Origin of the sequence: Bradyrhizobium sp. NBAIM14 (assembly GCF_020193895.1) — a bacterium.
In the GTDB taxonomy this organism is placed as follows: domain Bacteria; phylum Pseudomonadota; class Alphaproteobacteria; order Rhizobiales; family Xanthobacteraceae; genus Bradyrhizobium; species Bradyrhizobium yuanmingense.
In genome coordinates, this window is sequence record NZ_JADYVQ010000016.1 from 1 (window position 1) to 112,738 (window position 112,738).

A 112,738-nucleotide genomic window follows, 5' to 3' on the forward strand; every position below is an offset into this window, starting at 1 on the left:
CCCCCGCACCCGCAAGCCCGCCCGCCCTGTTGCGGCGAGGCCAAACCGGCTAAAAGGCGGACCGACCGCACAGCCGGCGCAGCTGCTTCGCGCGACAAAGCGGCCCGGTGGCCGACCATCGAACGGCCTCAATGTGAACCAATCAGAGTGGCCATGAAGCTGATCCGCCCCCTCGCCGCGCTCGCCCTCCTCGCCGTAACAGCGCTTCCGGCCTTCGCCGCCGACGTCGTTTTCCCACCCGGCTTGCGTCTCGGCATGGTGCCGCTGATCGGCCTCAGCACGGCCAAGACCTTTCCGGGCTTCGAGAGCGAGGACGGCAACGTCAAGGTGCTGGTCACCGAGCTGCCGCCGGCCGCCTATGGCGAGGTCGTGAGCGCCTTCAATTCCAATCCCGGCGGGACCGGCGGCGTCAAGCAGGACAAGGTCGAGACCCCCGCAGGTCTTGCCTATTTCACCACCGAAAGCGGCAAGGCCGGGGATACGCCGGTGAAGCGGTATTCGATGATCGTGCCCGGCGCCGGCTTCTCCGGCTATGTCGCGGTGCAGATCCCGGAGAATGCGACCAAGATCTACACGGACGAGGCGGTGCGGCAGATGTTCGCGAGCGCCACCACCCGCAGGCAGGTCTCGGCCGAAGAGCAGATCGCGCTACTGCCGTTCAAGATCACCGATCTCGCCGACTTCAAGGACATCAAGACCCTGGCACCGGGCTCGAGCATCATCCTGGCCGACGGCGATGAGAGCGTGGGCTACGAGGCGAGGCCGTTCATGATCCTCGGCCTGATCGGCGCCACCCCGCAAGCCGCCGACGACCGCGCCCGCTTCGCCCGGGAGGCGGCGCTCCAGATTCCCGGCGTGCGCGAGTCGCGCATCACCATGTCCGAGCCGATCCGCATCAACGGCCAGCAAGGCTTCGAGACCCGGATCGACGGCGTCAGCGGCAAGGACAAGGTCCCGGTGACGGTGGTGCAGTGGATCCGCTTCTCGAGCGGCGGCGCATCATTGCGCATCATCGCCAGCGCCCCGCGCGACCAATGGCAAGCCGCCTTCACCCGCTTCCGCACCGTACGCGACGGGATTCAGCCGAAGGGGTAGGATCCGAGGCGGGGATCCATACCGCGCGATCTCACGGTTGCAGGCGGATGCAGCGCCGACGAAGAGTTGTCGCCACACTCCTTCCTGTGGTTATGGATCCCGGGCTCGCGCTTTGCGCGCCCCGGGATGACGATAATGTTAGGGCCGAGAGCCCAACCGCTCATCAAGCCCGGCTGCATTTTCAGGCTTCTGTTCGTATACGAACGGAACTAGGCTTCCTTCCGTTGGATCATCCTGGAGGGGAGGTAGACATGCTGGTTCGGCGACAGGTCTTGGCAATGCTTGGAACGACGGCGCTGGCGACGCTCGCGCCAAGCGCGCTGTTCGCGGCCGCACCGATCAAGCCGGACGAAGCGTCCGCGCTGCTCGTGATCGACGTGCAGAACTGCTTCCTGCCCGGCGGCAGCCTCGCGGTGAAGGAAGGCGAGCAGGTGGTGCCGGTCATCAACAAGATCTCGAAGGCATTTGCGAACGTGGTGCTGACGCAGGACTGGCACACGCCGGGCCACGTTTCGTTTGCGTCGGTTCATTCCGGCAAGAAGCCGTTCGAAACGGTCGACCTGCCCTACGGCAAGCAGGTGCTGTGGCCGGACCATTGCGTGCAGGGCACCGAGGGCGCGGCGCTGTCGAAGGACCTGTCGATCCCGCACGCCGAGCTCATCATCCGCAAGGGATTTCACAAGAACGTCGACAGCTATTCGGCCTTCCTCGAGGCCGACGGCAAGACCTCGACCGGGCTCGCCGGCTACCTGAGGGGCCGCAAGATCAAGCGCGTCTTCGTCGCTGGTCTTGCGACAGACTTCTGCGTCGCCTGGACCGCGCTCGACGGGCGCAAGGCGGGCTTCGAGGTCTATGTGGTGGAAGACGCCTGCCGCGGCATCGACACGCAGGGCTCGCTCGCCAAGGCCTGGGCCGACATGGCCAAGGCGGGCGTGAAGCGGATTCAGTCTGCGGATATCGCGGTGAGCGCGTAGGCGGCGCGCCATCTTCCGTCATTCCGGGGCGCGCTTCAGCGCGAGCTATGGTGCGCAATTTGCGCACCTGAGAATCCATTGTGCGGTTGTCTCTGCGTTCGATGGATTCCGGGTTCTCGACTTCGCCGAGCCCCGGAATGACGCCAACACTCAGTTCGCCGCGCTGCTCGATTCGTTGTTGTTCGCCGCGGGCGCAGTCTTCGCGCCGCCCTTGGCGACGCCGACCAGCGCCGGGCGCAGCACGCGGTCACCGATGGTGTAGCCGGCCTGCATGATCTGCACCACGGTGCCCGACGGCACCGACGCGTCAGGCACTTCGTACATTGCCTGGTGGAAGTTCGGGTCGAACTTCTGGCCCTGAGGATCCAGCTTCTTCACGCCGTGTTTTTCCAGCGCGTTGAGCAGCGCGCGCTCCGTGAGCTCGACGCCCTCGATCAACGAGACCAGGCCGGGATCGGCCGCAGCACGCGCCTCCGCCGGAACGGCATCGAGTGCGCGCTGGAGATTATCGGCGATGTCGAGCACGTCGCGCGCGAAGCCGGTGATGCCATAGAGGCGGGCGTCGGCAACTTCCTTGGCGGTGCGCTTGCGCAAATTCTCCATCTCGGCCAGCGTCCGCAGCATGCGGTCGCGCGCTTCAGCAGCTTCCTTTTGCAGGGTTTCGACCGAACCCGGCTCGGGATCGTCGGGCATGATGTAGGGTTTCGACACCACGGGCTCGCCGGTCGCTGCAGTCGTGTCTTGGGGTTGCCGGTCTTGCTCGGTCATCGGCTCTGATCTCGAACTCGTTTCAGGGATGTTGGCCCGGATATCGTGCTTAAGCCCGCGAAAATCAAGCGCCCGTGATCGGCAGAAAGGCCGGTCAGCCCCCCAACAGGCGGCTGACGATGCGGGCGGCGTAGTCCACGGTCGGGATCACGCGGGCATAATTCAGCCGCGTCGGGCCGATCACGCCGAGAACGCCGACGATGTGGCCGGCGGCATCCCGATAGGGCGAGATGATGGTGGACGACCCCGACAGCGAAAACAGCTTGTTCTCACTGCCGATGAAGATGCGCACGCCTTCGGCGGTCTCGGCCCGGCCGAGCAGATCGATCACGCCGCGCTTGGTCTCGAGGTCGTCGAACAACAGGCGAACCCGCTCCAGATCCTCCAGCGCGTGCAGATCTTCGAGCAGATTGGCGTGGCCGCGGACGATGAGCTGACGGTCCTCGCTCTCGCCGCCGGACCAGCTGGCGATGCCGGCCGAGATCACTTTCTGTGTCAGCTGATCGAGCTCGGCACGGGCCTCGCCGAGTGCGGTCTCGAGCTCGAGCCGCGCTTCGGCCAAGGTGCGGCCGCGGATCCGCGCATTGAGGAAATTGCCGGCCTCTGTCAGCGCCGAAGAGGGAACTCCGGGCGGCAGCGTCAACACGCGGTTTTCAACCTGGCCGTCTTCGCCGACCAGGATCACCAGCGCTTTTTCCGGTTCCAGGCGGACGAATTCGATGTGCTTCAGCCGCGCATTGGATTTCGGCGTCAGCACGACGGCGGCGGCCCGGGTCAGGCCGGAGAGCCGCATCAAGGCCTGGTCCAGCGCCGCCTCGACCGATTGCGCCTCGCCGACGGACGAGAGCTGGCTCTGGATCGCCTGCCGCTCGGCCTCGTTGAGGTCGCCGACCTGCATCAGGGCATCGACGAAGAAGCGCAGGCCCAGTTCCGTCGGCAGCCGGCCGGCGGAGGTGTGCGGGGCATAGATCAGGCCGAGCTGTTCCAGATCGGCCATGACGTTGCGCACAGATGCCGGCGACAGCGGCATCGCAATCAGGCGGGAAATGTTGCGCGAGCCGACCGGCTCACCGGTCGCGAGATAGCTTTCGACAATTTGACGAAAGATGTCGCGGGAACGCTCGTTGAGCTGGGCAAGGCCTGCGCGCGGCGCGATCAGATGGATCGGATCGTGATGGGCCACAGACGGTAACTCCTCTCAGATCCTTATAATTTGTCCATCCGGGCCGCGTCTGACAAGCGTGGCGTTTGCAGGCCGACGGTCAGGGGGTGAATAAGCCCTTGCCGCCCACCCCCGCCCCACCTACAAGCACCGCGAACAGCCTATTCCCGTGAGTTTTGGAGATTTCCCATGCGGCCAAGCCGCCGTGCGCCCGACGAATTGCGCCCCGTGACGCTGGAGCGCGGCGTGGTCAAATATGCGGAAGGCTCGTGCCTCGTTAAATTCGGCGACACCCATGTGCTGGTCACCGCCACACTGGAGGATCGCCTGCCGCCGTGGCTGAAGGGGCAGGGCCGCGGCTGGGTCACCGCCGAATACGGCATGCTGCCGCGCGCGACCTCCGAACGCACCCGCCGCGAGGCCTCCGCCGGCAAGCAGAGCGGCCGCACCGTCGAGATCCAGCGCCTGATCGGCCGCTCGCTTCGCACCATCGTCGATCTCGAAGCTCTTGGCGAGCGCCAGATCACGGTCGATTGCGACGTGCTCCAGGCCGACGGCGGCACGCGCACGGCCTCGATCACTGGCGCCTGGGTCGCGCTTGCCGATTGCCTCAACTGGATGAAGGCGCGCAACATGGTGAAGGCCAACGTGATGCGCGACAACGTCGCCGCGATCTCCTGCGGCATCTACAACGGCACGCCGGTGCTCGATCTCGACTATGCCGAGGATTCGGAAGCCGAGACCGACGCCAATTTCGTCATGACCGGCGATGGCCGCATCATCGAGGTGCAGGGCACCGCGGAACGCGAGCCGTTCACGCAGGACGAGTTCCTGAAGCTGATCGCCCTGGCGCAGAAGGGCATTGCGCGTCTGGTGGACTTGCAGAAACTGGCCGTGGCGTAGTCAATAGGCCCATGCACCGCCGAATCACCGACAAGCTCGTCATCGCCACCCACAATCCCGGCAAGCTCGCCGAGATGAGGGAGCTGCTCGCGCCGTACGGGATCGAGGCGGTGTCGGCCGGCGAGCTCGGCCTAGACGAGCCCGAGGAAACCGGCAACGATTTCCGCAGCAACGCCGCGATCAAGGCGATCGCCGCGGCGGAGGCGACCAAGCTGCCCTCCTTCGCCGACGATTCCGGCATCGTCGTCGACGCACTCGACGGTGCGCCGGGAATCTACAGCGCGCGCTGGGCCGGTCCATCCAAGGATTTCAACGCGGCGATGGCGCAGATCGAGCGCCTGCTGCAGGAGCGCGGCGCCACCACGCCGGACAAGCGCAAAGCCCACTTCGTCTCGGCGCTTTGTGTGGCCTGGCCCGACGATCATCGCGAGGAGGTCGAGGCGCGCGTCGACGGCACGCTGATCTGGCCACCGCGCGGCACAGCCGGCTTCGGCTACGACCCGATGTTCCTGCCGGACGGGCACAGCCGCACCTTCGGCGAGATGACCAGCATCGAGAAGCATGGCCTGCCGCCGCTTGGCCTCGGCCTGTCGCACCGCGCCCGCGCTTTTCGGAAACTGGCGGAGATCTGCCTTGAGCCGCGCTAACAAGGATGCGTTTGGCGTCTATGTGCACTGGCCGTTCTGCCTGTCGAAGTGCCCCTATTGCGACTTCAACAGCCATGTCCGCCATGCCGCGATCGACGAGACGCGCTTCGCCGCCGCCTTCGCGCGTGAGATCGCAACGACCGCCGAGCGCGCGCCCGGCCGCGAGGTCACCTCGATCTTCCTCGGCGGCGGCACGCCGTCACTGATGCAGCCCGCCACCGTCGGCGCGGTGTTAGACGCGATCGGCAAGCACTGGACCGTCGCAGGCGACGTCGAGGTAACGCTGGAAGCGAACCCGACCAGCGTCGAAGCCACGCGCTTTGCCGGTTATCGCATCGCCGGCGTCAACCGCGTCTCGCTGGGCGTGCAGGCGCTCGACGACGCCTCGCTCAAAGCGCTCGGCCGCATGCACAGCGCGCGCGAAGCGCTCGATGCCGTCGCCATCGCGCGCCGCGCGTTCGACCGCTATTCGTTCGACCTGATCTACGCCCGCCCCGACCAGACGCCGGCGATGTGGGCGGGCGAGCTGCGGCACGCCATCGATGAAGCGGCCGAGCATCTGTCGCTCTATCAATTGACGATCGAGGAAGGCACGCCCTTCTTCGGCCTGCACCAGGCCGGCAAGCTGAAGACGCCGGACGAAGCGGTCGCCCGCGCGCTCTACGACGTCACGCAGGAGACCTGCGACAAGCTCGGGTTGCCCGCTTACGAGATCTCCAATCACGCGCGGCGCGGCGCCGAATGCCGGCACAATCTGGTGTACTGGCGCGGCGAGGAATATGCCGGCATCGGCCCCGGCGCACATGGCCGTCTCGACATCGACGGCATGCGCCACGCCACCGCCACCGAGAAGCGTCCCGAGGCCTGGCTGATGCGGGTCGAGACCAACGGCGACGGTGTCGTCAGCGACGAGCTCCTCAACAGCGAGGAACGCGCCGACGAATTCCTGCTGATGGGATTGCGGCTCGCCGAAGGCATCGATCCCGAGCGCTACAAGGCCCTCGCCGGCCGCCCGCTCGACCCCCGCCGCATCGCGCTCTTGCGCGAGGAAGGCGCGATCACCGTGGATGCGACGGGACGGCTGCGCGTGACCAGCAGCGGTTTTCCGGTGCTGGATGCCGTGGTCGCGGATCTGGCGGCTTAGCGGATCTCGTAGCCCGGATGGAGCGTAGCGCAATCCGGGACGGTCTCACCGCGTGGACAGAACCCGGATTACGCTGCGCTCCATCCGGGCTACGAAACCATTACGCCCCAAAGCTCTTCGGCGAGCCCGCCACCGCAACGCCGCCGCCTTGCGTCACCTTCATCACGGCAAGTCCGCGTTCATTCGTGCCATCAGCACGGAAGCGGAACAGGCCGTCGATGCCGGCGAAGCCTGAGGGGTTGGTGAGCACGTCGGAGGAGAAGCGCTGGCCGCCTTGCGTGCGCGCCAGCGCGGCAACGAGCGCGACCGCGTCATAGGAAAGGGTCGCGGTGCGGATCGGCTCGGCGCCGTATTTCGTGCGGTAGCGGCCGGAGAAGGCGCGGAAGCCGGCCGGATCGGGCGCGGCGTAAAGGCCGCCCTGCAGCGCGGCGCTGGCATAGACGCGCGGATTGTCCCACAGGCCGGTGCCGAGCAGCTGGATGTTGCGCAGGTTCGCGCCCGCGGCCGTCATCGCATCCGCCACTGACACGACGGCATCGCCGTCATCGGCAATGAATAGCGCGTCCGCACTGCCGAGCTGCTGCGCCACGGTGCGCGCGGGCGTGGCGCGATCGGCACCGTATTTCTCGAACGCAACGATGCGCCCGCCGCGCCGCGGCACCGCCGCCTTCACCGCGGCCTCGACGACATTGCCATAGGCGTTGTCGGGCACCAGCACCGCGACGGAGCGCTTTCCGATGCCGGCGGAATATTCGACGATGCGGTTGACGTCGGACTCCGGCAGGAACGAGAGCAGATAGACGCCGCGTCCGGCGATGCTGGAATCGGTCGAGAAGGCGATGACGGAAATGCCGCGCGTGCGCGCGACCTGCGCCACCGCCGGCACCGATTGCGCGAACAGCGGCCCGAGGATGATCTCGGCACCCTCGTCGACCGCCTGCTGCGCGCCGGCCTGCGCGCCTTGCGGGCTGCCATTGTCGTCCTTGATCAGGAGCTGGATGTTCGGGTTCTGGAACTCGGCCAACGCCATCTCGGCGGCGTTGCGCATCGATTGCGCGGCGAGCCCGGCATTGCCGGCCGCGGAGAGCGGCAGGATCAGGCCGACCTTCACGCCGCCGGTGCCGGCGGTCGTCGCCTGCTGCTGCGGTCCTGCCGGCTGGGCCGGCGGCGCGGAGCTCGAGAACGGGTTGGAGAACTGGCTGAGGCTTTGCTGCACGCCGGCGCAGGCCGACAGCACGGGCGCGCCGAGCAACAGGCCGAGCGCAGTCCGCCGGGTCGCCCCTGGCGATGGGGATCCCGGAAGGTGAGACTTTGGATGACGCGGGCCGACCATGGCAGCTTCTCTTCCGACCTGCCGTCGCCGGCTGATCACGACATTGCTTTCCGCGACGGGGGGCCGCGGATTCAGGCAGTGTGTCGGCAAATAGTTAACCAAAACAAAAGGATAACAACCGCTTAACGCGGCCGCAATCCCGTCCCGGCAGCTCTTCGCCGTCACTCATTCACTCATCAAGGCGGCGTTTCCGTCGCGAATATGGCGCGAGGGCCCCTCTTGCCTCCCGGCGCGATCTCGACCGATCACATTCCCGTCCGTTCCTCGCCCCTCACCTGGATACGATCTTTGGGCACGATCTTTTTCGGCGAGCCGGTTCCCAGCCTTAGCGATCGTGCCTAAGTTGGCTCCATTATGCGCGGAAAGCCGGCCCCGATAAATACGCCTGAAGCTCAAGACGCCGCCTCGCGCGGTTTCTCCATCGATGCCCATCGGCTCGCGGCGCCGAAGGCCGCGCCGGGCCTCCATCTGGTCGCGACCCCGATCGGCAATCTCGGCGACATCACCCTGCGGGCGCTGCAGACGCTCGCCGGCGTCGACGTCATCGCCTGTGAGGACACCCGCATCACGCGCCGCCTGACCGAGCGCTATGCGATCACGGCCCAGCTCAAGCCATATCACGAGCACAATGCGGAGGCCGCGCGTCCCAAAATCCTCGAAGCCCTCGGGCAAGGCGGCTCGGTCGCGCTGGTGTCGGACGCCGGCACGCCGCTGATCTCCGATCCCGGCTTCAAGCTGGTGCGCGAGGTCTGCGCCGCCGGCCATGCGGTGTATGCGCTGCCCGGCCCGTCCTCGGTGCTGGCCGCGCTGTCGGTCGCCGCGCTGCCGACCGACCGCTTCTTCTTCGAAGGCTTCTTGCCGGCGAAATCAGCCGCGCGGCGCAGCCGTCTCACCGAGCTCGCCCGCATTGACGCGACGCTGGTGATGTTCGAGTCAGGCAACCGCGTGCAGGATACGCTGGCCGATCTCGCCGAGATCATGGGGCCGCGCGAGGCCGCGATCTGCCGCGAGCTGACCAAGCTGCATGAGGAGATTTCGCGCGCAACGCTGAGCGAGCTGGCGCGCGAGGCTGCAACGCTGGAGACACGCGGCGAATTCGTGCTGGTGATCGCTCCGCCCGCGGCCGACGCCGAGGTTCTGACATCGGACGCGCTCGATAGTCTGTTGCGCGAGCAGCTTGCCGCGCACAGCGTCAAGGATGCCGTGGCGCACGCGGTCGCGTTGTCGGGCCGGCCGCGCCGCGAGGTCTATGCCCGCGCGCTCGAGCTCGCAAAGGATTCGCGGGGCAGCGATGGCGAAGACTGAGATTCCTGCGGAACCGAAGGTCGCGTCGCCCGAGCGCGTCGCAGCGTTCCAGACCGGTATTTCCGCGGAGAGCCGTGCCGCCGCCTACCTCATGGCCAAGGGCTACCGCATTCTCGCCAAACGTTACCGCACCCCGCATGGCGAGATCGACATCGTGGCGCGGCGCCGCAACCTGATCGCCTTCGTCGAGGTCAAGGCCCGCGCCACGCTGGACGACGCCGCATTCGCCGTGACGCCGCGCCAGCAGCAGCGCATCATCGACGCCGCGCAAGGCTGGCTCGCAGCGCATCCCGAGCATGCCGAATTCGAATTACGATTCGACGCCATGCTGATTGCGCCGCGCTCGCTTCCGCGCCATGTGTTGGCGGCATTCGACGCCTCGACCTGAAAGGCAGCCCATGAAACTGAACGTCGCCGTCCAGATGGACCCCATCGCCCGCATCAACATCAAGGGCGATTCCACCTTCGCGCTGCTCTTGGAGGCGCAGAAGCGCGGCCATGGCCTGTCCTATTACACGCCCGACAAGCTCTCGATGGTCGGCGAGGAGCTGGTCGCGCCGGTTCAGCTCCTGACGGTGCGCGACGAGCCCGGCGACCATTTCACCCTCGGCGAGCCCAGGCGCGAGGCGCTGAACGGTTTCGACGTGGTGCTGCTGCGCCAGGATCCGCCGTTCGACCTCGCCTACATCACCTCGACGCATTTCCTGGAGCGCATCCATCCGAAGACGCTGGTCGTCAACGATCCCGCCTCGGTGCGCAACGCGCCGGAAAAGCTGTTCGTGATGAATTTTCCGCAACTGATGCCGCCGACGCTGATCTCGCGCGACCTGGATGAGATCAACGCGTTCCGCGACAAGTACGGCGCGGTCGTCATGAAGCCGCTGCACGGCCATGGCGGCGCGGCGGTGTTCCGCGTGATGCCGCAGGACATGAATTTCGGCTCGCTGTTCGACATGTTCTCGGTGACGTTCAGGGAGCCCTGGGTGATCCAGCAATTCATCCCCGAGGTGAAGCACGGCGACAAGCGCATCATCCTGGTCGACGGCGAGTTCGCCGGCGCGGTGAACCGCGTGCCGGCCGCCGACGACCTCCGCTCCAACATGGTGCGCGGCGGCGCGGCGCAGGAGACGGAGCTCACCCCGCGCGAGCGCGAGATCTGCGCCACGGTCGGCCCGGCGCTGCGCGAGCGCGGCCTGCTGTTCGTCGGCATCGACGTCATCAACGGCAATCTCACCGAGATCAACGTGACCTCACCGACCGGCATCCGCGCCATCGCGCGGCTCGGCGGCCCGGATGTCGCGGCGAAGATCTGGGACGTGATCGAAGCGAAGCGGAAGAAGTAGAGCTCTGCGCGCAGCCCGGATGGAGCGTTAGCGAAGTCCGGGATGCTAACGACGTATTCACCATGACGCCGCGCGCGCCGTGCGAACGTACGTGCCCGCGTAGGTGAAACTACGGGGCTGTTGGCCGACCCAATAACGCCGCGTTCACCATCTGCCGAAAACCAGCATCGCGGCCGGCGATCACGTTCGGCCTCGCAACACCCCTTATACTTTTGCTGCCTACTCATCGATGCGGGGGAACACGCCAGGTGCGGTTCGAGTGCCCCGCGTAAGAGTAGAAGCGTATGAATACCGCACGCATTGTCGTTCTCGTCATCGCTCTCGGCGCCGGCGGCGTCGCTGCATATCTGGCGAGCGGCTATCAGAATCCGCCCGCGGCCGTCCTGCCCGTCGCCGAGAAGCTGCCGACGGTCGAGGTCCTTATCGCCAAGAACGACATCCAGCTCGGCCAGGCCGTCAAGCCCGAGGACCTGCAATGGCAGGCCTGGCCCGCGGCAACCGCCAGCAGCGCCTTCATCCGCCGCGACAGCAGGCCCGAGGCACCGACCCACATCGCGGGCTCGATCGCGCGCGTGCCGTTGATGCAGGGCGAGCCGATCCGCGAGCAGAAGCTGGTCAAGGCCGAAGGCTCCGGCTTCATGGCCGCGATCCTGCCGTCCGGGATGCGTGCCGTCTCGACCGAGATTTCAGCCGAAACCGGCGCCGGCGGCTTCATCCTGCCGAATGACCGCGTCGACATCGTCCTGACCCGCCGGCTGAAGAATCCGGACGGCGGCAACACCAACGGCCCGACCGGCGGCAACGACCTCATCCTGTCCGAGGTCATTCTCACCAACATCCGCGTGCTCGCGATCGACCAGGCCCCGAAGGAAAAGGAGGGCCAGAACGCGGTGGTCGGCAAGACCGTCACGCTCGAGCTGCGGCCCGACCAGATCGCGACGCTTTCGGCCGCACGGCAGGGCGGCACTCTGACACTCGCGCTGCGCAGCATCGTCGATGCCAACGCAGTCGACGGCACGCCCGAGGACCAGGCGATCAAGCGCCCAGGCGGCGTGAACGTAATCCGTTACGGCGTCCAGGCACGGCAACTGACGTCACAGAAGTGATGGGGACAGCATGAACTACGGGGGTGATCGGACGGGCTTGCGCATTCGGGGGAAGCGCGTGCGCTCGGTCCTGGCGGGGACGATGTTGGTGCTGGGGCTGCTCGCGGCTTCCGGCGTCCTCAGTGCTGCGGAGGCGCCGGTCGGCGACCAGGCGCCGATGCAGGCGTCGGATCTCGGCTTATCGTCGGTTGGGACTATCGCACCGGCGCGGTCGCGCTTTCTGTCGCTCGGCATCGGCAAGTCCGTCGTCATCGACCTGCCGCGCGAGGTCAAGGACGTGCTGGTGGCCGATCCCAAGATCGCCAATGCGGTGATCCGCTCGGCCCAGCGCGCCTATATCATCGGCGGCCAGGTCGGCCAGACCAACGTCGTGTTCTTCGCGGCCGATGGCCAGCAGGTCGCCTCCTATGACATCGCGGTGAAGCGCGACCTCAACGGCATGCGTTCGGCACTGCGCCAGTCGCTGCCGGGCGTCCAGATCGAGGGCGTCGGCGACAGCGTGATGCTGACCGGCTCGGTGTCGAGCCCGGTCGAGGCCCAGCAGGCCGGCGACGTTGCCGCAAAGCTGGTCGGCGGCGCGGACAAGGTCGTCAACAACATCGTCGTGCGCGGCCGCGACCAGGTCATGCTCAAGGTCGTGGTCGGCGAAGTCCGCCGCGACATCGTCAAGCAGCTCGGCGTCGATCTCAGCGCCAGCCTGAATGCCGGCACGGCGGTGGTGAATTTCAACAATTCCAACCCGTTCTCGGTCTCTGGCGGACCGATCGTCAGCAGTAATGGGCTCGGCGTCACCGGCCTCGCCAAGGGCGTCGCCACCGTCAACGCCACGATGCGGGCAATGGAAAGCGCCGGCGTCATGCGGACCCTGGCCGAACCGAGTCTGACCGCGATCTCGGGCGAATCCGCCACTTTCATCGCCGGCGGCGAATTCCCGATTCCCGGGGGCTATGCCTGCGATCCGGTCACTCACGTCTGTACCACCCAGGTCACCTACAAGAAGTTCGGCATCTCGCTGAACTTCACCCCGGTCGTGCTCAGCGAAGGCCGCATCAGCCTGCGCGTGATGACCGAGGTCTCGGAGCTGTCGAACACCAACTCGATCACGTTGACGCAGGCCGTGACCGGGTCCTCGACCAACTCGATCACCATTCCATCGATCCAGACCCGCCGCGCCGAAACGACCCTGGAGATTCCCTCGGGCGGCTCGATGGCGATGGCCGGCCTGATCCAGCAGCAGACCAAGCAGGCGATCAACGGACTGCCTGGTGTCGACCAGGTGCCGATCATCGGCGCGCTGTTCCGCAGCCAGGACTTCGTCAACAACGAGACCGAGCTGATGGTGATCGTGACGCCTTACGTGGTGCGCGCGGTTGCCCAGAAGGAATTGTCGCGGCCCGACGACGGCTTCGCGCCGGCCTCGGACGCACAGAGGGCGCTGCTCGGCCGGGTCAACCGCCTCTATGGCATCGCGAGCCGTGTCGATCCGGTCGCCGGCACGCCGGGCGATTTCGGCTTCATCATCGACTGAGACGAACGGTTTGGGGACCGGGCAAGGCAGGGGCAGGAGGGATCAGGGGATGACGACAACATCAGCCGATCGACGGCGCAATTTGCGGCTCACGCTGGCACTGACGGGCCTCTCCGTCATGCTCGGCGCCTGCAACACCACCGAGATCGTCACCCAGACGGTGCCGACCGATTATCGCCAGCGCCATCCGATTGCGGTGCAGGAAGGCAAGAAGTCGATCGTGATCTTCGTCGGCAAGAGCAGAGGCGGCCTCTCGGCTGCGCAGCATTCGGACGTCGCGGGCATCGCGCGGGACTGGATGCGCGAAGGCACCGGCTCGGTCGTCGTCGATGTGCCGGTCGACACCGCCAATTCGCGCGCGGCTGCCGCAACCTATCAGGAGATCCGCTCGGTGCTCTCGTCCGGCGGCGTGCCGTCGCGCGCCATCGTCCAGCGGCCCTATCGCCCCGATGATCCCGGGCTACTGCCCACCATCCGCCTGAGCTATTCCAAGATCACCGCGGTCGCCGGCCCCTGCGGGCTGTGGCCCGAAGACGTCGGCCCCAACATCCTCAACCCCGGCTACACCGAGAACCGGCCCTATTTCAATCTGGGCTGCGCCAGCCAGCGCAATCTCGCCGCGATGATCGACAACCCGGCTGACTTAGAGCAACCGCGCGCCGAGACGCCCGCCTATACCGCACGGCGCGAGATCGCGTTCGATCGCTATCGCAAGGGCACGACGACGACGACCACCTATCCCGAATCCGACAAGGCCAAACTCAGCGATACCGCCAAATGACAGGCATCCACGACGAAGACGCGGACGATCCGCAGCATCCCGAGGAACACATCGCCCCGGTTCCTCGCATTTCGGTGCAAGCCTTCTGCGAGACCGAGCAGACGCTCAAGGCGGTGACCGCGGCTGGCCAGGACCGCCGGCTCGCCAAGGCCCATCTCAGCGCCAAGGACGGCGGCCTCGCCGCGGCGATCGAAGCCTATGAATCGATGCCGACGCCGAACGTGATCGTCATCGAGTCCGACGGCACGCGCGACATCCTCGAAGGACTGGACGACCTCGCCGGCGTCTGCGATCCCGGCACACGCGTGGTCGTGATCGGCAGCCCCAGCGACACCGCGCCCTATCGCGAGCTGGTGCGCCGCGGCGTCAACGACTACGTGGTCGGCCCGGTCGAAACCATCGACGTGGTCCGCTCGATCTGCAGCCTGTTCTCGGCCTCGGAAGCCATCATCACCGGCCGCGTCATCGCCGTGGTCGGCGCCAAAGGCGGCGTCGGCGCGTCCACCGTCGCGCATAATCTGGCCTGGACCATCGCCCGCGATCTCTCGCTCGATTCCGTCGTGATCGATCTCGACCTCGCCTTCGGCACCGCGGGCCTCGACTACAACCAGGATCCGGTGCAGGGCATCGCCAACGCGGTGCTGTCGCAGGACCGGCCGGACACGGCGCTGATGGAGCGCCTGCTCGCCAAATGCACCGATCGCCTCAGCCTCCTGGCAGCGCCCGCCACGCTCGACCGCGTCTACGATTTCGGTGCTGAAGCCTTCGATGCCGTGTTCGACACGCTGCGCATGACGACGCCCTGCATCGTGCTCGACGTGCCCCATCAATGGTCCGGCTGGACCCGGCGCGCGCTGGTGAACGCCGACGACATCGTGATCGTGGCCGAGCCCGATCTCGCCAATCTACGCAACACCAAGAACATGCTGAGCGTGCTGAAGGCGGCGCGACCGAACGACCGGCCGCCGCTGTACTGCCTCAACCAGGTCGGCATGCACAAGCGTGCGGAGATCGAGGTCAAGGCCTTCGCCAAGACCATGGAGAGCCAGCCGATCGCGGTGATCCCGTTCGATTCGAAACTGTTCTCGACCGCGGCCAATAACGGCCAGATGATCGCGGAGGTCTCCAGGACCCACCGCACCACCGTTCTGTTCCAGAATATGGCGAACCGCCTCGCCGGCCGCGGCGAGGTGAAGAAGCCGAAGCGCTCGCTGCTCGAGCCGCTTTTGAAGAAGCTGAAGGGCAAGTCGGGGCGCAGCTCGGCCCCGCATCGCAAGGCGTCGTAGGCGCGGCTTATTTGAGCATGATCTCCGCGCAAACGCCTTCCGCGTTTGTCGCGAGGGAAAACCGCTTCACACTTTGCGCTGACGCGGCCCTTCGGGTCCGGATCATGCTCTAGGGCGGACTACCTGTCCGCCCGCTGCTGCTTTTTCGCCAGCAGCTGCTTCAGCGCCGCGACCTTGGCCGCGGCCTGGTCCGGCGGCAGATCTGCCTTGACGAGGATTTCGGCCTCGGCCTCGCGACCCTGCAATCCCAGCACGAGCGCCAGATTGGCGCGGACCCGCGCATCGTTCTGATTGCGCTGATGGGCGCGGCCGAGCACCTGTTCGGCCTTCGATAGATTATTCTGCAGCATGTAGGACAGGCCGAGATTGGACAGCACGGTCGGCTCGTTCGGCACGATCTTCAACGCCGCAGCGTAATATTGCTGGGCTTCCTCGTTGCGGCCGAGCTGGTCGAGCACAGCGCCCTGCGCCGACAGGATGCGCCAATCGGGATCCTCGGGCGAATGCGCCCGGCCGAGGACGTCGAAGGCCTGCTGGAAATTGCCGTTGTCGGCGAGCGCGCGGCCGTAGCCGGCGAGCAGCGCCTTGTTGCCAGGACGGGCGAGCACGGCCTGCTCCAGCACTGCGACCGCCTGCGCGCGCTGGCCGCTGCCACGCAGCGCCTTGCCGTATTCGAGAGCAATGGCGGGATCGCTCGGCTTGGCGCGATAACGCTCGCGAAGTGCGTCCATCTCCGGCGTGGGGTCGGCCTTGCTGTCGGACTTGCCGTCAAACTTGGCGGCGGGCTCCCGCTTGCCGCCGAGCGCACCGGTGACGTCGTCGATGCCGGCCGTCTGACAGCCGCCGAGGGCGAGGATCAGGACGGCGGAACACAGATATCCCGCCGGGGATAAGGCGAGGAACGAACGCTTGGGCATACTCTGATCACTCGGCAACTGATCAGAGATGCTTACCCATTAACGCTAAAGTCCCGTTAAGGAGGCGCGCCTGTTGAGGTTCAGTCGACGAACTCGGCGCCGAATTCGCAGCCGATGCGCCAGCGCAGGCGGCATTGGCGGGAATAATCAGGCGCGAAGATGATGGTGAATTGCGGCGGCACTTCCAGAAATTCCGCCACCACTTTCACGCCGCCATCCGAAATGTCCGTGATCGTGCAATCCCGCGGCAGCGAGCCCGCGCCAAAATGGATCTTGGCGAGGCGGCTGCACACCCGACGTTCGCTTCTCCGGCGATTTGCAAGCATTTGAACTGTTCACCCGTTAGACCACGGCCCATCCCGCAGCCCTAGGAGTAGCGGACATTCGTTGGAATGTGCTGAGGAGAGAAGGCGGCATTCGAGACGTAGTGTCTGGGCTGCGTTTACGATTGGTTAGGATTTGACCGGCCGCTAGGCGATTGTTCCCGTATTGTTCTTGCGGAAACGGCCGCGCTCTGCTACCCCTAATTGCAGCAATGGGCAGGCTGGTTCGGCATGGTTCAGCGGGTTTCTACCGTCGCCTTTGAGGGGATCGAGGCCCGCGCGGTCGACGTGCAGGTGCAGGTCGCGCCCGGCCTGCCGGCCTTTGCCATCGTCGGCTTGCCGGACAAGGCGGTATCGGAGGCGCGCGAGCGGGTGCGCTCGGCGCTGATCGCCTCGGGGCTGGCGCTGCCGGCGCGGCGGATCATCGTCAATCTGGCCCCGGCCGACCTCCCGAAGGAGGGCAGCCATTACGACCTGCCGATCGCGCTCGGGCTGATGGCCGCGATCGGCGCCATCCCGCCGGATGCGCTGACCGGCTTCACCGTGCTCGGCGAGCTCGGCCTCGACGGCTCGATCGCGCCGGTGGCCGGCGTCCTTCCCGCCGCGATCGGCGCCAATATGCGCGAGGAAGGTCTGATCTGCCCGGCGTCCTGCGGCTCCGAAGCGGCATGGGCGAGCCCGGACATCCAGATCATTGCCGCACACTCGCTGATCCAGATCGCCAACCATTTCAAGGGCACGCAGGTGCTGTCGCGGCCGACGCCGAAGGTGCACGAGGCCGCCGCCTCGACGCTCGACCTGCGCGACATCAAGGGCCAGGAAAGCGCCAAGCGCGCGCTGGAGATCGCGGCCGCCGGCGGGCACCACCTGCTCATGATCGGCGCGCCGGGCGCGGGCAAATCGATGCTGGCCGCGCGCCTGCCCTCGATCCTGCCGCCGCTGTCGCCGAGCGAGCTGCTCGAGGTCTCCATGATCGCCTCGGTCGCCGGCGAGATCGAAGGCGGCGCGCTGACGGCGCGGCGCCCGTTCCGCTCGCCGCACCATTCCGCCAGCATGGCCGCGCTCACCGGCGGCGGCGCGCGCGCCAAGCCCGGTGAGATCTCGCTGGCACATCAGGGCGTGCTGTTCCTCGACGAATTGCCGGAGTTCGATCCGCGCGTGCTGGATTCGCTGCGCCAGCCGCTGGAGAACGGCGAGGTCGCGGTGTCGCGCGCCAATCATCGCGTCACCTACCCTGCCCGCTTCATGCTGGTCGCGGCGATGAATCCCTGCCGCTGCGGCAATGCGTTTGAGCCCGGCTATGTCTGCAAGCGCGGTCGCATCGACCGCTGCACCGGCGATTACCAGGCGCGCATCTCAGGTCCCCTGATGGACCGCATCGATCTGCGCATCGAGGTGCCGGCGGTGACGGCCGCCGACCTGATCCTGCCGCCGCCGTCGGAAGGATCGGCCGAGGTCGCCGCCCGCGTGGCGGCGGCGCGCGACATCCAGCTGGCGCGCTATGCGGATGCAGGCCTGCCCCATGTCCGCACCAATGCTGAAGCCCCCGCCTCCGTGCTGGAGGAGATCGCAAAGCCGGATGCGCAAGGCGCCAAGCTGCTGCGCGACGCCGCGGAGACCATGCGCCTGTCGGCGCGCGGCTATCACCGCGTGCTGCGGGTGGCGCGAACGCTGGCCGACCTCGACCATGCCGACAAGATCGGCCGGCTGCACCTCGCCGAAGCGCTGTCGTACCGCGCACTCGCGGAGGATGTGCGCCAGCTGGCTTGATCATTCCGCGCATCAACCCGGCGGTAACGACTTTCCTTTACGCTCTGCAAACCATAAGGCCCGACGCGTTTCGGTTGTGAGTTCCCGGGGCCTAGCGAGTAGAGCGTCATGTTGCGTTTCAAGTTCCTGGCCTCGGCTGTTCCCCTGTTGGCGGCTGCGGTGTTCGCCCGCGCCGAGATCGGATCGGTGTCGCATCCCTGCATCGCGTTGGGCGACACATCGGTCGAGCTCACCTCGCTGTTCTGGACCGCCGGCGTGCATGTCGCCTTCACCGACGATCCCGCGCAGGCGACGGTGCGGGTCCAGATCACCGAGGATGCCGACGCCGCGGATTTTGCCGTGGTCGACGACGGCCTCGGCTCCGAGCCTGACACCTGCCAGGCCAGCCCTTCGACGCGTCTCGTCTCGATCGCCGCGCAGCCGGTCGACGGCGGCCAGGTGGTCTATCTCTCCAGCGAAGGACCGGCGGATTACCGCATCTATGTGCGCTCAAAGACGTTCTCGCCGCGCGAGGCGGCGGCGCTGATCGTCGGCGCCCGCGGCGGCCATGGCCGCTTCCAGGCGGCATCGCTTTAGAGCTTTGTGTTTGAGCATGATCTCCGCGCAAACGCGTTCCGCGTTTGTCGCGAAGGAAAACCGCTGCACACTTTTCGCTAACGCGGCCCTTCGGGTCCGGATCATGCTCTGACCCGTTAACGTCTCGTCAACCCTGTTCGGAGGCGGCGCCACCGCCGCAATTTGTTCGCAAGGTCGGCGGGCCATCGTCGCACGCGGCGGCGGGGTTTCAGGCAAGGGTCGGTTGCGATGGGTCGGACGTTCCGGATCAAGGTGCGCATGCGTCGTTTCAGGCGACGGCATCCGAGGCTCGCTTTCGCGATCCGCTCCTTCATGATCTTCTCGGCGACGTTTGGCGGCGCCTATGGTTTCGTCTCCGGCAGCCGGTCGGACAATTCCGGCTACGATCCCCATACCTTTGCGATCGGTGCCAGCTTCCTGTTCGCGCTCGCCTGCCTCGGCCTTGCGACGCTGAGCATGCGCCTGCGCTTCGTCAATAAGCGGCTGCGGACGCTCGCCGCCCACAATGAGGCCCTGATCGACCGCAATTGGGAGCTGAAGGAAGCGGAAGAGCGCGCCCGCAGCCTGTTCGAGCAGCAGGGCGACCTCATCGTGCTGCGCGCTACCGACGGCCGCATCACCTTTGCCAACGAGGCCTATTGCGCGCTCGCGGGACAGGCGCGCAGCGCGCTGGTCGGCACGCGATTCGATTTCGACGTGCTGGAGCAGGGCGACAGTGCCCGCGAGAGCAGCGGCACGCGCATCCACGACCAGAAGATCGCAACCCCGCTCGGCGCGCGCTGGATCGCCTGGCGCGAGGGCTATGTCCGCCTCGATGCCGGCCAGCCCGCCGAGTTGCAGAGCGTCGGACGCGACGTCACCGACCGCACCGAGACCGAGCGCGCATTGTCCGACGCGCGCGACCAGGCCGACGCCGCCAACCGCGCCAAGTCGCGCTTCCTGGCGATGGCCTCGCACGAGATCCGCACCCCCCTGAACGGCATCATCGGTATGGGCGGCCTGTTGCTCGACACCGATCTGACGCCGGAGCAGGCGACCTATGCCAGGGCGGTGAAGACCTCGGGCGAAGCCTTGATGGCGCTGATCGAGGAGCTGCTCGACTATTCCAAGATCGAGGCCGGCAAGCTCGACCTCGATCAACGTCCCTTCGCGCTCTCGACACTTGTCGAAGAGATCACCGAGCTGCTCGCGCCGCGCGCGCAGGCGAAGTCGCTCGAGATCGCCGCCTATGTCGACGAGCGCCTGCCGCTCGAAGTGGTCGGCGACGCCGCGCGGTTGCGCCAGGTGCTGCTCAACCTCGCCGGCAACGCCATCAAGTTCACGAGCAGCGGCGGCGTGGCGCTGATCGTCGAGCCCGGCATCTGGCCGAACGAGATCAGCTTCCTGGTTCGCGACACCGGCATCGGCATCGCAGCCGAAGCCCAGCAGCGCATCTTCCGCGAATTCGAGCAGGCCGACGAGCGCGTCGCCCGCACCTATGGCGGCACCGGACTTGGCCTCGCCATCAGCGAGCGCATCGTCAAGCGCATGGGCGGCCGGATCACGCTCACGAGCGAGCCGGGCAGGGGCTCGACCTTCGAGGTCGCGGTGCCGCTTCCGCCGTCGCAAGGCGGCGCCGGGCAGACCGCATTTCCGAGTCCCGACCTCACCGGCAAGTCGATGCTCCTCGTCGCCGACGGCATCGAAGCCTCGCTCATCGCGCGGCGCCTCGAACGCTGGGGCGGCCAGACCTGCCTGGTTGCAGATGCGGCGGTCGCCGAAGCATTGCTGCCGGAACGCTCCTGGCACACGGTGCTGATCGATCGGGCGATCGGCCCAGCCGCGGCCGATCAGCTCGGTGAGGCCGCCCGCGCGCATGCCTTGCAGCGCCTCGTTCTGCTGACGTCGAGCTCGCGCCACGAGAAGCTGTCGCCGGCTTTCACCGGCTTTCTGGTGAAGCCGCTGCGCGCGGCCTCGCTCGCCGCACGCCTTGCTTTGACGCCGGAGGTCGCCTCGCCCGATCTCGCGCCGGAGCCGCCGCCGGTCTCCGCCGGCCCCGCACCGGCGAAAGGCCTGTCGATCCTCGTCGCCGAGGACAACGAAATCAACGCCTTGCTGATGCGCTCGCTGCTGACCAAGCTCGGCCATCGCGTCGTCATTGCCGTCCATGGCGAGGCCGCGCTGGAATCCTGGCTCGCCGCCTCATCGGCCGGCACGCCCTACGATCTCGTGCTGATGGACATCCAGATGCCGCAGCTCGACGGCATCGAGGCGACAAAGCGCATCCGCGCGCACGAGGCCGCGCTGGGCGATTCCCGGACGCCGATCCTGGCGCTCACCGCCAACACCCTGGTGGAGGATCGTTATGCCTGTTTCGAGGCGGGCATGAACGGATTTCTGATCAAGCCGCTCGACCGCGAGAAGCTCGAGGAGGCGCTGGCGGGCCTTGCCGCGTCCCGGCACCAGACGGTTCCGGATCTCACGGGAACCTGAGCTCGTCTGACGATCGCAATTGAAATCGAGCGCGTTGCGCGTCACGATCCCACCGGGGGCATTTTGCAACCAAAGGATTTGCGCATGAACGTGCTTTGCCGCCTCGCCCTGATTGTTCTCCTGGCTGGAATCTCCCGCCACGCAGCCGCCGACACACCGGACCTCATCTCGTCGCTCAAGCAGGGCGGCTACGTCCTGATCTTCCGACACACCGCGACTGACGACAGCCAGAAGGATGTCTATCCCTTCAAGTTCGACGACATGAGTGCCCAGCGTCAGCTCAGCGAGAAGGGCAGGGACGCGGCGCGCCAGATCGGGACGGCGATCAAGGACCTCGCGATCCCCATCGGCGACGTCTACACCAGCCGGCTGAACCGCGCGGTCGAGGCCGGCAAGCTGATCTCCGGCCGTGAGGTCAAGCCGGTCGATGCCCTGACCGACAGCAGCAACGCCAGCGCATCGGGAATGGCAAACCCGACCGGCGCCAATGCCAAGGCCGGGCAGGCCGTGCGTCAGCTCGTCGATGCGCCGCCGCAGTCCGGCACCAACACCGTCCTGGTCACCCACAAGACCAACATCGCCGATGCCTTCGGCAAGGACGCCGGCAACGTCGGGGAAGGCGAGGCCTTCGTCTACAAGGCCGGCAGCTCGGGTCCCGCCACCTTCGCAGGGCGCATCACGCTTGCGGATTGGATCGCAAAAGCGGGCAGGTGAGGACCTGCCGCTCCGCCACGATGTTGTGCTACGGACATCCTCTGGCGAACGAGCGAAGAGCTGGCGAACACGTGAGAACATCGGAGAATCGTTCATTCCTCATCCTGCTCGGCGCGATCTCCGTCGCGTTCGTCTGGGTGCTTTGGCCGTTCTCCGGTGCCGTGTTGTGGGCCACGCTGCTGGCCATCATCTTCGCCCCGTTCTATCGACGGATCCTGAAATCCGTGCCCGAAAAGCACAACCTTGCCGCCCTCGTCACCGTCATCGTGGTGGTCGTCATGGTCCTGATCCCCGTGGCGATCATCATCGCGTCGCTGATCGACCAGGGCGGGGAGCTGTATCAGCGCGTTCAGAGCGGGGAGATCAGCCTCGCTCATCCCCTGCAGCAGCTGAAATCCGCGCTGCCCGCCTGGGCTGCGTCGCTCGGGGATCGTCTGGCCGGCATCGATTTTTCGGCCCTGAGGGAGCGCCTGTCGGGTCTGGTCGTCCCTGCCGGCCAACAGCTGGCCGGGCATGCGATCAACATCGGTCAGGTGACGCTGGAGTTCGTCGCAAGCCTGCTCGTGATGCTGTACCTGCTGTTCTTCCTGCTGCGCGACGGTGACGAGCTCAATGCCCGCATTCGCGAGGCGCTCCCGCTGAGCCCGAGCCATACCGCCGAAATTCTCGATGTCTTCACCCTGGCGGTTCGTGGAACGATCAAGGGGATCGTTCTCGTCGCTTTGATACAGGGAGCGCTCGGTGGGCTCATCTTCTGGCTGCTCGGCCTCACCGCGCCGCTGCTGGCGGGCGCACTGATGGCGCTGCTCTCGCTGCTGCCGGTGCTCGGCTCCGCGCTGGTTTGGGTTCCGGTTGCGCTTTACCTGCTTGTTGCAGGTTCGGTCACGAAGGGCCTCATCCTGCTCGCTTTCGGCACCTTCGTGATCGGCCTTGCGGACAATTTTCTCCGCCCGATCCTGGTCGGCCAGTCGATCCAGATGCCGAGCTATGTCGTGCTGCTTGCCACGCTGGGCGGCCTTGCGACGTTCGGAGCGAACGGGTTCGTCATCGGCCCGCTCGTCGCCGCGATGTTTCTGACGACGTGGCACATCTTCGTCGGCTCGAAGTGGCGACAGGGGGCTCCGAAATGATCGTCATGCCGGGCCTGAAGCGGGCGATCCGGCCGACGCGGTCTCTCATGCGGCAGAGACAATGAAGCGCGGTGCAGACAGCTTGTCGGGCGTCGTCTGGCCTCCCCGGAAGACGGTATTTGCCTGCGCGGCGCGCTTGCAATGCGGGCACACGAAGAGATGCGCGATGACCGGGGTCGGCTCGTCCGTGAGCAATTCCGAGCGGAACCACTTCATCTCGACATGGCAGTCCGGACAGACCGGAGCTTCCAGCTGCTCCGCAGCGCTCCTGAGACGATCAACCATGGTGTGCCCCCGCCGTTTTCCAAGGAATAGCGGAATACCCATCGTTGGTCTGCATCAAAAGATACTCTGCGCGAATGGGCAGGGCCCGGGCACCAAGGCGATTACAGCCGCCTGAGCGCCACGCTCTCCACCGTGTGGTCGGCGCCCTTCTTGAGGATCAGCGTCGCACGGGGCCGGGTCGGCAGGATGTTGTCCTCGAGATTGGCGAGGTTGGTACGCTCCCAGATCGCGATCGCGGTCGCGGTGGCTTCCTCGTCCGACAACAGAGCATAGCGGTTGAAGTAGGATTTTGGATTGGTGAATGCGGTGTCGCGCAGCGCCAGGAAGCGCTTGATGTACCATTGCCGCAGCGCCGCCTCGTCGGCGTCGATATAGACCGAGAAATCGAAGAAGTCGGAAACCACCGGCACCGCCTTGCCGTCGCGCGGCAGCTTGCCGGTCTGCAGCACGTTGACGCCTTCGACGATCAGGATGTCGGGCTGGTCGATCTCGGCCCATTGGTTCGGCACGATGTCGTAGGTCAGATGCGAATAGACCGGCGCACGGACGTGGCGGCGGCCGGCCTTGATGTCGGAGAGGAAGTTGAGCAGCATCGGCAGATCGTAGCTCTCCGGAAAACCCTTCTTCTGCATGATGCCGTGCCGCTCGAGCACCGCATTGGGATAGAGAAATCCGTCGGTGGTGATCAGCTCGACTTTCGGCCGCGGCGACCAGCGCGCCAAGAGGGCCTGGAGCACGCGTGCCGTGGTGGATTTCCCGACCGCCACCGAGCCGGCGACGCCGATGATGTAGGGCACCTTGCGGTCCCTGATGTTGAGGAACTGGCGCTCGGCGTAGTACAGCCGCTGCATGGCATCGACGTAGATCGACAACAGGCGCGACAGCGGAAGATAGATGTCTTCGACCTCCTGCAGGTCGAGGCGATCGTGCAGCGAACGCAGCCGGTCGAACTCGCCCGGCTCGAGCGTCATCGGCGTATCGTCGCGCAGTCGCGCCCATTCCTCACGCGTATAAACGCGGTAGGGATTGTACTGCTGCTCGGGTGCGCGGATATCCATGACGCCGCCTTTCCGTTGCGATCTATTCGCCCTTGCCTAGCCGCCCTTGCGCGACGCCTTCTCTTCCAGCCCCGACATCGAGGTCCGCTTGTCCAGCGCGGCCTCGACCTCTTCCAGCTTTATGCCGCGCGCCTTCAGCAGCACAAGGAAATGATAGAGCAGGTCGGCACTTTCAGCGATCAGATGCGCGCGATCGTTTTCGACTGCAGCGATTACGGTTTCGACTGCTTCCTCGCCGAACTTCTTGGCGCAATGCTCGGGGCCTTTGTCGAGCAGCTTGCGGGTATAGGATGCTTCGCCGCCGGACGCTGCGCGGACGTCGATGGTTTCGGCCAGATCATGGATCGTGAAACGCGGCATCGGACTCACTCGGAAACACGCTTGAAAGCAAGCTTGGCAACAGATTTGGCCACGGCGGCCATCCCCGTCCGCCAATGTTAGCATCGTTACGAACCGGAGTCGTCAGGCATCCAGGCGCATCGGCAGCCCACGCCGCGCCATGTGCTCCTTGGCCTCACGAATGGTGAATTCCCCGAAATGGAAGATCGAAGCCGCGAGCACCGCGGTGGCGTGCCCGTCGCGGATACCGTCGACGAGATGGTCGAGATTGCCGACGCCGCCCGAGGCGATCACGGGGACGGGAACGCTGTCGGCGATCGCGCGGGTCAGCGGAATATCGAATCCCTGCCTTGTGCCGTCGCGGTCCATCGAGGTGAGCAGGATTTCACCGGCGCCGAGCGAAACCACCTCCTGCGCGTATTCGATCGCGTCGATGCCGGTCGAGTTGCGCCCGCCATGGGTAAAGATCTCCCAGCGGTCGCCGCCCGGACGCTTGACGCGCTTGGCATCGATCGCGACCACCACGCACTGCTCGCCGAATTTTTCAGCGGCTTCCTTGACGAATTCGCGCCGCGAGACCGCGGCGCTGTTGATCGAGACCTTGTCGGCGCCGGCGCGCAGCAGCGTCTTGATGTCGTTGACCTCGCGCACGCCGCCGCCGACGGTCACAGGCATGAAGCAGGCTTCCGCCGTGCGCCGGACCACGTCCAGCATGATGCCGCGGTTCTCATGGGTCGCGGTGATGTCGAGGAAGGTGAGCTCGTCGGCGCCGGCGGCGTCATAGGCGATGGCGGCCTCGACGGGATCGCCGGCATCCCTGAGATCGACGAAGTTGACGCCCTTGACGACTCGGCCGTCCTTGACGTCGAGGCAGGGGATCACGCGCACCTTGAACATGGGTCAGCTCCTGCGCGCGTCGCGGATCAAGGTGAGGGCGGCAGCGGGATCGAGCCGGCCGTCATAGAGCGCGCGGCCGGCGATCGCGCCGGCGAGCTTCTTCGCGCGCGGCGTCAGCATGGCTTTCACGTCCTCGATCGAGGCGAGGCCGCCGGAGGCTATCACGGGAATCGAGATGGCCTCGGCGAGCGCGATGGTCGCCTCTAAGTTCAAGCCCTTGAGCAGGCCGTCGCGCGCGATGTCGGTGAAGATGATGGCGGCAACGCCGGCATCCTCGAAGCGCTTGGCGATCTCGAGCACCGTGACCTGCGACGTCTCGGCCCAGCCCTCGACCGCGACCTTGCCGTCGCGCGCGTCGAGCCCGACCGCAACGCGGCCGGGGAATGTCTTCGCGGCGGACTTCACCAGCTCGGGATCGCGCACCGCGGCGGTGCCGATGATGACGCGGGTGACGCCCTTGTCGAGCCAGGCTTCGACGGTCGCGAGATCCCGAATGCCGCCGCCGAGCTGGACCGGGATCTCGATCGTCTTCAGCATCGCCTCGACCGCCCCGGCATTCACCGGCTTGCCGGCGAAGGCACCATCGAGGTCGACGACGTGAAGAAACTCAAACCCCTGCTCGGCAAAGCTCTGCGCCTGCGCAGCCGGATTGAGGTTGAACACGGTCGCGCGCGCCATGTCGCCTTGCTCGAGGCGCACGCACTGGCCGTTCTTGAGGTCGATCGCGGGAAAGAGAATCACGGTTTCCATCGCAAGAAGTTCGAGATCAGGGCCAGCCCGAAGCGCTGGCTCTTCTCGGGGTGAAACTGCGTGCCGATGGCGGTGTCCTTGCCGACGATCGCGGTGACGGGCCCGCCGTAATCGGCGCGCGCAAGCACGTCCGCCTCGCTTGCGGCGTTGAGATGATAGGAGTGCACGAAATAGGCGTGCTGGCCCTTGGGACCGAGCGGCAGCTTGTTCAGCACCGGATGCTCCTGCAGCAGGTCCAGCGTATTCCAGCCCATGTGCGGGATCTTCAGGCTTTCATCGCGCGGCGTGATCTTCTCGACGTCGCCGCCGATCCAGTTCAAGCCCTCGGTGACGACGTGTTCCTTGCCGCGGCTCGCCATCAGCTGCATGCCGACGCAGATGCCGAAGAACGGCCGCGCCTTGACGCGCACCGCTTCGGTGATGGCCTCGACCATGCCGTTGACGGCATCGAGCCCGCGCCGGCAATCGGCAAAGGCGCCGACGCCGGGCAGCACCAGGCGGTCAGCCTCGTAAGCCTGGTCCGGATCGCTGGTAACAAAGACCTTTTGCGGGCTCTCCAGGCTGCGCGCGGCGCGCTCGAAGGCTTTCGCGGCGGAATGCAGGTTGCCGGAACCGTAATCGATGATGGCGACGCTCATCTTGACCCTCCCGGTTCTGGAAACAACCCAATGATGCCGCCGGCCGGAATCGGCGGCGGGTTCGAGAATGGCTGACCCGGCACATTGCGGGTCGGCGGCGGGCCGCCGCGATCGACGGCCCATTGATCGCCAGCGCTGCCGTTCTGCTTCTGGCTCCAGCGTTCGAAGAAGCGGCGCTCCGCAGTGTCGCTGTCATCAGCGACGACGATATCCAGCTGCCGCCACTTTCCGCGCGACAAGGTCCAGCGGCGCAGGCTCGAGGCTTCGAGGCCCATCAGCACCGCGACGATGCAATCGGCGAAGAAGATCGAGGAGCGCCCGACGCCGAGGCTCGACAGCCCCGCGTTGAACGCGGCCAGGAAGATCAGATAGCCGATCAGCGCCAGCCACAGCCGATTCCACAACAGCCAGAACGGACCGAAGATCATCGCCCAGAAATGAAAGCCGTCGCGCACGAACACGAACTTGTCGGTCGCGCGCGGATCGGCTCCTGCGGGTGAGGGAGCGTGAACTGTGTAGACAGGCATGGTGATGCCCCGTTCTCGAAATTCAGTGATGCCGCCAGCAGCGTTCGCCGCAAGACGGAAGATGTCAGCCGCCGAGCGAGCCCTTGGTGGAGGGGATCTCGCCCGCCGCCTTCGGATCGATCGCCACGGCCGCGCGGAGCGCCCGCGCCAGACCCTTGAAGCAGGACTCGGCGATATGATGGCTGTTATCGCCATATAGGGTCTCGACGTGGAGAGTCACGCCGGCGTTGATGGCAAAAGCCTGGAACCACTCGCGCACCAGCTCGGTGTCGAACTCGCCGATCTTGTGCCGGGGGAAGTCGGCCTTGAACACCAGGAACGGGCGGCCCGAGATGTCGATCACCACGCGCGTCAGCGTCTCGTCCATGGGCATGTGCACGCCGGCATAGCGGGTGATACCCGCCATGTTGCCGAGTGCCTGCTTGACCGCCTGGCCAAGCGCAATGCCGGTGTCTTCGGTGGTATGGTGATAATCAATGTGCAGGTCGCCCACCGCCTTGACCGTGAGGTCGATGCGGGAATGGCGGGCGAGAAGATCGAGCATATGGTCGAAAAAGCCGATGCCGGTCGCGATATTGGCCACGCCGGTGCCATCGAGGTTCACGGAGACCTCGATGTCGGTTTCCTTGGTCTTGCGCTTGATCGTCGCGGTGCGCATTGAAAGCTGGCTTTCATCCTAGCTAGGGAGCCGAAAACGCCAGTCTCTTAACAGCCAAATGACACCTTCGCTACTGCGGGAACGGCCGGCCGGACCTCTACTTCTGCCTATGGTGAGCGAAATTCGGCCCGGAACGGCCCGTTGTGCCCTTCGTCCCGACCGCCTAAATCAGGCCGGACAGTGAGGTATTCATGCAGGACTCCCAGAACAGCTCGCCGGGCTGGCACGGCACCACGATTCTAACGGTCCGCAAGGGCGGCAAGGTGGTGGTCGGCGGCGACGGCCAGGTCTCGATCGGCCAGACCGTGATCAAGTCCAATGCCAAGAAGGTCCGCAAGCTCGGCAAGGGCGACGTCATCGGCGGCTTTGCCGGCGCCACGGCTGACGCCTTCACGCTGTTCGAGCGGCTCGAATCCAAGCTCGAGCAATATCCGGGGCAGCTGACTCGGGCGGCGGTGGAGCTCGCCAAGGACTGGCGCACCGACCGCTATCTTCGGCGGCTGGAGGCCATGATGATCGTGGCTGACAGGGACGTCTCCCTCGTGCTGACAGGCACCGGCGACGTGCTCGAACCCGAGGCCGGCGTGATGGCGATCGGCTCCGGCGGCAATTACGCGCTGGCGGCGGCCCGGGCCCTGCTCGACACCGACAAGGACGCCGAGACCATCGTCCGCCGCTCCCTGGACATCGCCGCGGACATCTGCGTCTACACCAACCGGAATCTGACGATCGAGAGCCTGGCTACGGGGTAGGGCGGAGGGGTCATTTGTCCGAGTGCCTCTCCGCACGGTCGGTGCAACCTCTCCCGCTTGCGGGGGAGGTCGGCGCGAAGCGCCGGGTGGGGGCTCTTCCCTCTGGGGGATTGTCCCATTGCGGAAACACCCTCTCCCCAACCCTCTCCCGCAAGCGGGAGAGGGAGAGCAGCACCGCTGTGGACGCTAGATGACGCAAAGCTACGCCTTCCGTCCCATGACCGCGGCCGACATGCCGCTGATCCGGCGCTGGCTCGCCGCACCGCATGTTGCCGAATGGTGGCATGATCCGGAGACGCTTGAATTCGTCGGCGGCGACCTCGATCATCCTGACCTGGCGCAGTTCATCGTCAGCCTTGACGGCCGGCCTTTCGCCTACCTGCAGTGCTACCGGCTCGGCGATTGGCATATCAGCTTCGGCCCGCAGCCCGTGGGCACTCGCGGCCTCGATCAGTTCATCGGCGAGGCCGACATGCTCGGATGCGGCCACGGCTCCGCTTTCATCCGCGCCTTCATCGACCAGCTCTTCGCGCGCGGTGTGCCGCGCATCGTGATAGACCCGAGTCCTTCCAATGCGCGCGCGATTCGTGCCTATGAGAAAGCTGGCTTCGTGCCGCAGCACGAGATCGTCACGCCCGATGGTCCCGCACTCCTGATGATCCGAGACCCATGACGCTCGCCGCAACTCCCGCCGCCAAGACCACCTTCCCGCCGCTCGCCTGGGCCGGCATCGCGCTACTGCTGCTGGCGCTGCAGGCGGGGATCCTGCTTGCGATGGGGCGGGTGCCGATCTGCGCCTGCGGCACCATCAAGCTGTGGCACGGCGTGGTGAACAGCTCGGAGAATTCACAGCAGATTGCAGACTGGTACACGTTCTCACACGTCCTGCACGGCTTCCTGTTCTACGGCCTGACTTGGCTTTTGTTTGCGCGGTTACCCTTGCTGCCTCTCTCCTGGCCCGCACGGCTGATCATCGCCATCCTGATCGAAGGCGCCTGGGAGATCGTCGAGAACTCGCCCTTCATCATCGAGCGCTACCGCGCCGGCACGATCTCGCTGGATTATTACGGCGACAGCATCCTCAATTCGGTCTCGGACAATCTGGCCATGATCTTGGGGTTCCTGGCCGCACGCGCGCTGCCTGTCACCACGACCGTGCTGCTGGGGCTGGCCTTCGAGATCGTGCTGGCGCTCCACATTCGCGACAATCTGACGCTCAATATCCTGATGCTGATCCATCCGATCGATGCCGTGAAGCAGTGGCAATCCGGCCCGCCGATCATCTGACCCAAAATGCGGCTTGTCCTTGGCCGTCTCCCGCCCTAGCTAATCAGACATGACAGACTTCTCCCCCCGCGAAATCGTTTCCGAACTCGACCGTTTCATCGTCGGCCAGGGCGACGCCAAGCGCGCCGTCTCGATCGCGCTGCGCAACCGCTGGCGCCGGCAGCAGCTCACCGGCTCCTTGCGCGAGGAGGTGTTGCCGAAGAACATCCTGATGATCGGCCCCACCGGCGTCGGCAAGACGGAAATCGCGCGGCGGCTCGCCAAGCTCGCGAATGCGCCGTTCCTGAAGGTCGAAGCGACCAAGTTCACCGAGGTCGGCTATGTCGGCCGCGACGTCGAGCAGATCATCCGCGATCTCGTCGAGGTCGCAATCGCGCAAGTGCGCGAGCGGAAGCGCAAGGATGTGCAGGCGCGCGCCCAGCTTGCCGCCGAGGAGCGCGTGCTCGATGCGCTGGTCGGCGCCAATGCGAGCTCGGCGACGCGCGAATCCTTCCGCAAGAAGCTGCGCGCCGGCGAACTGAACGACAAGGAAATCGAGATCGAGACGCAGTCGTCGGGCGGCGGCATGCCGATGTTCGAGATCCCCGGCATGCCGGGCGCTCAGATGGGCGCGATCTCGCTCGGCGACATCTTCGGCAAGCTCGGCGGCCGCAGCAAGACGCGCCGGCTGACGGTAGAGAGCTCGCACGAGATCCTCGTCAACGAGGAATCCGACAAGCTCTTGGACACCGAGCAGCTGACGCTGGAGGCGATCAGCGCGGTCGAGAACAACGGCATCGTGTTCCTCGACGAGATCGACAAGATCTGCGCCCGCGACGGCCGCGTCGGCGGCGACGTCTCGCGCGAGGGCGTGCAGCGCGATCTCCTGCCGCTGATCGAAGGCACCACGGTCTCGACCAAGCACGGCGCGGTCAAGACCGACCACATCCTCTTCATCGCCTCCGGCGCCTTCCATGTCGCCAAGCCGTCCGACCTCTTGCCGGAATTGCAGGGCCGCCTGCCGATCCGGGTCGAATTGCAGGCGCTGACCCGCGACGACATGCGCCGCATCCTGACCGAGCCCGAGGCCTCGCTGATCAAGCAATATGTCGCCCTGATGCAGACCGAAGGCGTGACGCTCGACATCACCGACAGCGCCATCGATGCGCTGGCCGACATTGCGGTTGCCGTCAATTCAACGGTCGAGAACATCGGCGCCCGGCGGCTGCAGACCGTGATGGAGCGGGTGCTGGACGAGATCTCCTTCACCGCCCCCGACCGCAACGGCGAGACGGTCCGGCTCGATGCGGATTACGTGCAAAAGCACATCGGCGACCTCGCCAAGAATGCGGATCTGAGCCGCTTCATTTTGTGATTCGGAGCGGTCACGCTATTGATGCGGCGTGACCGTACGCATCCTGCAAAATCCCTGGCGGCTCCTGCTCGCGATCAACGCGGCGGTCATCGTCGGCGTGCTCATTCACAAGATCCAGCTGCCGCCTTACGTCCCCTACATCCATCTCCTGGTCGACTATCATTTCGGCTTCATCAAGCGCGCGCTGATCGGGGCAATCGTCGCGCTGTTCACCGACAAGGTGCCGGTATGGCCAGTGTTCGCGCTCGGCGGGGCGACGTGGCTTGCAACGCTGGGCCTCTATGCCAGGCTCTTCCAGAACACGTTCGGCTTCTCTGCGAAAACGCTGCCTCTGTTCGTCTTCACCGCGGGCTCGCCGTTCTTCCTCAAGAACTTCATGCACACGCTCGGCCATTTCGACATCTATGGCTGCGCGCTGGCGATCATCCTGCTGCTGATGCCGGCGGGCTCGCTGGTCTTCGTGGCCATGGCTGCGCTGTTCTCGATCGTTCTCGTGCTGATCCACCACATTCATCTCTTGATGTACGTGCCGACGATCATCACCATCGTCGTGATCCGGCATTACCTTGCTTACGGTTGTGACCGCAGCAATGTTGTCTTCGGCGGGGTCGCTCTCGCCATTGTCTCCGCGCTGTTCTTCGCCGCGCAGTTTCTGGGAACGATGCCGGTCCCCGAAGCGGACTTCGTCGCCTATCTCAAAAGCCGGATGGCCGATCCTGCGCGCATCGACCTCTTGCAATTCGCCTACATCTGGTACCAGCCGCTGGCGAAGGAGGTTGCCGACACCTGGGGCCGCCTGCCGCACAACATCCTCGGCGTGCCCGTGTTCGCAGCTCTGATCTGGCTGCACGCGCCGCTGTGGCGCTTCTTTGCCAGCCTGATCGGCGCGCTCGCCAGCGATCTGCACAAGCGGCTCGTCATCGCAGCACTGGTCGGCATCAGTGTCACCTATCTCGTGATGTTCGCGATGGTGTTCGACTATTCACGCTGGATCTCGAACTGGGCGGTCTGCATGTTCCTGATCCTGCACGCGGTGAAGATGCTGCCGGCCAAGCAGGAAGCAGCGCTGATCCCGGCGGAGGATCGCAAGACCAACATTTTCGGTCTGATCCTCACGCTGATCCCACGCGTCGGAATCATCCGACCGTTTTAGAGGTAGACCCAGCCTCAGAGAAGGTGAGCTCCCTCACCCGCTTGCGGGCAGGGCTATCGCATTTGAGATTTTCCCTGCGGCCATCCTTCGAGACGCCCGCTTGAGGCGGGCTCCTCAGGATGAGGTCGGAGTGCGCGGTGGCAGTTTCAACGGGCACTGACGCCGATTAGCCTCATCCTGAGGAGGCGCGTCAGCGCCGTCTCGAAGGACGAGCCGTGCGCGCAGACCGCCGCCACAAGTTATATGCGATTGCCCTGCGCTTGCGGGGGAGGGTTGGGGAGAGGGTGTCTCCGCAGAGCGATTCCCCAAGAGGAAAGAGCCCTCACCCGCCGCGCTTCGCGCGTCGGCCTCTCCAGCAAGCGGGAGAGGCAAGGGAAGCCGCATGCGCCGAGACTGCTACCCTCTCGCCCGCCTGATCCGCACATACAGCGCCCCCTCGCCGCCGTGGCCGATCGCGGCTTCCTCGAAGCCGACCACGAAGGCGCGGAATTCCGGCAGGCTGAGCCATTCCGGCACTTGGCGGCGGAGCACGCCGCTTTCGCCGCCACTGCGTCCCTTGCCGGTGATGACGAGCACGAAGGTGAGGCCGTCCTGATGGGCGCGGTGCAGGAAGCCGGCCAGCGCGCGATGGGCGCGCATCTGGGTCATGCCGTGCAGATCGAGCCGTGCCTCGATCTCGCTGCGGCCGCGCGACAGCTTGGTTCGCTCGCGCTTGCCGAGCGGCGCTAGCGGCGGAATCGACGGCTTTGCAGCGCGCGGCGCCGGTGCAGCGGCAACCGGCCTTGACGGTGGCGAAGTCCTCGTCACCTGGGACCCGGGCGAAGATTCGGCGCGCGGGGTAGCATGCGCCTTGGCCGCGCGATGCTTCCGCAGCGGCTTGACATGCTTTGCGACGAGATCCCACAGCTCGCGCTCCTCCTCGCTCAGCGCGCGACGGCGCGGCGAGGGGCGAGGCTCCAGCACGGGCGGACGGGACGGCCGTTTCATTGCGGGCGATGAGGACGATTCTTTGCCGGACGGCGCGGCTCAGGGGCAGGCTCGATCGCGGGACGCGGCACCGGCAGCGGAACCGGGCCGGCGACGGCGACTGTTTCGGTCTTGCCTTGCGCCGCCGCGGCGACGGGCGTGCCGGTCTTTGCCGGATCGGTCTGCGGAAACAGCTTTGCGATCTTCTCGGCGGGCCTTGGGTCCGGGATTGGCAGCTTCGCGGCGCGCGGGGCGGGATCGAGGCTCTTCGGCACCAGCATCACGAATTGCATGGGGTGGCGCAGCCGGCCGGAGACACGGCCGGCATCCGCGCCGGCGCCGAAAAACAGATCGGCCCGTGCTGGCCCGATGATGGCAGAGCCGGTGTCCTGCGCGATCATCAGCCGGCGGAACGGCGTCTTGGCGCGTTCTGACTCGATCGGAAGCTCGCCCTCGATGAAGAACGGCGTGCCGTAGACATGCAGCGATTTGTCGACGGCGATGGAGCGCCCCGCGGTCAAGGGAATGCCTTGCGCGCCGACTGCCTCCTCCTTGTCGGAGAGGTTGACCTCGCGGAAGAAGATGTAGGCGCGGTTCGCGCGGCGCAGCTCCTTGGCGCCGTCGGGGTTCTGCGCCATCCACTCCCTGATCTTCTGCATCGACATCTCCTCTCTCGGGATGATGCCGCGCTCGATCAGGATGCGACCGACCGCCGTGTAGGGATAGCCGTTATAGGCGTCGTAATTGAGTCGAACCGAGCTGCCGTCGTCGAACTTGATGCGGGCCGAGCCCTGGATCTGCGCGAACAACAGATCGGTCGGATCCTTCAGCCAGGCGATCTCGAGCCCCCGGCCGGCGATCTTGCCGTCCTCGATCTCGCCGCGGTCGTAATAGGGCACCAGCTTGCGGCGGCCGATCTTGCGATAGACCGGGCCCTTGTTGGGCAGGCTGAGCGCATCCTGCTTGTAGCCGCGCACAAACAAGTTCGAGGGACGGCGATAGACCGGCACGTTGTAGACATCGGACTGCGTGCGCGACCCCTCCAGCACCGGCTCGTAATAGCCGGTGACGAAGCCTTCGGGCTCGCCGAGCCGCGAGATCCGCAGCGGCGTGAAATTCTCCTCGAAGAAGGTCTTCGCTTTGCCGTCGTCGGCGAGATCGAGCGTTTTAGCGACGCGGCAGGGCTCACCCAGCGATGTGCCCAAAGCTTTGGGCTCGGCCTTGGCTTCGCCGTTCTGCGCATTGATCGGCTTGCAGCTGGCGCGGAAGGTCTTGTACGCGGCGAGATGATTGTCGTCGCCCCACCCCTTCACGTCCGCCCAGGCCAGCGGCAGATATTGCGCGCCGGGAATTTCGAACGGCAGGGAGAGCTGCGGATAGGGCAAGGCCCGCGGCGGAGCGGCAGGCGTTCGCGGCAGATGGTGGTGGCTGCGATGGTGACGCCGCGCCGCCTCGGCGCCGAGCGAAAACGACGACAGCGCGACGGCAGCTGCGCAAAGCGCCGTCGCGCCGTTCTTCAGGAAGATCTTAATTCGCGCTTCCGGTGCCAACCAGCTTCCAGTTCGGATCGCGAGAGGAGGTGTCGCGGGCGAAAGTCCAGATATCGGTGATGTCGGCGACCGTGTCGGCGCTGCCGTCGACGATGTTGCCGGCCTTGTCGCGGGTGGCCGAGATCATCTGCGAGACGAAGCGCACGGTGAGCTGCGCACTGCGATCGCGCAACTCGGCGCCGACGAGCTCGGCCTTGTCGATCGACACGAACCGCGTCTCGGTCTTCTGCTCGTTCTTCTCGCGTTCCTTGATCGCAGCGTCGAAGCTTTCATAGACGTCCGACGACAACAGATCGCGCAGCGCGCGGCGGTCGCCATTGGCAAAAGCGAGCACGATCATCTCGTAGGCGCCGCGCGCGCCCGAGAGGAAATGGCGCGGGTCGAAGCTGGAATCCTTCTCGACGATGGCATCGAGACCCTGCGCCAGCGGCGTGCCCGGCTCGGTCAGCCCCTTCCAGCGATCGGCCGGCGCGGTCGGCTCGGCCGTCGGCGCCAGCGGGGCCTGGTCGATCACCTTGCCCGGCATGGTCACGACGTTGTTGTCCTGGGCGCCTCCGAGCGCGTTGCGGGCGGCGGTGCGATCGAACGGCGGCCGCTCGTTGCCGGTGCGCTGCCCCAGCACGCTACGCAGCCGCAAGAAGATGAAGACGGCCAGCGCCAGGAATATGATGGTGTAGATGTCCACGTCGTATTCGCTTTCTGGTCTTTGCAGGGCTCGTTGCCGGGAAAATCAATCCGGCCAGTAGACCGTTCCTTACGGAAACGGCAAGTCTACATCACCATTTTGGGTCCACGTCAGGTCCGTGGGATGTAGGCACGAAATCTGGCCCGGCCAATGGCGCCTTTTGGCACAGCGCCAAGTGTAGCGCGTTTTATGCTTAAGGGGAAACCCGATCCTGCCTGGAAATGGCGCATCTTCAATCGTTTAAGGCGAAATTTCGCGGAAAAGGCAGGAGGAACGTCAAAGCCGCGATTGCGGCCCGAATTCCCGGTCCGGGACCGTTCGTCCTTGTGGAACGAGCCGGCCCTATGTTAGCCAACCGCCGCGAAATTCAGCCCCAATCGGGTAAGGAGACACTTTCATGACCAACGGTAACGGTACCCCTCCCGAGGCGGCCCAGGCTCCCCAGCTCAACGTGCTGGCGCAATACACCAAGGACCTCTCGTTCGAAAATCCCAACGCGCCGAGCTCGCTGCAGCCGCAGAGCCAGCCGCCGCAGATCAACATCCAGATCAACGTCAACGCCAACAATCTCAATGAACAGGAATTCGAGGTGACGTTGTCGGTCGAGGGCAAGGCCGAGACCGCCGGTAAAGTGATGTTCTCGTTCGAGCTCGCCTATGCCGGCGTGTTCCGGATCGTCAACGTGCCCAAGGAGAACCTGCACCCGCTGGTCATGATCGAGTGCCCGCGCCTGTTGTTCCCGTTCGCACGCGAGATCATTGCGACGGCGGTGCGCGATGGCGGGTTCCCGCCGCTGATGCTGGATCCGGTCGACTTCGTCGGTCTCTACCGCCAGAACATGGAGCGGCAAATGGCCGCTCAGGGCGGACAGGCCGGTCAGGCCTGAGCCGCCGCCAGCGCGACTGGAGCGGGCAGGTACTCGTTCCAGATCGCCTTGTCGCCGAGCGTTGCGATGAAGGCCCGATGAGCCTCGCGCTCGGCTTCGGAAATCCGCGGCGCGAGCGGCACCGGGCGTTGCCGCCGCGGCGCATCGCCGGCGCTATTGACCCTGATCTCCTCGGCGTCCGAGGCCAGCAGCAGCTGCGACTGCCGCGCTCCGACCAGATCGACATAGACCTCGGCGAGCAGCTCGGCGTCCAGCAGCGCGCCGTGCTTGGTACGGTGTGAATTGTCGATCGAATAGCGCGAGCAGAGATCGTCGAGCCGGTTGGACACGCCGGGATGCTTGCGACGCGCCAGCAGCAGCGTATCGACCAGGCGCTCGCGCGGGATCGCGGTGCGCTTGATGCGGTCGAGCTCGGCATTGATGAAGCCGATGTCGAACGAGGCGTTGTGGATCACCAGCGGGGCGTCGCCGATGAACGCCAGAAAATCGTCGGCGACCTCGTGAAACAACGGCTTGGTCGCCAGGAATTCGGACGACAATCCGTGTACCGCAAACGCTTCCGCCGGCATGTCCCGCTCGGGGTTGATGTAGACGTGATACGTCTGTCCGGTCGGCATGCGGTTGAAGATCTCGACGCAGCCGATCTCGACCAACCGATCGCCGCGCAGCGGATCGAGGCCGGTGGTTTCGGTGTCGAGGACGATTTCGCGCATGTCTCTTGGAAGCCGTGTGAGGCGGCGAATCAGGTCCGCCGCTGCGGCATCTTAACGACCTCGGCCAGGATGTGCGCGATTTGGGCCCGCACGGGGTCAAGTCCGTGTGAGGTATCCACCACGAAATCGGCCCGCTTGCGCTTCTCGGCATCCGGCATCTGCTTGGCGATGATGGCATCGAGCTTGGCCTCGTCCATCGTGCCGCGCGCCAGCACCCGCTGGCGCTGCAGCTCGGGCGAGGTCGAGACCACGACCACGGCATCGACCCGCTTCTCGCCGCCGGTCTCGAACAGCAGCGGGATGTCCAGCACCACGACCGGCGCCTTGGCGGCCTCGGCGTCGGCAAAGAATTTCTGCCGGGACGCGCCGAGCATGGGATGAACGATCTGCTCGAGCTGCTTGATCGCGGCGGGATCGTGCACGACACGCGCCGACAGCTTTTGCCGGTCGACCTTGCCATTCGCGGTGGTGCCGGGGAAAGCGGCCTCGATCGCGGGGGCGGCCTCGCCCTCATAGAGCTGATGCACGGCGGCATCGGCGTCGTAGACGGGGACGCCGGCCTCCGCGAACAATTTCGCGGTGGTGGATTTGCCCATCCCGATCGAGCCGGTCAGTCCGAGAATTCGCATCAGCACCCAGCCTTCTCTCGCATCTACACCGCAATTAGCTGCTCGCTGCGCAAATACGCAAGCAGCGGCAGCAGCGGCAGGCCGAGAATGGTGAAATGGTCGCCCTCGATGCGCTCGAACAGATGGATGCCGAGGCCCTCGAGCTGATAGGCGCCGACGCTTCTGGTCACAGCGTCGCCCGCGGCGTCGAGATAGGCCGAAAGATCGGCTTCGCTCATTCCCCGCATGGTCATGCGCGCCACGGAAACGTCCTCGAAGAGAATCCTGCCATCCTGCGCCACGGCGACGGCGGAATTCAGCTCGTGCGTCCGACCGGCGAGATCGCGCAATTGCGCCAGCGCCTGGGCGCGGCCTGCCGGCTTGTTGAAGAGACGGCTCCCGAGCGCCAGCGTCTGGTCGGCGCCGATCACATAATGTCCGGGATAACAGGCAGAAACAGCCTTGGCCTTTTCGCGGGCCAGCAGCAGGGCGATCTCGCGCGGGTTGGAGAGCTTTGACGCGGCCTGGATGCCACGCTCGTCGATATCAGCGGTGACAGCCTCGAATGCGAGCCCGGCATTGGCCAGCAGCATTTTGCGCGCGCTGCTTTGCGAGGCCAGGATCAACGGACGTTTGCCGCGCCACAGGCTCATCGGCGACACTTACTCGGACGGCCGGTTGCGCTGGCGATCGCTATACAGCTTCATGATCGCCGCCGCGGTTTCCTCGATGGAGCGGCGCGTGACGTCCAGCAGCGGCCAGTCATGCTTGGCGCTCAGCTTGCGCGCGAACGCGACCTCCTCCGTGACCGACTGCTTGTCGGTGTAGGTATCGCTGCCGCTGCTGGACTCGGCGCCCATGGACAGCAGACGGTTCTGCCGGATCTGAATCAGGCGTTCCGGCGTCGCGTGCAGGCTGACCACCAGCGGCCGCGTCAGCGTCTCCAACTGCGGGGGCACCGGAATGCCCGGCACCAGCGGCACGTTGGCGGTGCGAATGCCGCGATTGGCGAGATAGATCGATGTCGGCGTCTTCGATGTCCGGGACACCCCGACCAGTACCACGTCGGCCTCGTCGAGACCTTCGACATGCTGACCGTCGTCATGGATCATCGTGTAGTTCAAGGCATCGATGCGCTTGAAATATTCCGCGTTGAGCACGTGCTGGGCGCCGACACGGCCGGTGGTCGCTGCTCCCAGATAGGCCTCGAACAGCTGCATCACCGGTCCGATGATCGACAGGCTCGGAACATTGATCTGCTTGCACTTATCCTCGAGTCTGGCGACCAGATCCTTCTCGAGCAGCGTGAACAGCACGATCCCTGGCGCTTCCTCGATCTCATCAAGCACGCGGTCGAGCTGCTTCTGGCTGCGCACCAGCGGATAGACGTGCTCGACCGGCGTCACGTTGGCGTATTGGGCCGCGACCGCGCGCGCCACGGTGATGAGCGTCTCACCCGTGGAGTCCGAGACCAGGTGGAGATGGAAATAATTGTTCGAGGTCGGCACAAAAACCCTTTGAATTTCGTTGGGGTGGTTTGTGGATTTCTGTGGAGCTTAACCTCTCGGAAAGGGATGTGCGACACCAGGGGCGGGACAAGGCGTGATTTTCTTCACACCGCTGCCGGTCAGGACAAATCCGACGCCTCGCCGAGAGGGAAGCGGGATTGCGCGGACAAGTCCCTTGATAAGCTGCCGATACAATCGCGCAAGCCTTTGAAGCCGGCTGACTTATCGGAAGTCGACAAAGGCTGTCCGGAATATGTGGATGGATGTGAACAAGCGCGCGTGAACGCGCGGACGGAATTGCGTGAGTCCAATCCACGGTCACATAGACTCAAACCTTAAGAATCTAAGATTCTAGATTTGAGGAAGGCGCTACAGAGGGATATGTGTGCGGGGTAAGACCTTAACGGGTTCTTACTATCCCCAGCGTTCCCGCGCTGGGCAGCAAGCCGGACCCCCGAAAATGTTCGAAGACGTCTATCTCTGGATCAAGGCGCTGCACGTGATCGCCGTCATCTCCTGGATGGCCGGCATGCTCTACCTGCCGCGGCTGTTCGTCTATCACTGCGAGGCCGAAATCGGCTCGAAGCAGTCGGAGACGTTCAAGGTGATGGAACGCCGGCTGCTCAAGGCGATCATCAACCCCGCGATGATGGTCACCTGGCTCGCCGGGCTCTATCTCGCCTGGTCCGGCCATTGGTTCTCGTTCGGCTGGCTGCACGTAAAACTGGCACTGGTCCTGGCGCTCTCGGCGGTCCACGGCTTTTTTTCCCGCTGGGTCAAGGATTTTGCCGCCGATAAGCGCCCGCGAAGTCAGAAATTCTATCGCATAATCAACGAGGTGCCGACCGTCCTGATGATTTTCATCGTCATCATGGTGATCGTGAAGCCGTTCTAGGCAGACCGCGCGGCGATTAGCTCAGCGCTTCGGCTTGCGGAGCGCCAGGCGATTTTCTATATTATCGATATCCCACCCAACGCAGGCGGATGTGGTTGTGTCCGAGCCTTCCAGAGGCCGGACCCCGCATCAGGATTGAAGCCTCACCGGCGTTCACCTTGCCAGACCTGCGGACCTTACCTGCACCTGCTCGCGTCCGCATTTCAGAGCCTCCTCGCACCCCCTCTTTTCAGGTTACCCCACAGGACCACCCCAATGCGGGAAATCAAACTCGAAGACCTCAAGTCCAAAACGCCGGCCGAGCTCGTCTCGTTCGCGGAGGAGAATGGGGTCGAGAATGCCAGCACCATGCGCAAGCAGGAGCTGCTGTTCGCCATCCTCAAGCAGCTGGCGCTCGCCGAGACCGATATTGTCGGCCAGGGCGTCGTCGAAGTTCTCTCCGACGGCTTCGGCTTTCTCCGCTCGCCCGACGCGAATTATCTGCCGGGCCCCGACGACATCTACGTGTCGCCCTCGCAGATCCGCCGTTTCGGCCTGCGCACCGGCGACACCATCGAAGGTCACATCCGCAGTCCGAAAGAGGGCGAGCGCTACTTCGCGCTGCTGAAGGTCAACACGCTCAATTTCGAGGATCCGGAAAAGGCCAAGCACAAGGTCAATTTCGACAACCTCACGCCGCTGTTTCCGAATCAGCGTTTCCGCATGGAGATCGACGATCCCACGCGGAAAGACCTGTCTGCACGCGTGATCGACATCGTCGCGCCCATCGGCAAGGGCCAGCGCGCCTTGATCGTGGCACCGCCGCGTACCGGTAAAACCGTGCTGATGCAGAACATCGCGCATTCGATCACGCACAATCACCCCGAATGCTATTTGATCGTGCTCTTGATCGACGAGCGTCCGGAAGAAGTCACGGACATGCAGCGCTCGGTGAAGGGCGAGGTCGTGTCCTCGACCTTCGACGAGCCGGCGGTGCGCCACGTTCAGGTCGCCGAGATGGTGATCGAGAAGGCAAAACGCCTGGTCGAGCACGGCCGCGACGTCGTGATCCTGCTCGATTCGATCACGCGCCTCGGCCGCGCCTACAACACCGTGGTGCCGTCATCCGGCAAGGTGCTGACTGGCGGTGTCGACGCCAACGCGCTGCAGCGTCCGAAGCGCTTCTTCGGCGCGGCCCGCAACATCGAAGAGGGCGGCTCGCTGACCATCATCGCGACCGCGCTGGTCGATACCGGCAGCCGCATGGACGAAGTCATCTTCGAAGAGTTCAAGGGCACCGGTAACTCGGAGCTGATCCTGGACCGCAAGGTCTCGGACAAGCGCACCTTCCCGGCGATCGATATCTCGCGCTCCGGCACCCGCAAGGAGGAGCTCATCACCGATCCGCAGGTGCTCAAGAAGATGTACGTGCTCCGCCGCATCCTCAATCCGATGGGGACGATGGACGCGATCGACTTCCTGCTCGACAAGCTGCGCTCGACCAAGAGCAATTCGGAGTTCTTCGACTCCATGAACACCTGAGTGCACTGCAATAAATCCCGGGGCGCCTTCGGGCGCCCTTTTTGTTGCGGTTTTGCTGCAGCGAAGGTGCAGCATGAGCGGCAGCCGGTGCTCGACCTAGGTTTCTCACTAACCTGTTGATATTGAAAAGTAATTCTTGAAACCCTAGTCGGCCTCCTCCTGCGATCAGGCCAACTGCAGCAGAATGCTGCGGTTATATTGCGGTGCAAAATCGATTTGCTGCAGAACCTGGTGCAGCAAATCCGGTTGCTCTCGATCGCGAGAAACTGACGTTTGCGTTTTCGGCCGCAGCCGGACAAATAGGCTATGCATCCACGAGACCAGACCATTTTCGCGCTGTCATCCGGGCGGGCGCCCAGCGCGATCGCCGTGGTCCGCGTCTCCGGCTCGCAAGCCGGCGCGGCGCTGACGGCGCTTGCGGGCCGGCTGCCGGCGCCGCGACAGGCGAACCGTCGGCTGCTCCGGGACGGCGAGGGCCAGCCGATCGACGATGCGGTCGTGCTCTGGTTTCCAGGACCGGCCAGCGCCACCGGCGAGGATGTTGCCGAGTTTCACGTTCATGGCGGCCGGGCGGTGCTCGCGGCGCTCTTCGCTGCAATTTCCGATATCCCGAATACACGTGCGGCCGACCCCGGCGAGTTCACGCGCCGCGCCTTCGAGAATGGCAAGCTCGACCTGACCGAGGCCGAGGGGCTCGACGACCTCATCCACGCCGACACCGACCGCCAGCGCCGCCAGGCGCTGCGCCAATTACAGGGCTTGCTCGGCGACCGCGCGCGCGACTGGCGCGAGCGCATCATCGAGGCCTCCGCGCTGATCGAGGCCGGCATCGATTTTTCCGATGAAGGCGACGTGCCGGCGGAGCTGAGGGCGCCAGCAATGAAAGCGATCAGAGCGCTTCACGACGAAATCACAGAAGTGCTTGCGGCACAGGGGCATTCTGAACGGCTGCGCGAGGGCCTTGTCGTTGCCATCGCCGGCGAGCCGAATGTCGGCAAGTCGACGCTGATCAACCAGCTCGCGCGCCGCGAGGTCGCGATCGTCTCGCCGCATGCCGGCACGACGCGCGACGTCATCGAGGTGCAGCTCGACCTCGACGGCTATCCCGTCACGGTCATCGACACCGCTGGCATCCGCGAGACCGAGGATCCGGTCGAGCAGGAAGGCGTGCGCCGCGCCCGCGCGCGCGCCGAGGACGCCGACCTGGTGCTGTGGCTGGTGGAGGGCGGACAAGCCGTCGATCCGGATACAATGCGCTCGCGCTGGACATTGGCGGACGGTGCTGTTCCGTCCGGCGGCTCGGTCTGGATCGTGCGCAACAAGATTGATCTCGGCAGGGTCGGAGCAGCCAGGCCGAGCGAGTTCGGGATCTCGGCAAGCCGGGGCGACGGCATGCCTGAGCTGGTCGAGGCGCTGGTGAAATTCGCTTCGGAGTTCTTCGGAACCACCGAGGGCGCCATGGTGACCCGGGCGCGCCAGCGCGAATTGTTGAGCCGGGCCTCAGACAGCTTGCGCCGGAGTCTGGACCTTGTAGAACACGGCGAGGAGCTCGCGGCCGAAGAGCTGCGGGCGGCCGCCTATGCCCTAGGCCGGCTCTTGGGCCGAGTGGACGTTGAAGATGTCCTCGGCGCCATCTTTCAGAAATTCTGCATTGGAAAGTAGGGCTAGTCCTTCATTGTAGAACTAGCCCTTGTTCCGTTTCTTCTGTTTCACGTGAAACGGGGAGGCAAGTTCGGCGCAGTGGTTTCGAGTTGTTTCACGTGAAACAGCACGAGCACCAGCGGACCAATGCCGTCCCGTTGCGATCTGACATACTTCAGTGTGGTGAAAGTCGAAGTGATAGCCGGGGCCGCCAACCTCGTCATTGCGAAGCGCAGCGAAGCAATCCAGACTGTCTCCGCGGAGGGATTTCCGGATTGCTTCGCTGCGCTCGCAATGACGGGGTATGTGGCGATTGCCTTGCGTCCGACTGATGGCTCCCATGGCGGGACAACAGGACGACGACATCACGGGCCGTAAAAGCCCCCGATCTTGTTTCACGTGAAACACCATAACGGATCAATGCAGCTCCTACTGTGCATGGGGTTGTTTTCGCTAAAGTGCTTCCGACTTGGGCCGCGCCTGTTTCACGTGGAACATGTGACCCCGAGTTTCCACTTCCGGCTTTCTCGCCGCTAAGCTAGAAGTCCGTCCATGCGAACAGAGCGAGAGAGCTTCGACGTCATCGTCATCGGCGGCGGTCACGCCGGCTGTGAGGCCGCGGCTGCTTCTGCCCGGATGGGTGCGACGACCGCTCTGGTAACGCACCGTTTCTCGACCGTTGGCGCGATGTCCTGCAATCCCGCCATCGGCGGGCTCGGCAAAGGGCATCTGGTCCGCGAGGTCGATGCGCTCGACGGCCTGATGGGCCGTGTGGGCGATGCCGGCGGCATTCAGTTTCGCGTTCTCAATCGTCGGAAAGGTCCGGCCGTCCGCGGTCCGCGGGCTCAGGCCGACCGCAAGCTCTATGCGGTGGCGATGCAGGCCGCGATCCGCCAGACCGAAGGTCTTTCCGTCATCGATGGCGAAGCCGACGAGCTGGTTGTAGTCGATGGCCGGGTGACCGGGCTTCGCCTGGCCGACGGCCGGGAGCTGCGGGCAGGGGCCGTTGTCGTGACCACCGGCACCTTCCTCCGCGGTCTCATCCATCTCGGCGAGAAGAACTGGCCCGCCGGACGCGTCGGCGAGGCGCCTGCGATGGGCCTTTCCAGCTCCTTCGAGCGCGCCGGCTTCACTCTTGGACGTCTCAAGACCGGGACGCCGCCGCGTCTCGACGGCACCACGATCGACTGGTCCGCAGTCGAGATGCAGCCCGGCGACGAGCCGCCGGAGCCGTTCTCGGTGATGACCGAGCGGATCACGACGCCGCAGATCCAGTGCGGGATCACCCGGACCACGTCCGCGACCCATGAGGTGATCCGGGCCAATGTCCATCGCTCCCCGATGTACTCCGGCCAGATCAAGAGCTCCGGTCCACGCTATTGCCCCTCGATCGAGGACAAGATCGTCCGCTTCGGCGACCGCGACGGTCACCAGATCTTTCTGGAGCCGGAAGGGCTCGACGACACGACCGTCTATCCCAACGGCATCTCGACCTCGCTCCCCGAAGAGGTCCAGCTCGCGATCCTCGCCAGCATCCCCGGCCTGGAGCGGGTGAGGATGGTCCGTCCCGGCTACGCCATCGAATACGACCACATCGATCCCCGCGAGCTCGATCCGACCCTCCAGACCAAGCGTCTGCGCGGTCTCTTCCTGGCCGGGCAGATCAATGGCACCACCGGATATGAGGAAGCCGCCGGGCAGGGCATCGTCGCCGGCCTGAATGCCGCGCTCTCCGCCAGCGGTGCCGCGCTCACCGTGTTCGACCGTGCCGACGGCTATCTCGGTGTGATGATCGACGACCTCGTCACCCGCGGGATCAGCGAGCCCTATCGCATGTTCACCTCCAGGGCCGAGTACCGGCTGACCCTGCGGGCCGACAATGCCGACCAGCGTCTCACCGAGAAAGGGATCGCTTTGGGATGTGTCGGCAGCGCCCGCATCAGGCATCATCGCGCCAAGATGGACGCCCTGAACGCTGCCCGGACGTTGTCGAAGTCCCTGACCATCACCCCGAACGAAGCCATCAAGCACGGGCTGTCGCTGAACCGGGACGGCCAACGCCGCTCGGCGTTCGAGCTGATGGCCTATCCGGAGATCGGCTGGAGCCAGGTCCGCGCGATCTGGCCTGAGCTGTCGGCCATCGATCCCCTCATCGCGACCCATCTCGAGATCGACGCCAAGTACGACGTCTACCTGGAGCGCCAGAGCGCCGACGTCGAAGCCTTCCGGCGCGACGAGGGCATGGTGCTGGCGGATGTCGATTACCAGCTCGTGCCCGGTCTCTCCAATGAAGTGCGCGCCAAGCTGGAGAAGGCACGACCGTTCACCGTCGGCCAGGCCGGCCGGATCGACGGGATGACGCCGGCGGCGCTCGGCATTCTCGCGGCCTATCTCCGCCGCGAGGCACGGAAGACTTCCAAAGCAATCGCATAAAGCCAATCGCATAGGCGTTTCACGTGAAACAGCGCGGATCGGGCGGAGATCGACCGCCATCGCGAAGACCCGGAGCGGGTGAGGGCGCCGGGCAGCGAAGTGAACCTGGAGTGGCCGGCCCGAAGATCAGCAAGGCCGCGGCCAACGACAAGGTGCTCGATTCGATCATCGCCGCTGACAAGACCGCCGCTATGAAGCTCGCTCCCGTTTCACGTGAAACCGAGGAGCGGCTTGATCGCTACATCGCGCTACTCCGGGAGTGGCAGGCCAAGACCAATCTCGTCGCGCCATCGACTTTGCCAAACCTCTGGACCCGGCACATCGCTGACTCGCTCCAGCTCGTCGATCTCGCACCGGCTGCAAAACGGTGGGCTGATCTCGGGAGCGGCGGCGGATTTCCCGGCGTCGTGCTCGCCTGCGTCATGGCCGGCACGCCTGGCGCGAGCGTCCATCTGGTCGAGCGAATCGCCAAGAAGGCCGCTTTTTTGCGCGAAGCGATCCGCGTCACCACATCTCCGGGAGTCGTACATCTCGCTGAGATCGGGGATAATGTGGATAGAATCACCGGCCCCGTCGATTGCGTCACCGCGCGTGCGCTGGCTCCGCTACATCAACTCATCGGCTTTGCGGAGCCGCTGATGAGCCAGGGCGCAAAAGCGTTGTTTCCCAAGGGTCAAGATGTAGAGGCTGAATTGACCGAAGCCGCTAAATATTGGAATATTCGGCCGCAGCTCCACCAAAGCCGCACGGGCGACGGCTGGATCGTGGAGCTCAATGCCGCCGAACGGCGCAACTGAGGCGTTAAGGGGTGAGTGGGGAATTGCGATGAGCGTGATTGACGAACCGCAGCAAGAACAGACGGCCCAAAAGACCGACGAGGTCCCCCACGGCCATCCGCGCATCCTCGCGCTGGCGAATCAAAAGGGCGGGGTGGGGAAAACAACCACAGCGATCAACTTGGGCACGGCGCTCGCGGCGATCGGGGAGCGCGTCCTGATCGTCGATCTCGATCCTCAGGGCAACGCCTCGACCGGCCTCGGCATCGATCGCCGCAACCGCTCCTGCTCGACCTACGACGTGCTGATCGGCGAAGCCGCCTTGCGCGAGGCGGTGGTCTCGACCGCGGTGCCGCGGCTGCACATCGCACCATCGACCATGGATCTCTCCGGCCTCGAGCTCGAGCTCGGCACCACGCCCGGCCGCGCCTTCAAGTTGCGCGATGCGATCGGCGCGCTCAACAACAACGTCTCGCCGGACGCCGACTACACCTACGTGCTGATCGACTGCCCGCCCTCGCTCAACCTGCTTACGGTCAACGCGATGGCGGCCTCGGATGCGATCCTGGTGCCGCTGCAATGCGAGTTCTTCGCGCTCGAAGGTCTGTCGCAATTGTTGCAGACCGTGGAGCAGGTGCGCTCGACACTCAATCCGAACCTGTCGATCCACGGCATCGTGCTGACCATGTTCGACTCGCGCAACAACCTGTCGAACCAGGTCGTCGCCGACGTCCGCCAGTTCATGGGCGAGAAGGTCTACAAGACCATGATCCCGCGCAACGTGCGCATCTCGGAAGCGCCGTCCTACGGCAAGCCGGTGCTGGTCTACGACCTCAAATGCGTCGGCAGTGAAGCTTACTTGCGCCTCGCCACCGAAGTGATCCAGCGCGAGCGCGAGTTGCGCACCACGCATTGACAATGCCGTAGGGTGGGTTAGCCGAAGGCGTAACCCACCACGGTCTATCTCAGTGGAAACAGAGGAGGTGGGTTACGCTTCGCTAACCCACCCTACGATTCGAAATTCAGTTCTGGAGTGCTGCACCGTGAATCCAAGGGAGCTGGCGATGGCCGACGAAGCGCGTTCGCGACTGGGCCGGGGTCTTGCAAGTCTGATCGGCGACGTCGGCGGCGAGGCTCAGCATGTCGATCGTCCGCGCGCGCAGCGCAAGGTGCCGATCGAATTCATCAAGGCCAATCCGCGCAACCCGCGCCGCACCTTTTCGGACACCGAGCTGAAGGAGCTCTCGGAGTCCATCAAGCAGCATGGCGTGATCCAGCCGATCGTGGTGCGTCCGGTGAAAGGCGCGCAGGACCGCTTCGAGATCATTGCCGGCGAACGACGCTGGCGCGCCTCGCAGATGGCCGGGCTGCACGAGGTGCCGATCGTCCCGGTCGACATCAGCGACAGCGATGCGCTGGAATTCGCGATCGTCGAGAACGTGCAGCGCGAGGACCTCAATCCGATGGAAGAGGCGCAGGGCTATCATGCGCTCGCCAACGAGTTCAAACGCAGCCAGGAGGACATCGCCAAGGTCGTCGGCAAGAGCCGCAGTCACGTCGCCAACATGATGCGGCTGACCAAGCTGCCGGCGGAGGTGCAGGCCTTCATCGCGACCGGCGAGCTGACGGCCGGCCACGCCCGCGCGCTGATCGGCGTGCCCGATCCACTCGCCGCCGCCAAGCGCATCGTCGAGGAAGGTCTCAACGTCCGCCAGGCCGAGGCGCTTGCGCATGAAGAGGGCGTGCCGGAGCGCAAGCCGCAGAAGGCGCGCGCCAGCGGGGGCAAGGAGAAGGATCCCGACACGATCGATCTGGAGAAGCGCGTCAGCGACGCGCTCGGCCTCAAGGTCACCGTCAATCACCGCGATCCCGGCGGCTCGGTGCAGATCAACTACCGCAACCTCGATCAGCTCGACGAGGTGATGAAGCGGCTGGCCAAGGGCGCGCTGTAGACCAAATCCTCGGCGTCGTTCCCGCGTTCGAGAACGACAGGGCGTGCGTGGGTGCGCAACTACATCGTCATTGCGAGCGCAGCGAAGCAATCCAGAGTCCCTCCGCGGGGAGATTCTGGATTGCTTCGCTCGGCTCGCAATGACGGGTGGAGAGAGCTCCGCTCGCAATGACGTGGAGAGAGCGGAGATCTAGCCCCGCCGTTTCGCATTCGCGGCGATCGCCATCAGCGCACGCTGGGCGATGGCGGCGGCGAGGGTGGACTGCTTGCGCGTGTCGAGCGCGGCGGTCGCGAGCTGCTCGATCACAGCAGCGAGCCGCGCCGGGCTGAAATTGCGTAGCGCGGTTTCGACCGCGGGCTTTCGTGAAAAATGCAGGCGCGGAAAGCCGCCGTCGAGCACGGCGGAGGCAGGCGTGCCGTCGGCAATCGCCAGCGCCGATTTGTGCAGCCACGCGGCCTGGCGCTGCGCGGCCGAGATGATCACGCCGGGATAGGTCCCGGCGATCATTGCCTTTGCAAACTCGGTCTCGACGATGTCGGGCCGCCCGGCGAAGGCACCGTCGACGATCGGATCGAGCTTCAGCTCCGAGGCATCGGCGACCACGGCCATGACGTCATCCAGCGTGACCTCGCCCTTGCCATGGGCGTAGAGCGTCAGCTTGCGCAGCTCGTTACGCGAGGCCTGACGGTCGCCGCCGAGGAACGACATCAGCGCCGCGCGGGCGTCCGGCGCGATGCGCAAATTCGCGATCCGCAGCTCGTCGTCCATCAGCTTGGCAAGATCGCGCTCGGTGTCGGGATAACAGCCGATCGCCACGGCGGTCTTGGCTTTCTCGCAGGTCTTGCGCAGCGGCGATTCCGGACGGAGCTCGCCGGCCTCGATCACGATGCGGCAATCCTTCACGTTCATCTCGGCCAGAGTCTCGATGCCGGAGGCAAAGCTGCGCGAGCCGGCGCGAACGCGGATGGCGCGTCGGCCGCCGAACAGCGGCACCGTCATGGCTTCGTCGACCAGGCGCGACGGCTCGGCGGAGAGCTCGTCACCGTCGAGCTTGACCAGCGAGAACGGATCGTTGGGATCGTCGACGCCGGACGCGATCAGCGCGTCGGCGCGCTCGCGCACGAGGCCGGCATCGGGACCGTAGAGCAGGATGATCGGACGGCCCGCATCGGGGCGGGCGAGGAAGGCGTCGATCTCTTTTCCGCGCAGTGCGACCATATCGTCCGATACTCGTCATTCCGGAATGCCTCGTCAGAAGGCGAACCCGGAATGACGGAAGCGTATTACGTTCCCGCGGTGAAGAACGAGGCGAGCCGGGTGGTGATGTTCTCGGCGATCTCGTTGGCGGCGCGATCCTCGGCATCGCGCACGGCGCGGGTGCGCGAGAAACGCTGATAGGACCCCGGCATGTCATAGGACACGCGCGAGAAGGTCGAGCCGGTCATCACAGACTTGCCGGTTACGACTTCGACCAGATTGTACTGGGCGTCGATGCCGAGATTTTCGCTGGTCGGCAATCCCGTTGCGGAGCTGACGATCAGGGAGGAGCGGCTGGTGGTGAAGCGGATGTCGAGCCGGTGGGTCGGCGGCATGCCCGTCGCCGTGCCGTAAAGCTTGAAGGCCAGCGCGTTGCGGATCTCGACGCCGACGCGGGCCTCGCGGGACGCATTGGGTTTGTTAATCGGGGGCAGCTCGACCCCCATCAGCTTCTCGCGCAGGCCCGGGGTGCCGTCGCTGCGCTCGGCATACATCGGCTGGAAGCAGCCGGCCGTCAGCGCCGCCAGTGCGGCAACTGCCAGCAAGCGGGCTGCGATACGGGTCCTAGCCGACAACATTCACGATCCTCTTGGGAACGATGATCACCTTGCGGACGGGCTTGCCGTCCAGGGCCAGCTTTACCGCATCGAGGGCCAAAACGGCAGCCTCGATTTCCGGATTTTGGGCCGCTGTTGCAACTGTGACCTCACCCCGCTTCTTGCCGTTGACCTGCACCACCAGGGTCACGCTGTCTTCAACCAGCAAATCGCGTTCGATTTGCGGCCAATCGGCCTCCGAAACCAGCCCCTTTTGGTCCAGAACCTGCCAGCACTCCTCGGCCAGATGCGGCATCATCGGCGAGAACAGCTGGACCAGGATCTGGCTGGCCTCCTGGATCGCCCAAGCCAAATCTGGAGCGAGATCCGGGGCGGGCTGGCCGGGGCGCTGGAGCACCTCCGAGAAGGCATTGGTGAATTCGCGGATATGGGCGAGGCAAACGTTGAAGTGCAGCCGCTCGATGCCGGCGGTGACCTTGTCCAGCGCGCCGTGGGCGGCCTTGCGCAACGCCGTGGCGTCCGGGCCGAAGCTGGCCGGCCGGGCCGCCGGCGCAGCCTTGCCGAGGGTGGCGGCATCGTTCACCAGCCGCCACAGCCGCTGCACGAAGCGCGAGGCACCCTGGACGCGCTCGTCGCTCCAGATCACGTCGCGGTCGGGCGGAGAGTCCGACAGCATGAACCAGCGGGCGACATCGGCGCCATAGGTCTCGATGATGTCGTCGGGGTCGACCGTGTTCTTCTTCGACTTTGACATCTTCTCGATCGGGCCGATCGCGATGTCTTCGCCCGTCGTCAGAAGCGTAGCGCGGCGTCCGTTGCCGCCGACCTCGACCTTCACCTCGGCCGGCTGCACATAGCTGCCGTCGGCCTTCTGGTAGGTCTCGTGCACCACCATGCCTTGCGTGAACATGCCGGCGAACGGCTCGTCCAGCGCGATATGCCCGGTCGCTTTCATCGCGCGGGTGAAGAAGCGGCTGTAGAGCAGATGCAGGATCGCGTGCTCGACGCCGCCGATATATTGGTCGACCGGCAGCATCCGGTTGGCGACCGCAGGCGTGGTCGGCGAAGCCTCGTTCCAGGGATCGGTGAAGCGCGCAAAGTACCAGGACGAGTCCACGAACGTGTCCATGGTGTCGGTTTCGCGCTGCGCCTTGCCGCCGCATTGCGGGCAGGTGACGTGCTTCCAGGTCGGATGATGATCGAGAGCGTTGCCCGGCTTGTCGAAGGTCGCATCGTCAGGCAGCTTCACGGGCAGGTCGGCATCCGGCACCGGCACCACGTCGCATTTCGGACAGTGAATGACGGGAATCGGGCAGCCCCAATAGCGCTGGCGCGAAATGCCCCAGTCGCGCAGACGGAAATTCACCTGGCGCTCGCCGACCGGCGCGTTGCCGCGCAGCTCCGTCTCGAGCCGCTTCGCCACCTCTTCCTTCGCCTGCTCGATGGTCATGCCGTCGAGGAAGCGCGAATTGATCATGCGGCCGTCGCCGTCATAGGCGGTATCGGTGATGACGAAGCTCTTCGGATCCTGGCCTTCCGGGCACACGACGGGCGTGTTGCCGAGAGCGTACTTGTTGACGAAGTCGAGGTCGCGCTGATCGTGCGCCGGGCAGCCGAAGATGGCGCCGGTGCCGTATTCCATCAGCACGAAATTGGCGACATAGACCGGCAGCTTCCAGGAGGGATCGAACGGGTGCACCGCGCGGATGCCGGTGTCGAAACCCTGCTTCTCAGCGGTGTCGATGATCTCCTGCGCGGTGCCGATCTTCTTGATCTCGGCAACGAAAGCCGCAAGCTCAGGGTTCTTTGCGGCGGCGGCCTGCGCCAGCGGATGATCCGCCGAGATCGCCATGAACTTGGCGCCGAACAGCGTATCCGGCCGCGTCGTGAAAATCTTCAGCTCGCTCTCGCCGGCCGGCGTCGTCGCCGCATCCAGCGCGAAGCGGATCAACAGGCCCTCGGAGCGGCCGATCCAGTTGCGCTGCATCAGCCGTACCTTGTCGGGCCAGCGGTCCAGCCAGTCGAGCGCCGACAGCAGCTCCTGCGAGTACTTCGTGATCTTGAAGACCCACTGGTTCATCTCGCGCTGCTCGACCACGGCGCCCGAGCGCCAGCCGCGGCCATCGATCACCTGCTCGTTGGCGAGCACGGTCATGTCGACGGGGTCCCAGTTCACCTTGCGCTTCTCGCGCTCGGCAAGCCCTGCGCGCAGGAAATCCAGGAACATCTTCTGCTGGTGCTTGTAATAGGAGGGGTCGCAGGTCGCGATCTCCCTGGACCAGTCCAGCGACAGCCCGATCGAGCGGAGCTGCTTCTTCATCGCGGCGATGTTGTCGTAGGTCCAGGCCTTCGGCGCCACCTTGCGCTCGATCGCGGCGTTCTCGGCCGGCAGGCCGAAGGCGTCCCAGCCCATCGGATGCAGCACGTTGAACCCCTTGGCGCGCATGAAGCGGGCCAGCACGTCACCGAGCGTGTAATTCCGGACATGGCCGATATGGATGCGCCCGGACGGGTAGGGGAACATCTCGAGCACGTAATATTTCGGCCGCGGATCGCCGTTCTTGGAGACGAAGATCGCCTGCTCGTCCCAGAGGCGTTGCCAGCGCGGTTCGGCGTCGCGGGCGTTATAGCGTTCGGAGGTCATGGAATCGTTGGGTTTTCGTGGTTCGGCCGTCTCAAGACGGCGGACTAGGCCATAGAAGCCCTTAAGGGGTCAATGGGTTGCCGCGTTTTGGAACTTTGACCCCTCCGCATAACTACGAGGGTCCGCGTTGGGGTGTGATTAAGGCGTCGATGCCAAGTTGCAGCCCGACAAGGCCGCGTTACCGCACATGGATTCCAGCTTCGACGATCCCGATTACGACTATGCCGCGTCCGTCGCCGGGCGGGCAATGCGGAGCATGGCCGAACAGCGGATTGCACCGACCCCGGCCAACTTTGCCGTCTGGTTCCAGTATTTCGCGGGCAGCCATGACGATCTGCGCAACGCGATCGATCTCCTGATCGACCACAATCGTCCCTTCGACGCCCAAACCAATCAGGATCTGTTCGAGACTTACGTCGCGCCGCAGGTGAGTGCCGTCGTGGTCGACACCTCCGAGCGGCTGCAGGCGCTGATGGGGACGGCGAAGGAGTTCCTGACGACGGCGATCGCCGACAATCATTCGCAAATGCAGGTCATCAGCCAGGTGGCTGACCAGGGCAAGGCCGGCGTCGATCCAAAGCTGCTGGTTGCCCAGCTCATGAACGAGCTGGCGCGGGCGGCCACGCGGGCGACGCGGCTGGAGGCAGGCTTTGCGGAAAAGACCCGCGAACTCGACGTGATCCGCGATTCGCTGTCGCGGTCCGAGCAGCGCGCCCGGACCGACACGCTGACCGGGCTGGCGAACCGGCGGGCCCTCGACGAATTCCTGCGCAAGGCGCAGACGACGGCGGAATGGGGCGAGCCGCTCAGCGTGCTGATGCTCGACATCGACTACTTCAAGTCGTTCAACGACAATTTCGGCCACGGTGTCGGCGACCAGGTGCTGCGCCTGATGGCCAAGGTCCTGCGCGAGAAGGTTCGCGCGCAAGATCTGCCGGCCCGCTATGGCGGCGAGGAGCTGATCGCGGTGCTGCCGGACGCCGATCTGGCCGCTTGCGCCGAGATCGCCGAACGGATCAGGCGCGCGATCGCAGATTGCACGATCACGCGTCGCTCGACCGGCGAGACCCTGCCCGGCATCAGCGTGTCGATCGGCGTTGCGCAATTCCGGGTCGGCGAGGCGATCACGGATCTGATCGAACGCTGCGACCGTGCGCTCTATCTCGCCAAGGGCGGCGGCCGCAATCGTGTGGTGACGGAGATCGAGCTCGATCGCGCCGGCGCTGCGGGCTAGCTCGGGCGAGACGACAGGCCGTCATGCCCGGGCTTGTCCCGGGCATCCACGTTCTTTGTGCTGTGGGCAAGGCGTGGATGGCCGGGACAAGCCCGGCCATGACGATGTGGAATCTATCGTGTCCGGCAGTGCACAGTTCAGACGCCGCAAGCGGGGCGAGGTGAAGAACCAGCGCTTTAGGCGCTCGCCACCATCATCATCTCGGCCGTGCCGGTCGCGATCGCCTGCACGCCGTGCTCGACGACATTGTTGCGGCCACGATGCTTGGCGGCGTAGAGCGCGGCGTCGGCGGCTTCGATCAGGTCGCCGGGACGCAAGGATTCGCTCGGCTTGGTCGCGGCGACGCCGATCGAGACCGTGACGATCATGTGGTTCGAGGTGATGTGAGGCAGGCAGAGCCTCAGCACGGCCGAACGCACCTGCTCGCCGATCGCGACGGCGCGCGTCACGTCGGTGTTCGGCAGCAGCAGGCAGAACTCCTCGCCGCCGTAGCGGGCCGCGAAGCCCATCGTGTCGGCGGCGATGCCGGACAGTGATTCGCCGAGCCGCGTCAGGCAGGAATCGCCTTCGAGATGGCCGTAGGTGTCGTTGAACAGCTTGAAATGGTCGACGTCGATCATCAGAAGCGCCAGCTCGCTGCCATATTGCTGCGCGCGCATCCATTCGAAATCCAGCCGGCTCTGGAAGCCGCGGCGGTTGGCGAGACCGGACAGCATGTCGATCGACGCCATCACCGTCAGGCGGTCGTTGCTTGCGATCAGCTCGCGCTCGCGCTGGCTCAGCTGCGCGGCCATCGCGTTGAACGCGCGGGCCAGCGGCACGAACTCGGCGGGCAGGCGATTGCGCGCGGCGCGCGCCGACAGGTCGCCCTCGCCGAGCCGCTTGGCCATGTCGGCGAGCATCTCGATCGGCTTGATCACGAGCTTTTCGGCGGCGATCAGCGCGCCGAGCAGGACGAACATGAGCACGAAGGCGAGCTGCAGATAGGCGGTGCGGATGTCGCGGCTGACCGCTGCGGACACCTTGTCTTCGTCGATGCTGGCGATCAGGCGGGCATTGGTGCCGGCGATGCGGATATAGCTGACCGCGCGGCGGGAGCCGTCGGCGGCGAGAAAGGACAGCGAACCCTCATCCTGATCGGAGCGCAGCGCCTTGTCGGCGATCGCGGACATCAGCGGCATGTTGTCGAGCGGACGGCCGACCGCGCTGTGCTGATCGGCCGGGGCCGCCAGCACGGTGCCCGCGCTGTCGACCAGCACCGCAGTGATGCCGGCGCGACCGCCCAGATTGTTCATGACCTTCGACATCCAGTCGAGATTGACGGTGGCGAGCACGACGGCATCAGCCACACCGCTGAAGGCGGAGGCCGGATAGACCGCCATCACCGTTGGCGACGGTACCGGTCGCGACATGATGAAGTCGCTCAGCACGAAGCGGCCGGTTTCCTGGGCCTGCTGGAAGTACGGTCGGTCGCTGAGATCGAGACCGACATACATGTTGTTGGTGGCGCATTGGATGCGGCCGTCCTGGCCGGCGATCAGAAGCGTGCGAATCCAGGGCAGGCTCGAGGGGAGGCTCGCGCGCAGCACGTCGCAGCTCTTGCTGATGCCGCCGGCGGAGGCGCGGATGAAGGCCTCCGATTTCAGAATGGTCTCGACTGACGAGATCACCTGGCGCTGCGCATCGGCGCTGTGCCTCGCCACCGTGGTGAATTCAGCCGCGGCCTGCGCAACTTGCCGCGCGCGCGTGTCTTCGAGGGAACGGATGCGCTCGATCATCAAGGGCGTCACGAGAATCACCGCGAGCAACGCAAGCCGCGCCCGGATACCGAGAACCTGCTTGAGTTTCGCGCGCTTGCGGTTGAGACTGACGCTTGCCATTTTCGCTACCCACCCCGCGGGCTAAGGTAAAGCGAAGGGTTCAAAAACTGTTTCTTGAACTCGGTAAAATTGGACCTAACTCGGGCTAAGGTCACAACCAAGAGACGTCATGACGGAAGCCAACGTCGCGCCGGTCACCGGCCATTCACCAAACGCGCTCGCCGCGGTCGAAGCCGAAATTGCACGCGCCTGCAGGGACGCGCAGCGTGACCGCGCCTCGGTCACGCTGATCGCCGTGTCCAAGACGTTCGCGGCGGATGCAATTATCCCGGTTATCGCCGCAGGACAGCGCGTATTTGGCGAGAACCGGGTGCAGGAGGCCAAAGCCAAGTGGCCGGCGTTAACGTCTGCTTACCCCGATATCGCGCTGCATCTGATCGGGCCGCTGCAATCCAACAAGGCGAAAGAGGCGGTTGCGCTGTTCGACGCCATCCATTCGGTCGACCGTCCGAGCATTTGCCAAGCGTTAGCCAAGGAAATCGAATCCCAGAACAGGCACCCGCAGCTGTTCGTCCAGATCAACACCGGCGAGGAGCCGCAGAAGGCCGGGATTGCCCCGGGCGAGGCCGATGCCTTCATTGCAAGCTGCCGCGACACCTACGGGCTGACGATCTCCGGATTGATGTGCATCCCGCCGGTCGACGAGCCGCCCGCCGCGCACTTTGCGCTCACCGCCAAGATCGCCGCGCGCAATGGCTTGACGAATCTCTCGATGGGCATGAGCGCCGATTTCGCGACCGCGATCATGCTCGGCGCTACCCATGTGCGCGTCGGCAGCGCGATCTTCGGGCATCGGTAGTTGCCGTTGGCGAGGGCCGATGCCGCCCGAACGCTGTCAATTTCGTCGCAAGGGCTCCTCGCAATGACGGCGGTGTGCCTCACCCGATGATGATCTTTGTGCGCGGGCCCAGGCGCCGCAGCAATTGCAGCATGGCGGATTTCGTCATGGAGACGCAGCCGGCAGTCGGGCCGAAATTGTCGCGGGCAAGGTGCAGGAACACCGCGCTGCCGCGGCCGGCGATGCGGGGCCGTGTGTTGTGGTCGATCTCGATGATGAAGTCGTAGAGATGGTCGGCGCGCCGGAGCCGGTCGCCGCCCTGCCCCTCGCCGAGCCGGATGCTCTGGTTGTAGCGGCGGTCCCGCGGATCCTCGCACCAGGCGTCCACGCCGGTGATCATCCGGGCCGGCAGGAACGTCCGGGGACGGCTGTGCCGGTCGCCCCGCCACCACAATTGCCTGGGCCGGAAGCTGCCTCTGGGGGTGCCGCCATCGCCCTCGCGCTTGTTGGCGAGAATGCCGCCTCGCCCCAGCGCAACCGGAATGGTCAGCGCTCCCGCCGTCAGCCAGCCTCGGCGCGGATTGCCGGCAGCAGGCTTAACGCGGATCGCCGAGAGCGGCCCGGGGCCTCGATTCCTGATGTAACCGACTGAAGCTGCTTTGTTTTTCATGTGAACGTGCAATGTCGAATTCATTACAGGACATTCATCAAAACGTCCTGCTATTCTGAGTTAGAGTGCTTCTGGCTTGTGAATCGGTAACAGCCCACTACTTCAACACGAACAACAATAATCACGGCGACCTTAAACTTCCCCTCGCGGCTGGGTGCGGCATGGATGTGCCGCCGAGCCGGACCCCAAAAGGATGACCCCCCATGGCCAATGCCCGCAAGATCCTGATCGTGGATGACGATACCGATCTGCGCGACACGTTGGTGGAGCAATTATCGCTACACGAAGAATTCGAAGCCTCTGCGGTCGATACCGGCGCCAAGGGCGCCAGCGCCGCGAAGGCCAATTCCCCCGATCTGGTTCTGATGGATGTCGGCCTGCCCGACACCGACGGCCGCGAGGTTGTCCGCTCGCTGCGGAAGGGCGGCTTCAAGGCCCCGATCATCATGCTGACCGGGCACGACACCGATTCCGACACGATCCTGGGCCTGGAATCCGGCGCCAACGACTATGTGGCAAAGCCCTTCCGTTTCGCGGTGCTGCTGGCGCGCATCCGCGCCCAGCTCCGTCAGCATGAAGCCAGCGAGGACGCGGTGTTCTCGGTCGGACCCTACTCCTTCCGTCCCGGCTCGAAGATGCTCACCGCGGCCAATGCCCGCAAGGTCCGCCTCACCGAGAAGGAAACCGCAATTCTCCGCTTCCTCTACCGGGCCGGCCAGATGCCGGTGTCGCGCGAGACCCTGCTCCAGGAGGTTTGGGGCTATAATTCCGGCGTCACCACGCACACGTTGGAAACCCACATCTACCGCCTCCGCCAGAAGATCGAGAAGGACGCCGCCAACCCGGAGATCCTGGTGACGGAAGCCGGTGGCTACAAGCTGGTGCCGTGATACGCTTCGATGGCGTGCGAATCGTTTTAGATCGCACGCCTTCGAGCCTCGGACCTGAATGTCAATCGACGATGATGTAGCGCTTCTCGAGCGTGTCCCGACACTGCGCCTGTTGGGAGACGCCTCGTTGCGCATGCTGGCGATCGGCTCGGAGCAGCGTGATTTCGTCCGCGGCGACGTGCTGTTCAATCTCGGCGACGACGCCGACGCCGGCTTCGTGGTCCAGCGCGGCGCCTTCCGGGTCGAGGACGGCGCCGGCGCCGAAATGATCGCCGGTCCCGGCGCGTTGATCGGCGAGCTCGCGCTGGTGGTGCCGATGAAGCGGCCGTCGAGCGCGGTCGCGCTGGAGCATTCCTCCGTCATCCGCGTCGCCCGCAGCCTGTTCCAGCGCGTGCTCGAAAGCGATCCCGCTGCGGCGGTGCGCCTGCGCGACGAGTTCGCGGTGCGCTCCAGCCAGATCGCCAGTGATATCCTGATGGCGGGTGCAAAGCTGACGAGCTGAGCCCTCGTCATTCCGGGGCGCGACGAAGTCGCGAACTATGGTGCGCAATTGCGCACCTGAGAATCCATTGAGCGGCAGAGTCAGTTGATGAATGGATTCCGGGCTCGCGCCAAGTGGCGCGCCCCGGAATGACGAGGGCGGCTCACACCTCCAGCGTCACCGTCACAGGCACGTGGTCCGATGGCCGCTCCCAGCTGCGCGCATCGCGCAGAATCCTGAAATCGCTGACTGCATCCTTCAGCGCGCGCGAGACCCAGATGTGGTCGAGCCTGCGGCCGCGATCGCCGATGGTCCAGTCGGCGGAGCGGTAGCTCCACCACGTATAGACCTTCTCCGCCATCGGGATGCGCTCGCGCGCGACGTCGACCCATTCGCCGGCCGCGAGCGCCGCCTTCAGCTTCTCCGTTTCGACAGGCGTGTGCGAGACCACTTTCAGCAGCTGCTTGTGCGACCACACGTCGTTCTCGTGCGGGGCGACGTTGAGATCGCCGACCAGGATGTGGCGGTCCTCACCGCGCGGATGCAGCGGCTCGCACGCTTTCATCTCGTCGAGGAAGCGGAGCTTGTGGTCGAATTTCTCGTTCAGCGCGGGATCGGGAATGTCGCCGCCCGCGGGCACGTAGAAATTATGCAGCACCAGTGGTTTTGCGATGCCCGCCTTTTCACCGAACGACACCGAGATGTGGCGCGAATCCACCTTGTCGCAGAAGGTGCGGATGTCCTTCGATTCGAACGGGATCTTCGAGATGATGGCGACGCCGTGATAGCCCTTCTGACCGTTCAGCGCGACGTGCTCGTAGCCGAGCCGCTTGAAGCGCTTCAGCGGAAAAGCATCGTCGATGCACTTGGTCTCCTGCAGGCACAGCACTTCTGGCCGCGCGCTCTTGAGAAATTTCGCGACCAGGTCGATGCGTAGCCGCACCGAGTTGATGTTCCAGGTTGTCAGGGAAAGACGCATAGGAAATGCGTCTTAGCATGGATTGGCGTGGGGAAAATGCTTGTCCACAGCGAGCTCTCGTAGGGTGGGCAAAGCGAAGCGTGCCCACCGTGATGGCCGTGAGGAGAGGTGGTGGGCACGGCGCAAGAGCGCCTTTGCCCACCCTACGGCAGCGGAGCGCTCAACCCCGCGACGGCGTGTTGTAATTGGTGAAATCGATCTTGAACATGTTGGGGTCGAGCTTCTTGCTCGAGTCCAGATTGTACACCGCAATCGTCGTGTCGTAGCCCTGCGGATCGGTGACGGTCCACTGCTTGAGCTGGCCGTCCTTGGCGCCGAACATCAGCAGCAAGCGGCTGGTGCCGACCAGGGCCTGCTTCTCCTCGATGGTGACGCTGACGAAGACGTCGTCGGCCGAGACGCCAACGACATTGGTGTCCCTCATCAGGTCGATGCGGTCGGACAATAGAAAGCGCAGCGGCGTCTGCGACAGCGGGTAGACGTCCTGGGTCGCGAGCTTGCGGTCGCGCACCACGAGCGAGGATCCGTCGGCGACGATGTCGATCGGGCTCGGCGCATCATATTCGAAGCGTACCTTGCCGGGTTTCTGGATGTAGAAGTCGCCCTGCGTCTTGCTGCCGTCGGGACCGACCTGGACGAAATTCCCGACCAACGTCTGCAGCGACGACAGATAGGCGCTGACCTTGGCCGCCTGCGCTTTCTGGTTGGCGTCGAAGGTCTGGAAGATGCTGCTCGGAACGTTGCGCCGCGGATCCGGGATCACCGGATTGGGCGGCGCCTGCGTCGCGCCGGTGACGGCCGGCCCACCGGCGGTCGCGCCGCCGTCACGCCCCTTCGGCGCGGGCTTCGGCACCGGCACGGTCTGCGCGAAAGACGCAGCGGTCACCATCGCGGCGGTGACGAGAAGCACGCCGGCCATGCGCGCGCTTCGCGCGGCGATGGTGGCAGCGAATCGAATGTCCGGATGTCTGATCAACGCGTCGTCCTGTGTGGCTGGGCGCCCTTTTACCGTGATTTCGGGCAAAAGCAGATATCGAATTTGCGTGAAATGTTGCTCAGAGGCTCCTCGCCTCACATATGGCTGTCTTCTTCCTCGACCAGAATCTCACGCTTGCCGGCATGGTTGGCGGGACCGACGATGCCCTCCAGTTCCATGCGCTCCATCAGCGATGCGGCGCGGTTGTAGCCGATTTGCAGGCGGCGCTGGATGTAGCTGGTCGAGGCCTTGCGATCGCGTTTGACGATCGCAACCGCCTGCTGGAAGAGATCGCCGCCGCCATCGCCGCCCATGCCGGTGGCGTCGAACACGGCACCGTCCTCGTCCTCGGTCGGCTCTTCGGCGGTGACGGCTTCGAGATATTCCGGCTGTCCCTGGGTCTTGAGGTGACGCACCACCTTCTCGACTTCCTCGTCGGAGGCGAACGGTCCGTGCACGCGGCTGATGCGGCCGCCGCCCGCCATGTAGAGCATGTCGCCCTGGCCGAGCAGCTGCTCGGCACCCATCTCGCCGAGGATGGTGCGGCTGTCGATCTTGGAGGTGACCTGGAAGGCGATGCGGGTCGGGAAGTTCGCCTTGATGGTGCCGGTGATGACGTCGACCGACGGACGCTGCGTCGCCAGGATCACGTGCAGGCCGGCGGCCCGCGCCATCTGCGCCAGACGCTGCACCGCGCCTTCGATGTCCTTGCCGGCGACCATCATCAGGTCGGCCATTTCGTCGACGATGATGACGATGTAGGGCAGCGGATCGAGCGAGAGCTTCTCTTCCTCGTAGATCGCCTTGCCGGTCTCCTTGTCGAAGCCGGTATGCACCGTGCGCGTCGGCTCCTCGCCCTTGGCCTTCAATTCGAGCAGGCGCGTGTTGTAACCGTCGATGTTGCGCACACCGAGCTTGGCCATGTTCTTGTAGCGCTCTTCCATCTCGCGCACGGCCCATTTCAGCGCGACCACCGCCTTCTTCGGGTCGGTCACAACAGGCGTGAGCAGATGGGGAATGCCGTCATAGACGGAGAGCTCGAGCATCTTCGGATCGACCATGATCAGGCGGCACTGGTCCGGCCGCAGCCGGTAGACCAGGCTGAGGATCATGGTGTTGATCGCGACCGACTTGCCCGAGCCGGTGGTACCGGCGATCAGCATGTGCGGGGTGCGCGCGAGGTCGATGATGACGGGGTCGCCGCCGATGGTCTTGCCGAGGCAGAGCGGCAGCTTCGCCACTGTGTCGGTCGCCTCCTTCGCCACCAGCAATTCGCGCAAATAGACTTTCTCGCGATGCGCGTTCGGCAGCTCGATGCCGATTGCGTTGCGGCCGGGCACGACGGCGACGCGTGCCGACAGCGCGCTCATCGAGCGGGCGATGTCGTCGGCAAGGCCGATCACGCGCGAGGACTTGATGCCGGGCGCCGGCTCCAGCTCGTACAGCGTAACGACCGGACCGGGATTGGCCTTCACGATCTCGCCGCGCACGCCGAAATCCTGCAGCACGCCTTCGAGCGAACGGGAATTGTTCTCCAGCTCGGCCTTGCTGAGCGGCTGGCGATCGCCGGCCTTTGGTGCGGCCAGCATGGAGACGGACGGGAGGTCGAACTTGTCGGAGGATTTCTTGGAAGCGGGCTTCGGCGCGGCTTTCTTCTTCGGGGCGCGCGCGGCGGGCTCCTCCTCTTCCTCCTCCTCGTCCTCCAATTCGTCTTCGTGCTCGTCCTCGTAGTCCTCGTCTTGAGACTGCGGCGAGATCGACGGCGCCGAGCGGCCGCCGCCGAGATTCGGCTCCTGCCGGCTGAACTGGGCGGACTTGGTCTTCGGTCCGCTCGAGACCAGCGAGCGGTAGGCGGCACCACACAGCCAGATCAGCCGCGCCTTGGTGCTCATCAATGCATGGAACAGCCAGCCCAGCGAGACCGAACCCCGATCGCTCTCCTCGTCTTCGTCGAGCGGCTTGTCGTCATCGGCGACCTCAGCGATCTCGTCGTCTTGCTCGCGCGCGCCGAGGCCGCAGGCGATCAGGAAGGTCGCTGTCATCGCGGCGAGCAGGATCGTGCCCAGCACGATGCGATAGATCGTACCGGCCGGCCCGAAGATCACCGCGGGCGCGCGCACCAGCGCATCGCCGACCACGCCGCCGAGGCCGGTCGGCAGCGGCCAGGCCCCGCCATGCTGAAAGCAACTGACGAAGCCTGCCGCGATCACCGTGCAGAGAATCCAGGAGCCGAGCCGCAGCGCCTCGCGGTCGAACGGCCGATGCGTCATCATGCGCCAGCCCCAGACCGCAACGGTCAGGACCAGCATGATCGCGCCGAGCCCCAGGATCTGCATGGCGAGATCGGCGCCGATCGCGCCGGCATAGCCGAGGATGTTGCGGATCGGCCGCGAGGTCGCGTGGCTGAGACTGGGGTCCTGCACCGACCACGTCATCAGCGCCGCCGCGGCGATGCCCGCCAGCGCGATCAGGCCGAGGCCGGCGAGCTCGCGCATGCGCCGCGCCAGCCCCTCGCGGATCGAGGGCGGCAGATGGCCGACCAGAGGAATGACGCGTTCGATTGCCGACATGCTCACGGGCCCCGCCTAACCCAGAGTCTCGACCAGCCGGTGCAGCGCCTGCGCCGTGGTCTCGCCGTCCTGCACCAGTGCGAGGCGGATATAGCCTGCGCCGGGATTGAATCCGTCAGGCTGCTGTCGCGCCAGGAAGCTGCCGGGCACCACGCGCACGCCGGCTTCCTTGAACAGCTTGAGCGTCACCGACACGTCGTCGCCGATCTCGGAGGTGTTGAGCCAGACGCAGAAGCCGGCATCGGGGCGACGATAGCCGTAACGATTGCCGATGATCTGGTCGGCGAGGTCGAACTTGATCCGGTACAGCCGCCGATTCTCCTCGACATGCGCCTCGTCGCCATAGGCGACCGTCGCGACATGCTGCAGCGGCACCGGCACCTGGGGCGCGGCGATGTTGCGCAGCTCGAGGAACATGCCGATGAACCTCTTGTCGCCGGCGGCAAAGCCGACGCGCAGGCCCGGCAGGTTGGAGCGCTTCGACAGTGACTGGAACGCGACCACGCGCGTGAAGTCGGGGCCGGCGCATTCCAGCGCGCTGCCGGGTGCCTCGCGGGTGTAGATCTCGGAATAGCACTCGTCGCTGAGGATCACGAAGCCATAGCGATCGGCGAGCTGCTTCAATCGCTTGAAATAGCCGGGCCTCGCGACCGAGCCCTGCGGATTGGCGGGCGAAGCCAGGTAGAACGCCACCGTGCGCGCCAGCGTCGCCTCATTGATGGCGTCGAGATCGGGCAGGAAGCCGTTCTCGACCGTGGTCGGCAGATGGACCGGCTCGCAAGCGGCCGCAAGCGCGCCCGCGCCGTAGACCGGATAGAACGGGTTCGGCATCAGGATCGCGGGCTTGCCCGGACGCGGGCCGACATAGCGCGCGGCCGCGATCGCGGCGAGGAACAGCCCCTCGCGGCTGCCATTGAGGACGAGAATCTCGCTCTCGGGGTCGAGCGGCCGCGGCAGCTTGAACCGCGTCGACAGCCAGGCCCCGGCGGCGTTGCGGAACGGGTCGGTGCCCTTGTTGGCGGGATAACGGCCGAAATCGGCGATGTGCTTGGCCAGCACCGGGCCGACAAAGTCGGGTACGGGATGCTGGGGCTCGCCGACCGCAAGCGAAATCAAGGGCTTGCCCGGCTGATGCGGGGCCAGCAGCTCGTTCAGCCGGACGAAGGGCGAGCGTTCGGAATCGGAGCCATTACCGCCCTGCGGCGCACGGGATGAAGCGGTCAGAGCCATTCGTTGGGCGCCAGTACTCTTGGAACGGCCGGTCGCTACCATAGGCGCCGGCGGGAAGCGGTTCAGTTCACCATAGATAGGGCGAGGTTAAGACGCGATTAACCATCGGCCGCCGCCCGCGTCCAGAGCGGGAATAATGGGGCCGGAGACAGCGGCGTGCATGGACGGTCCACCCTCCCCTGGAGGTGCCTGCAGGCCGAGCTATCAAAAGAAAGGGGCTCCAGCTTGCGCTGGAGCCCCTCAACGGTCAGGGCATTGCCGGGTATGTGCCCGAACCGTAGTTGTGGACGCGGTCCCCAAAGAGACCGCGCCCGGGAGGAGAGGGTCACATGTTGTAGGCGCGCTCGGTGTGCTCGGTGATGTCGAGGCCCTCACGCTCGCTCTCGACATTGGCGCGGAGGCCGACGATCACATCGACGACCTTGAAGAGGATCGCCGAGCCGACGCCCGACCACACCAGCGTGGTGCAGACGGCCTTGATCTGGGCGAGCATCTGCGTGGCGAAGTCGTAATCGGCGACCTTCGGCGGGATCGCCGAATAGTCGATGATGCCGGCGCCGCCGAGCGCGGGGTTGACCAGAATGCCGGTGCCGATGGCGCCGACGATGCCGCCGATGCAGTGCACGCCGAACACGTCGAGGGAGTCATCGTAGCCGAGCGCGTTCTTCACCACGGTGCAGAAGAACAGGCAGACCACGCCGACGACGAGGCCGAGGACGATCGCTCCCATGACGCCGGAGAAGCCGGCGGCGGGCGTGACGGCCACGAGGCCCGCGACGGCGCCTGAGATCACGCCGAGCACGGAGGGATGACCCTTGATGATCCACTCCGCGAACATCCACGACAGCGCGGCGGCTGCGGTGGCGACGAAGGAGTTGGTCATGGCGAGCGCAGCGCCGCCGCTGGCCTCGAGGTTGGAACCGGCATTGAAGCCGAACCAGCCGACCCAGAGCAGCGAGGCGCCGATCATCGACATGGTCAGCGAGTGCGGGGCCATCAGCTCCTTGCCGTAGCCGACGCGCTTGCCGATCAGGAGAGCGCCGACGAGGCCCGCGATACCGGCGTTGATGTGCACCACGGTGCCGCCCGCGAAGTCGATCGCGCCCATCTTGAAGATCCAGCCGGCATCGGCGTTGAGCTCGTCGAGCTTGGCCTGGGCCGCGGTCTTCGCCGCCGCGTCAGTAGCGGCAGCCAACGCTTTGGCCGCATCCTGGATCAGGTCCGGACCCTGCCAGTACCAGACCATGTGCGCGATCGGGAAATAGACCAGCGTCACCCAGAGCGGAACGAACAGCGCGATCGCCGCGAACTTCATGCGCTCGGCGAAGGCGCCGACGATGAGAGCGGGCGTGATCGCCGCGAAGGTCATCTGGAAGCAGACGTAAATCAGCTCCGAGATGTTGGCGTCGACCGAGAAGGTCGCGGCCTTCGTGTCGGTGGTGACGCCCATCATGAAGGCCTTGGAGAAGCCGCCAATGAAGTCGGAGCCGCCGGTGAAGGTGAGGCTGTAGCCGTATACGGCCCAGATCACGCAGACGACGCAGACGGTGTAGAACACCTGCATCAGGACCGAGAGCATGTTCTTGGAACGAACCAGACCGCCGTAGAACAGCGCGAGGCCGGGGATCGTCATCAACAGCACCAGCACTGTCGATGTCAGCATCCAGGCGTTGTCTCCCTTGTTGACCGTTGGCTCGGCGTAGGCTGCGGTCGCAGCGAACAGGCCGACTGCGAGAGCCGCCAGTCCCGCGCCATAGGGACGCTTGAACGTCATATTGTTTACTCCTGCTTGGATAAGGTTGAGCGCGAATCAGAGGGCCGCGGCATCGGCCTCGCCGGTGCGGATACGCACCGCGTGGTCGAGGTTGATGACGAAGATCTTGCCGTCGCCGATCTGTCCGGTTTTCGCCGCGGACGTGATGGCATCGATGGTCTTGTCGACCTGGTCGGAGGCGACAGCGACCTCGATCTTGATCTTGGGCAGGAAGCTCACGGCATATTCGGCGCCGCGATAGATTTCCGTATGGCCCTTCTGGCGGCCATACCCCTTGACTTCCGTCACCGTGAGACCGTGAACGCCGATGGCGGTCAGGGCGTCACGGACTTCTTCAAGCTTGAATGGCTTGATGATCGCCATAACAATTTTCATGGGTCCTATCCCCGCTTGGGCCCGGTCCGGACGTGGCCGGGCGTTCTCGACTGGTTCGCCACGAGGGAGAAGTTTCACTACGCGGGCACAGCCGGACCCCTAGAATCAAATGCCGTGCCAGATCAGGCGGATTGCCTAACGGACTATGAAGACGGGGGTTTTCGCCTTTGGCGGGTGTTGCAATGCAGTGCGCTATTACGTCGCGCTCAAAACGTGGTCACGCCTGCTGAAAATAAGGGCAAGACAGGCTCCCGACACAATGTTGCTCACGTGTCGGGCAGCGAGGCGGTATTTACGTAGCGTCGGCGCCTACTGCAGGGCTTCACCGTGCTGCGAAATATCCAGACCCTCCAGCTCGTGCTCACGGGATACGCGCAAGGGCACGAACAGGCCGACCAGCTTGAGCAGGATGAAGCTGACGCCCGCCGACCAGACGAAGGTCACGGCGACCCCATAGAACTGGATCAGGAGCTGCTGCGGATTGCCCTCCAGCAGGCCGGCGGTGCCGCCGATGGCGCTGGTGGCGAACACGCCGCCGAGCAGGGTGCCGGTCAGGCCGCCGATGCCGTGGACGCCGAAGACGTCGAGCGAATCGTCGTAGTCGAAGCGGTGCTTCAGCCAGGTACAGGCCCAGTAGCAGAGTGCACCGGCAATGATGCCGATGACGATGCCGTGCCATGGCGCGACGAAGCCCGAGGCCGGCGTGATGGTGCCGAGACCTGCGACCGCGCCGGAGATCATGCCGAGCACCGAGGGCTTGCGCCGGGTCGCCCATTCGATCGCGCCCCAGGTCAGCGCGCCCGCGCAGGCGGCCAGATGGGTCGCGATGATCGCCATCACCGCGCGTGAGTTCGCTCCGAGCGCCGAGCCGCCGTTGAAGCCGAACCAGCCGACCCACAACAGGCCGGTGCCCATCACTGCGAGCGACAGATCGAACGGCGAGAGATTCTCGGTGCCGTAGCCGTGACGGCGTCCCATCACCTTGGCTGCAACGAGGCCGCCGGTGCCGGCCGACAGATGCACGACGAGACCGCCGGCGAAATCGAGCACGCCCATGCTGGCGAGGAAGCCGCCACCCCACACCCAATGCGCCAGCGGAATGTAGACGAAGATGAACCAGGCGACCGAGAACAGGAGATAGGCGGAGAACCGCATGCGGTCGGCGACCGAGCCCGCGACCAGCGCCACCGTGATGACGGCAAACGTCATCTGGTACAGCATGAACAGCGATTCCGGGATCGTCTTCGCCGCGGGGTTGACGCTGTCCATGGTCATGCCGGCGAGAAACCAGCGATCGAGCGTGCCGATCCAGGGGCCGTCGCCGACGAAGCACAGCGAGTAGCCGAACGCCACCCAGAGGATTGAGATCAGCATCACCGCGGCCAGGCTCTGCGCCATGGTGGCGAGCACGTTCTTCTTGCGCACCATGCCGGAATAGAACAGCGCAAGCCCCGGGATCGTCATCATCAGCACCAGCGCTGTCGCGACGATCATCCAGGCGGTGTCGGCGGTGCTGATCTCGTTTGCCGCCGCGTGCGCCGGCGCAGCTAGGACGGACACAAATCCGATTGGCGCAGCCTTGGCAGCTGCGCGGCGCGACAATCCCGCCATATCGTTCCCCCCGGCATCAATTGGCGTCGCACATCATGGCGTATTTGCCCGGTGCGATCGAAGCAGTCGTGTCAAAGCGTTTTCGAGCGAAGTGGATACCGGTTCGCGTGACAAGAAAACGCGTCAAAACAAAAAGTCAGAGCGCGTCGCTGTCGGTCTCGCCGGTGCGGATGCGCAGCGCGTGGTCGATCGGCGTGACGAAGATCTTGCCGTCGCCGATCTGGCCGGTGCGCGCCGTCGCGGTGATCACGGCGACCGCCTTGTCGGCGACGTCGGAAGCGACCGCGATCTCGATGCGCAGCTTCGGCAGGAAGTTCACGACATATTCGGCGCCGCGATAGATCTCGGTGTGGCCCTTCTGCCGGCCATAGCCTTTCACCTCGGTCACGGTCATGCCGTGCACGCCGATCGCCGTTAGGGCCTGGCGGACCTCATCGAGCTTGAAGGGTTTGATGATCGCGACGACGAGTTTCATGGTCAGGCCTATTCCCCGGGATGCGCCGCGCCGTATGTCCCCGGCGCTGCGTCAATCTGGCATCTTTCCGGGCAAATGGCACAAAAAAGTTGCAGATTGAAGCGGAAAAACGTTTGGCCAAGGGCGGTCATGTGAACGGCCGCCTCTGTACAGGGCAGCTGTTCATCATTCACAATGCATTTTTGGCATGGATGCGGTGAACCCAGGCGTGAACCGAAGCGTCCCGGCCGGTACACACCTAAGTTCGAGGGGGACGTTCCATGGCGAGTTGGTTCTACGCATCCGAGGGTAAGCAGCAGGGGCCCTTTCCGGAAGGGCAATTCCGCGACCTCGTTGCCCAGGGCGTCGTGCGTCCGGACACCTTGGTCTGGACCGAGGGCATGGCCGGCTGGCAGAAGGCCGCCGAAATTCCCGGCCTGATCGGCGGCGGTGCGCCGCCGATGGTCCCGACGGGCGGAAGTGGCTATGGCGGCGCTGCCGGCTATGCAAGCGGTGGATCGCTCTCGGTCGATTTCAGCATCCTCGAATTCACCTGGCGCAGCATCGTCCTGCTGATCGGAATGATCTTCGTCATCCCGGCGCCTTGGGCCTTCGTCTGGTACACCAGATGGATCGTCTCCTGCGTGAACGTCCCCGGGCGGCCGAACCTCAGCTTCCCCGGCAATGCGATGACGTTGGTGCCGTGGTATTTCGGCTTCATCGTTCTCGCCATCGCGCTTGGCTTCGTCGGCAGCGAGATATTGAGCAACCTGCTGTTCATCGTGCAGATCGTGCTCTACTGGCTGCTGATCAAATGGATGGTCGCGAACCTCGCCTCCAACGGGCAGCCGCTGGGCCTCAGCTTCACCGGTTCGGTCTGGGCCTATATCGGCTGGAATCTGCTGTTCGCGATTTCCATCATCACCATCATCGGCTGGGCCTGGGTGGCCGCGGCTCAGATGCGCTGGTTCTGCCGCAACGTCGAGGGCACCCGGCGCGAGATCGTCTTCAAGGGCAGCGGCCTCGATATCCTCTGGCGCGGCATCGTGGCCGCCATCCTGATGTGCTTCATCATCCCGATCCCGTGGGTGTACCGCTGGATCATGAACTGGTTCGCCTCGCAGACCGAGCTCGCGCCGCGCGGCTCGCTCGGGGCATGATCCGAACGCTTCAGGCGCTGCTTGAAGCGATCAGGCCTTCCGTTCGCGCACCGAGCCTTCCTGCGCGACGGAGGCGACCAGCGTGCCGTCCGGCTTGAAGATCGAGCCGCGGGTCAGCCCCCGTCCCGATTGCGCGCTCGGCGAATCCTGCGCGTAGAGCAGCCATTCGTCGGCGCGGAACGGGCGATGGAACCACATCGCGTGGTCGAGACTCGCCGGCATCATGCGTTTGTCGAACAGCGTGCGGCCATAGCGCGCCATGATCGCGTCGAGCAGTGAGAAGTCCGAGGCGTAAGCGAGCGCGCACATGTGCAGCGCCGGATCGTCGGGCAGCTTGGCCGCGGTCTTGATCCAGACGTGGATGCGGCCGTCGTCGATCTTCTGGCCGAAATAACGGCCGAGCTCGACCGGGCGCAGCTCGATCGGCCGATCGGATTCGTAGTAGCGGCGGATGAAGTCCGGCATCTCCTTGAACATCGGCTGCTTCGCCACCTCCTCCGCCGTGAGCTTTTCCGGCGGCGGCACGTCCGGCATCTTGTCCTGGTGGTCGAACGCAGTCTCCTCCTCGGCGTGGAACGAGACCATGATCGAGAAGATCGCGTTGCCGTGCTGGATCGCGGTGACGCGGCGGGTCGAGTAGCTTTTGCCGTCGCGCAGGCGCTCGACCTGATAGATGATCGGGATCTGCGGATCGCCCGGCAGGATGAAATAGCAATGCAGCGAATGCGGCAGCCGGCCCTCCACGGTGCGGCAGGCCGCGACCATCGCCTGCCCGATCACCTGGCCGCCGAACACCCGCTGCCAGCTCGTCTTCGGGCTGTTGCCGCGGAACAGGTTCACCTCGAGCTGCTCGAGGTCGAGGATCCCGATGAGGTCGATCAGTCCTTTGGACATGATGGTGCTTTCCAGTGATGCCTCATTCCGGGGCGCACGCGGTGCGAACCCGAAAATCTTGAGCTGATAAACCTCCGGATTCCGGGTACGCGTGTTGCGCGCCCAGGAATGACGGAACGAAGGGCTAGCGGTCCTCGTTTCACCGCACTGTTTCGCCCAGCTCAAGTCTGCTAGCAAGACCGAGAATTGTCCGGGAAGCTTTGGTATGTCGGTACAGGGTAGCATTGTCATCGGTGGCGGCGCGTTTGCCGGCCTTGCGCTGGCCTTGGCGCTACGCCAGGGGCTCGGGCCCGAGATCCCAATCATCGTCGCCGATCCCGCGCTCGGCACGCGGCCGAGCCGCGACCCCCGCGCCACCGCGATCGTCGCCGCCTGCCGCCGCCTGTTCGAGACGATCGGCGCCTGGGACGACGTCCGGGGCGAGGCCCAGCCGATCCTCGACATGGTCGTCACCGATTCCAAGCTCGAGGACGCCACCCGCCCGGTGTTCCTGAACTTCGCCGGCGACGTCGCGCCGGGCGAGCCCTTCGCGCATATGATCGAGAACCGCCGCCTGATCGACGCGCTGGTGGTGCGCGCCGAGGCCGACGGCATCGATCTTCGCGCCACCCCGGTCGCCTCCTACGATGCGCGCACCGACGGCATCGAGGTGACGCTCGGCGACGGCAGCGTGATCGCGGCGGGCCTCTTGGTCGCCGCCGATGGCGCGCGGTCGAAGCTGCGCGAGCGCGCCGGCATCGTCACTCATGGCTGGGAGTACGATCAGTCCGGCATCGTCGTCACCGTCGGCCACGAGCGCGATCACGAGGGCCGCGCCGAGGAACACTTCCTGCCGGCCGGCCCGTTCGCGATCCTGCCGCTCACCGGCAAACGCTCCTCGCTGGTGTGGACCGAGCGCCGCACTGAGGCCGCGCGCATCATCGCCCTCAGCGACGAGGAATTCCACGCCGAGCTCGAGCAGCGCTTCGGCCTGCATCTCGGCGAGGTCAGTGTGCTCGACAAGCCGCGGGCGTTTCCGCTGTCTTATTTCGTCGCGCGGTCCTTCATCGCCGAGCGCCTCGCGCTGGTCGGCGACGCTGCCCATGTCATCCACCCCATCGCGGGCCAGGGCCTCAACATGGGCCTGAAGGACGTCGCTGCGCTGGCGGAAGTGGTGGTCGATGCCGCGCGGCTCGGCCTGGATATCGGCGGGGCGGACGTGCTCGAACGCTACCAGCGCTGGCGCCGGTTCGACACCATGGCAATGGGCGTCGCCACCAACTCGCTGAACTTCCTGTTCTCCAACCAGTCGACGCTGTTGCGCACGGTGCGCGACATCGGCCTCGGCCTCGTCGACCGCGCCCCGCCGCTGAAGAACCTCTTCATCCGCCAGGCCGCAGGCCTCACCGGCGAGGTGCCGCGGCTGTTGAAGGGCGAGGCGTTGTAAGGGCGAATGGTGAGTATCGAGTGGCAAGTGGACCCATTCGCCATTCGCCACTCCCCACTCGCTGTTATCAATCGATCTTGCGCGCCTCTTCCGGCAGCATGATCGGGATGCCGTCGCGAATGGGATAAGCGAGCTTGGCGCTGCGCGAGATCAGCTCCTGCCGCTCAGCATCGAATTCCAGCGGGCCCTTTGTCAGCGGGCAGACCAGGATCTCCAGCAATTTTGGATCGACGCTGGCTTCGGGACGTTCGGTGGGCGCGTTCATGGAAGTCTCCGGCACTTGCTTGCCTTTAGCATAGAAATTCGCGCCCGCCATCGCGCTTTAGGCGGAGACCATCGCCAGGAGCTCGTCGAGCATGGTCCGCAGCCGCGCGGCCGGGATTGACGGGCCTGACAGGGCGAAACCGAGAAATGTCCAGTACAGGATCTGCGCGCGGGCCTGCGCCGTTGCCGGGGCGAGTCCCCGCTTCTGCAGCAGCTCCTCGATATAATCGAGCCTGCGGCGATCGATGGCACGCACCGCCCCTTGCGCGCTAGCATCGAACGCCGCCCAATTGCGCACCGCGCGTTCGAGGTCGAGCCGCGCGCCGAAGGATCTCCGCAGCAGCATCTTGACCGGCTCGTCGCCGGCGGCTTCGACGTTGGCGATGATCCGCTCGGCCGCGATCTCGCGCCAGCGCTTCAGCACCGCGGCGTGAAACGCGGCGAGATCGGCGAAATGCCAATAGAAGCTGCCGCGCGATACGCCCATGGCCTTGGCGAGCGGCTCGGCCTTCAAGGCCGTGAAGCCGCACTTGGCCAGGGCCTTGAGGCCCTGGCCAGTCCAATCGTCAGCGGAGAGCTGTTGGTTCATGTCGTTTCCCGAAAAGCGCACCATACACTAATGTATTGACAGGCGCTTGGCCAGACGCTATCGAAACATACATGAGTGTATGGAGGCGTCGATGCGGGATCTGCTGCTCCAATGTGCGGGCGTCGTGACCATCGCAGTTGCGCTCGTTCACGGCTACCTCGGCGAAGCCAAGGTCTTCGCCCGCGCGCGCATCGAGCCGGAGCGCCTCCGCACCTTGATCCGGCTGGTGTGGCAGGCCTCGACCGTGGCCTGGATCGGCGGTGGCGTGCTGCTGATCGCGGCGCCGTGGATGCAATCGGAGCCGGCTCGTCACTGGATCGTCGCGACCATGGCCTGCGTGTTCGGCTGCTCCGCCCTCGCCAACGCATGGGCGACGCGGGGCCGGCATTTCGGCTGGATGGCGCTCAGTGCGGTCGTCGTGATGTCGGTTGCCGGGTACTAGAACTCATCTAAAGCGGACCAGATCCGTTACCGATCGACCAGGCATTCTTCGGATGCCGTCTCGTCCCTTTCGTGCTCCACGTTGCTGGCGTGGCGCTGATGGGACTCCTGCAGCGCGATGATCACCGGACGCAAGCGCATCCGCGTCCATCTCCAGTCATCCGCAAACGCGCGCAGCGGGCTTCCGGCGCGACCGGCGCGCGGACCGTGTTAGCCCCACAGATCAAATTTTACGGACGGTGTTGGCAAGCCGCTAAGCATGCGATCAGGCGCGGCACAAAATTAACGCGAAGGGCGATTAGCCGGTCCAGCATCGACAAACATCAACAATATCGACGATGGGGCGAAACTGAATGTTCCGCGTTTTCTCCTGCCTTACGGCCGAACACGATTGGCGGCTCGTCGTGCTCGCTGCTCTGGTCTGCTTCGTTGCCAGCATCGTCGCGGTCAGCATCTTCCACCGCGCGATCGCAACGCGCGGGAGAACCCGGTGGATCTGGATCGCCATTGCCGGCGCGGCCATCGGATACGGCATTTGGGCTACGCATTTCGTCGCGATGCTCGCCTACGAGCCCGGGGTCACGACGGGCTACGGCATCGTGTTGACGGCGTCCTCTCTCGCGGCGGCAATGCTGCTGACCTCGGTCGGCTTCGGCGTCGCGGTCGTCACGTCCGGCCGCTGGCGCGCGGCGGCTGGCGGCGTCATCATCGGTGGCGGCATTGCCAGCATGCACTATCTCGGAATGTGGGCGCTCGAAGTGCCGGGCCGAGTCTCCTGGTCCGTGGACCTCGTGCTCCTCTCCATCGTTCTGGGCATGTGTTTTGGCTATGCTGCGCTGGCGGCAGCGCTCACCCGTCAGGGTTATAGCGGCACGCTGGCAGCCGCCACCCTGCTGACGCTCGCCATCGTGTCGCATCACTTCACGGCCATGGGCGCCGTGCAGATCACACCGGATCCGGCGCTCGCGACCGATACGCTTTCGCTGTCTCCGGCCTTCCTCGCGCTCGCCATCGCCGGCGTCGCATTGTCCGTGCTGGGCATGAGCCTGATCGGAGTGCTGGCCGATCGTCGTCTGGCGACCAGAACCGCCAGGTTCGAGGAGATCATCAGCCAGCTCTCCATCGCCCGGCAGCAGCTCGAAGGGTCGCAGAACGAGCTCAAGGAACAGAAGCTGAGGCTGGACACGGCCATCAACCATATGGTCGAGGGCCTTTGCATGTTCGACGCCGGGAAGCGGCTCGTCATCTGCAACGAGCGTTACGCCCGTTTGTACCGGCTGCCGCCGGAACTGCTGCGTGCGGGAACTCCGCACCGCGACATCATCCGTCATCGCGTCACCAGCGGCATACTCGAAGGCGAGGCCAGCGATTTCGCCGCCGAACGGCAGATCGCCAGGCTCGAAGCACTGCCGATCCATGCCGTCTCGAGCCGCATCGATGCGTTCGCCGATGGGCGGCTGATCTGCGTGACGCGGCAGCCGATGGCCGGCGGCGGCTGGGTGGCTACGCATCTGGATGTCACCGAGCAACGCCGGTCCGAAGCGAAGATCACCTACATGGCGGAACACGATGCGCTCACCGAGTTGCCGAACCGCGTGCTGCTCAAGGCGCGTCTGGAGCCTGCACTCGCCGATACGCGTGGCGGAAATCTCCATCTGGCGGTTCTCCTGCTCGACCTCGACCGCTTCAAGGAGGTCAACGACACGCTCGGACATCCGGCGGGCGACCTGCTGCTGCGCTCAGTCGCGGCGCGCTTGCTGGATTGCATCAGGGAGACGACGTTCGTCGCCCGACTGGGCGGCGACGAATTCGCAATCGTCGACTACGTGACCAATCCGGCTGCGGACGCGGCCTCTCTCGCCGAGGCGATCCATGGCGCGCTCAGCGAGCCGTTCGATCTCGGCGATCATCAGGTCATTGTCGGCACCAGCATCGGGATCGCCCTTGCGCCCCGAGACGGCGCCGATTCCGACACGATCCTCAGGAGCGCAGATCTTGCCCTCTACTCGGCCAAGAGCGGCGGACGTGGTGCATTCCGCTTCTTCGAGCCGGAGCTGGACCGGCTCCTGCATGCGCGCCGCAACCTGGAGCGGGATCTGCGGAAGGCGCTTGCGAGGAGCGAATTCGAGCTCCACTACCAGCCGTTCGTCAATTTGAAGAGCGGCGAGACCTGTGGCTTCGAGGCGTTGCTGCGTTGGCATCACCCCGAGCGGGGTCTGGTCTCGCCCGGCGAATTCATTCCCGTCGCGGAGGAAACTGGCTTGATCCTGCCGCTGGGGGAATGGGTGTTGAGAACCGCCTGTGCCGAAGCGGCAAAATGGCGTTCCGACCTGAAGATCGCGATCAACCTGTCTCCAGCGCAATTCAGGAGCAAGGAGCTCGTGTCGACGATCGTGAGCGCACTGGCGGCGTCGGGGATTGCTTCAGACCGGCTCGAGCTCGAGGTCACCGAAACCGTCATCATGCATGACAGCGGGACCGTATTCGCAGCACTCAGCCAGCTGCGCGAGCTCGGGGTGCGGATTGCCCTCGACGATTTCGGCACCGGCTATTCGTCGCTCAGCTTTCTGCAGAAGTTTCCCTTCGATAAGATCAAGATCGATCGCAGCTTCGTCAGCGAGCTGTCCAGTCCGATGGAGGAGCCCCATCGGATCGCGCGGGCCGTGGTCCAGTTCGCCACGAGTCTCGGTAAGACGTCCACCGCCGAAGGCGTCGAAACCGCCGAGCAGCTGGACATCCTGCGCCAGGAGGGCTGCGTCGAGGCCCAGGGCTTCCACCTCAGCCCGCCGATACGAGCCTCGACGATCGCACGGCTTGCGGATCGAAAGGCCGAGGCCGGCGAGTTTGCCGCATAGAGCATGATCCGGACCCGAAGGGCCGCGTCAGCGCAAAGTGTGTAGCGGTTTTCCGAAAAGATCATGCTCAAACCAAAAAGCCCAAAGCGCGATGAGGATTCATCCTAATCGCATCGCGCTTTGGGTCGCTTGACGATCACTGCAGCGGCGGGTCGCCGCTAGTGCGCTTCTTGGCGAGGTCCATCTCGGTGACGGCGATCAGGATCTCGGCGCGGGTCTTCAGGTCGGGCGCCTCCAGCATGGCCTGCTTTTCCGCGGGGCCGTAGGGCGACATCATCGCGAGCGCATTGACGAGGGCTTCATTGGGCGCGCTCTCGACGCCCTCCCAGTCGACCTTGAGGTTGTTGGCCTTCAGGAAGTCCGCCAGCACCGCCAGCAGCGCCTCGCGGTCGACCTCCTCCTCGCCGCGGCGCGCGGTGAAATCGTCGACGTAGGCGAAGAAGTCCACCTTGCACTGCCGATAGGGGGTGAGCACCTCGAGCTCCTCGACCACCTTGAAGCGCGACACGCCGGTGAGCTCGAGGATGTAGCGGCCGTCGCCGGACTCGGCGAGCTGGGTGATGCGGCCGACGCAGCCGACGCGGAACAGCGCCGGCTTGTCGGAATCCTTCCGCGAGTGCGCGATGTCGGGCTGGATCATGCCGATCAGGCGATGGCCGTCGCGGAAGGAATCGTCGACCATCGAAAGGTAGCGCGGCTCGAAGATGTTGAGCGGCATCTGGCCGCGGGGCAGCAGCAGCGCGCCCGGCAGCGGGAAGACCGGAATGATCTCCGGGAGGTCGGCGGGCCCGCGATATTCGATGTTGATCGGCATCTGCCCGGTCCCCTGGCGTTGCTAGCGCATGATCCGGATCCGAAGGACCGCGTTAGCGCAAAGTGTGGAGCGGTTTTCCGAACAGATCATGCTCAAAAAAGGCCGTTACGAAAACAGGATCGTCGACAAACGTTTGCGGCCTTCGACGGTTGCATCATCCGTGCCGCCCCAGGCCTCGAAGAACTGCACCAGCTGCTTGCGGGCGCCGTCGTCGTTCCATTTGCGGTCGCGCTTGATGATCTCGAGCAGCTGCTCGGTCGCCGCCGCGCGGTTGCCTTGGGCGTTGAGCGCGGTGGCGAGGTCGAATCGGGCCTGATGATCGAGCGGGTTTGCGGCGACTTTCTGTTCCAGCTCGGCAACCGGTCCGAGCGATTTCGCCTGCTCGGCGAGATCGATCGCGGTCTGCACCGCCTTCACGGCCGGGTCGTTGCGCTTGGATTCCGGCACCATGGCCAGCGTCTGCTTGGCCTGCTCCATCGCGCCGGAAACGGCGTAGCACTTCGCAAGGCCCGCAAGCGCCGCGATGTTGGTGGAATCATGCTGCAGCGCCTCGGCATAGATCTGCGCCGCCGCCGCCGCGTCGCCCTCGGCGAGCACTGCGTCGGCCTCCTGCACGATCTCGGCGACGTTGACCTCGCCCGGCGCGGTGACGCCCTTGGTCAGCCGCTCGATGAAGGCGTTGACCTGGCTCTCCGGCACCGCGCCCATGAAGCCGTCGGCCGGCTGGCCGTTGACGAAGGCGATCACGGCCGGGATCGACTGGATGCCCATCTGGCCCGGGATCGCCGGATGATGGTCGATGTTCATCTTGACCAGCTTGACCTTGCCCTTGGCCGCCTTCACCGCCTTCTCCAGGACGGGGGTGAGCTGCTTGCAGGGGCCGCACCATTCCGCCCAGAAATCGATCAGCACGGGCTGGCGCTTCGATTCCTCGATGACGTCCTTCACGAAGGTCTGGGTGGTGGTGTCCTTGATCAGGTCGGCCGCAGCCGGGCCCGCCGCTCCGTTACCCTGGTCGATGATCGTCACGGGATTCCCTCGTCATTTCTGGAATGGCGGCTCTTTAGCACGCCGCCGCGTCATATGCTTGTGGTCGGCTCCTAAATTGGGCCGAATGGGCCGAATTTCAATCCAGGCCCTCCGATTCGCCGGTTCCGGGACGTTTCCGGTCGATTTGGCCGGCTTTGGGCTCCATACAGGGTCCGAATTGCGAATTGAGGCCGCCTGTAGCTGTTGCATTCCCCTCCCGCTTTTGGCATACGACAGCCGTTGCCGGCGCGTCACGCGACCGACACAGGATGCGGGTGTAGCTCAGTGGTAGAGCACGACCTTGCCAAGGTCGGGGTCGAGGGTTCGAGCCCCTTCGCCCGCTCCAGTTTTTCCTAGGCTGGCCTAGGAAGCGCTCTCCAACCTCGGAGAGCATTGTATGAGCCTCAAAGACTCCAAAGGGCAAGCGCGAGCTGTTGTTGGGCATGAGCCGCCTCGTACGGCGATTTGCTGTCCGCGCTTGCGAGAGCGGCCTCAAACCGAGGCCGGAGCAATTTTGAAGGTCTTTCGGTATTTACGGGCAAGTGAAGACGCCGGGAAGGCAGCAACTCAATGGATTCTCAGGCCTTGGTTCACTATATTTGGGGAGAGGAGTTTCCATGTCTGCTCAGCGCTCCGCCACCAAGGCCCAGTATACCGCTGGTGTAATCCAGCGGTTGGCGGCCGCTAACAACGTGGCAGTGATCGCGACATCGAACGATGTCTTTGCCCATCACGTGACGCGGCTCTCCGGCGATGACGTGAATTTCGATCCTATCGAGAATACCATCGTCGCACTCCAGCGCGCCGGGATTTTGGATCGTGTCCAAGCGGTGCGTCTTCAAGCGCGCTATCTTCGCGAAAGCCGTCTGTGACGTTTGATCCGTTTGGAGATTTGCGACGCGCGGTTATTTGCGCAACGTCGCGAAGGCCAAAGATCCCGGAATCGTTCAGCGCCTCCTGCACAATTCCTTTCTGACCGGCATCGATGCAGCCTTGGATCATCTCAAGGCGCAGCCTTCCCTAAGCTACGCCGATGTCCTCCAAACACACAAAACGCTTTTTGAAGGAGTGTTCCCCTGGGCTGGAGAGGACCGTCATACGAACGCGTCCCACATCTTCGTAAAGAAGGGCTCTGTGATCTTCGCCCATCCCAATGACATCCGCAAAGCTATCGACTACGCGTTGGAGAAGGGACAAGACGAGGCGTTCATGGCGGAAAAGCCCGGCGAAGTGATTGGCTATCTCGCCTATGGCCATCCATTCCTGGACGGCAATGGCCGCACTATCATGCTGATCCATGCGGAACTTGCGCGGCGTGCAGGCATCAGCATCGATTGGGCCGCCACGGACAAAGTTCAGTATCTCGCAGCCCTGACGCAGGAGCTCGAAGAGCCGGGCAAGGGCAAACTTGATGCTTACCTTAAGCCATTCATCCGCAAGGGCTCGGAGAGCAACATCGCCGACGGGATCAAGGCCGCGCCGGGCCTGGACGGCGGCAACGCAGACACAGTCGCAGGCGAGACGAGCAATCCAATGCTCCAGGCGCAATACGAAGAGCAAAAAGCCAAGCGCAACGGCGGGCGAGACTTGCAATGACAATCCTGGTCACCGGTAGCGCTGGCCATCTCGGGGAGGCGGTCCTGCGGACGCTCCGTGGGCGCGGGTCGCCCGCCCGCGGCGTCGATCTCAAGCCCTCCCCCTTCACCGATGCCGTTGGCTCCGTCGTCGATCCCGCCTTCGTGCGGCGCCAGATGGACGGCGTCACCGCCGTGGTCCACACCGCGACGCTGCACAAGCCGCATGTGGCGACCCATTCCAAGCAGGATTTTGTCGACACCAACGTGTCAGGAACGCTGAACCTGCTCGAGGCGGCAGTCGCGGCCGGCGTGAAGAGCTTTGTCTTCACCAGCACCACCAGCGCATTCGGCTCGCAGCTGCGGCCCGAGGCGGGACAGGCGGCGGTGTGGGTCACCGAGGAGCTGCCATCGGTGCCGAAGAACATCTACGGCACGACCAAGCTGATGGCCGAGAACCTCTGCGAGCTGTTCTTTCGCGAGCGCGCGCTACCGATCGTGGTTCTGCGGACCTCGCGCTTCTTTCCGGAGGACGACGACGATCCGGCGATGCGATCGGCCTACACGCTGGACAACGCGCAGGCCAACGAGCTGCTCTACCGCCGGCTGGATATCGCGGACGCAGTGAGCGCGCATCTGCTCGCCGTCGAGCGTGCGCCCGGCATCGGCTTCGCCCGCTACATCGTCTCGGCGACGAGCCCGTTCGAGCAACGTCATCTCGGAGCGCTGGCGCGCGATGCCGCCGGCGTCGTGCGCGAGCTCTATCCGGAGTGCGCGCAGCTCTATGCGGCGCGCGGCTGGCGGCTCTTCCCCGCGATTGACCGGGTCTATGTCAACGAGCGCGCGCGGCGGGAGCTCGGCTGGCGACCCGAATTCGACTTCGCGCATGTGCTGCGCAGCCTGCGCGATGGCCGCGACGTCCGCAGCACGCTGGCGCGTGAGGTCGGATCGAAAGGCTACCACGACACGCTGTTCGACGACGGACCCTACCCCGTCGCCCCGTGAGCGCCGCGATTATTTTACTCGACGCTTCAAATGATTGTCCGGCGTCACCGCGCGCGGATCAACTTGCGCAGTTCTACTGTGCATGGGGTTGTTTTCGCACTTTTGTATGCCCACCCCGGCGGACCGCCTGACGACGTTGCGCGCGCGCTGTTGATTCCGCGTTGCAGCGCGAGGCGCGGTCGTCGCAGCGTTCATCCGTTCATTGACATTCCGTCTCAATTTTTGCTGCGCGCAGCCGCGCTGCATCCGGCGCGCTTCTCACGATGGGCAGATGTGCTACCCTTTTTGCGTCTGTCGTCCCGACGGGCTCAAGACTTCGCCTCTCGACTAGCAAAACAAAATAACGCGCAGCCCTGATGGCTGCCTTAGGGGAGTGATGCGATGACATCGATGTTCCATCGATCCGTGTTGGCGCTTGCAGCCGTGGCCCTTCTCGCGGGGACCGGCGCCGGCAACGCGCAGCAGCAGGACAAGAACAAGCCGCTGAAGAAATACGATTCCAGCACCAAGGAGTTCTGGACCCATCCGCCGGATGACTGGTTCCTCGGTGACGAGACCGAGGCGCAGAAGGGCCTCGCGCCGCCGTCGGGCCCGCCGACCGGCGCCTCCGACGCCGAGCTCGCCAACATCGTCAAGAAGATCAAGCTGCCGCCGGGCTTCAAGATCGAGGTCTACGCCTCCGGCGTGCTGGCCGCGCGGCAGATGGCCTGGGGCGACAAGGGCACGTTGTTCGTCGGCTCGTTCGGCCTCGGCAACGTCTATGCCATCAAGGACAACAACGGAAAGAAGGAGGTCAAGACCGTCCTCAAGGGCCTCAACATGCCCACCGGTCTCGCCTTCAAGGACGGCGCGCTCTACGTCATCGCCGTCGACAAGCTGATCCGCTACGACAACGCCGAAGCCAATCTCGACAATCTCGGCCAGGGCAAGGTCGTCTATGACGACATGCCGTCCTATGCCGCGCATGGCTGGAAATACATCGCGGTCGACAAGGAAGGCTGGTTCTTCCTGCCGTTCGGCCCGCCCTTCAACATCGGCATTCCGCCGACCAGCGTGTCGCAGATCCGGCGCGTCGATCCCAAGACCGGCAACGCCGAAATCTGGGCGCTCGGCGTCCGCAACTCGGTCGGCGGCGACGTCGATCCGCGCACCGGCAAGCTCTGGTTCACGGAGAATGCCCGCGACTGGATCAGCGATGATCTGCCCTCGGACAAGCTGAACATGATCAACCGGATCGGCGAGCATTTCGGCTATCCCTATTGCCATCAGGGCAATCTGCCTGACGACAAGTTCGCGATGGGCCACAAATGCTCCGAGTTCACGCCGCCCGTACTGAACCTCGGTGCCCATGTCGCACCGCTCGGCATGAAGTTCTACACCGGCGACCAGTTCCCCGCCGACTACAAGAACAACATCCTGATCGCGGAGCACGGCTCCTGGAATCGCCACAAGTACCAGGGCGCGCGCATCGTGCGGGTGATCGTCGGGCCCGACGGCAAGAACCCGAAGCGGGAGGTCTTCGCCTCCGGCTGGCTCGAGGGTGACCAGGGCTATCTCGGCCGTCCCAACGACATCATCATCGCCAAGGACGGATCAATCCTTGTGGCCGACGATTGGGCCGGCGCGATCTATCGCATCAGCTACAGCAAGAAGTAGCGCGACCTGACGGAGAAAGCTGCGACCGGGTGACGGCCGCAGCTTCTTCCGTTTCAGTGCCTCATGCTGTCGTTCCGGATTGCGCCGCAGCGCAAGTCCGGAACCCATAACCCCGGCTCGTGGTTATGGATTCCGGGCTCGTGCTCCGCACGCCCCGGAATGACGAGCTCGATAGATCGGAATCCTCCCCCATGCGCCGGCAGATCATTTCGCACGCAATCAGCGCGGTTGCGCTCCTGACGCTCGACGCCTTCATCCCGGCTACGGCCGCCGACAATGCCGCGATCAAGGAGAAGGCCGCCGCCTGCTCCGGCTGCCACGGCGAGAACGGCATTTCGCAGACCGAGAACATCCCCTCGCTCGCCGGCCAGCCCGATCAATTCCTGCAATGGCAGCTCGTGTTCTTCCGCGCCGGCGCGCGCAAGAACGATCAGATGCAGCCGATCGTGGAAGGGATCACCAACGAGGACATCCGCAATTTCGGCGCTTACTTCGCCTCGCTGGCGCCGCCGAAGGGACCCGAAGACGGGGATCCCGACCTGTCGAAGAAGGGGGCGCAGGTGGCCGCCGGCCGCCGCTGCGCCTCATGCCATACCGACAGCTATGCCGGCACAAAGGCGGTGGCGCGGCTCGCGGGGCAACGTGAGGAATATCTCGTCAAGGCGCTGCACGATTACAAGGCCGGCCAGCGTGTCGGCGGCGGCGTCGCCGCGATGGCCGACGTCGCCTATCACATGAGCGATGAGGAGATCACCGCCGTCTCGCACTATCTCGCGCACTTGAAATAGCGCTGAGCTGTTTCGTCAATCGCAGCTCGTCATCCCCGGGGCGCGACACAGTCGCGAGCCCCGGGACGACACCGAATGTGTGGTTACGCCCTACCCCGCCCGCTGCCTCTCATACGCCTTCAGATGCGTATAGGCGATGCGCAGCTTCGGCACCGGCACCTTGGCGGAGTCGGCGCGCGCGATGAGATCGCCAATGACGTGATCGGCCTCGACAGGCAGGCCGGCCTTGATGTCGCGGAACATCGACGCCGTCAGCGGCGAGCCCTCGGTGGTGAGATTGCCTTTGACGCGATCGAAGAACGGGCCGCCCGGCGGATAGCCGGACGCCGTGGCAACCGCGCTGGTCTCATCCAGCATGCCGAGCAGGAACTCCCGGCCGCCGGGCGCGGCGAGGATATTGCCGACGGAAGTCCGCATCAGGCTGGTGCTTGCAGCGAGCGAGGACAGGAACACCCACTTCTCCCACATGTCCTGCATGATGTTCTGGCTGGCGCTGGCGCCATTGATGCCGCTCTTGAAGGCCTCGTCGATCGCCTTCACCCGGTCCGACATCCCGCCGTCGCGCTCGCCGTAGCTGAGCGACTGCATCGGCTGGAGCTGCACCACCTCGCGCTTCTCGTTCAGCGTGGCCGCAATGGCGCAGAGGCCGCCGAGCACGCGCTCCTTGCCGAACCTCGAGTCCAGCGTGTCGAGATGCTTCATGCCGTTGAGCATCGGGATGATTGCGGTGTTCGGCCCCACCGCGGGGGCGAACGACTTGATGGCATCGTCGAGGTCGAATGCCTTGCAGCTGAGCAGCACGACGTCGAATTTGTTCTTGATCGCGTCGGCCTGAACCGTCGGCGGGTTCTTCAAGGTCACATCGCCGTTCGGGCTCTTGATGACGAGGCCGGCGCTCGCGAGCTCGCCGGCGCGGCGAGGCCTAACCAGGAAGGTCACGTCGCGGCCGGCCTGCAACAGCCTGCCACCGAAATAGCCGCCGATGGCGCCGGCGCCGACCACGAGGATGCGCATGGGAGAACTCCGCTTTTACTATTGGCGAATGGCGAATAGGGAGTAGCGAATAGTGGGCGCGATTTCCACTCGCTATTCGCTACTCGCCATTCGCGCGCTTCACTTTCCCGACACCATCTCCTCGACCTCGCGCAACTGCTCCTTGCCGAAGAACATTTCATTGCCGACGAAGAAGGTCGGCGAGCCGAAGGCGCCGCGGGCGACCGCCTCCTCGGTGTTCTTGATCAGCTTGGCCTTCACCTCGGGTTCCCCGGCGCGGGCGAACAGCTTTTGCGCATCGAGACCAGACGACGCCAGCGCCTTCGCCGCGATCTCGGGATCGTCCATCTTCTTCGGCTCGCGCCACATGTGGTGGAAGGTGGCCTCGACATATGTCTCGAACACGCCCTCGAGCTGCGCTGCGATCGCTGCGCGCATCAGGTTCAGCGTGTTGACGGGAAAGTGCGGATTCCAGACATAGGGCTGGACATGGAAGCGTTTGATGAAGCGCTCGGTCTCGACCTGCTGGAACTCCCGCTTGTTCTTGATGCCGGCGAGCGTCTCGGCCGGCGACTTGTTGTTGGTCGACTTGAAGATGCCGCCGAGCAGGATCGGCACATATTCGAACTTGACGCCGATCCGCTGCTCGATGGCTGGAATCGCCAGATGGCTGAGATAGGCGTTGGGGCTACCGAAATCGAACAGGAATTGCGGGGCGGTGCGGGTCAAAATCATTCTCCCTGGCCTGGCTTTCTGAGCGGCTTTTTCTCATTGTGGCGCAGGCCGCGCCACAGGTCTATCGTTTAATGACGGTCATAATACTTTGACCGTCAGATCAGGCGCTGCATCGCCCGCTTGCGCCACACCAGATGGTAATAGCCCATCTGCAGAATCAACATGGCGCAGAACACGATGGGATAGGCGGCCCACACGCCGGTCAGACCGACCGTGTGGCTGAGGATGATTGCAGCCGGCAGCTCGATTGCGGCGATCGCGAAGATCGACAGCAGCATCGGCGTCAACGCGACGCCGGCGCCGCGCATTGCGCCCGAGAACACCGTGGCGAGCCCGAACGGCACCGAGCTCCACAAGGCGATGTTGAGCAATCCCTTCGCCAGATCCAGCACGGCGCCCTCGGTGATGAAGATACCGAGCACCGCGCGTGGCGCGAGGTAGATCAGCGCCACCAACCCGCCGGTCAGGACGATATTGAACGCAAGGCCCATCCGCACGATGCCGTCAAGCTGGGCCCGGTCGCCGCCGCCGACGGCCTGGGCGCCGAGGATCGAGACCGCGATCGAAATCGACATCGCCGTGAACTGGGTGTAGCCCATCACCTGGTTGACGGCGCCATAGGCCGCGGTGGCATTCGAGCCGAAGCCGTTGACGAGGCCGAGCAGCACAAGCTCAGCGATCGCCATCACCACCATGCCGATCGCGCTCGGCAGGCCGATCCCGAGGACTTTGCCGAGCACGGCGCCGTTTAGTCGGAGGTGACGCAGCAGCGTCGCATCCGGCGCGAGCGCGTGCTTTCTCCGCAGCAGATAGGCAGCCAGCACGATCAGCGTCAGCGTGTTCGAGATCGCAGCCGCCCAGGCAGCACTGGTGATGCCGACGGCCGGCAATCCGAACGTGCCGCGGATCAGCATCGGCGTCAGGATCAGGCCGATCGCCGTCGACAAGGCCAGCGCCAGCAGCGGCGTCACTCCATCGCCGACGCCGCGGATCATCGCCGTCATCAGCAGGAAGATGAAGCCGAGCGGCATCGTCAACAGCATGATGCGCGCATAGGCGCTGGCTTCATCGAGAATGTCCGCGGGCGTGGCGAGCATCACCATCAGGGGCCGGCTGAAGATCCCGCCAACGAGTGCAATCGCTATCGAGAGCAGCAGGCCGACGGCGAGTGTCGTGCCGACGATGATCTTGATCCGGCCATGCTCGCCGGCGCCGAAGGCCTGGCCGATCAGCACGGTGGCGCCGGTGCTGAGGCCCATGACGAAGGCGAACAGGAAGAACATCACGGGGAAGAACGCCGAGACCGCAGCGAGCGCGTCGACGCCGATCATCTGGCCGAGATAGACGTTGCTGACGGTGCCGAACAGCGATTGCAGCGCGTTGCTCAGCATCAGGGGTGCGAGAAAGCGGAGGAATGTGGTCCAGAGCGGCTTTGCGGCAGACATGGCATTGGCCTTTCATCAGGGCGTGCGAAGCCGTTACCGCGCAATGCGCGGCTCGGCCGTCGATGGGGCGTGAGAAGCGGCGCGCGGTCTAAGCGCGGTCGCTGTAGGCGAGCTTGACGATGTGGTCGCGGATGTCGGTCGGCCAGTCGGCGATCAGGCCGGTGAAGCGTCGCCGGTCATCCGCGAACAGGGCGCGCGAGGCTTCCTCGAACTGCGGCAGATCGCCGGCCATGGTCGACATGAAGTGGTAGGCCGCATCGCGCGCCTGCCGCTCGCGGTCCTTGTCGCCGCTGGCGCGCCTGGCTTCGTCGACGAGCTTGCGCAGCGCGACCGAAGCGCCGCCGGCCTGTGCGTTGAGCCACTCCCAGTGCCGCGGCAGCAAGGTCACCTCGCGCGCGACCACGCCGAGCTTCGGCCGGCCGCGACCGCGCGGCTCTGCGGGTGCTTCGGTCGCCTCAGCCGACGGCGGGACAAGCTTCGTCAAGCGCGCCAACACCTCGCGATCTCCACCACGCAGATCGAAGTCGATCGATCGGCCCGTGGCGTCCTCGAAGATGATGATTGGCTGGTCAAGCGGTTGCGTCGCCCGCTTGACGGCAAGCGCGACCTCGCCCGCCGTGCCGGAGACAAGCCGGCGCTGGCCGGCGAAAGCTGTGTAGGTCCCTTGCATTGGAATCATTGCCATATTGATCGCGTTGCCGATTTAATACCCGGGTAAATTACTCGCGTCAATATACCCGGATAAAAATATCCGCAGCGACGGCTCGACAATGTGTTCCCGGGCTGGCACCAACGGCGCGGCCGATGACCACGACCAAGCCGTGAGGACCCCGCGATGCTGACCGTTCACCACCTCAACAATTCCCGCTCGCAGCGCGTGCTGTGGCTGCTCGAGGAGCTGGGCGTTCCCTACGAGATCGTGCGCTATCAGCGTCAGCCGGACATGCGCGCGCCGAAGGAGCTGCGCGCCATCCATCCGCTCGGCAAATCGCCCGTCATCACCGACAACGGCAACACCATCGCCGAATCAGGCGCGATCATCGAATATCTCATCGCCACCTACGGCAACGGGCGGCTGATCCCGCCGCCGAACACGCCGGAGCGGCTGCGCTACACCTATTGGCTGCACTATGCGGAAGGATCCGCGATGCAGCCGCTGCTGCTCAAGCTGCTGTTCACGCTGATGCCGAAACGTGCGCCGGCCTTGCTGCGCCCGCTGGTGCGCAAAGTCTCCAACCAGGCGCTGACCGCGCTGGTCAATCCGCAGCTGAAGCAGCACATGGACTATTGGGAAGGCGAGCTCGGCAAGAGCGAATGGTTCGCCGGCAGCGAGTTCACCGCGGCTGACATCCAGATGAGCTTTCCGCTCGAAGCCGCCCAAGCTCGCGGCGGCCTCGAGCAGGGCCATCCCAAGGCGATGGCGTTCCTGGAGCGCATCCACGCCCGGCCTGCCTATGCGCGCGCGCTGGAGAAGGGCGGGCCGTATCAGGTCGGGCGGTAAGCTCCCTTACTCCGTCATTCCGGGAGCAGGTTACTGCCCCGCCGCCTCCGCGCCGCGCGTGCGCGGATCGGCTGCGCCCAGCGTTCCGTTCGGCGTCACCAGAATCGAGTTGGCAGATGTCTGCCCCATCGGCTCGAGGACGAGGTGCCCCATCGCCTTCAGCTCGAGCAGCACGCCCTCGGGAAAGCCGCGCTCGACGCGCACTTCATCCGGCAGCCATTGGTGGTGCAGCCGCGGCGCTGCGACCGCGGCCGCAACATCCATCTTGTAGTCGAGCACGTTCACGATCACCTGCAGCACGGTCGAGATAATGCGGCTGCCGCCGGGCGAGCCCGTCACCAGCACCGGCTTGCCGTCCCTCAGCACGATGGTCGGTGACATCGACGACAGCGGCCGCTTGCCGGGTCCGGGAAGGTTCGCTTCGAAGCCGACGAGGCCATAGGCATTGGAGGCGCCGATTGCCGCGGTGAAATCGTCGAGTTCGTTGTTGAGCAGCACGCCGGTGCCGTCGGCGACGAGGCCGACGCCGTAGCTGAAGTTCAGCGTGTAGGTGTTGCTGACGGCATTGCCGCGGGTGTCGACGACGGAAAAATGCGTGGTGTTGCTGCCCTCACGCGGCGCGGCAGGAGAGGTCACGAGCTCTTTTGACGGCGTGGCGCGTTCGAGGGAAATGTTTGCGCGCAGCTTCGCGGCATAGTCCTTCGCAATGAGGGTCTCGATCGGCGCGTTGACGAAGGCGGGATCACCGAGATAGCGGGCGCGATCGGCATAAGCGCGCTTCATGGCTTCGATCAAGAGATGCAGCGACGCCGCCGATCCCTGCTTCAGATCGGCCAGAGGGAAGCCCTCGAGGATGTTGAGCGTCTCCATCAGCACGACGCCGCCGGATGAGGGTAGCGGCATCGACACGATGTCATAGCCGCGGTAGCTGCCACGCACCGGCGTGCGGATGACAGGCTGATAGGCCTTGAGGTCCGCCGGCGTCATGATGCCGCCGGCATCGGTCACGGCCTTGGCGAGTTTCTCGGCGACCGGCCCCTCGTAGAATCCCCGCGGCCCCTGTGCAGCGACGGCCGCCAGCGTTTCGGCGAGATCGCCCTGCACCAGCCGATCGCCTTCGCCCAGCGGCGTGCCATCCGGACGCGAGAATATCCTGGCCGACGAAGGCCAGCGTGCCAGCCGCCGGTGCCAGCCCGGCAACGTATCGGCCATGTCGTCGCTGACGATGAAGCCATCGCGTGCGAGCGCGATCGCAGGCGCCAGCAGTTGCGCCAGCGTGAACTGACCCGAGCCGTATTTCTCGAGCGCGAGCGCAAGGCCGGCGACGGTGCCGGGCACGCCGATGCCGAGCGCGGAATCCCGTGACTTCGTCGCGTCGGGCTTGCCGTCGGCGCCGAGGAAGATCTGCGGCGTGGTCGCGGCCGGCGCGGTTTCGCGATAGTCGATCGTGATGTCTTCATTGCGATCGGCGGAATGGATCACCATGAAGCCGCCGCCGCCGATATTGCCGGCACGCGGATAGGTCACGGCCATCGCGAAGCCGGTCGCGACCGCAGCGTCGATGGCATTGCCGCCGCGCCGCAGGATGTCGGCGCCGATCTGCGCGGAGATCTTCTCCTGCGCCACCACCATGCCGTGCTCGGCGGCGACGGCGCGCACTGCCTCGCGTGCGGGCGGAACATAGCCCTGCCGTGCATCCTGAGCGGTCGCAGGGGCGAGACCGAGCACCAGGACGGTAATGGCGGCTAAAAATCTCCGCCGTGTCGAATATGACGACATCATCGAATTCCCGCCGTGGCGTTGCACCGGTTCACACCCGTCACTGTAATGCTATACCGTTTGCTCTAAGAGAGGCAAAACTGTTCGTGATGGGTGCTGCGTGATGACGACAATCGCTCCGGATGCGCGCATGGCCGGCGTGGCGCGGACCTATCCGCCGCGCGCCGCCGTCGTGAGTTGGATCTTCTTCGATTGGGCCGCGCAGCCATATTTCACGCTGATCACGACCTTCGTGTTCGCGCCCTATTTCGCGACGGCCATTGCGCCAAATCCCGCCGCCGGTCAATCCTTGTGGGGCTTTGCGATGGCGGCCGCGGGCCTTGCGATCGCGCTGTTGTCGCCGGTGCTCGGCGCCATCGCCGACGCTTCGGGCCGCAGGAAACCGTGGATCGCAGGTTTCGGTACGGTGCTTGTGCTGGCGTCCTGCACGCTCTGGATCGGCAAGCCCGGCGATCATGCCGTCATTCCGCTGGTGCTCACCGCAGTTGCGCTCGCCAGCGTCGGTGCGGAATTTGCCACGCTCTTCAACAACGCGATGATGCCGACGCTGGTGCCGCCGGAGCGGATCGGTCGTCTCTCCGGCACCGGCTGGGCCACGGGCTACATTGGCGGCATCGTCAGCCTGATCATCGTGCTCGGCCTGCTCGCCGCCAATCCCGAGACCGGCCGCACGCTGCTCGGCGTCACGCCGCTCTTCGGCCTCGATCCCCTCACACGTCAGGGCGATCGTGCCGCGGGGCCGCTGACTGCGCTGTGGTTCATCATCTTCGTGACGCCGATGTTCCTGTTCACGCCGGATTATCCGGCGAAGCGCCCGCTGGGCGAGGCGTTGCGCGAAGGCCTGTCGGAGCTGAAGCAGTCGATCAAGAGTCTGCCGAGGCAGAAATCGCTCGCGGCATTCCTGCTCGCCAACATGATCTACACCGATGGTCTGGTGTCGCTGTTCGCCTTCGGCGGCATCTATGCCGCGGGCACCTTCGGCTGGCACACCATCCAGATCGGGACGTTCGGCATCATGCTCGCGATCGCCGGCGCGCTCGGCGCCTGGTTCGGCGGCAAGCTGGATGATCGTCTCGGGCCGAAGCGCGTCATCGCCGGCAGCCTGCTGGTCCTGCTGCTGTCGGTGGCCGCGATTCTCCTCGTCGACAAGGACAGCGTCCTGTTCGTCAAGACCGCGCCGCCGCAAGCGGGCGCTGCCCTGTTCTCGAGTACGGCCGAGCGCGCCTATCTCGTGCTGGGCTGCCTGATCGGTGCAGCCGGCGGCCCGCTCCAGGCCGCTTCCCGCACGCTGCTGATCCATCTCGCGCCGAAGGATCGCATCGCGCAATATTTCGGCCTGTTTGCGCTGACGGGAAAGGTGACGTCCTTCATCGGCCCGCTCCTGATCGGCCTGGTCACCGCGCTGACCGCCAGCCAGAAGGCCGGCATGGCCGTGCTGGTGGTGTTCTTCGTCGCGGGACTGGGGCTGTTGATGCGGGTGCGGGATTAGCCCGCATCATGCAACTCTATCCTCGTCATTGCGAGGAGCACTTGCGACGAAGCAATCTAGACCTTCCTTGCGGAGACAGACTGGATTGCTTCGCTTCGCTCGCAATGACGAGTCAATGGACTCAATGCCTGAAGTGCCGCGTTCCCGTGAACACCATGGCGATACCGTGCTCGTCGGCGGCCTTGATCACCTCGTCGTCGCGCATGGAGCCGCCGGGCTGCACCACGGCGGTGGCGCCGGCTTCGATGCAGGCAAGCATGCCGTCGGCGAACGGGAAGAACGCATCCGAGGCCACCACCGAACCCTTGGTGAGCGGTTCGGCGAGCTTCAGCTCGGCCGCCGCATCCTGCGCCTTGCGTGCGGCGATCCGCGCTGAATCCACCCGGCTCATCTGACCCGCGCCGATACCGACGGTGGCGAGATCCTTGGCGTAGATGATGGTGTTGGACTTGACGTGTTTTGCCACCCGGAACGCAAACTTCAGATCACGCATCTCCGCATCCGTCGGCGCGCGCTTGGTGACGACCTTGAACGTCATGTCGTCGACAACGGCGTTGTCGCGGCTTTGCACCAGCAGGCCCCCGGCCACCGTCTTGGCGGTCAGGCCCGGCGCACGCGGATCCGGCAGGCTGCCGGCGAGCAGCAGGCGCAGGTTCTTCTTGCCGCCGATGATGGCGATCGCCTCTTCGCTGGCGTCGGGCGCGATGATGACCTCAGTGAAGATCTTGGTAATCTCGCGCGCGGTATCGGCATCGAGGGCGCGGTTCATCGCGATGATGCCGCCGAAGGCCGAGGTGGAATCGCAGGCCAGCGCCCTGCGATAGGCCTCGACGAGGTTCGGACCTTCGGCGACGCCACAGGGATTGGCATGCTTGACGATGACGCAGGCCGCGGTGCGCTTGGCGTCGAACTCGCCGATGCATTCATAGGCGGCATCGGTGTCGTTGATGTTGTTGTAGGAGAGCTCCTTGCCCTGGAGCTGCCGCGCGGTGGAGACGCCGGGGCGCTTGTCCGGCGTCGCGTAGAAGGCGGCGGTCTGGTGCGGGTTCTCGCCATAGCGCAGCGACTGGATCAGCCTGCCGCCGAAAGCGCGGAAGTCGGGCGCGTCGATCTCGAGCTGACGGTTGAACCAGTTCGAGATCGCGGCGTCATACGCCGCAGTGCGGGCATAGGCCTTCGCGGCGAGCCGCCGGCGCAGCTTTAGCGTGGTCGCGCCCTTGTTGGCGGCGAGCTCGTCGAGCACGGCCTGATAGTCCTGCGCCTCGACCACGACGGCAACATCGTCGTGATTCTTGGCGGCGGCGCGGATCATCGCGGGGCCGCCGATGTCGATGTTCTCGATGCAATCCTCGAAGCCCGCGCCTTTGTCGACGGTGGCCTCGAACGGATAGAGATTGACGACGAGCAGGTCGATCGGCGCGATGCCGTGCGCCTGCATCGCCTCCGCATGGTCCTTGTTGTCGCGGATCGCGAGCAAGCCGCCATGCACCTTCGGATGCAGCGTCTTGACGCGGCCGTCCATCATCTCGGGGAAGCCGGTGAGCTCCGAGACGTCCTTCACCTTAAGGCCGGCCGCGGCGATCGCTTTCGCGGTGCCGCCGGTCGAGACCAGCTCGACATCGTGCGCGGCGAGCGCCTTGGCGAACTCGATTAGGCCGGTCTTGTCGGAGACGGAGAGAAGGGCGCGGGTGACGCGGCGGGGATGGTCAGTCATGAGCAAGATCCTCTGTTCAGGGAGTGTCTATGCCCAGGCGCGCGGCTTATATGTCCCGCGCTTCCCGATGGTGCTCCATCCAAGGTCGCCAGTCGCGCGAGCGAGCGCTCGATAGCAGCTTTTGGCGTCGCTCTCAACGGGTAGATTGGGCCGGATCGCGCCTGTTTACAACGGAAGTTCCGGCTCGCGCCGGGCGTTGCGGCGGGCATTGGTCACTGCGGGCGAGGCGGTGGAGCGGACAAAGCTCCAGCGGATCGAGGGGGCCTGGCGGGCGTTCTGACGGATCACGATCTGGGCGGTGCGGCGCGGGCCGTCATTGCCGGCCAGGAATACGCTGTCCTCGAGATCGACCTTGTCGTCCAATGCCTCGAAGGTCCAGACGTCGCGGTTCGGCAGCACCAGCATGACGCCGCGCGCATCCGACAGCCGGCTTGCCTTCACTGCGGGATGCAGATGGAAGCGCAGCGCGAAATCGGCATCGGCGCCCTTGAAGCGTCCGCCCTGCGGCGGCGACAGCGCGTCCTCGCCGTCGATGCGCGCGCCGTCATTGGCGATCATCAGCACGCGGCGGTGGATCGCGCCGAACTTGGCGAGATAGCCGTCATGTGAGGTCGTGAGCAGCGTGCCGTTCTGCACGACCTCGCGATAGCTCTCGACCTCGACCGGGCCGCTGGTGACGGGCGCGCCGTGCAGGAGCCGCTTCATCGCCGACATCTCGACGAACTGGCATGACGACGTCTCGTGATAGGTCAGGGTCGAATGCGCCGCCGTGCTGCGTGCGAACGGCCGCCAATTGTCGCGGCCGGTGGTCGGCATGCCGCAATTGGTGACGATGCGGCTGATGCCGGACGACAATTCGAACGAGAGGCAGCCGGCATGGGCGTCGTGACTGACGCCGGCCGGCGGCGGCGGGCCGGTGTCGATGATCACAGTGGTCTGGCCGGCATCGAGGCGCTGAAAGCCGGTATGCGGCATGTTCGCCATCGGCGCGCCGTGGGTGTCGTCATAGGCGAGCAGCGTGGCGAGCAGGTCGGACGAGGTCGCGCTCATGCCGTTGAACAGGGCGAAATTGCCGTCGCCGTGCCGGAAGAAGCGCAGCATCGGCATCATGCGGTCGATCGCATTGAGCAGGGCCGGCGGCGGCGCGATATTGCGCGCGGCAAAAGTCTGCCGCAGCGGCAAGAGGTCGATCAGGAGCTCGATCAGCGCGCCCGGATTGCGCGAGATGTGGCCGCCATCGGGCAGGATCTGCCGCTGCAATTCGTCGGACAGCTTCTTGGAGGCGCTGCGGATGTGACGCGTCTGGTTGGCGAGGCACAGGGACGCATAGCACAGCGCGATCAGCACCTGCAGCTTCGGCACCCCGTCCGGAATGTCGACCATGGTGTAGCGCAGGAAGCGGATCTCGCGCGCCAGCGCCCGCAAGTAACGGCGGTAGAACTTGTTGTCGGTCTCGCTCAGCACCAGCGGCGCCTGCGAGAGCAGCGAGATCACGCGCCTCGCCAGTACGTCGGCGCGCCGCGCGACGGGGCGGCGCTTGTTGGCGGGATTCGAGATCCAGTCCTCGATCAGCGCGCGCGCATTCGCCCGCGTCAGCGCCGTATCGGCGGCGCGCAAGTGCCGCAGCCAGCCGAAGCCGAGCAGCGCAACCTCCCAATCCTCCGACGGCGGCTCGAGGTCGAAGATCGAGCGGCCATGGCAATTGACGATCTTGCCGGCGAAGACGAAGCGACCGGCATAGATCTCGGCAGCGCGAGTCGCATCCGCGGTCCGCAGGTCATGCGGCGCGATGATCAGCCGGTCGGTGCGGCCGGGCCAGACTCGCGACAGCACAACGGAACCGCCGCTCGCGCGCGCGAGCATGTTCCGCGCGAAGCGGTTCATGACCAGCGTCGAGATACGTCTGCGTTGAGCGACCGACACGCCTTGCCTTGATGGGGGAGAGGATCAGTGACGAATCCTTATTAATCCCAAAATCGGACGCCTGACACCACCTTGAACGGCGCGAATCAGGCTCGTGGTCGCAAAATCCAGTGCAAAATCAGGATTTAACGAGCCGGGCCGCGAAAAATCCGTCGAGCCCGCCGAGCCTGGGATCGGCGTTCGGCAGATGGCAGGGCAGGGTGCGCAGGTCGCCGTCCCCGTTGAGGATTTCGTCGAGGCCCGCAACCTCCGATGCCACGATCGGAGCGCGGCGAAGCGCGGGCTCGGCGGCGAGCAGTGCCGCCACCGCCTGCTCGCCCTCCTCGGGTTCCAGCGAACAGGTGCAATAGACCAGCGTCCCGCCCGGCTTGAGCAGCGACACCGACTTGCGCAGCAGCCGCTGCTGGAGCGCGGCCAGGGTAGCGATGTCGGAGCCCTGCCGCAGCCATGCGACGTCGGGATGCCGGCGGATCGTGCCGGTGGAGGTGCAGGGAGCATCGATCAGAATACCGTCGAAGGCCTCGGCCGGGCCGGCCCATTCCACGGCGTCAGCGACGACGGTCTCGGCCTGCAGCGACAGCCGGGCCAGGTTTTCGCGCAAACGCGCCACCCGTGCCGGCGAGCGGTCGATCGCCGTGACCTGCGCGCCCGAGAGCACCAGCTGCGCGGTCTTGCCGCCGGGGGCGGCGCAGAGATCGGCAATGGACTTGCCTTTGACATCGCCGAACAGCCGGGCGGGCAACGCAGCAGCGGCGTCCTGTACCCACCATTGTCCTTCGGCGAAGCCGGGCAGCATGGTCACCGAACCATGCAGCAGCATCCGCACCGTTCCCGTCGGCAGCGTCTCACCATGCAGGCGGCTTGCCCATTGGGCGGGATCCGATTTCACCGTGAGATCGAGCGAGGGCTCGTGGCCGAGCGCTGATGCCATGTCTCGTGCGGTCGCCTCGCCATAATGAGCGCTCCAGCGCGCGAGCAGCCATGGCGGCAGATCCAGCGATTGCGTCGCGACCTCCTCGACCAGCGCCTTGCCCTCGCGCGCACAGCGGCGCAGCACGGCGTTGACGAGCCCGGCATAGCGCGCGGCGCGGCGGTCGGATTGCACGAGGCGGACGGAGAGATCGACCGCGGCGTGATCCGGCACGTCCATCCAGAGGATCTGGGCGGCGCCGATCAAAAGTGCGCTCTGCGCGCGTGGCGCGTCGGAGGGAACGCCCTTGTCGAGCAGGCGGGACAGCACATGGCCGAGCGTGCCGAGCCGGCGCAGCACCGTGGCGACCAGGCGCCGCATCAGCGCGCGGTCGCGGTCGGCCAGCGTCTTCAGTCCGGGATGGGCACCGCCGCCGTCGAGCTGGTCGTCGAGCGTGCGGTGCTTGTGCAGCACGCCGTCGACGATGTCGGCGGCAATCCGTCGCGCCGCAAGGCCGGGCACTTCGGACGGAGGGACGAAACGTTGAGATGGCATGCGGAAGCAAGGTTCTGAACGAGCGGCAGTTCCGCCGCGATGGGCGCATGCCTTGAGAAGGCGATCTCTGACACGCGAATATGCCAAATGTAAGAATCGCTTGCGGGTTTTTCAGCGCTCCGAGCCGATTTCAGGAATGCGTTATTGGGCATCGCGTTGTGCGCGGTCCTGCGCTAGAAAGCGCGGCGATGAGTGACCCCGTTCCCGATCGCAAGCCGCTGTCGCCGGCCGCCCAGCGCGCGCTGGCCGAGGCTGAGGCGCGCCGGCAGGCTGCGGCCGCCAAGGCCAAGGATGAGGCCAAGAACAAGACCAAGGCGAAGGAGCTGCAGGGGCCGAAGGGGCCCGAGCCCACCCGCTACGGCGATTGGGAGCGCAAGGGCATCGCTTCCGACTTCTGAGCTTGCAGTCGGAGCGGCTGGATAACGCCGGCAGATCTCGTCCCGGTCGTCACAGGTAGTTGTGCGCTCGCAAGTAGCGGATGATGCGTTCGCAGGCCGCCTCGCTCGACAGCTCCGAGGTGTCGATGGTGATGTCGGGCGCCAGCGGCGCTTCGTAGGGGGCATCGATGCCGGTGAATGCCGGCAGCTGGCCCGACCTAGCCTTGCGATAGAGCCCCTTGGGATCGCGGCGCTCGCATTCGGCAAGCGGCGTCGCGACATGGATCTCGATGAACTCGCCCGCCTCGAGCCGCTGGCGCGCCAGCTGGCGCTCGCTGCGGAACGGCGAGATCAGCGCCACCAGCGCGATCAAGCCGGCCTCGACGAACAGCCCCGCGATCTCCGCGACGCGCCGGACGTTCTCCGTCCTCTCCGCGTTGGAAAAGCCGAGGTCGCGGTTGATGCCGTGACGAAGATTGTCGCCGTCGAGCAACGCGGCATGGCGCCCGAGCTCGGCGAGCCGGCTGTCGACGAGATTGGCGATGGTCGATTTGCCGGCGCCGCTCAGCCCCGTGAACCAGAGCACGCAGGGCCGTTGCTGCTTCAGCCGGGCTCGCACGGATTTGTCGACCGCAAGCCGCTGCCAATGAACGTTGGTGGCGCGGCGGAGCGACATGTCGATCATTCCCGCCGCGGCAGTGCGATGGCTGATCGGGTCGATCAAGATGAAACTGCCCATCTCGCGGTTGTCGCGATAGGCCTCGAACACCAGCGGGCGGTCGAGATCGAGATGGACATAGCCGATCTCATTGACGTCGAGCGTGGCGGCGCTTTCCCGCGCCATGGTGTCGATGGCGATCCGGTGCTTGAGTTCCGTGATCACCGCGCCGGTCGAGGCGGTACCGCACCGGAGCAAATAGCGCCGGCCGGCGACCATGGCCTCGCCATCGAACCAGACGAGATGGGCCGCGAGCTGATCCGCCACCGGCGCTGCAGATCCGGCGGTCAGCACGTCGCCGCGGCTGACGTCGATCTCGTCGGCGAGCGTGAGGGTGATGGACTCGCCCGACCTTGCGTGATTGCGCTCGCCGGCGGGCGTGAGAATGCGCGCGATGCGGGTCTGGTGTCCCGACGGCTGCGCGCGAACGGCATCGCCCACCGAGATCGTTCCGCTCGTGATCCGTCCGCAGAAGCCGCGAAAATCCGCATGCGGCCGGCTCACCCATTGCACCGGCAGCCGGAACGGCTGCTGCGAGGTGTCCCCGGCCACGTCCACGGATTCCAGATAGGCCGTAACGGTCGGTCCCTCGTACCAGGGCATGCGCGTGCTCGCGGCGACGATATTGTCGCCGTCGGGCGCCACGACCGGGATGCACTGGACCTGGGAGATCCCGAGCTGACCGGCCAGAGTCAGGTATTCGGCGGTGATGGAAGCGAAGCGATCGCCGTCAAATCCGATCAGGTCCATCTTGTTCACGGCGAGCACGACGTGGCGGACGCCGAGCAGCGACAGGATGTGGCTGTGACGCCGCGTCTGCGTGATAACGCCCTTGCGCGCGTCGACCAGCACCACGGCGAGATCAGCATTGGAGGCACCGGTCGCCATGTTGCGCGTATATTGCGCATGTCCCGGCGTGTCGGCGACGATGAAGCGGCGCAGCTTCGTGGCGAAGAAGCGGTAGGCCACGTCGATGGTGATGCCCTGCTCGCGCTCGGCCTGCAACCCGTCGACCAGCAGCGCGAAGTCGAGGTCGCCGCCGGTGGTGCCGGCGGTCCTGCTCTCCGAGGCGAGCGCGTCGAGCTGGTCGTCGAGCAGCGTCTTCGAATCGTAGAGCAGCCGACCGACCAGCGTGCTCTTGCCGTCGTCGACGCTGCCGCAGGTGACGAAACGCAACGTCGGGCGATCGTCTTGCTCGAGCTGCGGCGCATCGGCGGCGGCGATCGCCGGTGCCTCGTGATAGGACATCAGAAATAACCTTCCGCCTTCTTGCGCTCCATCGATGCGGGACTGTCCCGGTCGATCATGCGTCCCTGTCGTTCGGAGGTGCGCGACGCCATCATCTCCTGCACGATCTCGGGCAGGGTTGCCGCCGTCGAGCTCGTTGCACCGGTGAGGGGATAGCAGCCGAGGGTGCGAAACCTGACGGAGCGCGATTGCGGCTCCTCGCCGGGCTGCAGCGGCATCCGGTCGTCGTCCACCATGATCAATGCTCCGTCGCGCTCGACCACGGGGCGCGACGCTGCGAGATAGAGCGGAACGATCGGGATGTCCTCGAGCAGGATGTAGTCCCACACGTCGATCTCGGTCCAGTTCGACAGCGGAAACACCCGCATGCTCTCGCCGGGCGCGAGCCTCGTGTTGTACAAGCCCCACAGCTCCGGCCGCTGGTTCTTCGGATCCCAGCGATGCGCAGCGCTGCGGTGTGAGAACACGCGCTCCTTGGCGCGCGACTTCTCCTCGTCGCGCCGCGCGCCTCCGATCGCGGCGTCGAAGCCGTGGAAGTCCAGCGCCTGTCGCAGCGCTTGCGTCTTCATGACGTCGGTGTAGCGGGCCGAGCCGTGGGTGAAAGGGTCGATGCCCTGGCTCAATCCGTCATTATTAGTATGGACGATCAGGTCGAGGCCGAGCTCGCGCGCGCGTCGGTCCCGAAACGCGATCATCTCGCGAAACTTCCAGGTCGTATCGACATGCAGCAGCGGAAACGGCGGCTTGCCGGGATCGAAGGCCTTCATCGCCAGATGCAGCAGCACCGAGGAATCCTTCCCGATGGAATACAGCATGACCGGCTTGCGGAACTCGGCCGCCGTCTCTCGCAGGATGTGGATGCTTTCCGCCTCCAGACGGCGGAGGTGGCTGGCGACGTGACGCTGCTTGCCGCCAGCACCTTCACGGAGTGCGGAATCGGCTCCGGTGGGAACGTCCAGCATGACCATCACGCAGCCGCAGCAAACCAGTCGCCGAACAGACGTTGCGACAGTGCCGCATTCAGGCCGAGATCGCGAACACAGGCGGCGACCGCGACGCGATAGGCATCATTGACCCCGCAGCGCTCCAGAGCTTCGCGTTGCGCTTCGCTCAGAGAGGCCGTCGCACGGCGCTGGTAGCGATAGGCACTGTCGGAGGTGTGCAAATTGGGCACCTTGTAGATCGTCGCTTCGCTCGGGAAGATGACGCGCGCATTGTTCGCGTGCGAGTCTCCCGGCTCACGCCAGGACGTCACGGCATTCTCGTTGAAGCTGCCCGAAAGGCCGATCCGTTCGAACAGGACACGAACCGAGGACACGGCCTCCTTGCTCAACTCGTAGACGTAGTGAGTGACGGCAACGCCCTGTCGCTGGGCGTAGCTTGCGACTTGAGCCGCGCTGAGCGCGGCGACGACATAGTGCCGCAGCAATACATCTTCAGGCGCGCGCGAGATCAGCTTGTCGAGCCACGATGCCAGTGAACTCGCCGGCTCACGGTCGAGCATGATGAGATGCAGCCGGTGCCGCGGATAGCCCGCCTCGATCAGCAGCTTGAGCGGATTGAACAGGCTCTCGGCGAGCACGTAGGGCCCGATCGTTTCCTTGCTGAAGATGTGCGGCTCGTCGTCTGCCGACGGCACGGCCCACGGCGCCGGCCTCTTGCCGACGAGCGCATCGCGCAGCATGGCCTTCAAAGGCTGATAGTAGGAAGGCATCCCGGTCATGCCGAACAGATTGCTCAGGGCCGTCGATCCGACGCGCGCCTTGCCGCATGCAAAATAGAGCATGGGAAAGTCTTGCGGCGAGCGATGCCGGAAGCCGTCCGCCAGGCACTCCGTCACCTCGCGCATCAGTGTTTCGAGCGCGACGGTCCTGGTTTGGAACCCCTCCACCGGCGGAAGCAGCGTGGTGTCGAGAGAACTATCTTGCCGACGAACGAGTTCGGCGATTCGCTCGAGCGAATCGGGGGACGACGCATCGATATTCATGGCGGGGGACTCGCTGAACAGGTTCCGCAAGCGAGTTGCTTACGGCTCAATGTTCAACCTAGTGTTGATTACGACCCCGGTCAAACCCGGGAAATCCCGGGGCCTCATGAATGTCCGGCGAGCACGGCAATCGTGCTCGCGGCTTCGTTGTGCATTACGCAGCGCGCACGGTGCTGAGGAACTTCTCGACCTCCGTCTTCAGGAGGCTGCTTTCGCTCGACAGTGAACGCGCCGACGCCAACACCTGTCCCGACGCCGCGCCGGTCGCGCTCGCGCCATGGCTGACCTGGGCGATCTTGTCCGCGACTTCGACCGTTCCCTTGGCGGCTTCGCTGACGTTTCGCGCAATCTCGGCCGTCGCTGCGCCCTGCTGTTCGATCGTCGCGGCAATGGTCGTGGAAATATCGGAGATGCGGCCGATGGTCGTTCCGATTTCCTTGATCGCTCCGACGGAGTCCTGCGTTGCCGATTGCATGCCGGCGATCTGCGCGCTGATTTCCTCGGTCGCTCGCGCGGTTTGCGCCGCGAGCGCCTTGACCTCGCTCGCCACGACCGCAAAGCCGCGGCCGGACTCGCCGGCGCGCGCCGCCTCGATCGTTGCGTTTAGCGCCAGGAGGTTGGTCTGTTCGGCGATCGCCGTGATCAATTTGACGACGTCGCCGATGCGGCCCGCCGCCTTGAGCAGCTCGTTGATCCGGGCATCGGTGCGCTCGGCCTGCTTGACCGCATCGCCGGCGATACGGCTGGAATCGTGCACCTGACGGCCGATCTCGACGACCGACGTGCTCATTTCCTCGGCCGCGGACGCCACGGCCCCGACATTGGTCGAGGCTTCCTCCGAGGCGGCGGCGACCATTCCGGAGAGCTGCTGGGTTTGTTCGGCCGTACCCGACAACGTGCCGGCCGCGGATTCGAGCTCCTGAGATGCAGCCGACACCGAGTTGATGATGCCGCCGACCGCAGTTTCGAACGCGTTGGCAAGCCGCGTCATCTCCTGCTTGCGCTGAGCGGCCGCAGCGGCTTGATGGTTCTTCTGCTCGGCTTCCATCTGCTCGATGCGGATCAGATTGTCCTTGAAGGTCTGTGCCGCGCGGGCGTTGTCGCCGACCTCGTCGCCACGGCGGGTGTAGGGAATTTCGATCGCCTTGTTGCCTCCGGCGAGCTGCAGGAGCACATCGCCGATGCGACGGATCGGACGGGCGACGTTCAAGACGGAAAAGACTGCGGAGCCGACCAACGTCAGGACGACGAATAGGCCGACGATCAAAGCGAAATTGGCGACGCGGTCCAACTCGGCCAGCATCTCGCCCTTGCGGCGCGCGGCGAATTCGTTGGCGACGCCGACGAGATCGTCGATGCGCTTGCTGACTTCCTGCGCTGCCGGACGCATATTCTCTGCGAGAATACTTGCCTTGGCCGACTCTGCTGCAAGCTTGGCGCCACCCGCGGGGGCGGCGATGACCGCCTTTTGCGCCGCGGCGAGCTCGACGCCGCTGGCCAGATACGCATCGACGAACTTCTTGGCCTCGCGGTAAGCGTCCTGTGTGACCTTGCGGGTCGCCCGCTCTCTCGCGGCATCGATTTCAGTGCCGGCTTCGCCGGCCCGGGTACGGAGAAGCTCAAGGAGCCTGTCCACCTCTCCGGCTGACGGTGCCGAGCCGAGTTCGAGAGCGGCGAGCTGCGCGCGTGCCATCGCCGTCTGAGCCGCCTGCGCATTGCCCTTGTTGAGATAGTTGATCGTGACGAGGCGATTGGATTCGGCAATGGAGCGGTTGCCGAGCATCTGATTGGTCAGCATGCCGCCGACCAGCACGACGCTCACGCCGGTCACGATGCCGAGCTTCGTTCCAATGCGAAACCTGAATGACCTCACGGCAATCTCCCCTCGGTTTGTCGTATAACAGCTATTCGCAACCAATGATTGAGATTTGGAAAATATTCGCGGATCCCCAGTAGAACTACGGCTGACCTCTTTGACAGACGGAACTTTCGTGCATGGCCTCCGGCGCATTCGGCGTCGTTTATGGACACGCTCGTGCTTGTGAGTTCCCCCGACTCAGACATAGCGTGAGTTGATGCGTTTCCAGGATCGCCCCAATTCCTACCGGCCGCAGTTCAGCGGCTCGCCGTTCGGCCGCCGCCTCTCCGGCCTATTGCCCTGGATGTTCGTGGTGGGCATCGCGCTGGCCGTCGTGCTCACATTCCGTCATGGAACGCACTGGCTTGTTCGCGATACCGATCGCAATGGAGATGCCGAGATCGTTCTTCAGCAGACCGGCCACGCGGATGTGCGTCCGGTCGAATTCATCCGCGCCATCGATGGCGACACTTTTCTCGCCCGTGTTCGTCTGCACGAGGGACGCGATCCCGTGGTCCGCATTCGGCTGCGCGGCATCGATGCGCCCGAACTGAAAGCGTCCTGCCAGGAGGAGCTGGACAAGGCCGAAGCTGCGGCCCGTGCCTTGCGCGATCTGCTCGGCCAGGGCGGCGTGACCATCACCAATCTCGCTCCCGACAAATACGGCCGAGTCCTCGCCGACGTCGCGACCCGGCGGACTGCGAACGTCTCGGCGGCACTGCTCGCCGGCGGCTTCGTGCGCAGCTACAATGGCGGCCATCGCGACGGCTGGTGCGCGCGCGGCTGGCGGTTCTGGCAATAAAAAGGCCGCGTCGAAGACGCGGCCTTTCATTTCATCTCGGCTGATTCAGGCGATCAGCGCGTCACGACCACCGTCGTGCCGACGGAGACGCGGCCGTAGAGATCGGTGATGTCGTCGTTGAGCATGCGGATGCAGCCATAGGAGACGAAGCCGCCGATCGAGCCCGGCACGTTGGTGCCGTGGATCGCATATTCGCCGCCGGCGAGCGTCATCGCCGCAACGCCCATCGGGTTGCGCGGCGAGCCGCCCGGAATGACGTCGGGGATACCAGGCTTGTCGCGCTTCACCTCGGCGGGCGGCGCCCAGGCCGGATTGAGATATTTGCCGTCGATCTTCGTGGTGCCGGCCCACTGCTTGCCGGCTTTGCCGACGCCGACCGGATAGCGCACGGCCTGGCCGTTCCCGAGGATGAGATAAAGCCGCCGCTCGCTGGTTTTGACCACGATGGTGCCCGGCGAATAGTCGGCCAGGTGCGCCCCCACCATTTCCGGCCGCGCCTGCGCCGCCGTCGACGTCAAGGCCCCAGCCGCGATGGTGGCGGCCAGCGCCACCGCAATCCTCATCGACATCGATGCTTCCCCTTGCCCAAAACGGATCGTCCAAAATGACGCAGAACCGGCAATCGTCGCCGCACCAAGCCCTCGTCGATGCTCATTCTTAACCGCGCCCGTTAACCCAATGGTTTCCAGCCGCGGCTGCCGAGGGCCGGCCAGCAGGGGGAACAAAGAAAATGTTCGAAATAAAGTAAATGACCTGAAAACAACACTCGGCGGGAAAGATGCAGGCGCGCTGCCGCGCCCGCTGACAACAGCGTGAGGGTGTGAATGGCCGTTGGTTGAGAGGGCGCGCTGGCGCGAAAACTAATCGCGTGTCCCGGATGCGCTGCAGCGTGAAACGCTGCTGCGCAGAGCCGGGATCCAGGAAGCTACACGTTCTGACGTTTAGATGGGCCCCGGCTCAGCAGCGCACCGCTGAAGGAGCGCTGCGCCGCGTCCGGGGCACGAACTCGCCTTACGCCGACTTCTTGTTCTGCCGGTTCTTGACGAGATCATCGACAACGGCGGGATCGGCGAGCGTCGAGGTGTCGCCGAGGCTGCCCGGCTCGTCCTCGGCGATCTTGCGCAGGATGCGGCGCATGATCTTGCCGGAGCGGGTCTTGGGCAGGCCCGGGGCGAACTGGATCTGGTCGGGCGAGGCGATCGGGCCGATCTCCTTGCGCACCCAGGTGACGAGCTCCTTGCGCAGCTCGTCGCTCGGCTGCACGCCGGCCATCAGGGTGACATAGGCGTAGATGCCCTGACCCTTGATGTCGTGCGGGAAGCCGACGACGGCGGCTTCCGACACCTTCTCATGCGCGACCAGCGCGCTCTCGACTTCGGCGGTGCCCATGCGGTGGCCGGAGACGTTGATGACGTCGTCGACGCGGCCGGTGATCCAGTAATAGCCGTCGGCGTCGCGGCGGCAGCCGTCGCCGGTGAAGTATTTGCCCTTGTAGGTCGAGAAGTAAGTTTGTTCGAAGCGGGCGTGGTCGCCGTAGACCGTGCGCATCTGGCCGGGCCAGGACCGCGTCAGGCAGAGATTGCCTGATGTCTCCCCTTCCAGCACCTTGCCGTCGGCATCGACGATTTCAGGCACCACGCCGAAGAACGGTTGCGTCGCCGAGCCGGGCTTCAGCTTGGTCGCGCCCGGCAGCGGCGTGATCAGAATGCCGCCGGTCTCGGTCTGCCACCACGTGTCGACGATCGGGCAGCGGTCGTCGCCGACGACGCGGTGATACCACTCCCAGGCTTCGGGATTGATGGGCTCGCCGACCGAGCCGAGCAGGCGGAGCGAGGCGCGCGAGGTCTTCTTCACCGGTTCGTCGCCGGACTGCATCAGCGCGCGGATTGCGGTCGGCGCGGTGTAGAAGATGTTGACTTTGTGCTTGTCGATGACGTTCCAGAACCGCGAATTATCCGGATAATTGGGCACGCCCTCGAACATCAGCGTGGTCGCGCCGTTGGCGAGCGGCCCATAGAGAATGTAGCTGTGGCCGGTGACCCAGCCGACGTCGGCGGTGCACCAGTAGATGTCGCCGTCGTGATAGTCGAAGACGTATTGATGCGTCATCGAGGCGAACACGAGATAGCCGCCGGAGGTGTGCAGCACGCCCTTGGGCTGGCCGGTCGAGCCCGACGTGTAAAGGATGAACAGCGGATCCTCGGCGTGCATGTGCTCGACCGGGCATTCCGTGGTCACCATCGCCGCGGCCTCGTGGTACCAGAGGTCGCGCGTGGGGTTCATGTCGACCTTGGCACCGGTGCGCTTGACCACGACGACCCAGTCGACGCCGTCGGCCTTGCTAAGCGCCGCATCGACATTGGCCTTCAGCGGCACCTTCTTGCCGCCGCGTAGGCCTTCGTCCGCGGTGATGATCACATTGGATTGGCAGTCGTTGATGCGTTGGGCGAGGCTGTCAGGTGAGAAGCCCGCGAACACCACGGAGTGGATCGCGCCGATCCGCGCGCAGGCCAGCATTGCATAGGCGGCCTCGGGAATCATCGGCAGGTAGATGGTGACGCGGTCGCCCTTCCCGACGTTGCGGGTGCGCAGGATGTTGGCCATCCGGCAGACCTCGTCATGCAGCTCCTTGTAGGTGATGTGCTTGGACTGCGAGGGATCGTCGCCCTCCCAGATGATCGCGGTCTGGTTGGCGCGTTTGGCGAGATGCCGGTCGATGCAATTGTAGGCGACGTTCAGGATGCCGTCCTCGAACCATTTGATCGAGATGTTGCCCGGCGCGAACGAGACGTTCTCGATTTTCGTCGGCGCCTTCATCCAGTCGATGCGCTTGGCCTGCTCCGCCCAGAAACCGTTCGGGTCCGAGATCGAACGGGCGTACATCTCCTTGTACTTGGCCTGGTCGACCCAGGCGCGCTTCGCCCACTCCGCGGGGATATCGTAGATCTTCTCGGACATGCTTCCCTCCACATGCGGCAAGCTCAGGCAATGCCGACATCATCATTTGATGGATTATGCGTCGGGCTAACCGGACCCGACAAGGAGCACAAGCTGGACCTTCGGCGGGCAGCTGGCCATGCGAAGGATCAAGGTCCGGAAGGCCCGCTGTCGCAAATCTGAAACAGGGCCGACGAGCACTTTCCGGCTCTTCACCCAAACCGCCAGAACAGAGACCGCAGAGCCCCCATGCGGCGAGGAGAGGTATTTAGTAACCTCTTCTCACTGATTCGGGACTCGCAATCGTGTTCGGAACACCCTAAATGGCCAACCCGGGTCCAAAGAGACCCCTTGGAACAAAAATCACAACAGCGGCATTGATCGACAACAGGACAGGGCTAAGGCGTAAGACCATGATGGATCAGCAGAATCTCGGGACGATACGGCCCGCTTCAGCCGATCCTGCAGCCATTGCCCTAGCCAAGGCCCTCGGACAATGGCCGAAACCGACCGGTTTCAGGCGCCCGAGCCCCAAGAAGACCTACGACGCGGCGCCTGCGGCGACGGTCGAGGCCCTCGCCAAGGAGCTCGGCTTGCGGCTCGGCGACCAGAACGAGCTGACCATCCGTCGTATCAGGCGCGGCAAGGGCTATTCCTTCGTCCGCCCCAACGGTGCGCATATCCGCGACGCCCGCACCATCCGGCGGCTGCATTCCATGGCGGTGCCGCCGGCCTATCGCGAGGTGCGCTACTCCGCCGACCCGAACTCGCATCTGCAGGCCGTCGGCCGCGATGCCGCGGGCCGGCTGCAATACCGCTATCACGCCGACTGGGAGAAGGTCCGCGAGCAGCGCAAGGCGCATCGCCTGGCAAAGCTCGTCGGCGCGCTGCCGAAAATCCGGCGCAAGGTCTCGGCGTTCCTGTCAGGGGACGAGCCGACGCGCGAGTTCGCGCTCTCGGCCGTGATCGAGCTGATCGCGCGCACCGCGATCCGCCCCGGCAATGAATCCTACGCCCGCCTCAACGGCACCCGCGGCGCGACCACGCTGCTGAAGTCCAACGTCACGCTGGAAGACGATTGTTTCGTGCTGACCTTCAAGGCCAAGGGCGGTAAGGCGGTGCGCAAGGAGTGCGACGCCGCCAAGCTGGTGCGCGCCATCGGCATTTTGCAGAGCGTTCCCGGCAAGCGCATGTTCCAGTATCGCGATGCCTCCGGCATCGTGCGCGCGGTCAGCACCACCCAGGTGAACGCGTTTCTGCGCGAGATCGCCGGCATCAAGATTTCCCTGAAGGATTTCCGCACGCTGATGGCGTCCGCCGTCGTGGTGGAATCGCTGTCGCGGATCACGCCGGCGAGCAGCCAGCGCGGCCGCAAGAAGCAGGTGCTGGATGCGATCCGCGCCGCCGCCGACCAGCTCTCCAACACGCCGGCGATCTGCCGCAAGAGCTACGTCCACGACACCATCGTCACCGCCTTCGAGGAGGGCATCCTCGAGCGCTTCGCCGCGACCATGACGGGTCAGCGCTCGCAGGCCAGGCGCGAGCAGCTGCTGGCGCAGGTGGTGGCAACCGCGGCGGTGTAACGACACGGCCGTAGCAACCTGATAGTTGCTACAAGAGCTACGTCCTGGCCGAGACACCCTTGTCAGGACCGGGATCGCCGCCTGCGGCTGCGATCGTGAGCCGCTTAAGGTAGTGCGCCCAACCCGTTGCATGAGCGGCCGCCTGCGCTTCGTTCGGCAGGCCGCTATGGGTCATGCGCAGCAGCGTGCCGCCGTCCTGCTCGATCAGGTCGATCTCGATCAGGCTCGAGCCGGGCGGCACTTCCTGACCACCCTCCCAGCCGAACGTATAGGCCAGACGATGCACCGGCACGACCTCGCGGAACGCGCCGCGGGCGGCGGCGCCGTCCGGGCTGACGCCCTTGAGCAGGTAGAGCCCGCCGGGATAAGGCTCCGTGGTTGCGTCGGAGCCCATCCAGCTCAGGATCTTTTCGGGGTCGGTGAGGTAGGCGAAGACAGTGGCGCGCGGGGCCGCGATCTGGGTCTCGCGTCGCACTATGAATGGCTCGGGCATCGGCGATCATCCCTGGTCTGACGATGGGACATGGCGGCGGCCCTGCGCTCCGTCAAGGATTGCCCGTGGCAAAGACGGCCCTGTTTCGCCATGATCGCCGGATGCAGCTCTCGCCGACCCTCGCCTGGCTCCTCGATGCGGCCTCGGATTGTCGCGGGGCCGACCACCTGCTCGCGGAGCTCGGCGCGCATCTGGCCGCCGATGGCGTGCCGCTCGCGGCAGGCGCCCTGACGCTGGAGGTGCCGCATCCGCTGATCGCGAAGCGGACCTGGCTGTGGCGTGCCGACAGCGGCCAGGTGATCGAAGCGCTCGGCTTCGCCCCGGGCGGCCTCGCGCCCGATCCACCCGACGACGCCGGCCGCCGCTGGCTGCGCGATATCGCGGGCGGCGAGGTGCATGAAGATGTCGCCGGACGGCCCGATGGCCCGCTGCTCGGCTGGATCGGGCCGCGTCCGTTCACGGCGGATGAGATCGAGCAATTGCGTCAGGCCGCGCGTTTCGCCGCAACGCCGCTGGCCGTGCTCGCCGCGCGCGCCACCTTGCGGGCAACGCTCGATGCATACCTTGGCACGCGCAGCGCGGAGCGGGTCCTGGCGGCGCCTCTGCGCCGCGATCTCGGCGAGACCATCCAGGCGGCACTGCTCTATGCGGACCTGCGCAATTTCACGAACCTGTCGGAGACCGTCCCGCCGGCCGCTGTCATCGCGGCGCTCGACGCGTGGTTCGATCGCATCGCCGGCGCGGTTCACGCCTTCGGCGGCGAGGTGCTGAAATTCATCGGCGACGGCGTGCTCGCGATCTTTCCGGTGCTCGAGGCGTCCCCGCGCCGCGCCTGTGACGCTGCTTTGCGCGCGGCAAGCGCAGCCGAAGCCGGGATGGCGTATCTCAACAAGGAGCGCCGCGCGCAAGGGCTGCCGCCTTTGTCGTTTGGCGCCGCGCTCCATCTCGGCGAGATGCTCTGGGGCAATATCGGCGCCGCGAACCGGCTCGACTTCACCGCGATCGGCCCCGCCGTCAACCTCGCCAGCCGTCTGGAGGGATTGTGCAAGCCGCTGGGCCGGACGGTGCTGGTGTCGGGCGCGCTCGCCGCCGAGACAGAGATGCCGCTGGTTGCGCTTGGGACGCATGAGCTGCGCGGCATTGCCGCGCCGTGCGAGGTGTTTGCGCTGGAGGAGTCGCAAGCCCGGATATCGTAGCCCGGATGGAGCGAACCGTAATCCGGGATCGGGCTTCAATCGAGACTTTCCCGGATTGCGCTGCGCTCCATCCGGGCTACGAAACGACGTAACTACATCCCGCCCATCTTGCAGACGAGCTTCCACTCCTCTGCCGTCACCGGCTGCACGGAGAGGCGCGAATATTTCACCAGCGCCATATCCGCGAGCTTCTTCTCCGCCTTGATCGCGGCCATCGTCACCGGCGTCTTCAGGGGCTTGTCGGCCTTGATGTCGACGCAGACGAATTTGCCGGTCTTGTCGGTTGGATCGGGATAGGCCTCCTTGATGATCTCGGCGATGCCGACGATCTCCTTGCCCTCGTTGGAATGATAGAAGAACGCCTTGTCGCCCTTCTTCATGCTCACGAGGTTCTGACGGGCGGTGAAATTGCGCACGCCGGTCCAGGCCTCGCCCTTGGCGCCCTTCGCAACCTGCTGGTCCCAGGACCACACCGACGGTTCGGATTTCACGAGCCAGTACGCCATGCTTATTCCTCTGCCTTGAAGGGGCGCGTCATCAGCGCCGAGATCGCGGCATCGATCGTGCTTTTGCCGCTCAGGATCGATGCGACCGCCTCAGATACCGGCAACTCGATGTTTTGCGAAGCGGCGAGCTCGATCAGCACGGGGGCGGTGAACTCGCCCTCGGCGAGCTTGCCGGCGGGAGGCTGCTCGCCGCGGCCGAGCGCGAGGCCGAGCGCGAAGTTGCGCGATTGCGGGCTCGAGCAGGTCAGAATGAGATCACCGAGGCCCGACAGGCCGGTGAGCGTCTCGCTGCGTGCGCCGAGCGCACGGCCGAGGCGCGTCAGCTCGGCAAAGCCGCGGGTCGTGAGCGCCGCCTGCGCGGAGGCGCCAAGCTCGCGCCCGACCGCAATGCCGACCGCGATCGCCAGCACATTCTTGGCGGCGCCACCGATCTCGACGCCGCGAATGTCGGTGGAGTGATAGGGGCGGAATGTCGGCGAGCCCAGCGCCTGTACCAGGCTGCTGGCGAGCGCCTCATCGCCTGCCGCCAGGGTCACTGCCGTCGGCAGGCCGCGTGCGACATCGTCGGCAAAGCTCGGCCCCGACAGGATCGCCGGCTGCGCGTGCGGCGCGGCCTCGGCGATCACGTCGGTCATGAACTTATGGGTGCCGTGCTCGATACCCTTGGCGCAGGCGACGATCGGCACCGCCTTCTTGATGTGCGAGGCCAGCATGTTGACCGCGCCGCGCAAATGTTGCGCCGGCGTTGCGATCAGCAGCATGTCCGCACGCGCGGCGAGCGCCAGATCGCTCGTCACGACGAGCTCAGGCACGATCCGAATCCCGGGCAGCCGCGGATTGTCGCGCGTCGATGCGATCCGCGCGGCGTGCTCGGCATTGCGTGCCCACAGCGTCACGTTTCGCCCTGCTCGCGCCGCCACCGTCGCCAGCGCCGTACCCCAGGCGCCCGCGCCGATCACTGCGACGGATTGGAGAGCGGTCATCCCTAGAATCCCGCCCGAGTCTTGCCGTAGCCCGCGGGCGCGGTCGCGTTGGCATCGAGCAGCCAGCGTGCGCGCGGCTGCGCGTCCATCGTGTCGGTCAGGCCAAGCGCCAGGCGCTCGGCGCCGGCCCAGGCGATCATGGCGCCGTTGTCGGTGCACAGCGCGGGCGGTGGCATGATCAGCTGCGTCCCGGCCTGCTTCGCGACATCGTCAAGCGCGCCGCGGATCGCCTGATTGGCGGCAACGCCGCCGGCGGCGACCAGCGCGCGCGGTGCGCCGAACTGCTCGCGGAAAAGCTTCAGGCCGACGCTCAGCCGGTCGGCCGTTGAATCGAGCACGGCGGCCTGGAAGCTCGCGCAGAGATCGCTGATGTCCTGCGGCGTGAGCTCGGCCAGCCGGCTCGCTTCGGTGCGCACCGCCGTCTTCAGTCCCGACAGCGAGAAATTGGCATCGGGGCGCCCCTGCATCGGCCGGGGAAACGCAAAGCGCGTGGCATCGCCACCTGCCGCCGCGCGCTCGACCTGCGGGCCGCCGGGATAGGGCAGGGCCAGCATCTTCGCGACCTTGTCGAAGGCCTCGCCGATGGCGTCGTCAACCGTGGTGCCAAGCCGCACATATTGGCCGACACCGGTGACCGCGACGATCTGGGTATGGCCGCCGGAGGCGAGGAAGAGGCAATAGGGAAATTCGATGCCGTCGGTGAGACGCGGCGTCAACGCATGCGCTTCGAGATGGTTCACCGCGACCAGCGGCGTGTCGTGCACCATCGCGATCGCCTTCGCGGTGGTGAGCCCAACGATGACGCCGCCGATCAGCCCGGGCCCCGCGGCCGCCGCGACGCCGTCGAGCTGAGCATAATCGATGCCGGCCTCGTTCATGGCGCGGTCGATGATCCCATCGAGCACGTCGACATGCGCGCGCGCGGCGATCTCCGGCACCACGCCGCCGAAGCGGGCATGCTCCTCGATCTGCGACCGCACGATGTTGGACAGGATCTTGCCCTTGCCGTCGGCCGCGTGTTCGATCACGGCCGCGGCGGTCT

At 65.2% G+C, this 112,738-nt stretch carries 105 protein-coding genes, 1 tRNA gene and 1 riboswitch (1 of these 107 cut by a window edge); of the genes, 50 read left to right on the forward strand and 56 right to left on the reverse strand.

The window, feature by feature from the left end; genetic code table 11:
- Positions 1-153: 153 nt before the first annotated feature.
- Positions 154-1,095 carry a hypothetical protein gene (locus tag I6F28_RS28140; protein ID WP_036003242.1) on the forward strand — a complete coding sequence of 314 codons (942 nt, stop codon included), beginning with the start codon at positions 154-156 and terminating at the stop codon, positions 1,093-1,095.
- 251 nt (positions 1,096-1,346) lie between these two features.
- Positions 1,347-2,069 carry a bifunctional nicotinamidase/pyrazinamidase gene (gene pncA, locus I6F28_RS28145; RefSeq protein WP_036003240.1) on the forward strand — a complete coding sequence of 241 codons (723 nt, stop codon included), beginning with the start codon at positions 1,347-1,349 and terminating at the stop codon, positions 2,067-2,069.
- 150 nt (positions 2,070-2,219) lie between these two features.
- On the opposite strand, the gene grpE is transcribed toward pncA, so the two are convergent.
- Together grpE and hrcA are read right to left on the reverse strand one after the other, a co-directional pair.
- Entirely contained in the window at positions 2,220-2,837 is a 618-nt protein-coding gene (gene grpE, locus I6F28_RS28150; protein ID WP_036003237.1) for a nucleotide exchange factor GrpE, read from the reverse strand.
- A gap of 94 nt (positions 2,838-2,931) precedes the next feature.
- The gene (hrcA, locus tag I6F28_RS28155; protein WP_036003234.1) at positions 2,932-4,020 is read right to left on the reverse strand and encodes a heat-inducible transcriptional repressor HrcA; all 1,089 of its coding nucleotides are present in this window, start codon (positions 4,018-4,020) and stop codon (positions 2,932-2,934) included.
- Between the two features lie 168 nt (positions 4,021-4,188).
- Here hrcA and rph point away from each other — a divergent pair, with 168 nt between their 5' ends.
- Genes rph through hemW form a run of 3 tightly spaced genes read left to right on the forward strand, consistent with a single transcriptional unit; the run spans position 4,189 to position 6,693 of the window.
- Positions 4,189-4,902, forward strand: a complete 714-nt coding sequence (gene rph / locus I6F28_RS28160) for a ribonuclease PH (protein ID WP_036024340.1) — start codon at positions 4,189-4,191, stop codon at positions 4,900-4,902.
- A gap of 11 nt (positions 4,903-4,913) precedes the next feature.
- Positions 4,914-5,549 (forward strand): RdgB/HAM1 family non-canonical purine NTP pyrophosphatase, encoded by a 636-nt coding sequence (gene rdgB / locus I6F28_RS28165; protein ID WP_225142246.1) that lies wholly within the window; start codon positions 4,914-4,916, stop codon positions 5,547-5,549.
- On the forward strand, positions 5,536-6,693 hold the full coding sequence (gene hemW, locus I6F28_RS28170; RefSeq protein ID WP_225142248.1) for a radical SAM family heme chaperone HemW: 1,158 nt from the start codon (positions 5,536-5,538) through the stop codon (positions 6,691-6,693). Before rdgB ends, hemW begins: the two co-directional genes overlap by 14 nt.
- A gap of 100 nt (positions 6,694-6,793) precedes the next feature.
- Here hemW and I6F28_RS28175 read toward each other — a convergent pair whose 3' ends face one another.
- Complete coding sequence (locus tag I6F28_RS28175; RefSeq protein WP_051056860.1) at positions 6,794-8,026, reverse strand: penicillin-binding protein activator; 1,233 nt, start codon at positions 8,024-8,026, stop codon at positions 6,794-6,796.
- A gap of 354 nt (positions 8,027-8,380) precedes the next feature.
- On the opposite strand from I6F28_RS28175, the gene rsmI reads away from it, so the two are divergent.
- The 7 genes from rsmI to I6F28_RS28210 all read left to right on the forward strand — a co-directional run bounded on the left by rsmI (position 8,381) and on the right by I6F28_RS28210 (position 15,375).
- The gene (rsmI, locus tag I6F28_RS28180; protein WP_109141928.1) at positions 8,381-9,331 is read left to right on the forward strand and encodes a 16S rRNA (cytidine(1402)-2'-O)-methyltransferase; all 951 of its coding nucleotides are present in this window, start codon (positions 8,381-8,383) and stop codon (positions 9,329-9,331) included.
- Positions 9,318-9,719 (forward strand): YraN family protein, encoded by a 402-nt coding sequence (locus I6F28_RS28185; protein ID WP_197954151.1) that lies wholly within the window; start codon positions 9,318-9,320, stop codon positions 9,717-9,719. The genes rsmI and I6F28_RS28185 overlap by 14 nt, the downstream gene beginning before the upstream one ends.
- A gap of 10 nt (positions 9,720-9,729) precedes the next feature.
- Positions 9,730-10,674: a glutathione synthase gene (gshB, locus tag I6F28_RS28190; protein ID WP_036024326.1), complete on the forward strand. Its 945-nt coding sequence runs from the start codon at positions 9,730-9,732 to the stop codon at positions 10,672-10,674.
- Between the two features lie 284 nt (positions 10,675-10,958).
- A complete protein-coding gene (gene cpaB / locus I6F28_RS28195; protein ID WP_225142250.1) occupies positions 10,959-11,780 on the forward strand; it encodes a Flp pilus assembly protein CpaB in 822 nt (273 codons plus the stop codon).
- 10 nt (positions 11,781-11,790) lie between these two features.
- Entirely contained in the window at positions 11,791-13,308 is a 1,518-nt protein-coding gene (locus I6F28_RS28200) for a type II and III secretion system protein family protein (RefSeq protein WP_225113139.1), read from the forward strand.
- A gap of 49 nt (positions 13,309-13,357) precedes the next feature.
- Entirely contained in the window at positions 13,358-14,089 is a 732-nt protein-coding gene (locus tag I6F28_RS28205) for a CpaD family pilus assembly protein (protein WP_225142252.1), read from the forward strand.
- Positions 14,086-15,375: a CpaE/TadZ family protein gene (locus I6F28_RS28210; RefSeq protein WP_036003204.1), complete on the forward strand. Its 1,290-nt coding sequence runs from the start codon at positions 14,086-14,088 to the stop codon at positions 15,373-15,375. Before I6F28_RS28205 ends, I6F28_RS28210 begins: the two co-directional genes overlap by 4 nt.
- A 119-nt stretch (positions 15,376-15,494) precedes the next feature.
- On the opposite strand, the gene I6F28_RS28215 is transcribed toward I6F28_RS28210, so the two are convergent.
- Both I6F28_RS28215 and I6F28_RS28220 read right to left on the reverse strand, forming a co-directional pair.
- The gene (locus tag I6F28_RS28215) at positions 15,495-16,292 is read right to left on the reverse strand and encodes a tetratricopeptide repeat protein (RefSeq protein WP_225142254.1); all 798 of its coding nucleotides are present in this window, start codon (positions 16,290-16,292) and stop codon (positions 15,495-15,497) included.
- An 80-nt stretch (positions 16,293-16,372) separates the two neighbouring features.
- Entirely contained in the window at positions 16,373-16,618 is a 246-nt protein-coding gene (locus tag I6F28_RS28220; protein ID WP_018644993.1) for a PilZ domain-containing protein, read from the reverse strand.
- A 228-nt stretch (positions 16,619-16,846) separates the two neighbouring features.
- On the opposite strand from I6F28_RS28220, the gene I6F28_RS28225 reads away from it, so the two are divergent.
- From I6F28_RS28225 to I6F28_RS28245, 5 genes are all read left to right on the forward strand, one after another.
- Positions 16,847-18,385, forward strand: a complete 1,539-nt coding sequence (locus I6F28_RS28225; RefSeq protein ID WP_225142256.1) for a YifB family Mg chelatase-like AAA ATPase — start codon at positions 16,847-16,849, stop codon at positions 18,383-18,385.
- Between the two features lie 108 nt (positions 18,386-18,493).
- The gene (locus I6F28_RS28230) at positions 18,494-18,961 is read left to right on the forward strand and encodes a hypothetical protein (protein WP_036024312.1); all 468 of its coding nucleotides are present in this window, start codon (positions 18,494-18,496) and stop codon (positions 18,959-18,961) included.
- Positions 18,962-19,189: 228 nt separating this feature from the next.
- Complete coding sequence (locus tag I6F28_RS28235) at positions 19,190-21,433, forward strand: ATP-binding protein (RefSeq protein ID WP_225142258.1); 2,244 nt, start codon at positions 19,190-19,192, stop codon at positions 21,431-21,433.
- Positions 21,434-21,517: 84 nt separating this feature from the next.
- A complete protein-coding gene (locus I6F28_RS28240; RefSeq protein ID WP_036024309.1) occupies positions 21,518-22,147 on the forward strand; it encodes a histidine phosphatase family protein in 630 nt (209 codons plus the stop codon).
- Between the two features lie 71 nt (positions 22,148-22,218).
- The gene (locus I6F28_RS28245) at positions 22,219-23,277 is read left to right on the forward strand and encodes an AI-2E family transporter (RefSeq protein WP_225135503.1); all 1,059 of its coding nucleotides are present in this window, start codon (positions 22,219-22,221) and stop codon (positions 23,275-23,277) included.
- Positions 23,278-23,322: 45 nt separating this feature from the next.
- Here the strand turns inward: I6F28_RS28245 and I6F28_RS28250 are convergent, their stop codons facing one another.
- The 8 genes from I6F28_RS28250 to hisB all read right to left on the reverse strand — a co-directional run bounded on the left by I6F28_RS28250 (position 23,323) and on the right by hisB (position 28,429).
- Complete coding sequence (locus I6F28_RS28250) at positions 23,323-23,562, reverse strand: hypothetical protein (RefSeq protein ID WP_036003274.1); 240 nt, start codon at positions 23,560-23,562, stop codon at positions 23,323-23,325.
- Between the two features lie 101 nt (positions 23,563-23,663).
- Positions 23,664-24,620, reverse strand: a complete 957-nt coding sequence (gene coaA, locus I6F28_RS28255) for a type I pantothenate kinase (protein ID WP_036003185.1) — start codon at positions 24,618-24,620, stop codon at positions 23,664-23,666.
- A gap of 36 nt (positions 24,621-24,656) precedes the next feature.
- Positions 24,657-24,980 carry a phosphoribosyl-ATP diphosphatase gene (locus tag I6F28_RS28260; protein WP_036003183.1) on the reverse strand — a complete coding sequence of 108 codons (324 nt, stop codon included), beginning with the start codon at positions 24,978-24,980 and terminating at the stop codon, positions 24,657-24,659.
- A gap of 102 nt (positions 24,981-25,082) precedes the next feature.
- The gene (gene hisF, locus I6F28_RS28265; protein ID WP_018646048.1) at positions 25,083-25,856 is read right to left on the reverse strand and encodes an imidazole glycerol phosphate synthase subunit HisF; all 774 of its coding nucleotides are present in this window, start codon (positions 25,854-25,856) and stop codon (positions 25,083-25,085) included.
- A 3-nt stretch (positions 25,857-25,859) separates the two neighbouring features.
- Positions 25,860-26,597: a 1-(5-phosphoribosyl)-5-[(5-phosphoribosylamino)methylideneamino]imidazole-4-carboxamide isomerase gene (gene hisA / locus I6F28_RS28270; RefSeq protein ID WP_225142260.1), complete on the reverse strand. Its 738-nt coding sequence runs from the start codon at positions 26,595-26,597 to the stop codon at positions 25,860-25,862.
- Positions 26,594-27,244, reverse strand: coding sequence for an imidazole glycerol phosphate synthase subunit HisH (gene hisH, locus I6F28_RS28275; protein ID WP_036003163.1), 651 nt, complete (start codon positions 27,242-27,244; stop codon positions 26,594-26,596). Before hisH ends, hisA begins: the two co-directional genes overlap by 4 nt.
- Complete coding sequence (locus tag I6F28_RS28280; protein WP_109141959.1) at positions 27,241-27,771, reverse strand: DUF2628 domain-containing protein; 531 nt, start codon at positions 27,769-27,771, stop codon at positions 27,241-27,243. Before I6F28_RS28280 ends, hisH begins: the two co-directional genes overlap by 4 nt.
- A 64-nt stretch (positions 27,772-27,835) precedes the next feature.
- Positions 27,836-28,429, reverse strand: a complete 594-nt coding sequence (gene hisB / locus I6F28_RS28285; protein ID WP_036003156.1) for an imidazoleglycerol-phosphate dehydratase HisB — start codon at positions 28,427-28,429, stop codon at positions 27,836-27,838.
- A 191-nt stretch (positions 28,430-28,620) separates the two neighbouring features.
- Here hisB and hslV point away from each other — a divergent pair, with 191 nt between their 5' ends.
- The 5 genes from hslV (at position 28,621) to I6F28_RS28310 (ending at position 32,975) form a co-directional block, all read left to right on the forward strand.
- Entirely contained in the window at positions 28,621-29,181 is a 561-nt protein-coding gene (gene hslV / locus I6F28_RS28290) for an ATP-dependent protease subunit HslV (RefSeq protein WP_036003154.1), read from the forward strand.
- 190 nt (positions 29,182-29,371) lie between these two features.
- Entirely contained in the window at positions 29,372-29,854 is a 483-nt protein-coding gene (locus tag I6F28_RS28295) for a GNAT family N-acetyltransferase (protein ID WP_109141961.1), read from the forward strand.
- Positions 29,851-30,468 (forward strand): DUF2585 domain-containing protein, encoded by a 618-nt coding sequence (locus I6F28_RS28300; protein ID WP_225142261.1) that lies wholly within the window; start codon positions 29,851-29,853, stop codon positions 30,466-30,468. The genes I6F28_RS28295 and I6F28_RS28300 overlap by 4 nt, the downstream gene beginning before the upstream one ends.
- A 49-nt stretch (positions 30,469-30,517) precedes the next feature.
- Positions 30,518-31,822 carry an ATP-dependent protease ATPase subunit HslU gene (gene hslU, locus I6F28_RS28305; RefSeq protein WP_036003145.1) on the forward strand — a complete coding sequence of 435 codons (1,305 nt, stop codon included), beginning with the start codon at positions 30,518-30,520 and terminating at the stop codon, positions 31,820-31,822.
- A 28-nt stretch (positions 31,823-31,850) separates the two neighbouring features.
- Positions 31,851-32,975 (forward strand): hypothetical protein, encoded by a 1,125-nt coding sequence (locus tag I6F28_RS28310; protein ID WP_225142262.1) that lies wholly within the window; start codon positions 31,851-31,853, stop codon positions 32,973-32,975.
- Positions 32,976-33,371: 396 nt separating this feature from the next.
- Here the strand turns inward: I6F28_RS28310 and I6F28_RS28315 are convergent, their stop codons facing one another.
- The 3 genes from I6F28_RS28315 to I6F28_RS28325 are packed head-to-tail and all read right to left on the reverse strand — an operon-like array spanning position 33,372 to position 36,176.
- Positions 33,372-33,962, reverse strand: a complete 591-nt coding sequence (locus I6F28_RS28315) for a Smr/MutS family protein (RefSeq protein WP_036003140.1) — start codon at positions 33,960-33,962, stop codon at positions 33,372-33,374.
- Positions 33,959-35,491, reverse strand: a complete 1,533-nt coding sequence (mltA, locus tag I6F28_RS28320) for a murein transglycosylase A (protein ID WP_225142263.1) — start codon at positions 35,489-35,491, stop codon at positions 33,959-33,961. Before mltA ends, I6F28_RS28315 begins: the two co-directional genes overlap by 4 nt.
- The gene (locus tag I6F28_RS28325; RefSeq protein WP_225142264.1) at positions 35,469-36,176 is read right to left on the reverse strand and encodes a Tim44/TimA family putative adaptor protein; all 708 of its coding nucleotides are present in this window, start codon (positions 36,174-36,176) and stop codon (positions 35,469-35,471) included. Before I6F28_RS28325 ends, mltA begins: the two co-directional genes overlap by 23 nt.
- Positions 36,177-36,573: 397 nt before the next feature.
- Between I6F28_RS28325 and secB the strand changes: the two genes are divergently transcribed.
- The gene (gene secB / locus I6F28_RS28330) at positions 36,574-37,062 is read left to right on the forward strand and encodes a protein-export chaperone SecB (RefSeq protein WP_109141965.1); all 489 of its coding nucleotides are present in this window, start codon (positions 36,574-36,576) and stop codon (positions 37,060-37,062) included.
- On the opposite strand, the gene dnaQ is transcribed toward secB, so the two are convergent.
- The 4 genes from dnaQ to I6F28_RS28350 are packed head-to-tail and all read right to left on the reverse strand — an operon-like array spanning position 37,053 to position 39,891.
- Positions 37,053-37,775, reverse strand: coding sequence for a DNA polymerase III subunit epsilon (gene dnaQ / locus I6F28_RS28335; RefSeq protein ID WP_109141966.1), 723 nt, complete (start codon positions 37,773-37,775; stop codon positions 37,053-37,055). The genes secB and dnaQ overlap by 10 nt on opposite strands.
- 29 nt (positions 37,776-37,804) lie before the next feature.
- The gene (coaE, locus tag I6F28_RS28340) at positions 37,805-38,404 is read right to left on the reverse strand and encodes a dephospho-CoA kinase (RefSeq protein WP_109141967.1); all 600 of its coding nucleotides are present in this window, start codon (positions 38,402-38,404) and stop codon (positions 37,805-37,807) included.
- A 23-nt stretch (positions 38,405-38,427) separates the two neighbouring features.
- Complete coding sequence (locus I6F28_RS28345; protein ID WP_225142265.1) at positions 38,428-39,036, reverse strand: Maf family nucleotide pyrophosphatase; 609 nt, start codon at positions 39,034-39,036, stop codon at positions 38,428-38,430.
- A gap of 9 nt (positions 39,037-39,045) precedes the next feature.
- Positions 39,046-39,891 carry a pyruvate, water dikinase regulatory protein gene (locus I6F28_RS28350; protein WP_036003121.1) on the reverse strand — a complete coding sequence of 282 codons (846 nt, stop codon included), beginning with the start codon at positions 39,889-39,891 and terminating at the stop codon, positions 39,046-39,048.
- A 460-nt stretch (positions 39,892-40,351) separates the two neighbouring features.
- Between I6F28_RS28350 and hemJ the strand changes: the two genes are divergently transcribed.
- The 7 genes from hemJ to I6F28_RS28385 all read left to right on the forward strand — a co-directional run bounded on the left by hemJ (position 40,352) and on the right by I6F28_RS28385 (position 49,109).
- Positions 40,352-40,786, forward strand: coding sequence for a protoporphyrinogen oxidase HemJ (gene hemJ, locus I6F28_RS28355; protein ID WP_225113153.1), 435 nt, complete (start codon positions 40,352-40,354; stop codon positions 40,784-40,786).
- 255 nt (positions 40,787-41,041) lie between these two features.
- A complete protein-coding gene (rho, locus tag I6F28_RS28360; protein WP_008133567.1) occupies positions 41,042-42,307 on the forward strand; it encodes a transcription termination factor Rho in 1,266 nt (421 codons plus the stop codon).
- A gap of 306 nt (positions 42,308-42,613) precedes the next feature.
- Positions 42,614-43,969 (forward strand): tRNA uridine-5-carboxymethylaminomethyl(34) synthesis GTPase MnmE, encoded by a 1,356-nt coding sequence (mnmE, locus tag I6F28_RS28365; protein WP_225142266.1) that lies wholly within the window; start codon positions 42,614-42,616, stop codon positions 43,967-43,969.
- Between the two features lie 531 nt (positions 43,970-44,500).
- On the forward strand, positions 44,501-46,381 hold the full coding sequence (gene mnmG / locus I6F28_RS28370; RefSeq protein ID WP_225142267.1) for a tRNA uridine-5-carboxymethylaminomethyl(34) synthesis enzyme MnmG: 1,881 nt from the start codon (positions 44,501-44,503) through the stop codon (positions 46,379-46,381).
- A gap of 23 nt (positions 46,382-46,404) precedes the next feature.
- Complete coding sequence (rsmG, locus tag I6F28_RS28375; RefSeq protein WP_463671678.1) at positions 46,405-47,178, forward strand: 16S rRNA (guanine(527)-N(7))-methyltransferase RsmG; 774 nt, start codon at positions 46,405-46,407, stop codon at positions 47,176-47,178.
- A 28-nt stretch (positions 47,179-47,206) separates the two neighbouring features.
- On the forward strand, positions 47,207-48,073 hold the full coding sequence (locus I6F28_RS28380) for a ParA family protein (protein WP_025033064.1): 867 nt from the start codon (positions 47,207-47,209) through the stop codon (positions 48,071-48,073).
- A gap of 148 nt (positions 48,074-48,221) precedes the next feature.
- Positions 48,222-49,109, forward strand: a complete 888-nt coding sequence (locus I6F28_RS28385) for a ParB/RepB/Spo0J family partition protein (protein WP_036024286.1) — start codon at positions 48,222-48,224, stop codon at positions 49,107-49,109.
- Positions 49,110-49,298: 189 nt separating this feature from the next.
- Here the strand turns inward: I6F28_RS28385 and holA are convergent, their stop codons facing one another.
- The 3 genes from holA to leuS all read right to left on the reverse strand — a co-directional run bounded on the left by holA (position 49,299) and on the right by leuS (position 53,567).
- A complete protein-coding gene (gene holA, locus I6F28_RS28390) occupies positions 49,299-50,327 on the reverse strand; it encodes a DNA polymerase III subunit delta (protein WP_036024285.1) in 1,029 nt (342 codons plus the stop codon).
- 65 nt (positions 50,328-50,392) lie between these two features.
- Positions 50,393-50,944 (reverse strand): LPS assembly lipoprotein LptE, encoded by a 552-nt coding sequence (gene lptE, locus I6F28_RS28395; RefSeq protein ID WP_036003091.1) that lies wholly within the window; start codon positions 50,942-50,944, stop codon positions 50,393-50,395.
- The gene (gene leuS, locus I6F28_RS28400; protein WP_225142268.1) at positions 50,931-53,567 is read right to left on the reverse strand and encodes a leucine--tRNA ligase; all 2,637 of its coding nucleotides are present in this window, start codon (positions 53,565-53,567) and stop codon (positions 50,931-50,933) included. The genes lptE and leuS overlap by 14 nt, the downstream gene beginning before the upstream one ends.
- A gap of 256 nt (positions 53,568-53,823) precedes the next feature.
- Between leuS and I6F28_RS28405 the strand changes: the two genes are divergently transcribed.
- Positions 53,824-54,801, forward strand: coding sequence for a GGDEF domain-containing protein (locus tag I6F28_RS28405; RefSeq protein ID WP_225142356.1), 978 nt, complete (start codon positions 53,824-53,826; stop codon positions 54,799-54,801).
- A 176-nt stretch (positions 54,802-54,977) separates the two neighbouring features.
- Here I6F28_RS28405 and I6F28_RS28410 read toward each other — a convergent pair whose 3' ends face one another.
- Complete coding sequence (locus I6F28_RS28410; RefSeq protein WP_225142280.1) at positions 54,978-56,681, reverse strand: sensor domain-containing diguanylate cyclase; 1,704 nt, start codon at positions 56,679-56,681, stop codon at positions 54,978-54,980.
- A 109-nt stretch (positions 56,682-56,790) separates the two neighbouring features.
- Between I6F28_RS28410 and I6F28_RS28415 the strand changes: the two genes are divergently transcribed.
- On the forward strand, positions 56,791-57,480 hold the full coding sequence (locus I6F28_RS28415; protein WP_036003069.1) for a YggS family pyridoxal phosphate-dependent enzyme: 690 nt from the start codon (positions 56,791-56,793) through the stop codon (positions 57,478-57,480).
- Positions 57,481-57,559: 79 nt separating this feature from the next.
- Here I6F28_RS28415 and I6F28_RS28420 read toward each other — a convergent pair whose 3' ends face one another.
- On the reverse strand, positions 57,560-58,129 hold the full coding sequence (locus I6F28_RS28420) for a L,D-transpeptidase family protein (protein WP_036003068.1): 570 nt from the start codon (positions 58,127-58,129) through the stop codon (positions 57,560-57,562).
- Between the two features lie 203 nt (positions 58,130-58,332).
- On the opposite strand from I6F28_RS28420, the gene I6F28_RS28425 reads away from it, so the two are divergent.
- Positions 58,333-59,019 carry a response regulator transcription factor gene (locus I6F28_RS28425; protein WP_008142830.1) on the forward strand — a complete coding sequence of 229 codons (687 nt, stop codon included), beginning with the start codon at positions 58,333-58,335 and terminating at the stop codon, positions 59,017-59,019.
- Positions 59,020-59,077: 58 nt separating this feature from the next.
- Positions 59,078-59,521 carry a Crp/Fnr family transcriptional regulator gene (locus tag I6F28_RS28430; RefSeq protein ID WP_025033074.1) on the forward strand — a complete coding sequence of 148 codons (444 nt, stop codon included), beginning with the start codon at positions 59,078-59,080 and terminating at the stop codon, positions 59,519-59,521.
- Between the two features lie 142 nt (positions 59,522-59,663).
- Here I6F28_RS28430 and I6F28_RS28435 read toward each other — a convergent pair whose 3' ends face one another.
- From I6F28_RS28435 to I6F28_RS28470, 8 genes are all read right to left on the reverse strand, one after another.
- Entirely contained in the window at positions 59,664-60,479 is an 816-nt protein-coding gene (locus I6F28_RS28435) for an exodeoxyribonuclease III (RefSeq protein ID WP_225142282.1), read from the reverse strand.
- A 160-nt stretch (positions 60,480-60,639) separates the two neighbouring features.
- Entirely contained in the window at positions 60,640-61,398 is a 759-nt protein-coding gene (locus I6F28_RS28440) for an outer membrane lipoprotein carrier protein LolA (protein WP_036003066.1), read from the reverse strand.
- Between the two features lie 152 nt (positions 61,399-61,550).
- The gene (locus I6F28_RS28445) at positions 61,551-64,031 is read right to left on the reverse strand and encodes a DNA translocase FtsK (RefSeq protein ID WP_225142284.1); all 2,481 of its coding nucleotides are present in this window, start codon (positions 64,029-64,031) and stop codon (positions 61,551-61,553) included.
- Positions 64,032-64,040: 9 nt separating this feature from the next.
- Positions 64,041-65,255: an aminotransferase class I/II-fold pyridoxal phosphate-dependent enzyme gene (locus I6F28_RS28450; protein WP_225113159.1), complete on the reverse strand. Its 1,215-nt coding sequence runs from the start codon at positions 65,253-65,255 to the stop codon at positions 64,041-64,043.
- A 325-nt stretch (positions 65,256-65,580) separates the two neighbouring features.
- A complete protein-coding gene (locus tag I6F28_RS28455; protein WP_036003055.1) occupies positions 65,581-67,029 on the reverse strand; it encodes an ammonium transporter in 1,449 nt (482 codons plus the stop codon).
- 36 nt (positions 67,030-67,065) lie between these two features.
- On the reverse strand, positions 67,066-67,404 hold the full coding sequence (locus tag I6F28_RS28460; protein WP_008142813.1) for a P-II family nitrogen regulator: 339 nt from the start codon (positions 67,402-67,404) through the stop codon (positions 67,066-67,068).
- A 309-nt stretch (positions 67,405-67,713) separates the two neighbouring features.
- Positions 67,714-69,015, reverse strand: a complete 1,302-nt coding sequence (locus I6F28_RS28465; protein WP_036003052.1) for an ammonium transporter — start codon at positions 69,013-69,015, stop codon at positions 67,714-67,716.
- A 136-nt stretch (positions 69,016-69,151) separates the two neighbouring features.
- Positions 69,152-69,490: a P-II family nitrogen regulator gene (locus tag I6F28_RS28470; RefSeq protein ID WP_008142802.1), complete on the reverse strand. Its 339-nt coding sequence runs from the start codon at positions 69,488-69,490 to the stop codon at positions 69,152-69,154.
- Positions 69,491-69,750: 260 nt separating this feature from the next.
- Here I6F28_RS28470 and I6F28_RS28475 point away from each other — a divergent pair, with 260 nt between their 5' ends.
- Positions 69,751-70,629, forward strand: a complete 879-nt coding sequence (locus I6F28_RS28475) for a DUF4339 domain-containing protein (RefSeq protein ID WP_225142287.1) — start codon at positions 69,751-69,753, stop codon at positions 70,627-70,629.
- A 30-nt stretch (positions 70,630-70,659) separates the two neighbouring features.
- Here the strand turns inward: I6F28_RS28475 and tesB are convergent, their stop codons facing one another.
- Complete coding sequence (gene tesB, locus I6F28_RS28480) at positions 70,660-71,523, reverse strand: acyl-CoA thioesterase II (protein WP_036003028.1); 864 nt, start codon at positions 71,521-71,523, stop codon at positions 70,660-70,662.
- 205 nt (positions 71,524-71,728) lie between these two features.
- On the opposite strand from tesB, the gene I6F28_RS28485 reads away from it, so the two are divergent.
- A complete protein-coding gene (locus I6F28_RS28485) occupies positions 71,729-72,949 on the forward strand; it encodes a ubiquinone biosynthesis hydroxylase (RefSeq protein WP_225142289.1) in 1,221 nt (406 codons plus the stop codon).
- Positions 72,950-73,016: 67 nt separating this feature from the next.
- Here the strand turns inward: I6F28_RS28485 and I6F28_RS28490 are convergent, their stop codons facing one another.
- A complete protein-coding gene (locus I6F28_RS28490) occupies positions 73,017-73,214 on the reverse strand; it encodes a Trm112 family protein (protein WP_036003042.1) in 198 nt (65 codons plus the stop codon).
- Between the two features lie 57 nt (positions 73,215-73,271).
- On the reverse strand, positions 73,272-73,802 hold the full coding sequence (locus tag I6F28_RS28495; RefSeq protein ID WP_225142291.1) for a TetR/AcrR family transcriptional regulator: 531 nt from the start codon (positions 73,800-73,802) through the stop codon (positions 73,272-73,274).
- Between the two features lie 91 nt (positions 73,803-73,893).
- Here I6F28_RS28495 and I6F28_RS28500 point away from each other — a divergent pair, with 91 nt between their 5' ends.
- Both I6F28_RS28500 and I6F28_RS28505 read left to right on the forward strand, forming a co-directional pair.
- Positions 73,894-74,244, forward strand: a complete 351-nt coding sequence (locus I6F28_RS28500; protein ID WP_036003036.1) for a hypothetical protein — start codon at positions 73,894-73,896, stop codon at positions 74,242-74,244.
- 352 nt (positions 74,245-74,596) lie between these two features.
- Entirely contained in the window at positions 74,597-77,098 is a 2,502-nt protein-coding gene (locus I6F28_RS28505; RefSeq protein WP_225113162.1) for an EAL domain-containing protein, read from the forward strand.
- A gap of 136 nt (positions 77,099-77,234) precedes the next feature.
- On the opposite strand, the gene I6F28_RS28510 is transcribed toward I6F28_RS28505, so the two are convergent.
- Together I6F28_RS28510 and trxA are read right to left on the reverse strand one after the other, a co-directional pair.
- Positions 77,235-77,912 (reverse strand): LON peptidase substrate-binding domain-containing protein, encoded by a 678-nt coding sequence (locus I6F28_RS28510; RefSeq protein WP_036003016.1) that lies wholly within the window; start codon positions 77,910-77,912, stop codon positions 77,235-77,237.
- A 105-nt stretch (positions 77,913-78,017) separates the two neighbouring features.
- Positions 78,018-78,941, reverse strand: coding sequence for a thioredoxin (trxA, locus tag I6F28_RS28515; RefSeq protein WP_025033093.1), 924 nt, complete (start codon positions 78,939-78,941; stop codon positions 78,018-78,020).
- Between the two features lie 271 nt (positions 78,942-79,212).
- Between trxA and I6F28_RS28520 the strand changes: the two genes are divergently transcribed.
- The 6 genes from I6F28_RS28520 (at position 79,213) to I6F28_RS28545 (ending at position 83,964) form a co-directional block, all read left to right on the forward strand.
- Positions 79,213-79,287, forward strand: a tRNA-Gly gene (locus I6F28_RS28520).
- 271 nt (positions 79,288-79,558) lie between these two features.
- On the forward strand, positions 79,559-79,813 hold the full coding sequence (locus I6F28_RS28525) for a hypothetical protein (RefSeq protein ID WP_036003012.1): 255 nt from the start codon (positions 79,559-79,561) through the stop codon (positions 79,811-79,813).
- A 37-nt stretch (positions 79,814-79,850) separates the two neighbouring features.
- Entirely contained in the window at positions 79,851-80,537 is a 687-nt protein-coding gene (locus I6F28_RS28530; protein ID WP_225142293.1) for a Fic/DOC family protein, read from the forward strand.
- A complete protein-coding gene (locus I6F28_RS28535; protein ID WP_225142295.1) occupies positions 80,534-81,520 on the forward strand; it encodes an NAD-dependent epimerase/dehydratase family protein in 987 nt (328 codons plus the stop codon). Before I6F28_RS28530 ends, I6F28_RS28535 begins: the two co-directional genes overlap by 4 nt.
- A 381-nt stretch (positions 81,521-81,901) precedes the next feature.
- Positions 81,902-83,176, forward strand: a complete 1,275-nt coding sequence (locus I6F28_RS28540) for a PQQ-dependent sugar dehydrogenase (protein ID WP_036003007.1) — start codon at positions 81,902-81,904, stop codon at positions 83,174-83,176.
- Positions 83,177-83,367: 191 nt separating this feature from the next.
- Entirely contained in the window at positions 83,368-83,964 is a 597-nt protein-coding gene (locus I6F28_RS28545) for a c-type cytochrome (protein ID WP_225142298.1), read from the forward strand.
- Positions 83,965-84,054: 90 nt separating this feature from the next.
- Here the strand turns inward: I6F28_RS28545 and panE are convergent, their stop codons facing one another.
- The 4 genes from panE to I6F28_RS28565 all read right to left on the reverse strand — a co-directional run bounded on the left by panE (position 84,055) and on the right by I6F28_RS28565 (position 87,822).
- Positions 84,055-84,978 (reverse strand): 2-dehydropantoate 2-reductase, encoded by a 924-nt coding sequence (panE, locus tag I6F28_RS28550; RefSeq protein ID WP_225142300.1) that lies wholly within the window; start codon positions 84,976-84,978, stop codon positions 84,055-84,057.
- A 99-nt stretch (positions 84,979-85,077) separates the two neighbouring features.
- Positions 85,078-85,686 (reverse strand): 2-hydroxychromene-2-carboxylate isomerase, encoded by a 609-nt coding sequence (locus I6F28_RS28555; protein WP_193374950.1) that lies wholly within the window; start codon positions 85,684-85,686, stop codon positions 85,078-85,080.
- A gap of 101 nt (positions 85,687-85,787) precedes the next feature.
- Positions 85,788-87,137, reverse strand: a complete 1,350-nt coding sequence (locus I6F28_RS28560; RefSeq protein WP_225142302.1) for an MATE family efflux transporter — start codon at positions 87,135-87,137, stop codon at positions 85,788-85,790.
- A gap of 88 nt (positions 87,138-87,225) precedes the next feature.
- Positions 87,226-87,822: a DUF2239 family protein gene (locus I6F28_RS28565; protein WP_225142305.1), complete on the reverse strand. Its 597-nt coding sequence runs from the start codon at positions 87,820-87,822 to the stop codon at positions 87,226-87,228.
- A gap of 150 nt (positions 87,823-87,972) precedes the next feature.
- Here I6F28_RS28565 and I6F28_RS28570 point away from each other — a divergent pair, with 150 nt between their 5' ends.
- The gene (locus tag I6F28_RS28570) at positions 87,973-88,638 is read left to right on the forward strand and encodes a glutathione S-transferase family protein (RefSeq protein ID WP_036002974.1); all 666 of its coding nucleotides are present in this window, start codon (positions 87,973-87,975) and stop codon (positions 88,636-88,638) included.
- A 30-nt stretch (positions 88,639-88,668) separates the two neighbouring features.
- Here I6F28_RS28570 and ggt read toward each other — a convergent pair whose 3' ends face one another.
- Entirely contained in the window at positions 88,669-90,420 is a 1,752-nt protein-coding gene (gene ggt, locus I6F28_RS28575; protein ID WP_225142307.1) for a gamma-glutamyltransferase, read from the reverse strand.
- A gap of 100 nt (positions 90,421-90,520) precedes the next feature.
- Between ggt and I6F28_RS28580 the strand changes: the two genes are divergently transcribed.
- Positions 90,521-91,906 carry an MFS transporter gene (locus I6F28_RS28580; protein ID WP_036024247.1) on the forward strand — a complete coding sequence of 462 codons (1,386 nt, stop codon included), beginning with the start codon at positions 90,521-90,523 and terminating at the stop codon, positions 91,904-91,906.
- A gap of 121 nt (positions 91,907-92,027) precedes the next feature.
- Here I6F28_RS28580 and purH read toward each other — a convergent pair whose 3' ends face one another.
- The 3 genes from purH to I6F28_RS28595 all read right to left on the reverse strand — a co-directional run bounded on the left by purH (position 92,028) and on the right by I6F28_RS28595 (position 97,008).
- A complete protein-coding gene (purH, locus tag I6F28_RS28585; protein WP_225142308.1) occupies positions 92,028-93,620 on the reverse strand; it encodes a bifunctional phosphoribosylaminoimidazolecarboxamide formyltransferase/IMP cyclohydrolase in 1,593 nt (530 codons plus the stop codon).
- A 24-nt stretch (positions 93,621-93,644) separates the two neighbouring features.
- Positions 93,645-93,726: riboswitch (ZMP/ZTP riboswitch) on the reverse strand.
- A 59-nt stretch (positions 93,727-93,785) separates the two neighbouring features.
- Positions 93,786-95,504: a heparinase II/III family protein gene (locus tag I6F28_RS28590; RefSeq protein WP_036038852.1), complete on the reverse strand. Its 1,719-nt coding sequence runs from the start codon at positions 95,502-95,504 to the stop codon at positions 93,786-93,788.
- Positions 95,505-95,661: 157 nt separating this feature from the next.
- Positions 95,662-97,008, reverse strand: coding sequence for an RsmB/NOP family class I SAM-dependent RNA methyltransferase (locus tag I6F28_RS28595; protein WP_225142310.1), 1,347 nt, complete (start codon positions 97,006-97,008; stop codon positions 95,662-95,664).
- A 188-nt stretch (positions 97,009-97,196) separates the two neighbouring features.
- Here I6F28_RS28595 and I6F28_RS28600 point away from each other — a divergent pair, with 188 nt between their 5' ends.
- Positions 97,197-97,406, forward strand: a complete 210-nt coding sequence (locus I6F28_RS28600) for a DUF1674 domain-containing protein (protein ID WP_036024240.1) — start codon at positions 97,197-97,199, stop codon at positions 97,404-97,406.
- Between the two features lie 49 nt (positions 97,407-97,455).
- Here the strand turns inward: I6F28_RS28600 and cysN are convergent, their stop codons facing one another.
- From cysN to I6F28_RS28620, 4 genes are all read right to left on the reverse strand, one after another.
- The gene (gene cysN, locus I6F28_RS28605; RefSeq protein WP_225142311.1) at positions 97,456-99,351 is read right to left on the reverse strand and encodes a sulfate adenylyltransferase subunit CysN; all 1,896 of its coding nucleotides are present in this window, start codon (positions 99,349-99,351) and stop codon (positions 97,456-97,458) included.
- Positions 99,351-100,313: a sulfate adenylyltransferase subunit CysD gene (cysD, locus tag I6F28_RS28610; protein ID WP_036024260.1), complete on the reverse strand. Its 963-nt coding sequence runs from the start codon at positions 100,311-100,313 to the stop codon at positions 99,351-99,353. Before cysD ends, cysN begins: the two co-directional genes overlap by 1 nt.
- A gap of 5 nt (positions 100,314-100,318) precedes the next feature.
- Positions 100,319-101,338, reverse strand: coding sequence for a sulfotransferase family protein (locus tag I6F28_RS28615; protein ID WP_225142323.1), 1,020 nt, complete (start codon positions 101,336-101,338; stop codon positions 100,319-100,321).
- A gap of 154 nt (positions 101,339-101,492) precedes the next feature.
- Positions 101,493-103,211 carry a methyl-accepting chemotaxis protein gene (locus I6F28_RS28620; RefSeq protein WP_074447588.1) on the reverse strand — a complete coding sequence of 573 codons (1,719 nt, stop codon included), beginning with the start codon at positions 103,209-103,211 and terminating at the stop codon, positions 101,493-101,495.
- A 202-nt stretch (positions 103,212-103,413) separates the two neighbouring features.
- Between I6F28_RS28620 and I6F28_RS28625 the strand changes: the two genes are divergently transcribed.
- Complete coding sequence (locus I6F28_RS28625; RefSeq protein ID WP_036024234.1) at positions 103,414-103,998, forward strand: thermonuclease family protein; 585 nt, start codon at positions 103,414-103,416, stop codon at positions 103,996-103,998.
- Between the two features lie 53 nt (positions 103,999-104,051).
- Here the strand turns inward: I6F28_RS28625 and I6F28_RS28630 are convergent, their stop codons facing one another.
- Together I6F28_RS28630 and acs are read right to left on the reverse strand one after the other, a co-directional pair.
- Positions 104,052-104,567: a L,D-transpeptidase gene (locus I6F28_RS28630; protein ID WP_036024233.1), complete on the reverse strand. Its 516-nt coding sequence runs from the start codon at positions 104,565-104,567 to the stop codon at positions 104,052-104,054.
- A 442-nt stretch (positions 104,568-105,009) separates the two neighbouring features.
- Positions 105,010-106,956: an acetate--CoA ligase gene (gene acs, locus I6F28_RS28635; RefSeq protein WP_225142325.1), complete on the reverse strand. Its 1,947-nt coding sequence runs from the start codon at positions 106,954-106,956 to the stop codon at positions 105,010-105,012.
- 392 nt (positions 106,957-107,348) lie between these two features.
- On the opposite strand from acs, the gene I6F28_RS28640 reads away from it, so the two are divergent.
- A complete protein-coding gene (locus tag I6F28_RS28640; protein ID WP_036024230.1) occupies positions 107,349-108,518 on the forward strand; it encodes a DNA topoisomerase IB in 1,170 nt (389 codons plus the stop codon).
- 37 nt (positions 108,519-108,555) lie between these two features.
- Here the strand turns inward: I6F28_RS28640 and I6F28_RS28645 are convergent, their stop codons facing one another.
- The gene (locus I6F28_RS28645) at positions 108,556-109,011 is read right to left on the reverse strand and encodes an SRPBCC family protein (RefSeq protein ID WP_036038831.1); all 456 of its coding nucleotides are present in this window, start codon (positions 109,009-109,011) and stop codon (positions 108,556-108,558) included.
- Between the two features lie 101 nt (positions 109,012-109,112).
- Between I6F28_RS28645 and I6F28_RS28650 the strand changes: the two genes are divergently transcribed.
- Positions 109,113-110,207: an adenylate/guanylate cyclase domain-containing protein gene (locus I6F28_RS28650; protein WP_225142358.1), complete on the forward strand. Its 1,095-nt coding sequence runs from the start codon at positions 109,113-109,115 to the stop codon at positions 110,205-110,207.
- Between the two features lie 92 nt (positions 110,208-110,299).
- On the opposite strand, the gene I6F28_RS28655 is transcribed toward I6F28_RS28650, so the two are convergent.
- The 3 genes in view from I6F28_RS28655 to tsaD are tightly spaced (at most 2 nt apart) and all read right to left on the reverse strand, a layout consistent with a single transcriptional unit that may run on beyond the window.
- Complete coding sequence (locus I6F28_RS28655) at positions 110,300-110,713, reverse strand: EVE domain-containing protein (RefSeq protein ID WP_036002930.1); 414 nt, start codon at positions 110,711-110,713, stop codon at positions 110,300-110,302.
- A 2-nt stretch (positions 110,714-110,715) separates the two neighbouring features.
- Positions 110,716-111,696, reverse strand: coding sequence for an NAD(P)H-dependent glycerol-3-phosphate dehydrogenase (locus tag I6F28_RS28660; RefSeq protein WP_109141995.1), 981 nt, complete (start codon positions 111,694-111,696; stop codon positions 110,716-110,718).
- Between the two features lie 2 nt (positions 111,697-111,698).
- Positions 111,699-112,738 carry the 3' portion of a tRNA (adenosine(37)-N6)-threonylcarbamoyltransferase complex transferase subunit TsaD gene (gene tsaD / locus I6F28_RS28665; protein WP_225142360.1) on the reverse strand. Its footprint extends 28 nt past the window's final position, so 1,040 of the gene's 1,068 nt are visible here — the last part of the coding sequence; its start codon lies off the right edge, out of view — the gene reads right to left on this strand; the stop codon is at positions 111,699-111,701.

Excerpts from the sequence above, each read along its gene's own strand:
- I6F28_RS28140 (WP_036003242.1), top strand. The coding sequence starts at position 154 with ATGAAGCTGATCCGCCCCCTCGCCGCGCTCGCCCTCCTCGCCGTAACA.
- pncA (WP_036003240.1), top strand. The coding sequence starts at position 1,347 with ATGCTGGTTCGGCGACAGGTCTTGGCAATGCTTGGAACGACGGCGCTG.
- grpE (WP_036003237.1), bottom strand. The coding sequence starts at position 2,837 with ATGACCGAGCAAGACCGGCAACCCCAAGACACGACTGCAGCGACCGGC.
- rph (WP_036024340.1), top strand. The coding sequence starts at position 4,189 with ATGCGGCCAAGCCGCCGTGCGCCCGACGAATTGCGCCCCGTGACGCTG.
- rdgB (WP_225142246.1), top strand. The coding sequence starts at position 4,914 with ATGCACCGCCGAATCACCGACAAGCTCGTCATCGCCACCCACAATCCC.
- I6F28_RS28175 (WP_051056860.1), bottom strand. The coding sequence starts at position 8,026 with ATGGTCGGCCCGCGTCATCCAAAGTCTCACCTTCCGGGATCCCCATCG.
- rsmI (WP_109141928.1), top strand. The coding sequence starts at position 8,381 with ATGCGCGGAAAGCCGGCCCCGATAAATACGCCTGAAGCTCAAGACGCC.
- I6F28_RS28185 (WP_197954151.1), top strand. The coding sequence starts at position 9,318 with ATGGCGAAGACTGAGATTCCTGCGGAACCGAAGGTCGCGTCGCCCGAG.
- gshB (WP_036024326.1), top strand. The coding sequence starts at position 9,730 with ATGAAACTGAACGTCGCCGTCCAGATGGACCCCATCGCCCGCATCAAC.
- cpaB (WP_225142250.1), top strand. The coding sequence starts at position 10,959 with ATGAATACCGCACGCATTGTCGTTCTCGTCATCGCTCTCGGCGCCGGC.
- I6F28_RS28200 (WP_225113139.1), top strand. The coding sequence starts at position 11,791 with ATGAACTACGGGGGTGATCGGACGGGCTTGCGCATTCGGGGGAAGCGC.
- I6F28_RS28205 (WP_225142252.1), top strand. The coding sequence starts at position 13,358 with ATGACGACAACATCAGCCGATCGACGGCGCAATTTGCGGCTCACGCTG.
- I6F28_RS28210 (WP_036003204.1), top strand. The coding sequence starts at position 14,086 with ATGACAGGCATCCACGACGAAGACGCGGACGATCCGCAGCATCCCGAG.
- I6F28_RS28215 (WP_225142254.1), bottom strand. The coding sequence starts at position 16,292 with ATGCCCAAGCGTTCGTTCCTCGCCTTATCCCCGGCGGGATATCTGTGT.
- I6F28_RS28220 (WP_018644993.1), bottom strand. The coding sequence starts at position 16,618 with ATGCTTGCAAATCGCCGGAGAAGCGAACGTCGGGTGTGCAGCCGCCTC.
- I6F28_RS28225 (WP_225142256.1), top strand. The coding sequence starts at position 16,847 with ATGGTTCAGCGGGTTTCTACCGTCGCCTTTGAGGGGATCGAGGCCCGC.
- I6F28_RS28230 (WP_036024312.1), top strand. The coding sequence starts at position 18,494 with ATGTTGCGTTTCAAGTTCCTGGCCTCGGCTGTTCCCCTGTTGGCGGCT.
- I6F28_RS28235 (WP_225142258.1), top strand. The coding sequence starts at position 19,190 with ATGGGTCGGACGTTCCGGATCAAGGTGCGCATGCGTCGTTTCAGGCGA.
- I6F28_RS28240 (WP_036024309.1), top strand. The coding sequence starts at position 21,518 with ATGAACGTGCTTTGCCGCCTCGCCCTGATTGTTCTCCTGGCTGGAATC.
- I6F28_RS28250 (WP_036003274.1), bottom strand. The coding sequence starts at position 23,562 with ATGGTTGATCGTCTCAGGAGCGCTGCGGAGCAGCTGGAAGCTCCGGTC.
- coaA (WP_036003185.1), bottom strand. The coding sequence starts at position 24,620 with ATGGATATCCGCGCACCCGAGCAGCAGTACAATCCCTACCGCGTTTAT.
- I6F28_RS28260 (WP_036003183.1), bottom strand. The coding sequence starts at position 24,980 with ATGCCGCGTTTCACGATCCATGATCTGGCCGAAACCATCGACGTCCGC.
- hisF (WP_018646048.1), bottom strand. The coding sequence starts at position 25,856 with ATGTTCAAGGTGCGCGTGATCCCCTGCCTCGACGTCAAGGACGGCCGA.
- hisH (WP_036003163.1), bottom strand. The coding sequence starts at position 27,244 with ATGAGCGTCGCCATCATCGATTACGGTTCCGGCAACCTGCATTCCGCC.
- I6F28_RS28280 (WP_109141959.1), bottom strand. The coding sequence starts at position 27,771 with ATGCCTGTCTACACAGTTCACGCTCCCTCACCCGCAGGAGCCGATCCG.
- hisB (WP_036003156.1), bottom strand. The coding sequence starts at position 28,429 with ATGCGCACCGCGACGATCAAGCGCAAGACCAAGGAAACCGACATCGAG.
- hslV (WP_036003154.1), top strand. The coding sequence starts at position 28,621 with ATGCAGGACTCCCAGAACAGCTCGCCGGGCTGGCACGGCACCACGATT.
- I6F28_RS28295 (WP_109141961.1), top strand. The coding sequence starts at position 29,372 with ATGACGCAAAGCTACGCCTTCCGTCCCATGACCGCGGCCGACATGCCG.
- I6F28_RS28300 (WP_225142261.1), top strand. The coding sequence starts at position 29,851 with ATGACGCTCGCCGCAACTCCCGCCGCCAAGACCACCTTCCCGCCGCTC.
- hslU (WP_036003145.1), top strand. The coding sequence starts at position 30,518 with ATGACAGACTTCTCCCCCCGCGAAATCGTTTCCGAACTCGACCGTTTC.
- I6F28_RS28315 (WP_036003140.1), bottom strand. The coding sequence starts at position 33,962 with ATGAAACGGCCGTCCCGTCCGCCCGTGCTGGAGCCTCGCCCCTCGCCG.
- secB (WP_109141965.1), top strand. The coding sequence starts at position 36,574 with ATGACCAACGGTAACGGTACCCCTCCCGAGGCGGCCCAGGCTCCCCAG.
- dnaQ (WP_109141966.1), bottom strand. The coding sequence starts at position 37,775 with ATGCGCGAAATCGTCCTCGACACCGAAACCACCGGCCTCGATCCGCTG.
- coaE (WP_109141967.1), bottom strand. The coding sequence starts at position 38,404 with ATGCGAATTCTCGGACTGACCGGCTCGATCGGGATGGGCAAATCCACC.
- I6F28_RS28345 (WP_225142265.1), bottom strand. The coding sequence starts at position 39,036 with ATGAGCCTGTGGCGCGGCAAACGTCCGTTGATCCTGGCCTCGCAAAGC.
- hemJ (WP_225113153.1), top strand. The coding sequence starts at position 40,352 with ATGTTCGAAGACGTCTATCTCTGGATCAAGGCGCTGCACGTGATCGCC.
- rho (WP_008133567.1), top strand. The coding sequence starts at position 41,042 with ATGCGGGAAATCAAACTCGAAGACCTCAAGTCCAAAACGCCGGCCGAG.
- mnmE (WP_225142266.1), top strand. The coding sequence starts at position 42,614 with ATGCATCCACGAGACCAGACCATTTTCGCGCTGTCATCCGGGCGGGCG.
- mnmG (WP_225142267.1), top strand. The coding sequence starts at position 44,501 with ATGCGAACAGAGCGAGAGAGCTTCGACGTCATCGTCATCGGCGGCGGT.
- I6F28_RS28380 (WP_025033064.1), top strand. The coding sequence starts at position 47,207 with ATGAGCGTGATTGACGAACCGCAGCAAGAACAGACGGCCCAAAAGACC.
- I6F28_RS28385 (WP_036024286.1), top strand. The coding sequence starts at position 48,222 with ATGGCCGACGAAGCGCGTTCGCGACTGGGCCGGGGTCTTGCAAGTCTG.
- holA (WP_036024285.1), bottom strand. The coding sequence starts at position 50,327 with ATGGTCGCACTGCGCGGAAAAGAGATCGACGCCTTCCTCGCCCGCCCC.
- lptE (WP_036003091.1), bottom strand. The coding sequence starts at position 50,944 with ATGTTGTCGGCTAGGACCCGTATCGCAGCCCGCTTGCTGGCAGTTGCC.
- leuS (WP_225142268.1), bottom strand. The coding sequence starts at position 53,567 with ATGACCTCCGAACGCTATAACGCCCGCGACGCCGAACCGCGCTGGCAA.
- I6F28_RS28405 (WP_225142356.1), top strand. The coding sequence starts at position 53,824 with ATGGCCGAACAGCGGATTGCACCGACCCCGGCCAACTTTGCCGTCTGG.
- I6F28_RS28410 (WP_225142280.1), bottom strand. The coding sequence starts at position 56,681 with ATGGCAAGCGTCAGTCTCAACCGCAAGCGCGCGAAACTCAAGCAGGTT.
- I6F28_RS28415 (WP_036003069.1), top strand. The coding sequence starts at position 56,791 with ATGACGGAAGCCAACGTCGCGCCGGTCACCGGCCATTCACCAAACGCG.
- I6F28_RS28420 (WP_036003068.1), bottom strand. The coding sequence starts at position 58,129 with ATGAAAAACAAAGCAGCTTCAGTCGGTTACATCAGGAATCGAGGCCCC.
- I6F28_RS28425 (WP_008142830.1), top strand. The coding sequence starts at position 58,333 with ATGGCCAATGCCCGCAAGATCCTGATCGTGGATGACGATACCGATCTG.
- I6F28_RS28430 (WP_025033074.1), top strand. The coding sequence starts at position 59,078 with ATGTCAATCGACGATGATGTAGCGCTTCTCGAGCGTGTCCCGACACTG.
- I6F28_RS28435 (WP_225142282.1), bottom strand. The coding sequence starts at position 60,479 with ATGCGTCTTTCCCTGACAACCTGGAACATCAACTCGGTGCGGCTACGC.
- I6F28_RS28440 (WP_036003066.1), bottom strand. The coding sequence starts at position 61,398 with ATGGCCGGCGTGCTTCTCGTCACCGCCGCGATGGTGACCGCTGCGTCT.
- I6F28_RS28450 (WP_225113159.1), bottom strand. The coding sequence starts at position 65,255 with ATGGCTCTGACCGCTTCATCCCGTGCGCCGCAGGGCGGTAATGGCTCC.
- I6F28_RS28455 (WP_036003055.1), bottom strand. The coding sequence starts at position 67,029 with ATGACGTTCAAGCGTCCCTATGGCGCGGGACTGGCGGCTCTCGCAGTC.
- I6F28_RS28460 (WP_008142813.1), bottom strand. The coding sequence starts at position 67,404 with ATGAAAATTGTTATGGCGATCATCAAGCCATTCAAGCTTGAAGAAGTC.
- I6F28_RS28465 (WP_036003052.1), bottom strand. The coding sequence starts at position 69,015 with ATGGCGGGATTGTCGCGCCGCGCAGCTGCCAAGGCTGCGCCAATCGGA.
- I6F28_RS28470 (WP_008142802.1), bottom strand. The coding sequence starts at position 69,490 with ATGAAACTCGTCGTCGCGATCATCAAACCCTTCAAGCTCGATGAGGTC.
- I6F28_RS28475 (WP_225142287.1), top strand. The coding sequence starts at position 69,751 with ATGGCGAGTTGGTTCTACGCATCCGAGGGTAAGCAGCAGGGGCCCTTT.
- tesB (WP_036003028.1), bottom strand. The coding sequence starts at position 71,523 with ATGTCCAAAGGACTGATCGACCTCATCGGGATCCTCGACCTCGAGCAG.
- I6F28_RS28485 (WP_225142289.1), top strand. The coding sequence starts at position 71,729 with ATGTCGGTACAGGGTAGCATTGTCATCGGTGGCGGCGCGTTTGCCGGC.
- I6F28_RS28490 (WP_036003042.1), bottom strand. The coding sequence starts at position 73,214 with ATGAACGCGCCCACCGAACGTCCCGAAGCCAGCGTCGATCCAAAATTG.
- I6F28_RS28495 (WP_225142291.1), bottom strand. The coding sequence starts at position 73,802 with ATGAACCAACAGCTCTCCGCTGACGATTGGACTGGCCAGGGCCTCAAG.
- I6F28_RS28500 (WP_036003036.1), top strand. The coding sequence starts at position 73,894 with ATGCGGGATCTGCTGCTCCAATGTGCGGGCGTCGTGACCATCGCAGTT.
- I6F28_RS28505 (WP_225113162.1), top strand. The coding sequence starts at position 74,597 with ATGTTCCGCGTTTTCTCCTGCCTTACGGCCGAACACGATTGGCGGCTC.
- I6F28_RS28510 (WP_036003016.1), bottom strand. The coding sequence starts at position 77,912 with ATGCCGATCAACATCGAATATCGCGGGCCCGCCGACCTCCCGGAGATC.
- I6F28_RS28525 (WP_036003012.1), top strand. The coding sequence starts at position 79,559 with ATGTCTGCTCAGCGCTCCGCCACCAAGGCCCAGTATACCGCTGGTGTA.
- I6F28_RS28535 (WP_225142295.1), top strand. The coding sequence starts at position 80,534 with ATGACAATCCTGGTCACCGGTAGCGCTGGCCATCTCGGGGAGGCGGTC.
- I6F28_RS28540 (WP_036003007.1), top strand. The coding sequence starts at position 81,902 with ATGACATCGATGTTCCATCGATCCGTGTTGGCGCTTGCAGCCGTGGCC.
- I6F28_RS28545 (WP_225142298.1), top strand. The coding sequence starts at position 83,368 with ATGCGCCGGCAGATCATTTCGCACGCAATCAGCGCGGTTGCGCTCCTG.
- panE (WP_225142300.1), bottom strand. The coding sequence starts at position 84,978 with ATGCGCATCCTCGTGGTCGGCGCCGGCGCCATCGGCGGCTATTTCGGT.
- I6F28_RS28560 (WP_225142302.1), bottom strand. The coding sequence starts at position 87,137 with ATGTCTGCCGCAAAGCCGCTCTGGACCACATTCCTCCGCTTTCTCGCA.
- I6F28_RS28565 (WP_225142305.1), bottom strand. The coding sequence starts at position 87,822 with ATGGCAATGATTCCAATGCAAGGGACCTACACAGCTTTCGCCGGCCAG.
- I6F28_RS28570 (WP_036002974.1), top strand. The coding sequence starts at position 87,973 with ATGCTGACCGTTCACCACCTCAACAATTCCCGCTCGCAGCGCGTGCTG.
- ggt (WP_225142307.1), bottom strand. The coding sequence starts at position 90,420 with ATGATGTCGTCATATTCGACACGGCGGAGATTTTTAGCCGCCATTACC.
- I6F28_RS28580 (WP_036024247.1), top strand. The coding sequence starts at position 90,521 with ATGACGACAATCGCTCCGGATGCGCGCATGGCCGGCGTGGCGCGGACC.
- purH (WP_225142308.1), bottom strand. The coding sequence starts at position 93,620 with ATGACTGACCATCCCCGCCGCGTCACCCGCGCCCTTCTCTCCGTCTCC.
- I6F28_RS28590 (WP_036038852.1), bottom strand. The coding sequence starts at position 95,504 with ATGAACCGCTTCGCGCGGAACATGCTCGCGCGCGCGAGCGGCGGTTCC.
- I6F28_RS28595 (WP_225142310.1), bottom strand. The coding sequence starts at position 97,008 with ATGCCATCTCAACGTTTCGTCCCTCCGTCCGAAGTGCCCGGCCTTGCG.
- I6F28_RS28600 (WP_036024240.1), top strand. The coding sequence starts at position 97,197 with ATGAGTGACCCCGTTCCCGATCGCAAGCCGCTGTCGCCGGCCGCCCAG.
- cysN (WP_225142311.1), bottom strand. The coding sequence starts at position 99,351 with ATGTCCTATCACGAGGCACCGGCGATCGCCGCCGCCGATGCGCCGCAG.
- cysD (WP_036024260.1), bottom strand. The coding sequence starts at position 100,313 with ATGCTGGACGTTCCCACCGGAGCCGATTCCGCACTCCGTGAAGGTGCT.
- I6F28_RS28615 (WP_225142323.1), bottom strand. The coding sequence starts at position 101,338 with ATGAATATCGATGCGTCGTCCCCCGATTCGCTCGAGCGAATCGCCGAA.
- I6F28_RS28625 (WP_036024234.1), top strand. The coding sequence starts at position 103,414 with ATGCGTTTCCAGGATCGCCCCAATTCCTACCGGCCGCAGTTCAGCGGC.
- I6F28_RS28630 (WP_036024233.1), bottom strand. The coding sequence starts at position 104,567 with ATGTCGATGAGGATTGCGGTGGCGCTGGCCGCCACCATCGCGGCTGGG.
- acs (WP_225142325.1), bottom strand. The coding sequence starts at position 106,956 with ATGTCCGAGAAGATCTACGATATCCCCGCGGAGTGGGCGAAGCGCGCC.
- I6F28_RS28640 (WP_036024230.1), top strand. The coding sequence starts at position 107,349 with ATGATGGATCAGCAGAATCTCGGGACGATACGGCCCGCTTCAGCCGAT.
- I6F28_RS28645 (WP_036038831.1), bottom strand. The coding sequence starts at position 109,011 with ATGCCCGAGCCATTCATAGTGCGACGCGAGACCCAGATCGCGGCCCCG.
- I6F28_RS28650 (WP_225142358.1), top strand. The coding sequence starts at position 109,113 with ATGCAGCTCTCGCCGACCCTCGCCTGGCTCCTCGATGCGGCCTCGGAT.
- I6F28_RS28655 (WP_036002930.1), bottom strand. The coding sequence starts at position 110,713 with ATGGCGTACTGGCTCGTGAAATCCGAACCGTCGGTGTGGTCCTGGGAC.
- I6F28_RS28660 (WP_109141995.1), bottom strand. The coding sequence starts at position 111,696 with ATGACCGCTCTCCAATCCGTCGCAGTGATCGGCGCGGGCGCCTGGGGT.